The organism is Cutibacterium nasicola (assembly GCF_051303185.1).
In the GTDB taxonomy this organism is placed as follows: domain Bacteria; phylum Actinomycetota; class Actinomycetes; order Propionibacteriales; family Propionibacteriaceae; genus Cutibacterium.
Genome location: NZ_JBPPGE010000005.1, coordinates 1 through 115,343, shown reverse-complemented (window position 1 = coordinate 115,343; position 115,343 = coordinate 1). Strand labels below are relative to the sequence as shown.

Sequence of the window (115,343 nt, the reverse complement as noted above, 5' to 3'; positions counted from 1 at the left end):
GACGAGACCAACGAGCAGATAGCGGATCGCCAGCGGCCCGGTCGGTAGTCCAGCTTTCGTGATGCCCTGGGCGATGCCGAGCCAGATAAATAATTCGGCAGGGTTGATGTGTGGGAAGATCCCGTTGCTGGTGTGGCAGAACTGGGCCGCCGAAGCGAAGTAGCTCGGCTTGTAGCGCTCCGGGAGGAATCGGCCCAGGGAGTGCACCATTGGGTTGCACAGCATAAATGAGCCGATGAAGGGGAGCAGAAGATAACGGCTTACGGGATTGTTTCCGGCTTTCTGGGCGAGGTGGTTGATCCGGTCCTCACCGATGAGGCGGATGATCGAGTTCATGGCGATGAGAAGCATAAGCACCAGGGGTACGATGCTTCCCATCCAGCTCACGAATGTCTTCGCACCTTCTTGGAACAGGCCGACGAACCATTCGGCGGCCTCCACTAGGTAGTGCATGGTCAACTCCTTCGTGTGTGGTGGCGTTCGGGATGGCCCCGGCTGCGGAAGCACCGGGGGAGAATTGTGTTGGGCGGAGCCGATCAGTCGATGGCGGTGAGTCCAGGTCTGCGGGCGACGTGCCGGGTGACAGCTGCGGGTTGTTCACGGGTGTGTCCGACTTTCGCGTCGACTCGGTTGACGATTTTCATAAGCGGGGTCGGGGGCTCGACCGGGATCTCGCCGGCCCGGACTGTGAGGAAGTTGTCACGGGCGTTGGCGATGGCGTGCTGCGTTCCCCGATCAGTTCGTACAGTTGCAGGGTTGATCTCTTCGACAGGCAACCCGTCGAAGACTGGGAAGTCCCTGAACCGGGCCAGAACGGTGATGCCGTTCATACGGCGGCCTGCGACGACACGGTCTCTATCGTCGAGCAGGAACATGACGATGGCGCCCCGGCTCAGGGCGTTCTTTTGTTTGCCGATGGTGACTTTCCCGCGTCTGCGCAGCAGTGTGTAGGTCATGGAGAAATTCCTCATCTGACGCATGCCTAGGGTGACGTTGCACACATAGATGATCGCGACGGTGGCAAGAACGGGCCAGAACATCATCTCTCCTCGGAGTTAGACGGAATTGCAGGGGCGGGAGGCCATGAGCCAGAAGACGTCCTCATAGCTGGTGAGCAGGCTTAGCCGGTTAAGCAGGTCGGGCTCGTTGGTCAGGCGAACGATCTCGTCATAGACAGTGACGAGGATGGTGTCGTCGTAGTCGGTTTTGTCCGGAACACCCATTAGGAAGACGACGCGGGCGCCGGGCTGCTCTGGGCTGTGCGGAATGGTCGCCATCGCCAGCACGATGCGTTCGGCCCCTGGGATGGTGGCGTGCGGGAATCCGAAGCATGGTCGCGTCGTCTTCGCGGGCCCGTAGCGTGGCCAGGAAAGACTCGTTGACCAGGCCTTGGTCGACGAGGTGGGTTACGAGGGCCTCGGTCGCCGACCAGTAATCGGTTCCTGCTGGCATGTCCATGAACCGGTCGGGGGACAGCATCGACATGAGTAACGACGAGTTGGCACCAGCGAGTTGAAGATCGACGTGACCACGCAGGTTTAGCCGTGACATCCGGCTGATGAGTTCGGTGGGATCGAAGACCTGGCCGAGCTGAATGACCGGAACTTCACGGACGGCAAGGGCCGTGATGTCGACATCGGGGGTGGCGACGACGAGGTCCATTCTGGCCAGCGTCGACGAGTCGGCCTCGTCGCCGGTCAACATGAGGTATTTGGTGCCGTGGGGGAGCACCTTGTCGAGCTGGATTCGCATGAGGTGAGCCGAGACTCGCCCGGTTGCCGTGACGATCGCCAACCTGAGGTGGTGGCAGGCACGGTGAGAGTCGAGGAATACCTGGTGATAGCCGGCCAGTAGTCCGGTCTCGGAATCACTGATACGCATACCGGTGCGTTCCTCGATGACGTCGCGGCTAATCTCGGCCATCCGGTGGGCTACCGGGTACTGATAGCGAATGCTGTGCACAGAATCCTCGTCGATCGTGACGCGAAATCGCATCCGGTTGAGCATGAAAGTGAGGTGGTGAGCGAACTCGTCAGCAAGCTCGTCTGCGTCCAGATGGATCTGCATGACCTCGGCGATGCGTTCAAATATGGCGTCGACGAGGTCGGGAACCTCCTCGTCAGCGGGGAAGAGCTGACGACCTTGTGCACTGTCGGGGGTACGCATCCCGGCGACCGACATGGCGAGGAAGAGTTCCTCCTTGATTGAGAAGGTGGTCGAAACGAGACTTTCAGCTTCAGCGAGGAGTTCGGAAGCAATGCGGTGGGCGGGGGTGTTGCGAAGACGTTGGTACTCCTCGGGCATCTCGTCTAGTGGGTGGCCGGTGAGGGTTCGATCGAGTAGGACGGTGAGCCAGCGACGCACATAGTGACGTGATGGCCTGGACAGGTGAGCCTGCTCAGTAATCCGGGCAACGACGGCGACGATGTCGTCGTCGATAGGGTACTCGTCGACGAGTTCTTCGGGATAGAGGGTTAGTTCGGCCAGACGCAGATCGAGTTCCTTAGCGGCGAGCCTGAAACCCCAGTTCGAACGCCCCTCAATGCGTACTCCGAGGGGTTTGAGGGCTTCACGCAATCGGGCTGCATCAGCCAGGACGGTTGCTCGGGAGGTGCAGACGATGTCGGCCAGGTCGTCCGAGGTCACCGGGTGTTTGGCAGATAGCAGGACTCTGAACTCCTGTGCGCGGCGATGACGCGGGTCGTTGAGGGAGTCCGTGGCACGGACCAGATGACCACGAATTCGGCTGTATCCCTGTGGGTCGAGAATGTAGAGGCGGTAACAGCCGTTGGCGGGACGTACGGATGCTGCAGGGGCCAGCATACGGTTGAGCGTGGTGATGGCGTTGGTGATGGTGCGAGGGCTGACCTGTAGGCGCTCTGCCAGCGCTTCGGTGGAGGCTGCCAATGATGTTTCCAGTTGCCTGAGGATCCACATCTCTCGGTCCATGACGATCACCTCCTTGTGCTTGACCTCGTTGGTTGGCATGAAATTAACACCGCACCTGCGTCCCGGTCTTGCAACATTGTGTGTGTTTCTTTCCGACTCTTGGAAAGGCAGTGGCGCGATAGTCGCCCCGTGCGGTCGTGGCACACACGCAGCTGCATACTGCTGGAGGGGATAGCGCCCGAGTCGCCCCGTGCGGTCGTGGCACACACTCGCTGTTCGTCAGCTAGAGGATGATCTGCTGTTTGCTGTTCTGATGCCGGTTTTGATCCTCTCAGGACGACGATGCGGCATGTCCGTCGGCCTTGATCCCTCTGCGGTTGGCTGCTTGAGTCGACGCGCCATAGAAGGCGTGCGGTTTTCGATAGCTACCAGGCCCAGGGCTCTGCAGTACGATGCAGGACTCTGACTGGTCTTCTTGGGGATTCTGCACGGCAGCTGCGACATTCCAGTGAGCGCCGATTGGCGGTCCAACGTTACCGACTACTCCCACGCCACCGGCTGCTTGTGCGACGCAAGGTGCATTGATGCTATTACCGGAGCAGACCTTCCGGATTCGACCCCCGCCGTGCAGTTGGTGAACCGAATCGAAACACCTTCTTGACGTCAGTAAGAGATCCCCGCGTCGATCATCGCTCTGCACGGGGCGGGGCAACTTGCCCTCTGCTCCGTTGGGTTGACGACGGTGTCGATTATGAAGGGTAAGGCGGTCCTGACATGGTGTGTGAGTTTGAAGGCACGCTGTGAGGTCCTCTCCCCCCATGATGACTGTCCAACTGGCGGTGTCGGCATGATGCTGAACCCTCGAGGCACTTGACTGTCAGCTCGAAACACTGCCGAGGGGGCGCCGTGACTCTGAACTCTGGCGGCCTAGTGCATGTCGCAACGCGGCTGCCCCACGCGGTCAGAGAAGTTAATGCCCAGAAGAATGGCCTCGTACATAGTTATCGCGCACCTTTGCAGCAGGCCAGCTTGTTGGAGCCCTCCTGGGTCGGGATACTGGTTCCGATGAATACTCTCCAGTCTGGCGTCCTCGTCGTCGACAAGCCCGCCGGAGTGACCTCCCACCAGGTCGTCGGGCAGGTGCGTCGTCTCATGGGAACCCGCAAGGTCGGTCATGCTGGGACTCTCGACCCGATGGCCAGCGGGGTCCTCGTTGTCGGGGTGAATCGTGCAACTCGGCTGTTGGGCCACCTGTCCCTGCACGACAAGGACTACACCGCCACGATGAGGCTGGGGGAGAGCACTGTCACCGACGACGCCGAGGGAGACGTCACCGCGACCACCGACGCCTCGGTGATTGACGACGTGGCCATCCGTGCCGCAATGTCGCGTCAGACTGGGGACATCCAGCAGGTTCCCACTGCCGTCAGTGCGATCAAGATCGACGGCCAGCGTGCCTACGCCAAGGTACGAGCTGGCGAGGACGTCGTCTTGCAGCCCCGTGCCGTCACCGTTTCTCGATTTGAAGCGACTGGTATTCGACGGCAGGGTGACGTTGTTGACGTTGACGTCAAGGTGACGTGCTCCTCGGGAACCTATGTTCGGGCGCTGGCTCGCGACGTGGGTGCCGATCTTGGAGTCGGGGGACACCTCACGGCGCTGCGTCGCACCCGTGTCGGGCCTTTTGATCTGAGCACCGCATGTTCAGATGTTTTCGCGGCAGATGCCGTTCCCCCCGTCCCGATGACGATGGCTGAGGCTGCTCGGCTGAGTTTCCCCATCGTCCACCTCACGGCGGAACAAGAAGCCGCTATCCGGGTTGGAAGACCCCTACATTTCGTTGTGCCATCGGAAGTGACCGCAATGGTTTCCAGAAACGGTGAATTGTTGGCGCTGTATCGTCCCGATGACGACCATCCCGCTCAGAGTCGCGCAATATGCGTGCTGGTCTGATGGCCGGGAACGAACCACGTGAGGGAGAACGCCCCACAACGGCCCCAGACATGGCGCAACGTTGACGTGGCTGTTGGCGCGCTCATCAATGTTACCCGCGTATAAGTGTGTGCCCATGCCATAGTTGTATAAGTCTCACAACAATTCTACTTCTGTAATTAAAGATATTCGTGCTTGCGGGTGGCGATTTTGCATGATATCATAAAAAAGTTGTTTTGTGCTGATGTCGGCCCATCATTTCGGTGTCTGATATCGCCGTGGCGTGAGGCCGTGGTGTTTGTTGCGCCGCCTGAGTTATTTTCCAATCGTCAATACGAAAGGTAACGTACGACGTGGATTTGGTTCGAGCATCCCACCTGTACAAGGTTTTCGGTAAACACGAGCGACAAGTGATCGAAAGACTCAAGGCAGGTGAGTCTCGAGAAGATCTGGCATCTCTCGGCACTGCGGCTGTCATCGACGTGAACTTCAAGGTTGCCAAAGGTGAGACCTTCGTCGTCATGGGCCTGTCGGGGTCCGGAAAATCCACTCTCATCCGGATGATCAATGGGCTGTGGGCGCCCTCCGAGGGCACTGTTGAGGTCGCCGGCAAGGTCGTTTCCGACATGAACGACGCCCAATTGCGCGAGCTTCGTCGCGACCATGTGTCGATGGTCTTCCAGCACTTTGCCCTTCTTCCTCACTTGACTGTTCGCGAGAACGCGGCCTACGGGCTGAAGCTGCAGGGCAAGCTCAAGTCGAAGGACCGACTCGAGAAGGCCAATGAGTGGTTGCACACCGTGGGTCTCAAGGGATGGGGTGACAAGTACCCCCATCAGCTCTCGGGTGGTATGCAGCAGCGAGTCGGTCTGGCTCGCGCTCTGGCCGCGGAGACCGACATCCTTCTCATGGACGAGGCCTTCTCGGCCCTTGACCCGCTCATCCGTCGCGAGATGCAGGACCAGCTCCTCGAGCTGCAGAGCACTCTCAACAAGACGATCATCTTCATCACCCACGACCTCAACGAGGCCATGTACCTCGGCGATCACATCGCGGTCATGCGCAATGGTCGTGTCGCCCAGATCGGCACCTCTGACGAGATCCTCACCCAACCGGCCGACGACTACGTCGCTGACTTCGTCCAGGATGTCGACCGCAGCCGAGTGCTCACGGCATCGGCGGTCATGCGCCCGACAGAGGCCATCGTCTCCAAGTCGGCAGATCCTCGCCAGGTCCAGCGCATCATGGACCAACACGACTGGGCGGGCGTCTTCGTCGTTGACGAGCACCGCCGTCTGCTCGGCATGGTCGGTGACCAAGAGGTCATCGAGGCTGCTCGTCGTGGCGATCGCAGCATTGCTGGAGTCGTCGAGACCGGCGGCATCCTCACCGTTCGCACGGACACCCCATTGTCCGATCTTTTCGCCCCGTCCAAGGACGCACGAGTGCCCCTGGCCGTCGTCGACGAGGACTTCCACCTCATGGGAGTCATTTCCCGAGTCGCCCTGCTCGACTCCATGTCGCGTTCCCAGGACAAGGTGTCCGAGGGATCCGTGATGTCCCTGGAGGACACCGGGAAGCTACCCGTCATCAAGGGCGTCGGAGACCCCGTTGGTCTTCCACCAGCTGACCAGACGATGACCGCGACGGTTGCGTCCACTCCGACCATCGAGAAGGAGGCCTGATCGAGATGGGCTTCAATTTCGTCAACCCCCGTATTCCGTTGGGAAGCTGGATCGAGACCTTCTTCGACTGGTTCCAGCACGCCTTTGACTGGCTCATCACCTTCACCAACGTCGTCATCGGCGGTATGTACGACGGGCTCAACCTCGTCCTGTCCAAGCCGCTGTATCTGGTCATGCTGGTCGTCTTCGCCGCCATCGGCTGGGCCTGTGCGAACTGGAAGGTGGCAGTGTTCGCCCTCATTGGGTTCTACCTGGTCCGGGCGATGGATCAGTGGAACAACACCATGCAGACCCTGGCGCTGGTGGTTGTGGCCGTCATCCTGGCCCTCATCCTGGCGATCCCGTTGGGTATCTGGGCAGCCAAGTCGAAACGCTTCTCGGCCATCATCAAGCCGATTCTCGACTTCATGCAAACGATGCCCTCGCTGGCATACTTGGTTCCGGTCATCGTCCTCTTCGGAATCGGCCAAGTTCCCGGTGCCATCGCGACGATCATCTTCGCCCTGCCGCCTGGCGTGCGCTTCACCGAGTTGGGTATTCGCGGCGTCGACACCGAGACGGTGGAGGCCGGCGCAGCCTTCGGTGCTAGTCCGCGTCACATCCTGTGGCGTATCCAGATGCCGTTGGCCATGCCGACGGTGATGGCCGGCGTCAACCAGGTCATCATGCTGGCCCTGTCCATGGTCGTGCTGTCGGGCATGGTTGGTGCCGGTGGTCTTGGCGGTGACGTCGTCGCAGCCCTGTCCCAGGTCGACATCGGTCTGGGCATGGAGGCTGGACTGGCAGTGGTGATCGTGGCCGTCTACCTGGACCGCATCACCAATGGACTGGCCAATCGCACCTCGCTCGCCCGGGCACAGCGCGCCAACTGATCACAACAGGGCAGCTGAACCCAATAGGACGACTGAGTCCCATGCAGAACATGAACACGAGGTAACAATGAGGAGTACAAGTATGGTTCGACGCAAGTTCATCGCCGTGGCCTCCATCCTGACGATGGGTGCCCTGACCCTGTCTGGATGCGATGCCTCCAACAGCGGAAACGGAGAGTCCGGCAGCTCTGACACGGCCTCCGACAATGTCAACACGAAGTGGGCCGACTGCACCCCGGGCGACGGATCCAAGGACACGACGTCCATGAAGGCCGATGGCAAGAAGGACATCACGATTGGCGCCTTCAATGGCTGGGATGAGTCCTTCGCCACCGCCGGGATCATCAAGAACGTCCTGGAGAAGGACGGTTACAAGGTGACGATCAAGGGCTTTGACGCCGGTCCAGGCTATGCCGGACTTGTCGCCGGGGACATCGACCTCATCACCGACGGTTGGCTTCCCCTGACTCATGCCGACTACGTCAAGCGCTACGGAGACAAGATGGAGAACCTTGGCTGTTGGTACGACAACGCCAAACTCACCATCGCCGTCAACAAGGACTCCAAGGCGAAGACCATCGGCGATCTGAAGTCGATGGGTGATGAGTACGGCAATACCCTTTATGGCATCGAGGCAGGCGCCGGACTGACGAAGGCCACCAAGGATTCGGCCATCCCGAAGTACGGTTTGAAGAACATCAACTTCAAGATCTCGTCAACGCCGGCGATGTTGTCCCAATTGAAGAAGGCCACTGCCGCCAAACGTGACATCGCGGTGACGCTGTGGCGTCCGCACTGGGCCTACGGCGCGTTCCCGATCCGCGACCTCAAGGATCCCAAGAACGCCCTGGGCGACGCTGAGGTGATTTACAGCTTCGCTCGTCCGGGCTTCGAGAAGGACTTCCCGAAGGCCGCTCAGTTGATGCGCAACATGGCTTTCGACGACAAGACGCTTTCCGATCTTGAGGACACCATGTTCTCCGCGGACAAGTACGGTGGCAAGAACCAGGAGAAGGCCGTGGCGGAGTGGACCTCGCACAACGAGGCGTGGGTCGACAAGCTCAAGTCCGGTGAACTCACCGAGCGCTGAGTGGCTACGGACCGCATATGTAGGCGTCCCACCGCGTCATGACGCGGTGGGACGCCTACATATTCCACGAGGGCGACGCGCAGTGATGATTTTCGAATTCGGGTCATGGGCAGTTGGCGCCATAGACTGCCGAGCGTGTCTGTTCCCGAGCAATCGCCAACCGTCGTCATCGGAAACTTCGATGGTGTGCACCGTGGCCACCAGGCCCTTGTCCAACAGGCCAAGAGGCTTGACCCGGACGGTTGCGTTGTTGTCGTCACCTTCTGGCCCCATCCGCTGACTGTCCTCGCCCCTGATCAGGCTCCGGCCCTGCTGTGCCTGCTGGAGCGACGCATTGACTGGCTGAAGGAGGCCGGTGCCAGTGAGGTGCGCGTGGTCAATTTCACCCCGGAGATCGCGGATTGGTCCCCGGCGGCCTTTGTCGAGCGAATGATCAGCCCCCTGCAGCCCGAGCACGTCCTGGTGGGCCAGAACTTCCGCTTCGGACGTCACGCCGTGGGCACTCCGCAGACCCTGTCAGAGATTGGCCGGGGCCGCTTTGAGGTCCATGCCATGGATCTCGTCGCCATGTCCGGTGTCACGGTGTCGTCAACCCGGGTTCGCGAGGTGGTGGCAGCTGGCGATGTCGCGGAAGCCGCCGAGTTGCTCGGACGCCCCTTCGAGGTTGGTGGCGTCGTCGTCATGGGCGACCAGCGCGGACGCGAACTGGGATTCCCGACGGCGAACCTCGTCCTGCCGGCAGGGCGTGCCGTTCCTGCTGACGGGGTGTACGCCGGATGGTTGGAACCCAGTAGTGGTCCGGACGCTGGTCGCCGACTTCCCGCTGCGATCTCGGTGGGGACCAACCCGACCTTCGATGGTCTCGAGCGCCGAGTTGAGACCTACGTCATCGATCGCGATGATCTCGAGCTCTACGGGGTTGACGTCACGGTCACCTTTGCCGAGCGACTGCGTGGGCAGATCAAGTTCGACGGTGTCGAGCCGCTGATCTCGCAGATGACCGACGATGTCGACGCGGCTCGCAAGATCCTGGCCTGAGGCTGGCAATGACGTCCGGCAGTTCATGGGCCGGTGCGGGTGTGAACGTCGTGGGGCTACCCAGTGGGCCATGTTCTCCCTGACCACGTATCGAAAGGTCATTCAGTCGTGACCGGTCGTCCAGGCTTTGAATTCGCGCTCTGTGGGGACGAGATGATACTCTTTCCCAGTTGCCGTCAGATCGGCCGCGGCCTTGGAAGAGTCCCCTGCAATACGAGCGTCGGGGACGCCGCGCAACGGACAGGAAGGAACCCACCGAGATGGATGCTGCCGAGAAGAAGAAGATCATCGAAGAGTACGCAACCCACCCCGGAGACACCGGTTCCCCGGATGTCCAGGTCGCCATCCTCACCAAGCGCATCGCTGAGCTCACCGAGCACCTGAAGGTCCACAAGGGTGACCACCACTCCCGTCGTGGCCTGATGCTCATGGTTGGTCAGCGTCGTCGTCTTCTCAACTACATTGAGAAGAATGACATTGAGCACTACCGCGAGCTCATCGCTCGACTCGGTCTGCGTCGCTGAGCGTCACGGATCGACCGAATTGACGGGGTGTCCCTTCGGGGCGCCCCGTTTCGCATGTCCAGGAGCATCGTTGCCACTTCGTGGCACGACACCATGATTCGTGGGATGGGCCACAGATGCCGTAGACTCAAGATCACAATTAGATTCACTGTAACCGTCGACTGCCTCCCCATGACACATGGGTCCTCGGTAGTGGCCACCGGGGCACTGTCCCGGCGGCTTCGATCGAAGACCGGTGTGGTTGTACAAGAGGCGCCTTCTGGAGCGCCAGCGGGCGGCGGTCGGCCCTGCGAAAGGACATCCCTGTGGAGGGACCCGGACTCGAATTCACCGAGGCCATCATCGACAATGGAAAATTTGGCAAGCACGTCGTCCGCTTCGAGGCGGGACTGCTGGCCCAGCAGGCGGACGGATCCGCCGCCGTCTACCTCGATGGTGACACCATGCTGCTGTCGGCCACCACGGCTGCCAAGACTCCCCGCGATTCCATCGACTTCTTCCCGCTGACGGTTGACGTCGAGGAGCGCATGTACGCCGCCGGACGTATCCCCGGCTCCTTCTTCCGTCGTGAGGGACGCCCGTCCGAGGGTGCCATCCTCGCCTGCCGTCTCATCGACCGTCCGTTGCGCCCCTCCTTCGTCAAGGGTCTGCGCAACGAGGTCCAGGTCGTCGTGACCGTCATGGCCCTCAACCCGGCTGTTTACTACGACGTCGTCGCCATCAACGCCGCCTCGATGTCCACCCAGCTTGCTGGTCTGCCGTTCTCCGGTCCGATTGGCGGCGTCCGGATGGCACTCATTGACGACCAGTGGGTGTGCTTCCCATCCGTCGAGCAGCGCAAGGAGTCGACCTTCGACATGGTTGTCGCCGGTCGCGTCCTTGCCGACGGTGACGTCGCCATCATGATGGTCGAGGCCGAGTCCACCCCGGCCACCTGGGACTTCGTCCGTGGTGGACGCACAGCTCCGACCGAGGAGGTCGTCGCCACCGGTCTGGAAGCCGCCAAGCCCTTCATCAAGGTGCTGTGCGACGCACAGGTTGCCCTGGCCACCAAGCTGCCCAAGGAGACCTACGACTTCCCGGTCTTCAAGGACTACGAGGACGATGTCTACGCCGCCGTCGAGGAGAAGGCTGCCGACGAGCTCTCCCGCATTGAGCAGATCGCTGCCAAGCTGGAGCGTCAGGAGGCCGAGTCCGAGCTCAAGACCCGCATCAAGGCTGAGCTCGCCGAGGCCTTCCCGGAGCGCGAGGCCGAGATTTCCGGCGCCTTCAAGGCCGTCATGAAGAAGATCGTCCGCAAGCGTGTCCTTGACGAGGGTGTGCGTATCGACGGTCGTGGGCCCCGCGACATCCGCGCCCTGTCGGCTGAGGTCGGCGTCATCCCGCGCGTGCACGGTTCTGCCCTCTTCCAGCGCGGCGAGACCCAGATCCTGGGCGTGTCGACCCTCAACATGCTCGACATGGAGCAGAAACTCGACACCCTGTCCCCGGAGACCACCCGTCGGTACATGCACAACTACAACATGCCGCCGTACTCCACCGGTGAGACCGGCCGTGTTGGCTCCCCGAAGCGTCGCGAGATCGGCCACGGCAACCTTGCCGAGCGCGCCCTCATCCCGGTGCTGCCAACCCGTGAGGAGTTTCCCTACGCCATCCGCGAGGTGTCCGAGGCCGTCGGCTCGAACGGTTCCACCTCAATGGGTTCGGTCTGCGCCTCGACCCTCGCCCTGCTCAACGCTGGTGTGCCGTTGCGCGCCTCGGTCGCCGGCATTGCCATGGGCCTCATGAGCGAGACCGACGAGGAAGGCAAGACCAAGTACCTCGCCCTCACTGACATCCTCGGTGCCGAGGACGCCCTCGGCGACATGGACTTCAAGGTCGCCGGTACCAGCGAGTTCGTCACGGCCCTGCAGCTGGACACCAAGCTCGACGGCATCCCCGCGGACGTGCTGGCTGGTGCCCTCACACAGGCCAAGGAGGCTCGCACCGCCATCCTCGAGGTCATGAACGACGCCATCGACTCTCCTGACGAGATGGCTCCGACCGCGCCGCGCATCATCACCGTGCACATCCCGGTCGACAAGATCGGTGAGGTCATCGGTCCCAAGGGCAAGATGATCAACCAGATCCAGGATGACACCGGCGCCAACATCTCCATCGAGGATGACGGCACCATCTTCATCGGTGCCGACAACGGCGATTCTGCCGAGGCCGCCCGCACGATGATCAACGCCATCGCAAACCCGCAGATGCCGGAGGTCGGCGAGCGTTACCTGGGTACCGTCGTCAAGACGACGAGCTTCGGCGCCTTCGTCTCCCTGCTGCCTGGCAAGGATGGTCTGCTGCACATCTCCAAGATGCGTGACCTCAACGACGGCAAGCGCGTCGAGGCCGTTGAGGACGTGCTGTCGGTCGGTCAGAAGATCGAGGTTGAGATTGCCGAGGTCGACGACCGTGGCAAGCTCTCCCTGGTCTTGGCGTCCCATGAGGAGGACGACGACACCGAGGAGTGAGTCATCTCCTTGAATTGTTGATCCCGTGAAGGACTGACATTGACGGGCTGCCCCGGCACTTTCGCCAGGGCAGCCCGTTCTTCATGCGCGGATGACCAGTCCTCGGGAACGTCAGAACAGCTGGGTAGTCTGGACGCGGCGCCCGGACAGGCGCTGTCGTCAGGAAGGAAGGTCCAGATGATCAAGGTTGCCGTCTTCGGAGCCAAGGGACGTATGGGGGCTTCGGTGTGCCAGGCCCTCGAGGAGGCCGAGGACACCGAGCTCGTGGCCGCCATTGACAGTGGTGATGATCGTTCAGCCGCTGAGGGTGCCGACGTCATCGTCGATTTCACCACCCCCGACGCCGTGATGGAGAACCTCGCCTGGGCCATCGACCACGAGATCAACACCGTTGTCGGTACCACTGGTTTTGACGAGGACCGCTACCAGACGCTGCGCAACCAGCTCGCCGACCATCCCGACACCGGCTGCCTGGTCGCCCCGAATTTCTCCATCGGTGCCGTGCTCATGATGCACTTCGCCGAGCAGGCCGCGAAGTTCTACGAGTCGGTCGAGGTCATCGAGCTGCACCACCCCAACAAGGTTGACGCCCCCTCCGGCACCGCCCGCACCACCGCCGCCAAGATCGCCGCTGCTCGTCAGGAGGGCAGCATGGGGGATGTCCCGGACGCCACCCAGAGTCAGCTTGACGGGGCTCGCGGAGCCGTCGTTGACGGGGTCCACGTCCACGGCGTCCGTCTGCGTGGCCTCGTTGCCCATCAAGAGGTGCTCTTCGGAGCCGAGGGGGAGACCCTCACCATTCGGCATGACTCGATGGATCGGGTCTCCTTCATGTCGGGCGTTCTCACCGGCGTGCGCGGTGTCCTTGACCTTCCGGGACTGACCATCGGCATCGAAGGGCTGCTCGGACTTGAATGAGCGTCCTGACTTCTCGATGACGCCATCCGAGCCGACTCAGGTGCTGCCGCCAAGGCCTCAGATTGATCCCGGGGCGATGGTGACGGTCGAACGTGCTCGTCGCCCCCACCGCCTCATCACGTGGCTGATCGTTGTCGTCGTCATCGCGTTGGTCGCGGTCGCGGCAGTGATCACCGATCAGACCTTCCGGGCCAGGAGCGAGAAGGACGTTGCGGCCAACATTGCGAAGTCATTCGGGGCGGACGAGTCGAGCGTCGGTGTGACAATCCGCAATCGCCCCTTCCTCGGAGTCCTGCTGACTGACGAGCTCCAAGGGCTTGACGCGACCATACCGACGGCGACCGTCGCTCGGGACGAGACGACGGTGACCTTCCATGACGTGGACATCCACGCCAACGGGATCCGTCAGGCCCGTGAGGAATCCCGGACAGTCGCCGAGACAGCGTCGGCAACTGGCCGGGTCGACTGGTCTGAGCTTTCTCGGCTGGCAGGCGGCAAGATCACCTACAACAACGACACCGGGGACAACGGCACGGTGACCATCGTGCGCGACATGTCGGTTCTGGGAGCCCGAGTGGGCGTCAGCATCTCAGCCGTCCCTGGCGTCGAGGCCACCTCGCGGCGGGTGACGTTGACGAGTCCATCGGCGAGCTTGGATGGTATTGCGATTCCGGACATCCTGCTCAAGCCCATTCTGGAAGGCATCACTGAGCGATTCACCCTCCCCGATTTGGGCAATCTGCATTACGAATCCCTCGAGGCGACGCCGAAAGGATTGGAGTTTTCCCTTGTCGGGACAGAGGTGAAACTGTCCGACCTCACCGGCAAGTGATCCGCTGGGCGCGAATGATGAGGTGAGCCTAGGCGAAGAAGTCATATCCTGATCAGTGGTCGCTCGGCCGCTCATCCCATGTCGTCAGTTCCGTGGAGGTCCCTTTCATGAATGTTGCCGAACAGCTCGTCCAACAGCTCCTCGATGCGGGGGTGCGACGGATCTACGGTATCGTCGGTGACTCCCTGAACCCCGTCGTTGACGCAGTTCGCAAGACCGGCGGTTCTGTCAAGGGCGGTATCGACTGGGTCCACGTTCGTCACGAGGAGGCTGCGGCCTTCGCCGCTGCTGCCGAGGCAACCTTGACCGGCGAGCTGGCTGTCTGCGCAGGATCCTGCGGTCCGGGCAACCTGCACCTCATCAATGGTTTGTTCGACGCATACCGCTCCCAGGTCCCGGTTCTGGCCATCGCCTCACACATCCCCAGCGTCCAGATCGGCATGAGCTACTTCCAGGAGACCCATCCGGATCGCCTTTTCGTGGAGTGCTCCGATTACTGCGAGCTGGTCTCGACCCCTGAACAGGCTCCCCGCGTCTTCAACTCGGCCATTCGCCATGCGGTCGCGGGCAGCACCGTCTCAGTCGTGACCCTTCCGGGCGACATCACCGACAAGAAGGCTGCCGCTGCATCCCCGGTTTTCATCCCGAGCCGTCGTCCCTCCGTCGAGCCGAACCCGGAGGACGTCCGCCAGCTCGTCACGTTGCTCAATGACGTCAAGAAGGTCGCCATCTTCGCCGGCGCAGGCGTCGAGGGCGCCCATGACGAGGTGCTGGCCCTGGCTGACAAGCTCAAGGCCCCGATCGGTCACTCCCTGCGTGGCAAGGATTTCATCCAGTACGACAACCCCTTTGACGTCGGCATGACCGGCCTACTGGGTTACGGTGCCGCCGCCGAGGGCATGAACGACGCCGACGTGTTGATCCTGCTGGGAACCGACTTCCCCTACAACCAGTTCCTGCCGAACACCCTCACGGTTCAGGTCGAGAACCGTCCGGAGAAGTTGGGCCGTCGTACCGACGTGTCCTTCCCGATCCACGCCGACGTCAAGGCTTTGTGCAATGCCGTCACCCCGCTGATCAAGCGCCATGACGACAAGTTCCTCAAGGCCACCATCAAGCGTCACGCCAAGATCATGAAGGCCCCTGTCGGTTCGTACACCCGCAATGTCGAACGCATGAAGCCGATTCACCCCGAGTACGTCGCCCACGTCCTCAACGAGCTGGCCGATCGTGACGCCATCTTCACAGCCGACACCGGCATGTGCAATGTGTGGACTGCCCGCTACATCGATCCGCTGGGCACCCGTCGTCTCATCGGATCCTTCCTGCACGGGTCGATGGCCAACGCCTTGCCGCACGCCATCGGTGCGCAGGCCTCCCATCCGGGCCGTCAGGTCATCTCGGTCTCCGGCGACGGTGGTCTGTCGATGCTGCTCGGCGAGCTCGTGACGGCTCGCATGCTCAACCTGCCGGTCAAGGTCATCGTCTTCAACAACTCCACCCTTGGCATGGTCAAGCTGGAGATGCTCGTCAATGGCTTGCCCGACTTCGGCACCGACGTCCACGACGTGAACTATGCCGGGGTCGCCAAGGCGATCGGGTACCACGCTGAGCGTGTCGACGATCCGAAGGACGTGCGTCGTGCGCTCAAGAATGCCTTGGACTTCGATGGACCGGCCTTGGTCGAGGTGCTCACCGACCCCAACGCCCTGTCCCTGCCGCCGGAGATCAAGGGTGAGCAGATGATTGGGTTCGCCACCGCCATGAGCAAGATCGTGCTAAACCGTGGTGCCGGTGAGGCCGTCTCGATGGCCACCTCGAACATGCGTAACATCCCAAGATTCTGAGAGATCACGTTTTGGGGTCCGTCCGACGAGGACGGGCCCCACAGGCATTTTCGGACCAGGATCACGGGACCGAGGTTGGATGGCGTCAATGCAGGCAATGAACAGCGGTGGTGCTGCCGCATGAAGATCCTTCTTCCTCCAACCAGGAAATGGGACGACGGCCTCGACCCTTCGTTTTTCCCACGCATTGCGTGACCAGGGTCACGAGGTGCGTTTACTCAGCGTCGAGTCGACCCCGGTGCCCAGCACTCGCGGGATCCCCGTGGTCAGCGTGCCCGTCCTCTACCTGCCGCTCATCACCCACCTGGCTGACCTTCAGAACGTCGATCTCGCGCGCCCAGTCAGGGCCATTGTCTCCTCAGCGGTGGCCGAGGCTGACCTCGTGCATGTCGTCATGCCGTCGCTATTGGGGGCTTGTGCCAAACACGTGGCGCAGCATGCCGGTGTTCCCGTCACCGCGGGTTTCCACATCCAGCCTGAGAACATCACCTACAACGTGCACCTGGCCAACGCTCGACGCCTTGCCGACCGCATTTATCGCATGTTGTGGCTGGCGTTCTACCACGACGTGTCCCACATCCATGCTCCCAGTGAATTCATCGCCGATCAGCTGCGCAGTCACGGTTACGAACAGCACCTTCACGTCATTTCGAACGGGGTACCGCCAGAGTTTCGGCCCGGCCCGCCACGCGAGACGTGGATCCTGGGCGGCCCCGGTCCCGCCATCATCATGGCTGTCGGCAGACTCTCGCCCGAGAAGAGGATCGAGGTCCTCGTTGACGCCATTGCCCGGTCTCGACATCGCGATCGGATCCGTCTGGTGGTCGCCGGTCGAGGGCCGCAGCGAGAATGGTTGCAGAGGCGAGCCGAACGCACTGGGGTTGACGCCTGCTTCGTCAGCCACGACCGTCCGGAGGACCTCATCGCTGAACTGCGAGCCGCCGACCTCTATGTCCACCCCTCCGACGTCGAGATCGAGTCCTTGGCTGCCCTGGAGGCGTCCTCGGTCGGGTTGCCCTGCCTCATCGTCGACAGCCCGCTGTCGGCGACCAGCCAGTTCTGTCGTGTCCCCGAGCACGGACTGTGCCCGCCCCCGCGATCCGGAGAGGATGGCGGCTGACATCGACTGGTGGCTGGAGTGCCCGAGGGAACGTGAGGCTGCGGGCAAGGCCCAGGCGCGCTGTGGTCAGGAGTATGCCCTGGACAGGTCGGCTCGATTGCTGATCGAGATGTTTGACGCCGCCATTTCGGAGCCGACTGCATGACGAAGGTCCAACGCTTGGCCTATCTGACGATTGTCGGCCCAGCTGCTATGCTTCTCACCGGGGTGGCTTTTGCCTTTCGTCGACGAGGACACCACCATGTGGAGCCGGGGACGATCGTCGTCAGCAATCACGTCCACGATTTCGACTGCCTGGTCCTGGTGCGAGATCAGTCTGAGGTTCAACTCCCAACCTTCCAATTTCGGTATCCCGGTGGCCGGGCTCATCCTGCGAGCTTTCGGCACGATTCCGGTTGATTCTTCTGACGTACGCGGTTTCTTCTCGGCCAATGCGCAGGCAATGGCCGACGGTGACTGCGTCGTCATCTATCCAGAGGGAGACATCACCTGTTACGAGACCTCCGCAGGGACCTTCCGTCCAGGGGCCTTTGCCCTCGCGGTGCGCACCGGTGCCCCGGTGGTGCCAGTGGCACTGGTGCGGTCCGGGCGGAAGCTCGGAGTCAAGTGGCGGCGTCCGCAGCTGGAGGCCAAGGTGGGGCCGCCGATGTATGCCGATGAGACCCTGCCACGACGCCAGGCCAGGGAGGAGTTGCGCCAACGAGCTGAGAACTTCGTCTCCCAGGCCCTTGATGAAGCGGCCAGGACACATCGGGGCGAAGCTGTCGGAGTTTCCCGATAGGCTTCACGCCGTGGCTAATACTGGATTGACGACACCCCCGGACCTGCAACCGGACGTTCTGCGCATCATTCCCCTCGGCGGCCTGGGAGATGTCGGACGCAACATGTCGTGCTACGAAATCAATGGGGAGATCCTTCTCATTGACTGTGGGGTGCTCTTCCCGGAGGATGACCACCCCGGCGTCGACCTGCTGCTGCCAGGACTGGACTACCTCGACGATGAGAAGCTGGCCAAGGTGAAGGCGCTGGTGCTCACTCACGGCCACGAGGACCACATCGGGGCCGTGCCCTACTTGCTCAAACGTCGTCCCGACATCCCGATCTACGGGTCCAAGCTGACCTTGGCGCTGGTTGAGGCGAAACTGCGTGAGCATCGCATCAGGGGATACAAGCTCAATGTTGTTCACGAAGGCGACGTCGCCGAGGTCGGCGAACAGTTCGACCTAGAGTTCATTGCCGTCAACCACTCCATCCCTGACGCTCTGGCAGTGTGCGTCCGTACTGACGCCGGAACCCTCATCAATACCGGCGACTTCAAGATGGATCAGCTGCCGCTGGACGGCCGCATCACCGACCTGCGTACCTTCGCACGTCTTGGTGAAGAAGGTGTCGACCTGTTCATGGTCGATTCCACCAATGCCGAGGTGCCGGGCTTCGTGAAGTCCGAGACCGAGATCGAGCCGGCCATCGAGAGGGTTTTCGAGAAGGCGGACAAGAAGCTCATCGTCGCCTGCTTCGCCTCTCACGTGCATCGCGTCCAGCAGGTGCTCAACATGGCGGTCCGCCACAACCGCAAGGTCTGCTACGTCGGTCGATCCATGGTCCGAAACATGGCGGTGGCTCAGGAACTGGGTTACCTCCATGTGCCGGACAACACCGTCATCGAGCTGCGTGAGCTTGATCATTACCGTGACAACGAGGTGGTCATCGTCTCGACCGGGTCCCAGGGGGAGCCACTGTCAGCCCTGGCCCGAATCGCCAACCGTGAGCACCGCGACATCGAGGTGGGGGAGGGCGACACCGTCCTGCTGGCCTCCTCCCTCATCCCTGGCAACGAGAACGCCGTCTACCGTGTCATCAACGGTCTGACGAAGCTCGGTGCGGCCGTCGTCCACAAGGGCAATGCCTTGGTCCACGTCTCCGGCCACGCCGCGGCGGGCGAGCTGCTGTACGCCTACAACATCGTGCGTCCGCGCGCGGTCATGCCGATTCACGGTGAGGTGCGTCATCTGGTCGCCAACGCCGACCTGGCCAAGGCCACCGGAGTCGATGAGAAGAACGTCGTCCTCGTTGAAGACGGCGGGGTTATTGACCTCGTTGACGGGGTACCGCGTGTGGTGGGCAAGATCGACGCCTCCTACATCCTCGTCGATGGCTCTGGGGTGGGTGAACTCACCGAGGACACCCTCACCGACCGTCGGATCCTCGGGGAGGAGGGATTCTTGTCAGTCGTCACCGCGGTCGACACCCGCTCGGCCACTGTGGTGTCCCGTCCGGCGATTCAGGCTCGCGGCTTCGCTGAGGACGACTCAGTCTTCGCGGAAATCACCGACCAGATCGTCACCGAGCTTGAGAACGCCATGAAGGGTGGCATGGACGACACCCACCGGTTGCAGCAGGTGGTCCGTCGGACCATTGGCCGGTGGGTCGCACGGTCGTTGCGGCGTCGACCGATGATCGTGCCGGTTGTCGTCAAGATCTGAGGTCTTCGACGCTGGAGCCGACTGTACAAGGAGAATCGGGTGGCTACTCGAACTACTGTCCATCATGTTATTGAGCAGTTCCGGCAAGAGCCTTCGGCGGCGCGGCGGGGGGCGCGCTTTGAGGACCTCATGGTGTCTTACTTCCAGACGACGGACCCGACGCTGTCATCCGAATATGACGAGGTACGCACCTGGCCCCAATGGGTCCACAACGAGAACACCCACGACTCTGGTATCGACTTAGTGGCCCGTAATCGCTCCACTGGTGAGTGGACAGCGATCCAGTGCAAGTTCTATGACCCTGGCCACGCTTTACAGAAGCAAGACATTGACTCGTTCTTCACGGCGTCGGGTAAGGCATGGGACCACGTATGGTTCACTAACCGCATCATTATCTCAGCCACGGATCAGTGGTCGACACACGCAGAGAAAGCGCTCGAGGATCAGTCCATCCCCGTCCAGCGCATCGGCCTGACCGAGATCGCCGAGTCCCCCATCGACTGGATGCAGCAGTCCCGCGACAGCCTGAACTTCGAGCCACGACGAGCTGTGCGTTACGGGCTGCGTCCCCACCAGAAGGAGGCCCTCGCCAAGATCCACGAGGGATTCCAGACCCACGACCGAGGCAAGTGGATCAGCGCCTGCGGTACGGGCAAGACGTTCACCTCACTGAAGCTTGCAGAACAGATGTGCGCCGAGAATGGCGGTCGGCTCAAGGTACTCTTCCTGGCCCCCTCCATCGCCCTGGTTTCTCAGACCCTGCAGGAATGGATGGCCCAGTCCCAGACGACTATCCGGCCCATGGTGGTTTGCTCCGACACCCGGGCTTCCAGGAAGGCCGAGGACATCACCACCCACGACATCCCCATCCCCACCACGGACGCGGCCCGGCTTGCCGAACAGATGGCGGTCGGTGGCCGCCGGGGCAAGCAGATGATTGTGGTGTTCTCCACCTATCAGTCCATCGACGTCGTCGCCCAGGCCCAGCGCATCTCGGGTGAGCAGTTCGACCTCATCTTGTGTGACGAGGCCCATCGAACCACCGGTGCCTCCCTTGTCGGCGGCCAGGACGAGTCCGCTTTCGTCAAGGTGCACGACAACACCTATCTGCCAGCCGCCAAGCGGCTGTACATGACGGCGACTCCTCGCATCTATGGTCAGGAGGCAAAGAAGAAGGCCGAGGAAAACTCCGTCGTGCTGGCTTCGATGGATGACGAGTCCCTCTACGGCCCCGAATTCCACCGCTTGGGTTTCGGGGAGGCCGTAGAGCGTAATCTGCTTGCCGACTACAAGGTCATGATCCTGTGCGTAGAGAACGCGGCAATTGCCGACACCTTCCAGTCCCAGATTGCTGATGAGACCGGCGAGATCGGTTTGGACGATGCCGCCCGGATCATCGGTTGCTGGAACGGTCTAGCCAAGCGCACAACCGATATGGACTTCGGGCCCCACCCGGTGCCGATGCAGCGTGCAGTCGCATTTGCCCAAAGCATCAAGGCATCCAAGGCCTTCGCCGCCACGTTCCCGCAGGTCACGGAGGCCCTCTCGGCTGATGGCGGCCTCGACACCCCTGCACTGGAGGTGGCGTCGCACCACGTCGACGGCACGATGAACGCCCTCGATCGTGGTAACGAAATCGCCTGGCTCAAGGCACCCATCCCGGAAGGAGAGTGCCGCATCCTGTCCAACGCCCGCTGCCTGTCGGAGGGCGTCGGCGTGCCTGCCCTGGACGCCGTATTGTTCCTGGCACCGCGCAACAGCCTGGTAGACGTCGTGCAGTCGGTGGGCCGCGTCATGCGGAAGGCCCCCGGCAAAGACTACGGCTACGTCATCCTCCCAGTTGCGATCGATTCCAGCGAATCACCTGAGAAAGCCCTGAACAACAACAAACGATTCAAAGTGGTCTGGGACGTCCTCAATGCCCTACGCGCCCATGACGACCGGTTCAACGCGATGATCAACTCCATCGATCTGGACAAGGACACCAAGGGCAAAATCGGCATCAGTGTCTTCGGCGGCACCGCTCCCGACACCGGTCACGACACCAACGGCTCGCGGGCTGCCATCCAGCCGATGCTGTTCCAAAGCCAGATGCGTGACGCGATCCTCGCGCGGATCGTCAAGAAGGTCGGCGAGCGCGACTACTGGGATTCCTGGGCCGACGATGTCGTTCACATCCATTCCAACCAGGTCACCCGCATCACGAGTATCTTGGCGCAGGCCCGCGCCACCGATGGTCCGCTGGCTGGTGAGTTCGACACCTTTCTCTCCGGGTTGCAGGCCACAATTAACGACTCCATCACCGTCGACGGTGCGATTGACATGCTGTCCCAGCACCTCATCACCCAACCGGTGTTCGACGCGCTATTTCCCACCGGCAGCTTTGCGCACACCAACCCGGTATCGGTGAGTATGCAACGCATGATCACTGCCCTGGAGGGGCAGGGGCTGCAGGCCGAGACTGACGCGCTGGCCGGTTTCTACGCCTCGGTGCGTCGCTCCGCATCAACGGTCGAGAGTCCGGCGGGTCGGCAGACGGTTATCCACCGGCTCTACGAGGATTTCTTCAAGAAGTCCTTCCCCACTCAGGCCGCTAGCCTCGGAGTCGTCTACACCCCGGTCGAGGTGGTCGACTTCATTTTGCGTGCCGCCGATCAGATATGCCATGAGCAGTTCGGCTTCGGCCTTACTGACAAGGGGGTTCACGTCCTCGACCCATTCACCGGCGCTGGAACGTTCATCGTCCGGCTCTTGCAATCGGGGATTATCGATCCGGCGGATTTGGAGCGCAAATATGGCGTCGACGGACATGCGGGCGAGCTGTGGTGCAACGAGATCATGTTGCTTGCCTACTACATTGCCTGCGTCAACGTCGAGACCACTTACCAGTCCCTGCTGGCTGAACAGTAGGGTGTCGAGGCGGCGAAGGTTGCCTACCAGCCTTTTGGTGGTGCCACATTGACCGATACCTTCCAGATCAGTGAGGACGGGGACAAAGCCGACACCAGCCTCATCCCGGCCAACAATGCTCGGATCGAGACCCAGCTTGCCACCCCGATCAGGGTCATTGTCGGCAAACGTTGGTTGTCGCTATTGATACGAGATAACGGTGTGTGCGAGTACGCGTTAGCCGCTTAAAACCTGCTGGAAGGCAGGATCTAGGGAATCCGTGTGCTGCTCGCGAGCATTCTCGCGGTAGTAATGACAGGGGCGTTCGGGCGTCTTCCGCCTGAGCTACGGCACCATTTGTACCCACCAGGAGCACTGGAAGCCGTGGCGTCAAAATGTATCAGGGGGTGTTCGCCCTACTTCTTCCCGTGTCGTTTCTCCCGCAGGTAGTTCTTGTATTCCTCGCGTACTTGCTCGTATTCTTCATCGGTTTTGTTCTTCAGAAAGCTCAGCGCGGCTCCCGACCAAACGCAGGTTTGGTTGTGTTTGCCTCGCCAGACGTACGTGCCGTCCTCACGCAGCTGGTACTTCCAGGCCATGCAGGTCAGGTCATGGCTAGTTAGCTTCCTTCCGACCTTCCTAGAACGGTTCACTCGGTCGATCAGTTCTGTTGCTGAGTACGGGTGCGTTTCATTGGGGTCGGTTTTCCGCTGTACAACTGTGGCAGTGGCGTCGGAGTTGATAGCGACTTGGAAGTCAGCGCGACTGATTTTCTTGCCTGACTGCATGTTGTATTCCTGCACCACTGCGATGCGACCCATATCAGCTCCAAGGTCTTCCGCCTCGGCGATGATCCGGCGTAGGTCGCCGATGAACTCCTCTACGACTTGTGTAGATCCGCCATCTCCGTCCACCCGCAGTGATCTGACCATTTCGCTGGGCGTGGTGGCAGCTAGCGGTAGCAATGTCCACGTGATGTCGTCCGCTAGGTCCTTGCCAAAGACCGTAAGCACGAAGTCCCGGTAATTGATGATGCTCTGCTGCAGGAACATGTAGAGGATCGTGCCCAGGTCCTCGGAGACGTATAGGTGAATGGTCTTATTTCGGTAATCGGTAAGAACGTGCAGGTTGGCGCGTACGCCGTCCCCGTCCACGGTGTCTGGCCACAAATGGAATGCTTCCATGTCGGCTAGGCAGCGCTCGAGAGAGAAGGATCTGTAGTCCTCTCCGCGCTTCTTCTTGTAGAAGATATTCTTCCGGGATTTTCGCAATGCCGCCTTTAGAATGAGTTCCCACGCATTGACGACCAAGACGGTGACAACCTGCTCCCGGTACGTTGTCTGCGGCTTGTTGTAGACCTCGATCGCGGCGAGCATCGCGGCGCGTGAATTGTCGCAGAGCTTCTTGTGTGACACGTACGGTCTAGCCATCAGTCGCACCTTTCTCAACGACACACATCGTCAGATCACCTCCCAGGTGATGGTGAACAGTTCGCGACGGTTCTCGCTGGCATTAAGGGCATCGCGGGCGCTGTCGAGGTACTCCTCGGACTCGTCGCGCAGCCGGTTGCGTTCGGTGCGGTATTCATCCTCGGCGTCGTCGATCTTGCGTCGCCACTGGCGGGCTTCTTGCTTGAGCTTGAGCTCTTCGGTGGCGCTGGTCGCCTTGCGGGCGGCCTTTTTCGCAGTGGTCTCTTTGGCTTGGTATTCGCGGATCTTCGCGTCAAACTTCGCTTTGTGGTCCAGACGGGCTGCCTCGATGAGTTCTTCCTGCTGGAGGAAAAACCCAGCGTTGCGACCCTCCACGTCTTGCCCAAGCTCAGCGCGTTGAGCGTCGAGGGCGTCCTCGAACCCGGCGTCGTCAACCGCACCTGCGGTGATGTTGGTGCAGGCGAGGTCGAGGAGGTCGCGGACCTGTTCATGGTCCATCGGGGTGCCATCGTCAATGAACCCGGCGCTCAGCAGGTAGGACTCGCGCAGTTGTTGCTTGCCTGCCTTCATGGTGAAGGTAGCTTCCTCGATCCGCAACCGCCCGGACTTCTTCTTGAGCCGCTTCGCGACCGTCGTGGCGCGTTCGGAGCCTTTGACCTGAAACGTGAGGTGGGCCGGTGGAGTGTCGTGGTTTTTCGCATGCTCGATCACCCACGCACATAGCTCACTGGCATACCGGTATTGGTGTGCGCCTTTGCGCGGCTCGGACTTGAAGTAGTACTCGCCGGTCGGGATGCCCTCTTCTGGGGCGTCCTTGAGGGTGAATTGGGTGCCGGTCTCGTTAAAGGTGGCGATGTTGCCCAGCTCGTGGCGCGTGACTTCGATGAGGAGGCGCTCGAAGGCGTTGAGGACGACGCCGGTTTGGGCGTCGTAGGACTTGAGCTTGTCACGCACCTTCGGGTCGAGGTTGTCGAACACCTTGGCGCGGGTCTTCTTCATCTCCCGATTGATCTGCTTCGCATACTTCGCTTCGAGCGCAGTAAAAGCGGCATCGATCTCGGCAGAGGTCTTGCAGTTGTCAAGGATGTGGGCGATGTTCTTCTCGAAATCCAGGCCGTCTTCGATCTGGCCGAGAACCTCGTCGGAGGCGCCGAACACGGAGGTAAACAACTCGAACTTCTCCGTGAGTAGCTCCAAGATGCGCTCTTCGGCGAGGTTGCCCTTGTTGGAGAAGTTGACGACCACGACGTTGTGTTTCTGCCCGAAGCGGTGCACGCGGCCAATGCGCTGCTTGATGCGTTGCGGGTTCCACGGCAGGTCATAGTTGACCAGCATCGAGCAGAACTGCAGGTTGATACCTTCGGCGGCAGCCTCGGTCGCGATCATGAGCCGACCGCGTTCACGGAACTCATCCACGAGGGCTTTACGCCGGTCCGCAGCAGGAATACCTGTGACAAGATCACCGCCCTCGTTCTCCTCGAGCCACCGCTTGTAAATCGAGTTGGCTTCCGGGCTGGTATTGGTGCCGTTGAACAAGACGAGGCCTTCGCCCCATCCGGCCTCGGTGAGGGATCGGGCGAGGTAGTCCTGGGTGACGGTGGAGTCGGTGAAAATGATCGCTTTCTCCGGCGCACCAATCTCGCGCAGCTTCGCAAAGCCCTGTTCGAGCGCATCAACCAGCTTCACAGCCTTCTGGTTGACAGTAATGGAACGGGCAAGCGCCGCGAACTCGCGCAGCTCTTCGACTTCGCTGAGCATCGCCTGGCGCTGCTCCGGGTCAATAACCTCAGAGGTGACCGGGGTGTTTTCTGCTTCTTCCCGCAGCTCGCTGGTGACATCTGGGTCACCGACGAAACCACCGGCGTCGTTGCGTCGGCGTCCGGCGCGGACTTCCGCTTCGAGGCGGTCTGCGGTGCGCTCCAGAGTGGAGGCGACGGCGTAGGAGGAGGAGCCGAGGCGTTTGCGCATGATCAGCGCGGACAGGTGGCGTTGGGATTTCGCGAACGCCCACAGAAACGGCCGCTGCAGGTACTCGTTGATCTTGTCGTACAGCTCGATCTCGGCATCGCTCGGGGTAAACGCGACGGTCAGCGGCATGCGCTCGGTGAAGCGAATGTACTTATCCGCATCCTTGCGAAGCGTCCGTTTCGCCACCATCGCGACCCGCTGGGCGAGGTCGTCGTTACCGACCCCGTCAGGGTTGTCCAGGTAGCGTTCCTTGAATGCCTCGAGAGAATGGAAGTAGTCCGGCGCGAACACCGAGACCAGCCCGTAGAGTTCCTCGAGCCGGTTCTGCAGCGGCGTCGCGGTGAGCATGACGGTGTTCGAGGCGGCGCGGCAGATGCGGGCGACGTTTGCAGCGATCTTGGCTTGCCCGGTCCAGTGGGAGCGCAGGCGGTGGGCTTCATCGCAGACCACGAGATCCCAGGTACGGATCATCTTCGTAGTCTGCGAGTTCGCGAACTCATACGAGCAGATCAGGATCTGATCCTTCGCGCCAGGACCGGTCAACTCGTCGATGTTGGTGCGGTCGAGCAGGCTTGCAGGGAGGGCGAATTTTTCGTCGAGTTCCTGCTTCCACTGCTGGCGCAGCGACGATGGCGCGATGATGAGGATGCGCCGGTTGCGCTGTGCCCAGTATTGGGAGATGACGATTCCGGCCTTGATCGTTTTACCAAGCCCGACCTCGTCGGCAAGGATCACCCCGTCCAAGAACGGGGTTTGGAGGGCGAACAGGGCGGCGTCGACCTGGTGGGGCTTGGGCTCCACCTGCGCATCGAACAGCAGCCCAGCGAGCTTGCCGACATGGTCGGAGGCATAGGAGCGGTCGAGCTCGTGGGCGTAGAGCTTGGCCTGATAGTCACTCACATACTGCACGCTAGGTCGCTCCCCTTAGATTTCCCACCGTTCAGGGGCCGACACCGCATAATCCACGCCGATCGCGGCGAAGTGCTTCATCGCGGCCTTGATCTTCGCGTTCTCGTTCGGGCGGCGCTTCGCCGGGTCCTGGCTCGACTTCGTTTCCCTCACCAGGTACAGGTGCTCGGTGCCGTCCTCAACCTTGATGATCGCCCAGTCCGGGTTGTAATCACCCACCGGTGTAGGCACTCGGAACTTGTCGGGCAGTTTCATGAACAACTTGATGTCCTCACGCCCATCCAGGTATTGGGCGAACTGTCGCTCCACTGCCGAGTCGAGCACGAGGTAGTCGAAGTCCGTCTTCTCTTTGTTCGTGACCTTGTACAGCTGGTCGATGAAACGATCCTTCTCCTCCAGCCCATCGGCCTGGAGTTCGCGCAGCTCGTAGATGGAGCCGCCGATCGGCTCATACTGGATCCCATCGATGAGGGTGTGGGCGAGCTCGGTCTCGATGCGCTCGGTGACCATCTTGATGAAAGCATTCGGGTTCGTGAGGAAATCTCCGATACGGCCGGAGCCGATCAGGATCTCGATGATCGTCTTCCTGGTCAGTGAGGTCGCCTCCTGCAGCTGGCTGATGATGTCCGGCAGTGGGTAGGAGCCCGTGAGCACGGTGGACCGGGAGCCCAGTTCCGTGCCCTTCGGGCCGCCACGCGTGATCTCAAGCCCCGTGCGGGTGACCTGGATACGGATCGGATCGATCTGCGGCGCCTGCTGAATACTCGCCACACTTCGGCTGATGAGGTCCGCTCGGTTGAGGGCGACCCGGTAGGTGGTGCGCGCGGTGATTGCTTCCCAGAACTCTTCGAACTCGGGGGTGGCGTAGACCTGCTTGTTGAGGGTGCGGGGCTGGCGCTTGCGCTTCTGCTTGATAATCGTTTCGATCTTGCAGCCATCGACGATCCGGATGACGTCTTCCTCGTAAACCGCGAACTCTTCAGGAAGGTTTACGGTGAAGCCCAGCTGGTCTGGCACCCACGTGCCCATCACCTCACCTGCGGCGTTGATGTAACCCTGGCTGTGGAGCGACTCCCAGATCTCGCCAGAGCGCTTCGTCCCCAACCGCATCTCCTTACCAGTGACCTCATCAACAACAGGCAACGCAGCGAACTCGGTCCGACGCACGTATCCGATCGCCACACCAGCCTGCTTGTACTCATCTTGCAGCGCGGACGCGAATGCCTTGTAGGACTCGTTCGCCACGACAGTGAGTTGTGCGGTGCCCGCATCCTTGATCCGCTCACCATCCTGGTTCACGGGCAGGCGCAGGCCGCGTCCGATAGTCTGGCGGCGCTCGGTCTCGGTCGACATGTCGCGCAGCGTGCAGATCTGGAACACGTTCGGGTTATCCCACCCCTTACGTAAAGCGGAGTGGGAGAAGATGAACCGTACCGGCTCATCCATACTGAGCAAGCGAGACTTGTCCTTCATGATCAGCTCGTAAGCGTCATCATCGGCCTTCGTCTTACCTGTCGTGTCCTTGAACGTGAGCTGGGCGTTCTTACCCTTCCCGGCCTTCATCTGCGCGAAGTACCCCGAGCGCACCTCCACCGGATCCTCGGGCAGGAACGCGTGCGAGGCCGGGTTCTTCGCTCGCTCCTCGACATAGATCGCGTCGAAGGCCTCGGCGAACGGGCCGCGTGCATCGAGGTTGTTGATGCCCTCTCCGAGGTAGGAGGCGACCTTGTCGATGAAGAATAGCGACAGCACTTTGATACCGTGCTCGTGAACCTGGGTCTCCTTGCGGATGTGCTCACGGATGGTTTCGCGGATCATCTCCCGGAACACAGCGTCCTGGTTATCGCCAATCGCCTCACCCACCCGCAGATATCCGTGGTTGGTGAGCTCGATTTGCTCGGGTTGGATGCTGATCTCGTTGATCCGCCAATTCCCCTCATACGCCGGATTACCACCAGAAAGTCGCTCCAGATCGGCACCCTGGGTGGCGGAGACCTTCCGTTTGGCATACGAGCCATCTTTCTTACGGCAGATCAACTCCAGGCTTGCTTTGAACGACGGGTCGCGCTTGACCTCCAGCAACTTCACATACGGCTTCGCCGCGCTGCCCATCTCCAGGGCGTCGGAGACGACGATCTTCTTCACCAACTCCAGCCGGTGCGCATCCAGCGGATCGAGCCGGTACACCACGTTGCGAGTGGTCCGGTGGGTTGCCGAGTAGCGCAGTGTGCACAGCGGGTTTAGGTCGGCGACGGCGGACTGGGAGAGCTGGGACTCCATGTTTTGCGGCTCGTCCATGATGACGATCGGACGTGTCGCCTGCAAGAAGTCCAGAGGCCGCAGTCCTGAGAGCTTGTCGCGCATCTGGTGGATGATGCGGGTGTTTTTGTCGCCTTTGATCGAGTCGATCGTCATCACCAGGAACTGCAGCGACGTGGCCGTGGCAAAATCCCGTACGTCCTCAGCTCGGTCACCGGAGTAAACGCTGTAATCCATGTTGATTTGCGGGTACAAGTGGCGGAAGTGCTCGCGCATCAACTCGATGCTCGTCTTCACGCCCTCACGGATCGCGACCGACGGCACCAAAATGATGTACTTGTGGAACTTGTACTTCGACGCCAACTCGAACGCGGTACGCAGGTACACGTAGGTCTTGCCGGTGCCGGTTTCCATCTCGATGTCGAACTGCGAACCATCAACCAGGCCCTTGTTGATCTCCAGGCCGTTGCGGTCCTGCACCCGGCGCAGATTCTCCACGATCGTGTCCTCGTCTAGGACGAGGTTGTTGCCATATGCGCCGATCTCTTCGAAGATGTCGAAAGCTTCCTGGTTGCCAAAGTCCGGCAGGTCCAGGGACTGCTGGGGCGGAAGATGTTGCAAGCTCGTCAAGAGCTGGTCGGCATCGGCAGGCTGCCCATCGAACAGATCCGTGACAGCCTCGATGGCGCTGGTCTGGTAGGGCTGCCGGGGATCAAACTGAAAACGCATCACTCAGTCCTCGCCTTACGCCGTCCACAGATCAACATTGCGGGTGCGGCACTCCTGCACCAGATTCGTCTTCAGCTCATCATTGCCCTGGAACGCATCCTCGAGGGTCACGAGCCGCTCGGGCTCTTTCGCGACCAGTGCACGTAGCTGATCCAGAGTCGGCTGCGTGTGCTCATCGAGATAGGCCATCACGAGGCCATCGGCGACACTGAACACAGTGAGACCCTCAACGTCCACAGTTTCGATCTTCTCTGTCAGCGAGAATCCCAGCTTCAACAACACCTCAGTCAGCAGCGCCTCGGGGCGGGCATGATCAGCAGCCGAATCAGCAAGATCTGCGAACAAACCAACCAGGTCATCTTCGGAGAGACCTGAGTCTGCCTTCCACTTCGTGAAATTCGTGTCCACGAGCTTGTAGGCACGGAAACCAATATCCAGCGTGTCTGTGCGGCCGTCAAGCTTTGAACCTTCTTCCTCAAGGATCTTCTTGCCCGCTAGACGGATACGCTCACGAGAAATCCGAGAAATTGTTTCGTATCCTGCTCTGTGAGCGTCGGATTGTGCGTCAGTTAGTTCTGGGAGCTGAACTAAAATACAAGAGCGGTGGTCACCTGTTTCGGCATTTGACGCAAACACGGCGTGCGCTGTGGTCGCGGATCCAGCAAAAAAGTCCAAAACTGTGTCGCCAGACTTCACCCCGGACGCTTCAAGGAGAACCTGGATCAGTTTTACAGGCTTAGGGTGATCAAAGTAAGTCTTAGGTATGCCGACACTTTCTAGATCATTTGCGCCGGTTGTTGTTGTTAGGCCAGTAATTGTGTCCTTCAGGATCGTCTGATCGATGGAGCGCACTTTGGTGTAGACACGCCACTTGCCATCACCAGCCTCGCGAAAGTAGAGCTCACTACCTTCCTCAGCAATCTTTTCGCGACTCCAGCGAAAAGCATGGTAGTTATGAGTTCCGTTATTGTTCTTCTTTGGTGGTATTTTCACGAATCCCGGGTATAGGTGAACCTCGCTTCTGTCTGCAGTTCTCACTTCTCCGCTGTTGGGGTCGTAGTAGATGTCAAATACTAGATTGGGGCGAGTCTCTTCATTGAATTTTGAATTTGAATTGTAAAGCTCGTTCTTGACAATAAAGGGGCCGAGCTCGTCGGAATTGAGCTCATAGTCGAATCCTTTGTATGTTTCCGGCATCAATGGCTTTACTAAGTTAATTCGCACATCAAACTCGGGGGCAAATCGTCGATCTCTCGCATAGCAGAGTATGTACTCTTTCGTGATTGCGGCACCATTGGCTGAAATCTGTCGACCCTTAGGGTTGCTTACCCAAGCAAACGTATTCACATAGTTGCTTTCGCCAAATACTTGATCGCAAAGTGTCCTTAGCGCGGTTTGCTCATTATCGTCAATGCTGATGAAGATCACGCCGTCATTCTTCAAGAGATTTCGCGCAAGTTTGAGGCGTGGGTACATCATGTTTAGCCAGTTGGAGTGGAAGCGTCCGGCGGATTCGGAGTTGGTGGAGAGCTTGCCGCTTTCGTCGATTTGGCCGGTGAGTTCGAGGTAGTTGCCGATGGAGTCGGCGTAGTCGTCGGCGTAGACGAAGTCGTTGCCGGTGTTGTACGGCGGGTCGATGTAGATCATCTTGATCTGCCCGTAGTAGTGCTTTTGGAGGATCTTGAGCACTTCGAGGTTGTCACCCTCGATGAAGGCGTTCTGGGTGGTGTCCCAGTTGACTGAGTTCTCCTTGTCTGGCATCAAGGTTGCGGTGGTGGGCGTTTGGGCGGCGCGAATTGCATCGCGCTTGCCCGGCTATGTCAGACCGAATCGCTCCCGACCTTCCTCGACATCTATGTCGAGAATCGTCTTGAGAGTGTCGAGATTAATCTTTCCATCGGCTACAACCTCAGGAAAGAGTTCAGCGAGCTGGGATGCGGCTTCCGTGGTGAAGTCAGGGGTAGTACTTGAGACTTCGTTAAGTTCTTCGGTCATTGCTTGCTCCATGGGTTCGTGAAAGTCGGGGTGCCTGCGGCGGTACTGCCGCTGAATGCTGTCTGATTGGTCGGCTCCGGTGCCGGGCTGCGTGGGCGCATTCCCATTGCCCGTTTCTCCAGGTAGAGACCGGCGGATGTCAGTCCTCTACTCATCGCGCTCGCCTTTCTCGTCGTGGCTGGCTGGGGCGATCGAGGCGATTTGTTCGAGGTTGCAGTTCAGTTCGGTACAGATCCTGGCAAGAACCTCTGTAGTGACATTGCCGTCTTTGCCCATCTTGGCGATGGTGGCTGCGGACAGGCCGGTGGCGAGTCGGAGGTCTTCTTTGGTCATGTCGCGGTCGATGAGGAGTTTCCACAGTGGTTTGAAGGTGATCTTCATTGCTCCAGGTATCCTTCGCTGGCCTGCGGGCTGTCAGAGTCGGTTTCGGTGTTCCAGGTGAAGCCGTAGAGGGCCGCGGCGCCTTCGCCGAGATGGATGACTTGGGCTGGGGCGACGCGTTCTTCGGCCTTGGTGCCGTAAGCCTTGGTGGCGTCGAAGGAGAAGAACACTTGCTTCGGCTCGCCCGCTCTGCTGGTGAGGTTTGCGGTGTTGGTGTAGACGGCAAGGAGTTCCGCGACGGGAGCGAATGCAATCAGTTTGATGATGGCTGAGTCGTGGATGAGGAACGGCAACGGTGTGGAGCGCAAGACGGCGATGTCGAGAGCAACGAGGTGATTGAATTTCGCACCGGAGCCGGTGTCGCCGTTGTGGTCGAAGGTGTAGGAGACGCCTTTGGTGACGGCTTTGAAGGTGAAGATCGGGGCCGTCCGTGGTTCGCTTGGATACAAGGCGTCCATCACGTCTCGCATCTCGGCGTTGATCTGCGTGGTGAGTTCACCGAGCGTAGCGGGGATGCTTTCCTCGATCTCCTTCTTGAGGGCTTTGCGTTCTTCTTTGAGCTTCTGGTTGTGGTCGAAGGTGCGGATCTGCTCGTCAAGCTGGGTGATCTTCGTGTGCAGTTCGAGGGAGCGTTGGTAGGTTTCATCATCGAGTTGCACGGATTCGCCGAGCGAGACGATCCTTGCTTGCTGTGCCCGGATTTCCCGCTTCAGGGCCTCGACCTGCGTGGTGTAGAGGCGGCGTTGTTCGGTGAGCTGTTCTTCGAGAATGCCGGTGAGAGCATGGTGGTAGTACTCGACGGTTTCCAGGTGCTCGCGGTTTGCATGGGGGAAGTAGGTGTAGAACTCTTCGAGATCATCGGTGGTGATGCGAGTGCGACCAGCGAGGGTGGCTTCCACGATCGCCAGCTTCCCTGTCAGCTGGTCGAGTTGCTCAGTCAAGGGCCGCAGCTGGGCGCGGAGGAGCTGTTGTTCTTGGCGGGCCTTGCGGTCGGCATCGAACAGGTCAAGATCGGCCTGTCGATGGACACGCGTTGCCTCAGCCTTCGCTTCAGCGAGCTCACGCTCTGCCTGGTCGCGGTCGGTCTTTTTGGTGAGTTTGATGTAGTTGGAGTACTGGCCCTTCGCCATCGCATCGAGCGCATCGACCTCGCGGCGCACTCTTGCGTATCGGTCCTGGATTTCCTCTATTTCCGCATACGCACCAAACAACCGTAGTAGCGCTGCCGCGCCGCTGGTGTCGCTCTCTCGTGGGGCTGCGGCGAGGGGCTTGTCGAGCATCGCAATCCCGGATTCATCGACGCGGGAGAATCGGCCCACCAGGTCGCGCCACGTGGTGCCCGCCTCGTCGAGTCCGTAGGAGGTGAGCAGGAAACCCATGTACTTATCGATCGACATCTCGTCGCCGGGGATAGTCCAGCCGGGGTCTTGGTAGGTGGCGACGAATCCGGGACGTGAGGTGTCGCGGGAGAAGTGGTGGTTAGTGCCGTGGATGCGCAGCGTGAAATAGATGATGTGGTGTCGTACCGCCGTGGCCATCGTGACCGCATCCGAGCTCAAGAAATCGCGGCCACCGTAGACGAAGTCGATGATTTGCAGAACGGTGGACTTGCCGATCGAGTTTTGCGCCCCGTCTGCGCCTTCGATGATGTTCAGCCCGGCATGGAACTCAATCACCGGCCGTTTCTCACCGTGGTGTTTGAAGGCTGGGGACCAGAGTCTAGTGAGCACGAGCGATCACCCCTTGGTCGGTATCGAGGCTGAGGGTGCCGAGCGTGAGCAGCAGTGTGAGGGCGTCGATCATGTCCTCGGTCGCCATCTGCCCCTCGAGGCGGTCGTGAAGTTCGGCGACGCTCATGGGCGCAGTATCGAGGCTGCGCATGATGGTGACGAAATCGGCGAGGACGGTTTCGTTGAAGCGGTAGAGCTTGTTCGGGAGTCGGATCATGCGCTCACCGTCACTTGCCTTGGTGTGAACAGGTCGCAGATCTGGATCATGAACGCCACGACAACCCCGCACGCGTACCGGTCAACCTCGGTGTGCTCGTGGATCCATGCGGTTAGGCGCTGCCAGATGTCGTACTGGCTCATGCCGCTGTCGTCCAAGACGTCCCACGCCGATTGAATCTGACGGCGCATCTTCGAAAACTTGAAGTCCCCTTGAGCTTCGAGGGCCTTGGCGGTGTTGCGGACGACTGGCTCGTAAGTGGCCATCGCATCGAAACACAGGCGTAGCAGTGCCATGTCGTCGATCTTCTGTTGCAACGTCATCACGCTGTAATCCGTGTCGCGGACCGCCTCTTCGAAAGGCAATTGGTTGATGACAGCGAGCAACTGGCTGATCTTGCGGTCCAGCCCGAGCGGAGCAAGACCCTCGTCGACGCTTTCTGCTGCGGTGAGTGCTCGGTTGTGGGCGCGTAGCTCGGCAATCTCGGCGTCAGTGTGGGCGAGGTTGAAACGTTCCGCACACGGCTTGCACATGACAGCGAAGTGATCCGCGCTAAAAGGCTCGGTGGCGTCGTCGAGAAAGACGATGTCGTAGGAGACCTGTGAGGAATCGTGAGACCGGGTCCGAAGCGGCGTGCCGCAAGTGGCGCAGCCACGTGAGCGCGTCAGAAGTAAGTCACGGTTCTTGGTGAGCGCAGCGTGGATTTTACCCCGCTTGAGCACCGTGGCGGTCTTGTCGGAGAGCCCGGCTTTGTCGTGGAGGGTGCCGACGAGCAGCTTTGCGACGTCGTAGGCGAAGTGTTTCAAATCTACGTGTTCGTCGTGGGCGGCGATGTTCTGGGCGATGAGTTCCTGGGTAGCCAGATCCAACTCGTAAAGGCGCTCGATGAAGGCGTTGATGTCGAGGCGAGCGCAGATCGCATTGGCAAGCTTTTTGGAGAATGCCGAATCGCGGGATGTCATCGACTCGAGAACCGAATCTGACGGCAGTGTCGATGGGTCTCGGTGGGTGTCCCATTCGTCTTCGGTGACGGTGGTGAACATCGAGATCAGTTCACGCATATACGGGGCACGCGAAAGCCCTCCGGGCACAGCAGGCTCGAGGCATTTAGCCAGTTCAAAGAACTTCATCGCCCTCCTTGCCAAAAAGCCTCACGGTTCCTCACAGATTCGCCTCACGCTTTCTCACGGCCTGGTAGACCCCGATTTCTAGGGTTTTAACCAGATACCACGGCCAGCCGCGGTCACCGCGAACGTGAAGACGTTCTTCACATCGTACCGTGAGCCGCCGACAAATTGCGGCTCAACACGAGCGTGCAAGCCGTGCGACTGGCCAGGTGTCTTGATCGGGAAGCGTACGGCCTGGTCGTCAACCGAAAACAAGTTCATACGGAGACTCGCTAAGCGCTTGGCGGATACCTGCGACCACCCCCTGGCAACCGGGGTTGGTCGCGGGGTCCGCCTTTCTGCGCTTAGCCACTCGTCTTCGAACTTGACGCGCACACGCGGGTCTCCCTTCACGGAAGGGATTCCCCCTCAATGGCTACCGAGCCGAAAACTATCAAGATCCAGCTCAGGTTCGAGCGAACAGAAGGAGTTAGTGAACGCTATCCCACTAGCAGCGCGACGTATTTCATTACTGCTGACAAGGCCGAGATCATGGTGGAGCGTGATCTCGAACTGCGCCGCCAGGAAGCGGCAGATCCAGGACAGGTAGAGCGTCGCAGCATTCATGAGATCTGTGACGAGCTGAGTAAGCACGACTACAACAACGCCAAGCAGCACCTTCGTAACACCACCTATCGGTCCGTATCTGCAAGGGACGACGATGATGAGCTGTCCGTCGTTGACGTTGCCGTGTCTCATGAGGGCGAGGACCCTGCGGATTCCTGGGCGACTGCAGAGATGGTGCGTGAGGCCTTGGCGAGCCTCGACCCGAAGGATCGCCTGGTGGTGTTTGGCATTCATATGCACGGCTATACCCAATCCCAGATCGCTCGCGTATTGGGCATATCTCAACCAGCGGTGGCGAAGAGGCTGAAGAAGACCGAAGCACGCCTGCGCGAGCTTCTGTCCTAGATCGGTTATAAATCCGCACTGCCCGAAGCCCTTCCTATGCAAGGCCACCCCAGCCAGTTCCGGTTCCGGGTCTTGCATAGGAAGGGAGGTCCGCTGATGCGGCACCAATTGAATCTCGACCTGGCGACCCGTGAAAAGGTCGTGGGTCTGCGCCGGGTCCCCCTGCGTGAACGACTTGCCCGACTCATTCTCGGTGAGGCTAAGGATTTCACTGTGGTCGTCCCCGGCGACAGCGTCGGCCAGGTCACCATCACTCAGCACGGTGATGACGGCGACCTCATTGCGCTGGCTCGCGCCGTTGGTGTTACCCGGAGCGGTGGTGATGCCGCGTGAACGTCACCGAAGCGAACCGCTACATCCCGGCGCTGAACCGGATCGCACAGGTGCTGGCCAAGCTGCCGGACCTGAAGGCCTGGGCTGCCGACGTGGAAGCGCACGCGCTGTCGCTGGCGGTGAACCAGGGCAAGACCTGGCCCGGGTTCAAGCTCGTCGAAGGCCGCTCGATCCGCAAATACGCCGACGAGTCCGCTGTCGCCCAGGCGGCCGAGGCAGCCGGTGTCGGTGTGTGGGATCGCAAGCTCAAGACCATCACCGCGCTGGAGAAGCAGCTGGGCAAGAAGCGCTTCACCACTCTTCTCGGGGACCTCGTGGTTAAACCCGCCGGGAAGCCCACGCTCGTGCCCGAATCCGACAAGAGGCCCGCACTGGAGATCCAGTCAGCGGCCAACGAATTCACTGCCATCAAGTAACGAACAAGAAAGAAGGTAAGACAAGATGTCTGCAACGAATCCGACCCGTGTGGTCACCGGCGAAGTCCGCCTGTCCTACGCCAACATCTTCGAGGCGAAGTCCATCCAGGGCGGTAAGCCCAAGTACTCCGTGTCCCTGATCATCCCGAAGTCTGACACCGAGACCCTGGCCAAGATCGAACGCGCCATCGACGCGGCGATCGATGCCGGGGCGGCGAAGTTCGGTGGCAAGCGACCGAACAAGGCCGCCTTGAAGCTCCCGCTGCGCGACGGTGACATCGAGCGCGACGACGAGGCCTATGCGAACGCGATGTTCGTCAACGCCAACTCGACCACCCCGCCGCAGGTCGTGGGTACTGACCTGCAGCCCATCCTGGACGCCAGCGAAGTCTACTCGGGCTGCTACGCACGGGTGAGCATCAGCTTTTACGCGTTCAACACGAACGGCAACCGGGGTATCGCCTGCGGGCTGGGCAACATCCAGAAGCTGCGTGATGGCGAACCGCTTGGCGGCAACCGCATCAGCGCCGAGGCCGACTTCGGAGGCTTCGCAGCAGCCTCGGACGACTTCCTCAGCTAGAAGAGCGGAGAAGCATCATGAACGAGTGTTATTCAGCGGCGCTGTCCGCAAACACCACCACAGTCGTGGCACTGCTCGTTGGCGCTGTCCTCGGTCTCATTGTCATCAAGGTCACCTCTGCGATTGCCGAACGGCGGGCGATCCGCCAGGATCGCAAACGCATCGACAAGCTCATGACTGACACCGAGGCCGAGCTCAAGAAGTACCGCGCTGACCACGACCGCTAACTCCTCACCCGTGCTGGGAGGAACCACGCCCACTTCTCTGGGGTGTGGTCTCCTCCCAGCACTCATTGTTTTCTAGGAGCTGTTGCGCATGCGTGAACTCTTCATTGACATCGAGACCTTCTCGCCGGTGAACCTGGCGAAATCCGGTGTGTACCCCTATGCCGAGCACGACGACTTCGATCTCCTCTTGTTCGGCTACTCGATCGACGGCGGCCCGGTCGAGGTCGTCGATCTCGCCAACGGACAGCAACTCCCCGATAAGGTGCTGGCCGCACTGGTCGACCCGCGCGTAGTGAAGTGGGCGTTCAACGCCGCGTTCGAGCGCATCTGCCTCTCAAGCTGGCTCCTCCGACACCATCCAGAGCTCATGGCGGGGCGCAGGTTTCTGGACCCTGCGCAGTGGCGCTGCACCATGGTCTGGTCCGCCTACCTGGGCCTGCCGATGAGCCTGGAGCAGGTCGCGACCGTCCTTGACTTGCCGGTACGAAAAGACAGTGCGGGCAAGAAACTGATCACCCGTTTTTGCACCCCGGCCAAACCGAGCGTGTTCAACCAGGGCGGGATGCGTAACCCGCCTGCATCCGACCCGGACGGGTGGGAGCAGTTCATCTCCTACAACCGGCGCGACGTCGAGGTGGAGCTTGCGATCTATGACCGGCTGGCCGACTTCCCGCTCCCAGCGTCTGAGTGGGACACCTACGCCTTGGACCAGCGCGTCAACGACACCGGCATCCGGCTCGACCGGGTGCTCGTGGACAACGCGGTCCAGTGCGACCGGCAGCACCGCGCCACCACGCTGGCCCGGGCTCAAGAGGTCACCGGGCTGGAGAATCCGAACTCGCCAATCCAGCTGAAAGAGTGGCTCGCCGCTCATGGTGCGCCCTTGCAGTCATTGACGAAAGACGAAGTCGCTGCCGCGCTCGACAGCGCCACTGGTGAGGTGCGTGAAGTCCTCCAGCTGCGCGGTGAGCTCGCGAAGTCGTCGGTGAAGAAGTACGAGGCGATGCAACACGTCGCAGGTCGTGACGGGCGCGGACGCGGGTTCCTCCAGTTCTACGGGGCTGGACGAACCGGGCGTTTCGCTGGCCGCCTCGTCCAAGTCCAGAACCTGCCCCGCAACTACCTACCAGACCTCAGTGAGGCCAGAAGCCTCGTGCGGACCGGAGACTTTGATGCGGTCGAGCTGCTCTACGACTCCGTGCCCGACACCCTCAGCCAGCTGATCCGCACTGCGTTTATTCCCGCCGACGGGCACCGGTTCGTGGTGGCCGACTTCTCCGCAATTGAGGCGCGGGTCATCGCCTGGCTTGCAGGCGAGACCACCACGCTGCAGGCCTTCCGAGACGGGAAGGATTTGTACTGCGAGACCGCAAGCCGCATGTTCGGAGTCCCCGTCGACAAGCACGGAGCCAACGCCGAGCTGCGCCAGAAAGGCAAGATCGCCGTGCTCGCCTGCGGCTATCAAGGCGGCGTCGGAGCCCTGAAAGCCATGGGGGCGCTGCGGATGGGGCTGGCTGAATCCGAGCTCCAGCCGCTGGTCGATGCGTGGCGGGCAGCCAACCCCAGCGTGGTGCAGCTGTGGGCCGACATCAACGCCGCCGCCATCGAGGCCATCTTTACCCGCCAGCCGACCAGCGTTGGGGCACTGACCTTCACCGTGGAATCCGGGATCATGTTCATCCGCCTGCCCTCCGGACGCCGCCTGGCTTACGTGAAACCCAAGCTGGGTGAGAACAGGTTCGGTGGCACTGCCATCACCCACGAGGGCATCACGACGGGTCGCAAGTGGGGCCAGCTGGAAACCTACGGTGGGAAACTCACCGAGAACATCGTCCAAGCCGTCGCCCGAGACTTGCTCACGTTCGGCATGCACCAGGTCGATCGCGCTGGGCATCGGATCGTCATGCACGTTCATGACGAGATCGTCGTGGAGACCGCAACGGCCACCGTGGACGAGATCTGCGAGCTGATGGCTGCCGTGCCTGACTGGGCAGCAGGGTTGCCGCTAGCGGCAGACGGGTACGCGTGCGATTTCTATCAAAAGGACTGAGCCAGATACTTGAGCACCAGCTCGTAGAGCTCCTGGGCCTGTGGGCGCGGGTCACAGCGCAGCTGGTAGCTCCACTCGAACACCATCTCCTCGTCCATCAATCCCAGCACCTGCATCACGGTCGCTTTGTCCATGGCGGCGAGTCTGCCCGGCGGGTAGGTGGGTTGTCGGCTGGGTAAACCCGGTGCGACTTTTCGAGGGTCGGTTATCAAATGGGTCTCCTCGAAGCCCTCCTACTAGGAAGCCATACCTCTCTGCGTATTCATCGACGGCTTCCTAGAAAGGAGCCAGACATGGCTACGAGAGATCTTCAGGTATTCACCAATGATGCCTTTGGAACGATCCGAACTGTCGAGCATGAGGACAAGGTGTATTTCTGCGGCCGTGATGTGGTCACGGCGCTTGGATACACCAATACCAGCAAGGCGATTCAGGATCATTGCCGTGGGGTTCCGTTTCGTTACCCCATCGTCGATGCGCTCGGGCGCGCTCAAGAAGCCCGGTTCATCACCGAAGGTGACCTGTACCGGCTCATCTTCTCCTCGAAGCTCCCCGCAGCCCAGGACTTCGAAGCCTGGGTTGTCGATGAGGTCCTGCCGACGATCCGCCGCCACGGCGTCTACGCCCTCGACGAGCTCTTGGACAACGACGAGTTCCTCGAGCGTGCCATCATCCAGCTTCGCTCCGAGCGGGCCAAGCGACTGGCAGCCGAGCAGGCCCTGCTCGAGGCCGCCCCGAAGGTCTCCTACTACGACCTTGTGCTCCAGTCGGACTCGCTGCTGACCATCACGGAGATCGCCAAGGACTACGGGCTGTCGGCGAAGAAGCTGAACTTGCTGCTGCACGACGCCGGGGTGCAGTTCAGGCAGTCCGGCCGCTGGTTCCTCTACGCCCGGTTCGCCGAGCAGGGCTACACGCAGTCCAAGACCCACGAGTACGACGAGGGCAAGACCCGCACGCACATGTACTGGACCCAGAAGGGTCGCTTGTTCGTCTACGACCTTTTGAAGAACCAGTTCGGCCTGCTGCCGGTCATCGAGCAGAACGACGGCGTGGCATGACGACGACTGCTGTCAACATCGACCTGGGCTTCTCGCCCCACAACACGGAGGGCTACCCAGACCCCACCGCGTTCACAGCGCTGAAGAATCTCCAGCGCGCCGAGTACGGCTACCGGCCCCTGGTCTACATCTGCTCCCCGTACTCCGGAGAGATCGAGAACAACGTCGAGCTGGCTCGCGCGTTGTGTGCTCACGCGGTGTCCCGGCACAAGATCCCGCTCGCACCGCACCTGTTGTTTCCGCAGTTCATGGACGACACCGACGCGAGCGACCGTGAGCTGGCGATGTTCTTCAACCGAATTCTTTTGAGCAAGTGCGAGGCGATCTGGGTCTACACGGCCCGCGTCTCGGCAGGGATGCGCGCCGAGATCGAATGGGCCCACCACCTCGAGCTGCCGATCACCTATCTCGACGCTGACTTTCAGGAGGTCACCCTATGAAGGCGATGACGATGTTCACCGCGCAGGTGGCGGGCCAGCAAAGCAACGCCCACTACCCACACCTGCACACCGTGACCACTGCAGCCGACCTCGAAGCAGTCGCCAGGCTGGATCATGTGGTTGCCGAATACGTAGGTGGCAGGCGCTCGGCTGGCAGTTTCGTGACCTCGAACTGCCTGGTCATGGACGTCGACAACTCCCATACCGACGAGCCCGCTGAATGGATCACGCCGGAGTCCCTAGCTGAGCGAGTGGCGGGTGCGGCGTTGATGACCGCCACCTCCCGCAACCACCAGAGAGCGAAAGGTGCCCAGTCGGCACGACCCCGCTTCCACGTCTACTTCCCGATAAACCCCGTGGCTGATGCTGAGGCCTATGCGGGGCTGAAAAAGCAGCTTGCTGCCAGGTTTGAGTTTTTCGACCCGAACGCGATCGACGCAGGCCGCTTCATCTACGGCCACAATGCTCCGAGTATCACCGTGGTCGAGGGTGAACACACCATCGACGCCTGGCTTGCCGACGCGGCCGATGAGGACGTGTTCGCCCAGTGGGATGACGCCACCCAGTCCATCGAAGAAGGCTCCCGGAATGCGACCTTGTCGAGGTTTGCTGGCAGGCTGCTGATTCGCCTCGGCACGACCGATGAGGCACGCGACTTGTTCGACCGCAAGGCCGCCCGCTGCAACCCGCCACTGCCCGAGGCGGAGGTGGAGCCGATCTGGCGGTCGGCCACCCGGTTCGCCAAGACGGTCGAGAACCAGCCCGGGTATGTGCCACCAGAGGATTTCGAGGCGAGCCTGGATTCGGTACGCCCCGCCGATTACAGCGACGTCGGCCAAGCCCACGCCCTGTCCAAGGCGTACCCGGACTCGCTGCGTTACTCGGAGGCCACCGACTGGCTCGTCTATTACGACGGTGTCTGGTACGAATCCGCTCCCGCTGCCCAAGCTGTTGCCCAGGAGCTTACCGAGCGCCAACTGGCCGAGGCTCACGAGCTGCTCGAAGACGCCAAGGGCCAGCTCGCCGCCACGGGAGCTGCCATGTTGTTGGCGTCGATGTCGAAGGCGAAAGCCCAGGCCATGTTCAACGCTGCCCAACAGGAGGCCTTCGCCGCCTTTGAGGACGCCAAAACCTATGCGGCCTACGCGCTCAAACGCCGAGAATCACGCGGGATCACCAACTGCCTGAAAGAAGCCCGACCCATGCTGCTGACCACCCCTGAGCAGCTCGATGCCGACCCGTATCTGCTCAACACCCCATCAGGCACTTACGATCTGCGCCACGGAGCCGCATCGCGCCGCGACCATGACCCGGCAGATCTGGTGACCAAGCAGACCACCCTCGACCCGGGCACCGACGGAGCGCACCTGTGGCAAGAAGCCCTCGAGGTGTTCTTCCAAGGCGATGCCGAGCTCATCGCCTACGTGCAACGCATCGTCGGCCTAGCTGCGATCGGGCAAGTGTTCGTCGAAGCCCTCGTCATCGCCTACGGCGACGGACGTAACGGCAAATCCACCTTCTGGAACACCATCGCCAGAGTACTCGGAACCTACGCGGGCAACATGAGCGCTGATGTGCTGACGATCGGTGGGATGCGCAACGTCAAACCCGAACTCGCTGAAGCCAAAGGCAAACGCCTCATCATTTCCGCCGAGTCGGAGGAGGGCGTGCGCATGTCAACCTCCGTGGTCAAACAGCTGGCGTCAACTGACCAGATTTATGCGGAGAAGAAATACAAGGCACCCTTCGCCTTCACCCCCTCCCACACGTTGATTCTCTACACGAACCACCTGCCACGTGTAGGGGCGATGGACGCGGGGATTTGGCGGCGGCTGATCGTCATCCCCTTCGAAGCCAAAATCGAAGGAACTAGCGACATCAAAAACTATGCCGACCACCTCTACCGGCATGCTGGCGGAGCAATCCTCGCGTGGATCATGGACGGAGCCCGGCTCATCCACGCCGAAAACTACCACTTGACCCCTCCGGCACGGGTGGTGGCGGCATCGGCAGCGTACCGCGAGGAGAACAACTGGTTCGCCCAGTTCCTCGACGCCCACTGCGACATCGACGAGGGCCTGTCGGAGCGGGCGGGTGAGTTGTATCAGGCGTATCGGGCGTGGGCGATGTCCACATCCGGGTGGGCTCGCCCCATGGTCGACTTCAACGCCACCGTCGAACGCCACGGCTTCATCCGCAAAAAGTCCATGCACGGCATGTACGTCCATGGACTGGCGTTGAAAAGCGAATTCGACAACTGACGAATGGCTCTTATGACGACCTATGACGACCCATATGTAAGTTTCCTATAGGCAAGAAAAATAAGGCCTATAGAAAAGTCCATATCGCATCGTCATAGGTCGTCATGGAGCCTCCCAGAGAGGACCACCCATGAACGAACACCACATCGAACAAGCCCTGAAACACAGCGTTGAGGCGGCTGGCGGAATCTGCTGGAAACTCGTCAGCCCCGGCACCAACGGTGTCCCAGACCGCATCTGCATCATGCGCGGACGCATCGTCTTCGTCGAACTCAAAGCACCCGGACGCCAACCCCGCCCCATCCAACACCGCCGCATGAAGCAACTGACTGATCACGGCATGAGCGTGCTCGTCATCGATTCGACCGACGGCATTCGGGAGGTGCTCGATGCTCTATCAGCCGCATAACTACCAAGCCCAGGCCACCGCCTTCATCGAGACCCACCCGCAAGCCGCCGTGTTCCTCGGCCTCGGTATGGGCAAGACCGTCATCACCCTGACCGCAGTCTGGAACCTCCTGCTGGACTCGTTCTTGATTCGCCGGGTGTTGATCATCGCCCCACTACGCGTCGCCCGAGACACCTGGCCCACGGAGGCCCAGAAGCGGGATCACCTCGCAGGGCTGACGATCGCTATCGCAGTCGGCACCAAGACCGACCGGCTGGACGCGCTCGCCAGGAACGCGATGGTGACGGTCATCAACCGGGAGAACGTGCCTTGGCTGGTCAAACAGCTCGGGTCAACGTGGCCGTTCGACATGGTCGTCATCGACGAGCTGAGCTCCTTCAAGAACCATCGGGCACAGCGCTTCAAAGCCTTCACCACCGTCCGCCCACGGATCGCGCGGATCGTGGGCCTGACCGGCACGCCCGCGAGCAACGGTTTGATGGATTTGTGGGCCGAGTTCCGGCTCCTCGACGAAGGCCAGCGCCTCGGCAGGTTCATCTCCCACTACCGCAACCGCTGGTTTATTCCGGATAAGCGCAACGGCATGCAGATCTTCACCTACAAACCCAGGGTGGGTGCCGAGGACGAGATTTATGCCGCGATCGGCGACATTACGTTGTCAATGCGCACCACCGACCACCTGACCTTGCCTGAACTCACCGTCACCACCACAGCCGTCACGCTGTATGACAGGGAACGCGAAGCGTATGAGCGGTTGCGGGACGAGATGGTGCTCGACCTCGACGGGCAGATCGTCGACGCAGCGAACGCCGCCGCGCTCTCCGGCAAGCTCTTGCAGCTCGCTTCGGGGGCGATCTACGACGAGAACGGCAACGTGATCGAGGTGCACGACCGCAAGCTCGACGCGCTCGAAGACCTCGTGGAGGCGGCCAACGGCCAGCCCCTGCTCGTGGCCTACTGGTTCAAACATGACCTGCAGCGGATCACCGAACGGTTCCCGCAGGCCCGCGAGCTGAAAACCAGCGCCGACATCAAGGCATGGAACGGCCGGGAGATTCCGCTGGCGCTGATCCACCCGGCCTCAGCCGGACACGGGCTCAACCTCCAGCAAGGCGGCAACCTCCTGGTTTGGTTCTCTCTGACCTGGTCCTTGGAGCTCTACCAGCAAACCAACGCGAGGCTCTACCGGCAGGGCCAGGACCAGCCGGTGACGATCACCCACCTGGCCACCACCGGCACTCTCGATGAAGCCGTCCTCAAAGCACTCGATTCCAAGAACACGACGCAGGCCGCGCTGATTGAAGCGGTCAAAACCCAACTAACAACCACGAAGGAGAACTCATGATGCATGTGATGACGAAATACCTCGATACCCGCAAAGCAGCAATCTGCGCGCTAGAAGACTATCCATTAATGGAGCAAGCAGCCGCCCAGGACACTAGCGCTGAGGCCGACCAGCTGAGGGCTGACCTCGCCAGCCCCGCGAGCGCGAGGATCACGGGTGTTCCGCACGCGAAAGATCCTCATGCAGGTGAACACCGCATCGCAGCCACCCTCGACAAAATCAACCTGCTCGCTGCCCGCAAAAAGGAAGCACGCGAGTACCTGGACTGGTTCCTACCCGCCTGGGCGATACTCAGTGAGGACGACAGGTTCGTGCTAGAGAACTTCTTCTTGGGTGAAGGCAGTCAAGACGAGCGAGTGGCAATGATCGGCGACCACTTCTATATTCAGCGCGACAGCGTCTACCGGCGAAAGAACCGGGCCCTGGATCGCCTCGCCACCGCGTTGTATGGTAGGCGTTACGTAAGGAAATATGTTGCAAAAAGATCCCTCCGCAACCAAGTTTCCCGTAAAGTTAGGATTATCTAAGGAGGAAGTTTTTGGGCTTGAAGGTTTTCAATCGTCACATTAATTCACAGGAAGGAAGATCCATGATTTCTGGATTAAGTGCTTTGAAAAAGGGCGCAGTCGTCGTATTTTCTGTAAGCGCTTTAGTGCTAGGCGGCGGTGTTGCTAACGCGAGTCCTCCCGATGAGGGAACACGTGATGATCAAGTAGTTTCTGCTGCTGCAACGACTTCTTTTGATGATCAATATGTTCCAAGGAATAGGTCGTCTGAGGCAAGCGAGGCCGATCCGCGTGTTATAGACTATTGGACTCAGGACAGAATTGATAATGCCATCCCGGCAGACGCTTTCGCTAGTAGTAACAACTACGCAACAAGGGAAGCACTCCCTCCAACCGATGCAGTCTCGCCGCAACGAGTGCTAAGCGATCCCGTTTCTGGGCGTGTCGGAAAAATTCAGGAACGCAGCACTCGTTCAGTAACTAATTTTTCTGAAGTTAACGGTAAGGTTCTCTTCACTAATGCGAAAGATGGGCAGGATTACATGTGTTCTGGGTCTGCTTTAAACAGTCCTTCGAAGCGCTTGGTTATCACTGCTGGGCACTGCGTGCATGGTGGTGGCAAGAACGGGACATGGCATAAGAACTGGGTGTTTATTCCGGATTATCACTATGACCATCGGCCTTATGGGACGTTCCAAGCGAAAACTCTCACCACTTTTCAAGGATGGATAGATAACGGCGAGGGCAGACGGGGCTTCGAAAGAGACGTAGCATTTGTTACCACCTACATGAATGCCTCAGGGCAGAAGGTCGTAGATGCTGTCGGTGGATACGGTTTAAGGACCGGGGGATCGCGGAATTTTGATGTCACCGTATTTGGATATCCTGGAAACCTTGATGAGGGCGAGAGAATGTGGGCTTGCTGGGGAAGAACTACAACGCACAGGTGGTGGACGAGCAGCTTCCCTAAGATTACGGGATGCGATTTTGGAGGCGGATCTTCCGGAGGCCCTTGGATAGATGACTACAACAATTCCACAGGCTTGGGGCACGTTCGCTCAGTTACATCGTTCGGGCCAGAAGATAACTCCTATAATGGTGGCCCGTATTTTGATGATGCGGTAATGAATCTATATAACTCCACCCGGAACGATTAATACCCACCGAGATGAAAAAAGGAAGACGACTCATAGTATTTCTGGGAGCCTTTGCTATGCTGTGCGGGTGTTCGAGCAGCGACGCTAATCTGCATTCGGAAAAGATAATAAACTGGACAAAGCATGAAGTTACAGATTCACATGAGCTGACTTTCACTGCTAACACGGGTGACCCCAAGTGTTTCAAACTACGCATTGTTACCAAGGAAGCTAATGGGCGCATTGAGGTTGCAATTGTCGAGGGAGTGCTACCGGATGCGCCAAAGCACTGCACGGCTGTAGGTAGGATCGAAAAACTTACTGTTACAACTGAAGCTCCAGCACAAAACTTAGACGTCCACGCTTTGCCTGCAAGAGAAGTTGAGCTAAACCCCTAACTACTCGAGTGCGGGACATTCCTGCACGGATACTCGCTAGCTGCACCCATGCGTTAGCGAGTATCCGAACCCTGCTATGGATTTAGTGGTGTGGGCCTGAAATACTGTAAGTGGTTGAAAATATAGAAAAGCGAAACCCTCCGGGACGACAGCACGCCAGCTGACCGGAGGGTTTCGCTTTACCCAGGCAGAAAGGGTGGTGGGTGCGATGCCGAAGAAACCAGCCCGCCCCTGCTCGGCTCCCGGTTGTCCAGAGCTAACCCACGACCGCTTCTGCTCCAAGCACGCGAAGACTGAGGTCAAGCGCTACCGCAAGTACCAACGCGACCCGAAGATCAACCGACGCTACGGCTCGCGCTGGCGCAAGATCCGCGCCGCCTACATCGCCGCCCACCCATTGTGCGAAGACTGCCTAGCAGCTGGCCGCATCACCCCAGTCCAAGAGGTCCACCACGTCCTGCCCTTGGAACATGGCGGCAGCCACGACTTTGCTAACCTGCGGTCGCTTTGTAAGCCCTGCCACTCGCGCCAGAGCGCGTTGGACGGTGACCGGTGGAGGCAAGCACCCCAGGTCTACACCTACTGATTTTTCTTGGAATCGCGGCCTGTGCGCCTCAAATACCGCCGACCTCAAAGTTGTCGCCCTGCTTCTTGTTCGACGTTTACGGCGCAACGTGGCGCGTCTGGTTTGGGGTTGGGGCCATCGGATCTCTACGACCTGTCTGGAGGTCAGCGGGCGGGGCCAACCGTGCGCAAAACCGCCGAATCAAACGGGGTATTGACCCCTCGCGCCCTCCACATCAGGGCACGACACCCTCGGAAGGAGGCGAGACCATGGCCAAAGATGGCACCAATCGTGGTGGACGCAGGGTACGAGCGGGCACTAAGCCTGATGCTTTGAACGACAAGCTCGCTGCAGGTCGTCCCGCCACCCGGCTCACCACACCGACCGAACTCGATGTGTTCGATCTGGACGGCACCGACATCGGCGATGGTGCGCTGCTCGCAGGCGAGCCGATGCCAGAACCCGGCGCATACCTCTCGGCTGAGCAGCGCGACGGCCAACCGCTCGGTGCAGACCTGGTGTACCGGGAGACGTGGAACTGGCTGGATGAACGCGGCTGCACCGAGTTCGTCTCCAAACGCTTGATTGAGCAGTACGCGCAGGCGTTCGCCCGCTACATCCAGTGTGAGCAGGCGATCAGCAAGTTCGGACTGCTCGGCAAACACCCCACCACGGGAGCTGCGATCGCCAGCCCGTTTGTGGCGATGAGCCAGAGCTTCGGTAAGCAGGCCAACGTGTACTGGTACGAGATTTTCGACATCGTGCGTGCCACCTGCACCACCGACTACTCCGGCACCACGCCAGGCGATGAGGTCATGGAGCAGCTGCTCAAAGCCTCCTCCTAAGGCCTCTCATCCCGCTCGTTTCGTTTCCTGCCTGCCCGGCACCCGGGCGGGCTTTCTTGTTGTTGTTCGCTTTTGTGAAAGGAGCCCTCGCGTGTCTGTAGTGCGAAGTGCTGAATCTGTGTGTATCGGCCACCCCGACAAGCTGTGCGATCTGATCGCAGACCACATCCTTGATGACATCCTCACTCTCGACCCGGCGGCACGCGTGGCCGTTGAGGTCATGGCCACGGGCAGGCGCATCATCGTCACCGGCGAGATCACCACCACCATCCGTCCGCAGCTGCGCTCGTGCGCCCGGGAGGCGCTGCGCCGGGCGGGGTACAACCCGGACAGGTTCCTCATCTACGTGTGGGTGCGCCGCCAATCCGCCGACATCGGCGCAGGCGTCACCACCTCCATCGAGGCCCGCGCGGGCGATGAGTCGGCGTATGCGAGCCTCGGGGCGGGCGATCAGGGCACCGTCTACGGGTACGCCACGAACGAGACCAGTCAGCGCCTGCCGCTGCCGCTCGTGCTCGCCCACGAGATCTGCCGCCGCCTCGATGCCGTCCGCACCGACGGCACGATCCGTGGGATCGGCCCCGACGGCAAATCCCAGGTCAGTGTTGTCTACGACGAGCTGGGCACCCCGGTCGGCATCGACACCGTGATCGTCTCCATCCAACACGATGCGGACAAAGACCCCGCCGTGCTTGAACGGGAGGTGCGCACGCTGATCGTTGCTCCCGCTATCGAGGCGCATCTGCCCGGTGCCACGCCCGAGCGCGTGTTGGTCAATCCGTCGGGGCGGTTTGTCACCGGTGGGTCTACCGCTGACACCGGGCTGACCGGGCGCAAGCTCATGGTTGACACCTACGGTGGGCTCGGCCCGCACGGCGGTGGCGCGTTCTCGGGTAAGGACCCTTCCAAGGTCGACCGGGCGGGAGCGTGCATGGCTCGCCTGATCGCGAAAACCGTGGTGGACGCGCGCCTGGCCGAAGAATGTCACGTCGCTATCTCCTATGTGATTGGTAAGGCCGACCCGGTCGCCTTCCACATCGACACCTTCGGCACCGGTCAGTACCCGGACTGGCTGCTCACCGACGCCGCCCAGGCGATCTTCCCGCTGCGCCCGGCCGCGATCATCGAACGGCTCGGCCTGCGAGCTCCCATCTACGCGAAGCTTGCCACCTATGGGCACATGGGACATGGCCTGAGCGACTGGGAATGGACCCTGCCTTATACCGACGCACTTCGAGAAGAGGTGAACCGCCGTGCTCATCAAGCAGCTACCCATCGCTGAGCTCAAGCCCGCCGACTACAACCCGCGTAAAGACCTGAAGCCCGGGGATGCGGACTACGAGAAACTCAAGCGCTCTTTGATCGAGTTCGGTTACGTCGAGCCGGTGATCTACAACCACACCACCGGCCACGTCGTCGGCGGCCTCCAGCGCCTGAAAGTACTGGCCGACCTCGGCCACACCGATGTGGACTGCGTGGTCGTTGAACTCGATGAGACCCGCGAGAAGGCGCTGAACGTCGCATTGAACAAGATCAGCGGCGACTGGGACGAGAACAAGCTGGCCCTGCTCATCGCCGACCTGGACGCGGCTGACTTTGATGCCGAGCTCACCGGCTTCGACGATGACGAAATCGCCCAGATGATTGGCTCTCTCGACGATGACGAGGTCACCGATGACAGCTTCGATCTCACGAGAGCACTCGAGGCTGCCTCGTTCGTCAGGCGCGGGGACATCTGGACTGTCGGCAGGCACCGCCTGGTCTGCGGAGATGCCACCAACCCCGGTGATGTCGGAGTGCTCATGGATGGCAAGAGCGCGAACCTGGTGCTCACCGACCCGCCCTACAACGTGGCCTTCGAGTCCGCCGACGGGCTCTCAATGGGGTTTTAGAGGCTTACCATCCAGGTGGGCTCCGCAGAGAGGCCATCTATCGTCCATTCACCAAAGAGGCGCTTTACTTCGACCCGGTCTTCAACTCAGTTCCCGGTCAAAATGACACATACTTTCCCACCCCTCACCACACCAATATCGGCTACTACGTCGTCGGCATGGGATCTGCCGTACCGTTTTCGCTGGTTGCCTTGAACGATCTGCCCAATCTGCACGTGACGGGCGCAGGTAGTGGTGGTCAGTTCTTCCCCCGCTGGACTTATGAAGAAGCCACCGACGACACGCTCCTGGGCACTAGTGGCGACGTAGACGAGTGGGGTTACCGTCGCGTCGACAACATCACCGATGCGATCCTGACCCACTACCAGCAGGCTTTCGGGTCGCAGGTCACCAAGGACGACATCTTCTTCTACGTCTACGCGGTGCTGCACTCTGAGCAATATCGCACCCGCTACGCCGCAGACCTCAAGCGGATGCTTCCGCGCATTCCCCTGGCCGCATCAACCGCGGACTTCGAGGCGTTTGCCGAGGCCGGTCGGCGTCTGTGCGATCTGCACGTCGGCTATGAGAACGTCGAGCCCTATCCATTGCACGAACCGACCCACCCGCTCGACGTCGACGAGTGGGACCTGTACCGCGTCACCAAGATGCGGTGGAAGGACAAGACCACCAAACGCGACCTTGTCTACAACTCGTACCTCACCTTGTCTGACATTCCCGAGCAAGCGCACGAGTACATGCTCGGGTCGCGCTCCGGCCTGGAATGGCTCATCGACCGATACCGGGTGAAACCCGACAAGGCCTCGGGCATTGTCAACGATCCCAGCGACTGGGCGCGCGAGCATGACGACCCTCGCTACATCGTCGACTTGGTGAAGCGGGTGACCCGGGTGTCGGTTGAAACCGTCAATATCGTGAGGTCACTTCCTGAGTTGCCGATCTGACTATGTGTCTGCAAGGCGACCAATCGACTGCTCATTGTTGGCACATCGTTGTGGGACCGCGCCGAGGTGGTGAGGCGTCGATTTGGGTTCAGAGCAGGTAACCGTATAGTCTTGTCCAGTTCCCGAAGGAACCCCCGAACCCAACGATTGCGTCGGGTGCGTCATGCGCCCGGCCCTGAACAGGAGATCTCCCAGTGGCTGCTGTGTGTGACATCTGCGCCAAGCGCCCCGGTTTCGGACACAACGTCCCCTGGTCGAAGAAGAAGACCAATCGCCGGTGGAGCCCGAACATCCAGCGCGTCCGTGTCGTCGAGAACGGCACGCACAAGCGCATGAACGTGTGCACGTCGTGCCTCAAGGCTGGCCGAGTCAGCCGCTGAGCACTGCGTTCGACGTTAGAACCCGCCGTAAGGCGGGTTCTTTGTCGTTGTGGGTGTCATTGCCTATCGGTACGGTGACACTGTGAATGCAGTGACCAGGTGGCACACCCGCAGCCAGCAGGAGCTTCATCGCCCTTTGGCGGAGGCGGTGGGAGCCAAGACGGCAAAAGCATTCGCTGCGATGCACGTCGAGACGGTGGGCGAGGCCCTCGGTCACCTTCCGCGTCGCTACCTCACCGGTACCGAAACCACGGATTTGTCCCACCTCGTCGTTGACACCGAAGTCGCCTTGGTGGCCGACGTCGTCGGCGTCGAGGTCCACACCAACAAGACTGTGACAGGTCGAGAGAGGCGACCGCGTCAACGTCTGGAAGTCATGCTGTTCGACGGCAACGCACGTCTGCCCGTCACCTTCTTCGGCAAACCCCACATCGTGTCCTATTGGCAGCGCATTTTTTCTGCCCACACTCACGGCATCTTCGTCGGCAAGGTGGGGGAATTCCGGGGCAACCCGCAGCTCGTCCACCCCGACTTCGTCATGATCGACCGCAACGGCAAGGTCGTGGCAGGCCGTGAGGAGGGCAAGGTGATGGCTGCCCAGGTGCAACGCCACGGCTTGCTTGGCCTCTACCCGCAGACCTCGAAGTTGCGCACCTGGGAGATCGCCTCGGTGGAGTCGATGCTGCTCGAGTCCACCCCCGAACTTGAGGACACCCTGCCCGAATGGCTGCGTCAGGAGGCTGATCTGCCGAGCCTGTGGCAGGCCTACCACGCTATTCACCACCCGCATTCGGTGGAGGAAGCCAATCGCGGTGCCGAACGACTGGTGTGGGAGGAGGCCATCGCCACCCAGGTGACGATGGCGGTGCGTCGACGTGATGCCGAGGGTCATGATGCGCCGGTGTGTCGACGTCATGACGACGGCCTGCTGGCAGCCTTTGAGTCGAGACTCCCGTTCACCCCGACGGCAGGCCAGGACGAGATCAGCCAGGCCATCGACGCTGACCTGTCTTCCGATCACCCCATGCACCGACTGCTGCAGGGTGAGGTGGGTTCCGGTAAGACCTTCGTGGCCTTGAGAGCGATGCTCCAAGTCGTTGACGCTGGGTACCAAGCCGTCCTGCTGGCACCCACCGAGGTTCTCGCCCAGCAACATTACGCCACGATCACCGGGATGATGGACGAGTTGGCCGCGGGCGGTGGCCTCGACGCTCCAGAGAACTCCACCGGAGTTGCCCTGCTCACGGGTTCGATGAGGACGGCTGGAACTCGAACCGCCTTGGCCGACATCGCCTCGGGAGCGGCCGGAATTGTCATCGGAACCCATGCCCTGTTGTCGGGCAAGGTCATCTACAACAACATCGGTCTGGTCGTCGTTGACGAGCAGCACCGCTTCGGCGTCGAGCAGCGCAGTGTCTTGACGACTGGTGATGGTGCTCGACCTCACGAGCTCGTTCTCACTGCAACGCCGATTCCTCGCACGGTTGCCATGACGGTCTTCGGTGATCTCGAGGTGTCGACCTTGCGAGAACTGCCGTCAGGACGTGCCGACATCCAAACCACTGTGGTTGATCTGCCAGCCCACCGCTCGTGGCTCACCCGCGCCTGGGAGCGCATCCGAGAGGAGTGCGAGGCCGGGCATCAGGTCTTCGTGGTGTGTCCTCGTATCAGCAGCGATGACACTGACGACGTCGAGGGTGGTCGCCCGCCGACGGCTGCGGTCGAGGAGATCGCTCCTCAGCTGGCCTCCGGTCCGCTCGCAGGACTGCGCATCGACGCCCTCCATTCTCGGCTGGACGCCGATGAGAAGAAGGCCGTCATGGATCGCTTCGCTGACGGCGAGTCCCAGGTCCTCATCTCCACCACGGTCATCGAGGTCGGCGTCGACGTCCCCAACGCCACCATGATGGTCATCATGGATGCCGATCACTTCGGCGTCTCCCAGTTGCACCAGTTGCGCGGACGTATCGGGCGAGGAAAGCTGCCTGGCCTGTGTCTACTGGTCACGACGGCACCCCCCGGATCGGCGGCCCGTGAGCGGCTTGCTGCGGTGGCATCGTCCCGTGACGGCTTCGAACTGGCCGAACTGGACCTGGCCCAGCGTCACGAAGGCAACGTGCTCGGATCCTCCCAGTCGGGGTATTCCTCGCCACTGCGGTTGTTGCGGGTGCTCGACCACGCCGAGATCGTCACTGCGTCCAAGGACCTCGCCGAACGGTGGGTGCGAGAGGAGCCCGAGGATCCCCGGCTGCTCGACGTTGTCACCGCGACGGAGATGCTGGCTGAGGGCGATCTCATGGAACAGGGATGAGCTGACCAGGCGTGACGAAGGTCCGGAACGTTGACGACGATCCGGACCTTCATGAGTGGTCTGTCAGTTGTCCTTGGGCTCCGGACCGAAGGCGAAGGTACGGCCGGTGATCTGATCGGCCTGGACACGCACGTAATTGCGCTTCACGGTCGGCACCCACGGCAGCAGGGGCATCTTGTCGCACAGCGCGAGCTCGGCCTCGTCGGTGATGACCTCGGCGCTGCCGCGCACGACGACCGACCAGCCGGTCTCCTCGGTCCAACCGTCGGCCTCGAAGGCCACACGGTTGTTGGTGACGATGTCCTCAAGCTTGCTTCCAGCGGCGGTGCGGAAGACGATGCTCTGCCCGTCGACGACATAGTTGACGGGGAAGACCTCGGGCTGGTCATTGACGCTGGTGGCCAGGCGGCCGACCTCAGCCGTGTCAAGGTAGCCCCAGCAGCTGTCCTCCGGGACCTCGGTGATCGGGTTCTCCTCATTGATCATGGGGCCATTCTTCCTGAACACGGCCCACTTCGGGAACCGACCGGCACAAAGTTGCCGATGGTGGTGAGGATGGCTCGCCACATGACCATGTCGAGGGGTTTAGGAGTGGATGCAATGGGTACGGCGACGATGCGGGCGTGATCGGGCGAAACCGCTAGCCTGGAGGGGTGAGCAGGATTATCTCGGGTCGTGCTGGCGGACAGCGTCTGACCACTCCGTCAGGGCGGCTCACACGTCCTACGACCGATCGGGTGCGCGAGGCTGTCTTCTCTGCGTTGGCAGCCTGGAATGGAACGTCTGATGAGGCTCCCGAGGACCAGCTGGCCGGGCAAGCTTTCTGCGACCTGTTCGCTGGGTCCGGAGCAGTTGCCCTCGAGGCTGCCAGTCGCGGTGCATCGACGGTCGTTGCCGTCGACCGGGACCGCTCAGCGTGTCATGTCATGAAGGAGAACGCCCGGACCACGCGCTTGCGGATTCAGGTGGTCGCCCAGACGGTACCGACATTTCTCTCCGACAACCGGCAGACCTTTGACGTCGTCTGGTTCGACCCGCCCTACGACTTGGCCGACGACGTCATGGATGGCCTCATCGACGCCACCATTCAGAACGCCCTGGCCCATGACGGACTGATCGTGGTGGAGAGGTCGCGCCGCAGCCGACCGCCTCACGTCCCGGAAGGGTTTGAGTCGTGGAACTCTCGTTACGGTGAAACCGTCGTCTACTATGCCCAGCGCAACCACGAGCCCATGGAGCAGCAGTGAAAGCAGTTTTTTCAGGATCCTTTGACCCCATCACCCTCGGCCACGTCGACATCGTGACGCGAGCCGCCGAGCTTGTTGACGAGGTCGTCGTCGGGGTGGCGGTCAACTCGGCCAAGAATGGCATTTTCTCCATGGAGGAGCGGGTGGCCTTCGTCAGGGATGCCGTCGCTGACATCCCGGGTGTCGAGGTCGCCCTCGTCGACGGGTTGCTCGTCGACTTCTGCACCGAGCAAGGGGCTGACGCGATCATTCGTGGCCTGCGCTTTGGTGGGGATTTTGACTACGAGCTCCAGATGGCCCACCTCAACAAGGCCATGAGCGGGATCGAGACAATCCTGCTGCCGGCAGGGCGAGAATTCGGCACGATCAGCTCCTCCATGATCCGCTCGGCGGCATGCAATGGGGGCAATGTCTCAGAGTTCGTGCCAGCTATCGTCGATGCCGCGCTGCGAGAGAGGTTCCCGCGCTCCTGACGACCGGGGATCCTTGGGCCATGGTCCAGGCCTCCGAGTGTCGAGCATGAGGTCGCAGTCACACAGGTCAGCGGGCTAGAGCACCGGCGAGGGCCTCTCGGCCTGTGAGCCCATGGGTGGGATGAAAGACGAGCCTGGGTGCTCGTCCGGTCTGTATGGCTTCATCAACCCATCGGGCGAAGAGATCGCCCATGGGGAAAGACACCGACCGTCCCGCCCCGGTGGCCCAGTCCGCGCTGAATTCCAGCGGCTCATCGGCCTGTTCCTGGGGCTGAGCGTTATGCAAATCGGGCAGCACGTCCGACATGGCCAGGGCTTCCGGCTTTGGCTTGCCGTCGTTGGTGAACAGGCCGAGCGAATACTCCAGCTTCGGGAAATCCAACAGCTGGTCTGACACGTCGTGGGAGCACCACCATGTCACCGCCTCCAGACTCGGGGTGGTGGCCACCGAGGCCAGGGACGACGTGACGAAGTCCGCTGCCCGGTCGTCGGGAACATGGCTGCGAGGCGCACCAATTTCCTGCAGCCAGAGTGGACGGTGGGGATCGGGACTCCAGGCCCGGGCCAGTTCGAGCAGATAGCGCGGGAACCATGTGAGGGCGGGATGTCCCTCCCCGAAGTGCGGTCCGACCTGCGCGAACACCCAGGAATGGATGGTCGTCGATGAGCCCAGGGTGACGGCGTGACGCGGGGTGAAGGGATGATCGTCAACGAACCAGAGGTCGTCGTCGAACCCGAACCAGAACCGTCCGTCCGGCCACTGGTCCCGCATGGTCCCGAGCATCGTCTCCAACCACGTCTGGGCCTCATCGACGGTGCACCCGCTGCGCGTCGGATGATGGTGCCCCGGGGCCAGAGCAGCGTACTGCGGGAACTCGTTGCCCACCGTCATACCGGTGACGTTCGGCTCTTCCCGCAGGCGTGTTGCCAGTTGGCTGATGAGTTCGGTCTGGCCAGCCTTGACGAGCGGATCGGTGAAGAGATTTGACTCGTGCCATGTGACCACCCAGGAGGGCAGGAAGTCATAACTCGACAGATGGCCGTTGAGGGCGTCGACGGTGACCTCAAGGTCGAATTCGCCAGCTGCGCGCACGACGGAGATGACGTCATCGAGGGCGCGGGGACGCACCAGACCGCGATTGGGCTGCAACAACGGCCACAGTGGGAAGATCCGTACGTGATCGAGGCCCAGTCGTGCAATTGCTTCGAAATCGCGTCGTGCCGCATCGATATCGAGGTCAAGCCAGCTGTGGAACCATCCCTGTGACGGTGTGTGATTGACGCCAATCCTCATCGGTTGCGTCCCAACCTCAAGGTCGCAACCTGGAAGGGGCGCATGGACAGACCGATAGTGTCGTCAGCAAGGCCAGCGGTGATGACTGACGGATCGACCTGGGCGTGCGGGTTGCCCTCAAGGGGGTCCTCGAGCAGGTCGGACTCGACGGCGGACGTGGCATCAAAGCCCACCGTCATCGTGGTGTGAACATGACGCCCGTAGGGCTCGTATAGCCGGACGATGACATCACCAGAGCCATCCTCAGCCAATTTGACGGCCTCAACCGCAATGCCTTCGACGCTGACCAGTGGATCGACCGGCGATCCCTGACGACGACGCACGCACAGGTTGGCGGCATACCCGTCACGCACGGCATCGGTGAGATCGGCTCCGACGTGCAGAGTGTGGAAGAAGTCATGCTCTCCCTCGTCGGCGCGCGGGTCGGGGTAGCGGGCTCCCTTGAGAAGGGAGGCGCGGGCCATCGACCACGTGCCACCGTTGTCCTTGGGATGGCGGGACACATTCCATCCATAGGTACCGGAGTTGGCGATGGCGACGCCGAAACCGGGCTCGGAGATGTACACCCAGCGATGGGCATGAACCTCGAAGCGGAAGGCATCCCACGAGGTGTTGGTGTGGGTGGGACGGGAGATGTGACCCATCTCGATCTCATAGTCGGCATGATCGGTGTGGACGTCCACCGGCCAGGACAGTTTGAGCAGACTGTCTCGTTCGTGCCAGTCGACATGGGTGCGCACCTTGACGCGCGGATCTCCCGGATTCACGGTCAGCGACTGGGTGGCCCGGGAATCCCCGAACGTCCTTGTGACGCTGATGGTCACCGAATCACCGTTGCGGGACATGGTGGCCCTGCCATCATCCAGGTCGGTGACGTTGTTGGCGTAGAAGGGATCGATGTCCCACGCGTCCCACATGTTCGGGAAGTCAGGGTGAATCTGAAGAAGATTGCCACGCTGATCAGCCGGAATGGCATCGCGACCGGAAGCAGGGTCGACGAGGTGGGTGATGAGGCCATGCTCGTCAACGGTAAGACGCAGCAGGCCATTGTCGACGATGAATCCGTCAGCCGCATCCTCAGCCTGAACCCCGTGGGCAATTGCCGGAGCAACTCCGGCCCCCATGGCCACGGTGGAAGCCCACGGACGAGTCATCGGAGAAGAATCGAAGACGACCTGCTCGTCACCCTCTCCGGCTAGCAGCTCCTGGGCATGGTGAATGAGCTCGGTGAGTTCGTCAGAGATGCGCCGGTGATCGGCGACGACCTCGCGATACACCCACGCGATCGCCGATCCAGGCAGGATGTCGTGGAACTGGTAGAGACAGATGGTCCGCCAGATCTCGGCCAACCGCTCACCGGGGTAGTCCATCAGGCCGCGTACCGCTGCGGTGGCGCACCACAGCTCGGCGTCGCGCAGCAGGTGCTCATTGCGACGGTTGCCCTTCTTGACCTCGTACTGGCTGGTGAATGTGCCGCGGTGCAGCTCGAGATAGAGCTCCCCAACCCAGGCGCCCGGATCCTCGTGCTCGGCCTCGGCGCGGCTGAAGAACGTGGCCGGAGGCTCGATGGCCAGCTTGGGGGATCCGTCAAGATCGGTGACACGACGGGCCTGGGCGAGCATCTCGCGAGTGGGACCACCGCCGCCATCTCCATAGCCGAAAGGCACCAAGGAGGAATTGGCGCGGCCCTTGTCCTGGAAGTTGGACCGGGCGTGCTCGAGGTCCCGAGCCGAGAGATCGGAACCGTAGGTGTCGGCCGGCGGGAAATGCGTGAAGATCCGGGTGCCATCGATCCCCTCCCACCAGAAGGAGTGGTGGGGGAACTTGTCGACCTGGTTCCACGAGATCTTCTGGGTCAGGAACCACTGAGCACCGGCTAACTTGGCCAGCTGCGGCAGGGCTCCCGAGTAACCGAAGGAGTCAGGCAGCCACACCTCGGGGCAGTGATGGCCGAACCTCTCCATGAAGTAGCGCTGCCCGTAGAGCAACTGACGGCACATCGCCTCGCCACCAGGCAGGTTGGCGTCAGACTCCACCCACATGCCTCCGACCGGGATGATCCGTCCGTCGGCGACTGCCTTCTGCAACTTGGCGAAAAGGTCAGGATGGTCCACCTCCAGCCATGCCGAGTGCTGAGCAGCCGGAAAGGCGAACAGATGCGTGGGGTCGTTCTCGATGAGATTGAGCTGGTTGGAGATAGTTCGGGCAACCTTGCGCCGGGTCTCCCGCAGCGGCCACAGCCAGGCAGAGTCAATGTGAGCGTGGCCGATGGCCGTCATCGTCTGGGCAGAGTCATGAGCCGGACGAGCGAGAACGGGGGCCAACTGGGTGCGAGCCGCTGACGCCGTGGAAATGACGTCAAAAAGATCGATTCTGTCCATGGAACGATCCAGAGCGCGACGGATCTCCCACCGGCGTTCCGAATCCTCCGGCAGCTGGGCAGCCACACCGGACAGGGTCACGATGTCAGCGATGAGTTCGCGGATCTCGTCGTGGACGACGACCAGATCAGCTCGCTTGAGGGTGTAGTAGGCGTCAGTCGAGGCAGTGAGCTTGTCGCCGTCGTCGGTCGGCTGGAAGGGGGGCTGGGCCAACAGGATCGGGTTGGATGCAGCCTCGACGTAGATGTCGATGTGACCATCTGCGTCGGTCTCGACGGGAATCCACGTGTTGCGTGGATTGAGGGCCTTGACGACCGACCCGTCCGGACGCACCACAAGACCCTCGGACTGGAAGCCGGGGGAGTCCCATACACCGCCGAGGTCGACGATCATCTCGAGATGGTCGTCGCGATGCTCCGGTGGAACGGTGGTCGTGAGATGGAGCCAGGTCGTTCCCCATGGCGGGCCCCACTTGTCTCCCACCCGGAATGGCTCGTAGCTCATTGACAGCCCCTCGCTGATTGAGATGGGCTCTCCCTGTCCGCGGACTCCGGGGCGACTGTTCGGTCCCTCGATGGCGTCAGTGACGGGAGCCCACTCGACGTCGAGTTGGCATACCGTGGTGGTTTCGGCGGGGCGAATCTTCTCAGCGAGATGACGGTGCACCCGACCGTCAAGAATGGGCGCGTGATCATGCATGGGATTCCCTGGCGGTTGCGACATTGACAACGGATAGTTTCCACATTGAAGTGTAGTGACTAATACGGTTTAGGCAACTCGTTCGGAAGGAATTGCCCAGACGATCTCCAACAAGGCGTTGCGAAGAGGTTCGGGCGCTTCCTGGTCCAGCAGCATCGCGATGAGGTCGAGGGCAGGACGGCCACTTCGCAACAGGCGTGCCAGGCGAGTTTTCGTGGTGAATTCGATCTGAGCATCGTCGATGAGCGTGATGGCTCTCGCCATGAGGTCATCGACGCAGTCAGACGAGGCCGGAATGGTCGTTTCGACGACCTCGTCCAGACGATGCCGTCCCAGGTCAATCGTGATGGGACGTCCTCCTGAATGGACGCTCACGCGCCATCGTCGCGTCACATCCGTGCGTGGACCTCCGCATGGTCCGATTTGCAGGAGTCCGTCGGCATCGAGGCTGAGAGGAATTGTCCTCAGACCGTCGTCGTCCTCGAGCAAGTCAAAGTGACCGGCAGCACCTGGGACGACGACCAGGGTGAGATCGGTTGTCACGTCCCCCTTGGCCAAGGGGTCAGTTGCGGTCGGAATGATGGTTCCAGACTTGGCGAGGACGGGAACCTCGTCAATGGTGCGAGACATGGTGACGAAACGCTGTGGCGAATAGGTGAGCCCGGTGAGGAGGTCGACCCACCTAAGACCATCCTCAAGAGGAGGTAACCATGTTCGGGTGGTTGCGAGCCCCGTCGCAGGGTCGCGTTTGCTGGTGACCGGTCGCACCAGGAGTTGGCTGCCGAACCAGTACTCGTTGCGATCGACATAGGATTCCTCCCACTCCGGATGTGTCCAGTAAAGCGGTCGGACGAGTGGGCACAGGTCGCGATGACCCGAGAGGTTCTCGCTGTGCAGATATGGGATGAGGCGATGACGCATCCGTAGGCATCGGGTCATCACCATCTCGGTTTCGGCGCGGTAATGCCACGGCTCCTTGGACCCGAACTCGTCCTTGGTCGAGTGCAGCCGATTGATGGGGGAGAGCACCCCGAACTGGGCCCAGCGAGCCATGAGCTCGTCATCACGGGATCCGAAGAGGTGCCCGCCGATGTCATGGCTCCACCAGCCGTAACCGATGTTGGAGGCGGTGGCCGTGAACTCGGGCTGGAAGTTCAGAGTCTCCCAGGAGATCACGGAATCGCCCGAGAACCCGATGGGGTAGCGGTGAGAGCCCGGACCGGCGTATCTGGAGAAGGTCAGCGGGCTACGGCGTCCCTCGGGACGTGGGCGCCCGGAATCAATGTGGTGAACGTGGTTGAGCATCCACAGCGGGTCCAATCCGGGTACTGAGCACGTCTGCCCCTGCTGCCAGTCCACCCACCACAGGTCGACCCCTTCCTCCTCCATGGGGTGAAGGACGTCCTCGACGTAGACCTTGGCGAACCGGGGATCAGCAATGTCAAAGGGGATGGGATCACCCGAGTCCGGATCGACCCCCATGTCAGTGGCGACCTGCCGGTAACACTCTTCATGACGGCGGATGCCGTCAGCGGGGTGCAGATTGAGGCTAGTGCGCAGACCACGACGATGAAGGTCATCGAGAAAGGCGCGAGGATCGGGGAAGAGTTCTCGATCCCATGTATAACCAGTCCAGCCGTGTCCCAAAGCAGGGTCGATGTCGGTGAGGTGCCAGTCCATGTCAATGACGGCGACCGACAGCGGGATTCGGGCCGCCTCGAAGCGATCCATGAGCGCCTCGTACTCATCGGCGCCGTAGTCGTGGTACCGGGACCACCAGTTGCCGAGGGCCCATCGCGGAACAACCGGTTGCGGTCCGGTGATGCGGTAGAAATCCGCGACCGCGGCCGCGAAGTCGTGGCCGTGGAGGAAGAGGTAGACATCCTTGCCGCCGGAGTCAGCTGGGTTGTGCCGACGTACCGGTTGGGGCCATGGGGTGGATCCATCATCGTCCAGTGCGAGTGAATGAGAATCATCGAGGACGGCCCATCCCTGCGCACTCGCCACACCTGCGCCCATGTCACAACGGCCGTCGACGCAGTCGAGAGTGCGAGCGGTCCCGCCCAAATTGGTGGGGATTCCGAATGGGGTTTGCGAGAGTGGGTCATCGCCCCAGTGCCACACGGCGTGGTAATTGCCGACGCTCGTTATCGATGCGTGCAGCCCTTCCGGGGAAAACTCCATGCCGTTGTAGCGAAGCTCGTAATACCGGTTTCGAATGACGATATGGCCATTCTCCTCATCAATGGTGTTGGTGACCTCGTGGGGCGTGCGGTCCGCGACCACCTGTGTCGGTCGGTCCTCGAAGGGCTCCGTAGGGTCGTCGCGCCACTCACAGCGAATGAGTCGATCGGTGATGAGGGTTATGCGGTAGTGATCTGTGGCAAGACAGGTTGTCTGAGGCATGGCGTCTCCCAGCGTTGGGGACTCCCACCCTAATAGCCAATGAACCGCTCTGGAGGTCATCGTGAAGGCATCGCTGAAACGTTTTACCTATTCTCCGGTTTGGCCCTAGGATGATGCTGCGCGGGTGAAGGCCATGTGCTCCAGGGCGAGGATGCCGTGTGGCCTGCGCCCATCAGGGCATGCATGCTTCCGGAAGGGACCGTGGCTTCATGGGCAGGACGACGATCAAGGACATCGCCAGAGTCGCCGGTGTGTCGCCGGGCGCGGTGTCCTTTGCCCTCAATGACAAGCCTGGAGTTTCTGAGGCTACCCGAGCTCGTATCAAGGCTGTGGCCAAGGACATGGGATGGCGTCCGAACGTCGCCGCAAAGGCGTTGTCGGTCAACCGAGCCGGTGCCGTCGGTCTCGTCATTGCCCGTGACGATCGTAGTTTTGCCGGGGAAGGGTTCTTTCTCCACCTCATCGCGGGGATGGAGGAGGTTCTCACCCCTGCTCGCACGGCCTTGGTGCTGCAGCTGGTCAGGTCTGCTGAGGAGGAGTGCCAGATCCATCGGCAGTGGTGGGCCCAGCACCGTGTCGACGGCGTCGTCCTGGTCGATCCGGCCCGCAACGACCCACGGTGGTCCCTCATGTCGCAGATCAACATGCCGTGCACCGTCGTCGGAGCCACGAAGGACACCCCATTGCCGGGCGTCCATATTGATGATGCCGCTGCCGCGCGGAGCATCGTCAACCACTTGGCTGACCGAGGTCATCGTCGCATTGCCCATATCGGCGGTGACCCGACCCTCGAGCACAGCATGGTCCGGCGCCAAGTCTTCGCCCAGGAAGCAAGGAGCCACGGAGTCGTCGTCCTCGAGGCCGCGGCCAGCGACTACTCCGAGCAGTCCGGACTGCAGGAGACCAGTGCTCTTCTCTCCAGGCCCGACCGTCCCACCGCCATCGTCTATGACAATGAAGTATTGACTCTGGGGGGCATCACGTCCCTGGCACAACACCGATTGCGGATTCCTGCTGACGTCTCCGTCGTGTCCTTCGAGGATTCTCCGACGTGTCGAGTGATACCGCCTGGGATCACCGCTTTGCGTCGTGATCCGTCACTTCTGGGTAGGGACGCCGTAGCCATGCTGATGAGCATCATTGCGGGCCAGGACGTGGAGGACATCACCGAGCAGCCACCTGAACTCGTCGTCCGGGGTTCCACGGCCCAGCTCTGAACGTCCATCCACCTCTGGACGAGGCAGGACAAAACGGTCGAAACCCTGCGAGTTCCGACCGTCTCCTCACTCGTGTGTAGGACGCTCAGCCCTTCACACCGCCGCTCTCCACACCACGGAAGAAGACCTTCTGCATTGAGGCGAAGACGGCGATGATCGGAATGAGGGCGATGACCGTTCCGGCTGCCACCTCGCGTGGGTCGGTCGACATGGTTGAGCTGAGGTACTGCATGCCAACGGTCAGGGTGTACTTGTCAGGATCATTGAGGACGACCAATGGCCACAGGAAGTCATCCCAGGCACCGATGAAGGAGAACACCGCGACAACCGAGGCCATTCCCTTGATGTTGGGCCACACCACGTGCCGGATCTTGGCCCAGGTGTTGGCCCCGTCAACGGTTGCTGCGTCGAGGACTGACGGCGGGACCGCCCGACAGGCGGTGGCCATGAGGAGCACGTTGATGGCACCGACGACACCTGGGATCGCGACGCCGGCCAGGGTGTTGGCCAGGCCCATGCCCTTGATGACGAGGTACTGGCTGGTCAGTGTGACCTCACCGGGAAGCAGGAGCACTGACAGCAGGATGCCCATGACGACCCTCTTGCCGCGGAACTTCATGCAGGTCAGCGCGTAACCGGCCAGGGAGGCCAGCACGACGTTTCCGATGACGCACACTGTGGCGACGAGGACTGAGTGCCAGGCATAGCTGAAGATCGGGACGACATGGGCCACCCGACGGTAGGCGTCAACGCTGAAGTCCTGCGGGATGAGGTGAGGTGGGAAGGAATAGATGTCCTCGCTGACGCCCTTGAGCGAGGTGGACAGCTGCCACAGGAAGGGGCCGATCGAGATGATGGCGACGAAGACCAGCAGGATGTAACGCCCGATGAGTCCCGCAAGGGTGGGACGGGTCGGGTCGAACACCCGTCGGCTACGCCACGGCTTCGGCTTGGCCGGACGGGTTGCGCTCGAGGTGCTCATGCCATCGTCTCCTTCATGGTGGCCTGGACGGCTGCAGTCCGGCAGGCACGATGCCCAGCGCGCTTGGGCTTGCGGTCAGACCGTAGGTCCTTGTTGTTGGCCCAACCTATGGCTGCCAACGGAATGAGGGTGAGGAAGAACAGTACGACTGACAGGGCCGACGCGTAGCCGAGCTGTCCGGACAAGCCGGTACCGACCTGCTTGATGATCATGACCAGGCTGGAGTCCTCACCACCTGGGCCACCGGTTCCATTCGTGAGGACGTAGAGCTCGGAGAATATTCGCATTCCGGACACCGCGATGAGAGCGATGATGAGAACCATGGCCGGCCTGATCCCGGGGACGGTGACATTGCGGAAACGCTGGAAGCTGCCTGCCCCATCGAGGGCGGCGGCTTCATGGAGATCATGGTCGACGTTTCCGAGGGCTGCGAGGTAGACGATCATGTAATACCCGAGGCCTTTCCACACCGTCAGCAGGATCGCGCAACCCAACAGTTTCCACCGATCGACGAGGAAGGGGATGGGGCTGCTCGTGGCACCCATCCACTGCAGGGACTGGTTGATGAGACCACGGGAGTCGAACATCCAGCTCCAGATGAGGGCCACGACGACGACCGAGGCGATCACCGGGAAGTACGCGACGGTGCGGAAGAACGAGATCCCAGGGATCTTCTTCTCCACGAGCAGGGCCAACAGCAACGGCAAGATCGTCAAGAGCGGGATGCACACGATGACATAGATGAAGGTTGTCGCCATGGCATTCCAGAACATGGTGTCGTGCCACAACTCGACGTAGTTGTCGAAACCGATGAACTCCCCGCCGACGAGGGGTCGGGTGTTCGTGAAGGACAGGATGATCGTGTTGATGAAGGGGTAGAGGGCGAACACGACGGTCCACACGACTGCCGGAGCCACCAACAACCACGGGGTGTACCAGCGGTGGGAGTTCATGGGCGCAGATCCTTGGCGGGGTAGGGGCGTTGTCAGGCGGGAGGTGAGCCGGCCCCGCGTGGGAACGGGGTCGGCAGGGAGATCACTTTGCGATGTGGTCGTTGCAGTACGTGACGGCCTTGTCAAGAGCGTCCTTGGCCTTGATGTCACCACGCATGGCCGAGGAAACCTGCTGGCCGACGTAAGCCTTCATGGCGTCGGTGTATGCCATCGGCTCACCGATCTGCGCATCCTCCATCTCCTCCGCGAGAGCCTCGGCAGCCTTCTTCATCTGCGGATCATCGATGACCGAGGTGAAGGACCCCGGGTTCTCGTTCGCTTTCCTGGTGCCGGGCAGGAAGCCCTGGGCCAGCTTGACGAATTCGACCTGGTTCGCGTTGCTGGTGACGTACTGGGCGAAGGCCACCGCCAAGTTCGGGTTCCTGGAGTCGTTTGAAACACAAATACCCTGGACGAACAACGGGGGAACACCGATGCGCTTGGTCATCGCGACGTACGGAGCGAGCCTCGGAGCGTCCTTCTTGAGGTCGACCGGGAAGGAGGCTGAGCCGGTGGTCCATGCGACCTTACCCTGGATGAAGAGCTTGGAGTTGCCCAGGTAGTTGTTCTGTAGCACCTCCGGCGGCATGGCCTTCTTGGCGTAGAGCTCGACGTACTTCTCGATGATCGTGACGGCTTCGTCGGTGTTGAAGGTGAACTTGCCGTTCTTGAAGACCTCGACACCTTGGGCCGCGAGATCGCCGAGGGTCGGAGCGGTGGAGATGAGGGGCATCGTGCCGCCGGACTTCTCGGCCATGGTGATGGCCTGCTCGTGGAGCTCGTCAAGGGTGGTCGGCAGCTTCGTGGGATCGAGGCCGTACTTCTCAAAGGCCTGGGTGTTCCACCAGTTGAGGTCGGTGCCGAGGTACCACGGGTAGCCGTAGACACCCTCATGGCCATCGAAGGTGTAGGCGTCGATGCCGCCCTTGGTGTATGTGTCAATAGTCTTGGCATCGGCCTTCTTGAGGTCCATGACCTTGTTGGCCTTGAGGAGCTGCCACGCGAAGTTAGGGGGCATGTTGACGACGTCGGGCAGCTGGCCGGCGGTGGCCTGCTGCTGGACCTTCTCCTCGTAGCCCTCACCCGGCTGGTCGACCCACTTGATGGTCGTGCCAGGATGCTTCGTCTCGAAGGACTTGACGAGTTTTTCGAAGTAAGGAGTGAATTTCTCGTTCTTGAGCGACCACGTCTGGAACTGGATGCTGCCCTCGAGCTTGGCGGAGGTGTCGACGGATGCCTGGCTCGACGGCTTGTCTCCCGATCCGCTCATGCCGCAGGCGCTGGCAGCCAGGACAGTTGCCAGCGTGGCCGTACCACCGAGAAGTTGACGTCGACCGATGGTGAGATTTGCCATGTTCTCTTCTTCTTCCTTGAAGGGGTCCTCAGAGGGATCCGACTCCAGCGTCGGTGTCGGGCCTCAGAGAACTAATACGCTTTAGTTCAGAGTGCCTGAAACAGCGCTCCCAGTCAAGCCGGCGCACAGTTTTGGCCGGGTGTCGACTCCCGATGTAGAGTGGACGGTCGGTCATGACCTCGTCGTGTTCCACCGGTCGAAGGGATCTTTGCGATGAATACCACCCATCGCCACCCCGACGCACACTCGGATCTCGTCATCGAGACCCATTCCTTGCGTCGGCAAGTGGGTCAGATGATCCGGGTTCAACGGACGGTGCCCGCTCCGGCGGATCTCGGCGTCGACATGATCGGCGTTCCCGAGGACTTCCCTCTCGATCTCGACCTTCGGTTGGAATCGGTGGGTGAAGGAGTTCTCGTTACCGGGACCGTCGAAGCCACCCTGAAGGGGGAGTGTGCTCGTTGTCTGGATCCCATCGTGGAGGATCTCGTCCGCGACATCCAGGAGCTGTACTTCTACCCGGACAAGGAGGCTGAGGAGGATGCCAGCCGGGTCAGCGCCGAGGAAACGATCGACCTTGACCCCGTCGTCCGTGCCACGGTGGTGCTGAACCTGCCTTTCAGTCCGCTGTGTCGCGACGACTGTGAGGGACTTTGTCCAGACTGCGGCGCCAACCTCAACGACGACCCGGACCATGACCACCCGGATCGGATCGATCCACGCTGGGCAGCTCTGCGAGGGCTCGTCAGTGAGGATGATTCGGACAAGTCCTGAACGTCCCGAACGGCATCCGTCCACGACGGATGTCACACCTGAAGCACACCAAGGAGAAGATCGTGGCCGTCCCGAAGCGGAAGATGTCCCGCAGCAACACCCGGCACCGTCGTTCGCAGTGGAAGACGGTTGCCACCAATCTCGTCACCTGCGCCAACCCGGCGTGTGGTGAGAAGCACTTGCCTCACACCGCGTGCCCCTCCTGCGGTGAGTACGGCCCACGTGGCGATCGCCGTCAGGTTGCCGAGGTCTGAGATCGGCACCGTGAGCGCACGAAACGGCCAGAACGTCAGTTCACCCGAGTACGGCGAATGGCCCTTTCTGGGTCTTCTTGAGGAGTTGGGGATCAGATGTGACCCCCAACTCCTCGATCTCGCGCTCACACATCGCTCCTATGCCTTTGAGAACGGTGGGATTCCCACCAACGAGAGGTTGGAGTTCCTCGGTGACGCCGTCCTTGAGGTCGGCGTGACGGACTACCTGTATCGCGCCTTCCCGGACAAGCCGGAAGGTCAACTCGCCACGTTGAGGTCAGCGGTTGTGAGCACGGTGTCCTTGGGGCGGTTGGCCCGTCGTCTTGACATCGGGCCGCGCGTCAAGCTGGGCAAGGGCGAGGAACGGACCGGCGGCCATGACAAGACGTCGATCCTGGCCGACACCACCGAGGCCTTGCTGGGCGCCGTTGAATTGTCCTCGGGATTGCCGGACGCCCTGCGTCTCATCCACCATCTCTTCGATCCCCTCGTTGACGAGGCGGATCGATCCGGAGCTGGCACCGACTGGAAGACAGTTCTCCAGGAGTACTGCGCTGAGCAGGGGTTTGACGCTCCGCGATACGACATCGTGGGGTCAGGCCCGGACCACAATCGCCGTTACTGTGCCAGGGCAAGAGTGGATGGCAAGCTGCACGCTGCCTACACCGGACACAACAAGAAGGAGGCCGAGCAGGGGGCGGCCCAGCTCGCGGTCGCCGCACTGAACCCTCCTCGCACCGGTGCCTGAGCTTCCTGAGGTCGAAACGGTACGAGCAGGACTCGAGAACCTCATCATTCCCTCCATCGTCGAGCGTGTGAACGTCGTTGATGCCCGCGGTCTACGCCCCACCGGTGGCTCGGAGGAGGCCAGAGTCTTCGAGGCGACGATGACCGGTCGCCAGTTCACCGCCGTCAATCGGCGGGGCAAGTACCTGTGGTTCGTCCTCGACGACGGCACGGCGATGTTGGCCCATCTGGGGATGAGTGGACAGTTCCGTGTCGTCGACAGGGGAACCCCACGACATCGCCATACCCGTGTTGTCATCGGCCTTGACGACCGCCGCGACCTACGTTTTCTGGACCAGCGCACTTTTGGCGGACTCACTGTCGCCCCGCTGATCAACGGCGTGCCCGGGCCGGTCGCCCATATCGCTGCTGATCCCTTCGAGGATTCTTGTGACATTGATGAGGTCGCGCGACGACTGCGCGCACGCATGTCGACTGTCAAGCGCAGTCTGCTCGACCAGACACTGATGTCCGGAGTCGGCAACATTTATGCCGACGAGACACTGTGGCGAGCTCGGTGTCACCCGGAGACGCCGTGCTCGCGCCTGCGCCAACGCAAGGCCGTGGAGTTGTTGGAGACCGCGCGCCAGGTGATGGCCGAGGCGATTGCCCAGGGAGGGACGTCCTTTGATGCCCTGTACGTCAATGTCAATGGGGAGTCGGGGTACTTCGACCGAACCCTTGACGTGTACGGACGCCAGGGCAAGGAGTGTCGACGATGTGGTACCCCCATCGTCCGGGAGTCCTTCGCGAACAGGTCGTCACACCGTTGCCCGAAGTGTCAGCGGTTGCGCCGGTGACCTGGTCACATCCGTTCCCACGGCTCGACAGGTCCTGGTATGACGACGAAAAGCGGGTGAGGGCGCGGCTCGTCGAGACGGGGAAGCCACTCCGGTGCTCTGGCGGCGACCTTGGTGCGAAGGTGTTCCATCTCTTAATCGAGCTGCTCAGATGTCACGGTGAGCGACCCCCATGGCGCCGGATCGCAGGTGATCTTCGTTTGGTTGAAGCGGTAGCCACGCTCAGCGGCTTCGTGGGCCAGAGCTGTCAAGAAGGCGGCTGTCAGAGAACCGGAACTTGCGCTTCTGAACCTCTCCAGTTGGGGGTGGTGACGATAACCACGAGTGTGGCCTGCGAGCACCTTCTGGGCCAGCAGGCCTTCCCTCCAGCCGGCGACAAGTGCAGCCCGGTCCAGCAGGGCGGGGTCGAGGCTCCACAACCGCATGACCTGCCTCCTTCTCGGGGTGGCCAGTGTTCACAAGCTCATTTTCCTGTCCTTGTTCAACAGGGCATATCATGCTGCGGGTGAGCACTGAGCCATCCGCACCTGTGAGACGACGTATCAAGAGGCGTCACGTCATCGAGTTCTTGAAATTCGGAATCGTGGGTGGTTCGGGATTCGTGGTCAACATTGTCGTTGCCATCATCATGAACAAGCTGAATGGTGGTACTGAGCATGCCCAGGACATCCTGTTCAGCCTGGCGGGAACACGATGGAACTTCCGGTTCACCAGCCTTGTCTGGCTGGTGGGCTTCGTGGTGGCCAACGTCACCAACTTCCAACTCAACCGCTCCTGGACCTTCAAGAGGGAGCATCGCCGTGGCTGGTGGCATGAGTTCTGGCCTTTCTTCGCTGTGGGGTCCGTGGCAGCGATCATTGGCATGTTCATCAAGGTTTTGTTCACCAACCCGACCTCCCCGATCTACCTTCCCGAGCCGTGGTTCCACGAGAGCAAGGGGTTTCACTCGCGTGAGTATTGGTCGCAGATCTTCGCCGTCATCGTGACCATGCCCATCAACTTCGTCGTCAACAAGTTGTGGACATTCAGAGCGGTCACCCACTCAGGTGAGGTTCCCATGGTGGCTCCCGTTGTTTCTCCGGAAAGTTTCGACGCGGATGACTCGTCCCAGGTTCGTCAGCACGTCTGAGAGACACCTCGCATCAGGTAGCCTGCACTCGATACCCGGTTGACGGAAAGGTCGTGCTCGGATGGTCGTTTTCATCATCGCGATGATTCTTATCCTGGCGGTCGCGCTGAGCGTCTGTGCTGTGGTGATGTTTGGTTTGCGCCATCCTGGTGACGATCCCGATGCGAGTTTCTGGCGCCATACCGCCACTCGCGTTGGGGAGGATCTCAGCGGTATCCGACGCCGTTGAGACGTTGCGAATCCCTGGTGGCGTGATACGAGCGACTAATATCGGCGGACGTGGACCTGACTTACCTGATTTGGATCATTGCTGGCATCCTCGTCCTCGTGACGGTGGTTGCCGCCATCACGGCTGGCCTCTCACGACGTAAGGCTCTTCGCGAGGGTTCCAAGCCTGCGGAGGTTGAGCAGACCCCGACCAAGGGCCCCGAGGCCACTGGTGAGGAGAAGCCGGAGACTGGCGAGGCCACTGCCCCCGCTCCTGCGCCCGAGGTTGAGACCCCGGAGGCCGCGGGCTCCCGGATGGCCCGACTTCGCCGACGTCTGGCCAACAGCAACAACGCCTTGGCTCGTGGCTTGGCAGAGCTCCTGAGCGCTGACAAGCTCGACGACGACACATGGGATGACTTCGAAACCACTCTCATCACCTCTGATCTTGGTGTTGGCCCGACTACCGAACTGGTCGAGAAACTGCGCTCCGAACTGGCGATTGACGGTGTCCGCGACCCGGATCACGCTCGCGAGGTGCTGCATCGCGAGCTCGTTGACCTTGTCGGTCCGAACATGGATCGCACCATCAACCTCGACCATCCCGAGGACAAGCCAGCCGTCATCGTCATGGTTGGCGTCAATGGCACTGGCAAGACGACGACCTGCGGCAAGCTGGCCCGCGTCCTGGTTGCCGAGGGCAAGACGGTTCTCCTCGGCGCCGCGGACACCTTCCGAGCTGCCGCTGGGGAGCAGCTGGAAACCTGGGGCGAGCGCGTCGACGTGCGTACCGTCCGTAAGGACGAAGGGGCTGATCCCGCTTCGGTCGCCTACGAGGCTGTTCAGGCCGGTATCGACGAGGGCGTTGACGTCGTGCTCGTCGATACCGCTGGTCGTCTTCACACCAAGGTTGGCCTCATGGACGAGTTGGGCAAGGTCAAGCGCGTCATCGAGAAGCTCGCTCCCGTCAGCGAGGTCCTGCTCGTTCTCGACGCCACCACCGGCCAGAACGGCCTGACCCAGGCTCGTATCTTCTCCGAGGTCGTTGACGTCTCCGGCATCGTGCTGTCCAAGCTCGACGGCTCCGCCAAGGGTGGCATCGTCGTGCAGGTGCAGCGTGAGCTGGGTGTTCCGGTCAAGCTCATCGGTCTTGGTGAGGGGCCTGACGACCTGGCTCCCTTTGATGCCGAGGGCTTCGTCACCGGTCTCATGGGTTATGACCCTGATGGTCACTGACGAGGAATCGTCTGGTGACCGATGCGATGTTGCTGCCTGCTGCCGCGATGATGGTCAGCATTCTCAGCCCTGAGCTGTGCACTGCTGCCCTCATCGTGGCCTTTGCGCTACCGCTGGCCTTCGTCATATGGCGTGCCGTGCGCGGCACGGACGGATGGTGGCGCAAGGCCTTGCGTGGACTGGGCCATTTCGTGGTGATCCTGTTGGCCCAGGCGCTGTTGATCGTGGGGGCTTTCCTCTACATCAACCGTGAATACGGGTTCTTCACCAGCTGGTCAGACCTGCTCGGCGAGGTCGAGCCGGCAGGTCCGGTCCACGATCTTGTCCCGATTCGTCGTACCAAGGTCAAGGACATCCCTGTCAGCAAGGACAATCCGCATCCCAACGGGCAGCTGGCGAGGTCGGCGATGCCTGGCGCGGATCCTCGGTACGCCCACGTTCCGGTGTGGTTGCCGCCGCAGTACTTCGAGAAGTCCGAGCAGGGCACCCGTTTCCCGGTGCTGTACTACATCGGGGGAGTCAACGACACCGGCGATCACGACAACGTCTCCATGGACCTCATTGCACCAGCCCGGGAACTGGTCAAGGGTCGAAAGATCAATCCATTCGTCATTGTCTTCCTGCCCGGTCGTATCCGCAATGGCGTTGACAGCGAATGCCTCGACGTCGGTTCGGTCCACCACGAATCGTGGATCATGAAGACCATCATCCCCCACATCGAGTCGCAGTACCGTGTGGGGCATGAGCGGGGATCCCGCTTCCTCAGTGGGTGGAGCTCTGGCGGATACTGTTCGGCCAACCTCACCACGAAGTATCCGAAGACCTTTAACGCTGGATTCGGGATCGGCGGGTACTACCACCCCACGTTCGACGGGGCGGTTCTCAGCAGCGTCACTCAGCCGCTCATCGACGACAACTCAGTGGTGCTCAGGGTGAAGGAGAAGAAGGTCGACCGCAGCGTGCGATTCCTGTCCGTCCTCAATCGCAGTGACGTGCAGAGTTGGGGCCCGGGGCGAGACCCCGCGATCATTGACGGCCAGGTTGGACCCGACGGTGGGCGGTTTCATCGACTCGCCAAGGGCCACAAGCAGTTCACCTTCATCGTGTTGAATGGAGGTGGGCACCGCAACACCGTGTACATGCCCTACGTCCAGCAGTGCTTGGAATGGCTGGGCCAGTTTGGTTTGTGACCTCGCACTGAACCATCATGGCTGTCCGGGACGGTAGGCTGTCCGGGTAAGGAACCAGCGCGCTGAAGGACAACCGTGTTCGACACTCTCCAAGACCGCCTCGCATCCACCTTCAAGGGACTGCGCGGCAAGGGGCGTCTCACCGATGCCGACATCGACGCCACGACTCGTCAGATCCGCATCGCCCTTCTCGAGGCCGACGTCAACCTGACGGTCGTCAAGGAATTCGTCGCGGCGGTCAAGGAACGCTGCCACGGCGAGGAATTGTCGAAGGCGCTCAACCCCACTCAGCAGATCGTCAAGATCGTCAACGAGGAACTCGTCGAGATCCTTGGTGGCCAGACCCGTACGGTCCGGTTCGCGAAGACCCCCCCGACCGTCGTCATGCTCGCTGGTCTTCAGGGCGCCGGTAAGACCACCCTGGCGGGCAAGCTCGCTCGGTGGTTCAAGGAGGAGGGGCACTCGCCGCTGCTGGTCGCCTGCGACCTGCAACGTCCCAATGCGGTCACCCAGTTGCAGGTTGTCGGTGAGCGGGCCGGTGTGCACGTCTTCGCCCCGGAGCCGGGCAATGGTGTCGGCGATCCCATCCAGGTGGCTCGTGACGCCGTCGCCGAGGCCCAACGCAAGCTCTATGACGTCGTCATCATCGACACCGCCGGGCGTCTGGGTGTCGATGCCGAGATGATGGCCCAGGCTGCCGACATCAAGGCCGCCACCAATCCTGACGAGACGCTGTTCGTCGTCGACGCCATGATCGGTCAGGATGCGGTCAACACCGCAGTGGCCTTCCAAGAGGGAGTCGGCTTCGACGGAGTCGTCCTCACCAAGCTCGACGGCGACGCCCGTGGTGGTGCCGCCCTGTCCATAGCCCGCGTGGTCGGCAAGCCGATCATGTTCGCCTCCTCCGGCGAGGGACTCAAGGACTTCGACGTCTTTCATCCGGACCGGATGGCCTCGCGCATCCTCGACATGGGCGACATGCTCACCCTCATCGAGCAGGCCGAGAAAGCCTTCGACCAGGAGCAGTCCCAGGCTGCCGCCCAGAAGATCATGGCTGGTAAGGGGGAGTTCGGACTCGATGACTTCCTGGGCCTGATGCGCCAGATGCGCCGCATGGGTCCGATGTCCAAGATCATGGGGATGCTGCCCGGTGTGGGCCAGATGAAGGACCAGATCGACAACATTGACGAACGTGAGATCGACCGTATCGAGGCCATCATCTGCGCCATGACCCCGGCAGAACGTGCCGATGTCTCGATCCTCAACGGTTCGCGTCGCGCCCGCATCGCGAAGGGTTCCGGCGTCGAGGTTCGCGACGTCAACAACCTCGTCAACCGCTTCGTCGACGCTCGTAAGATGATGAGCCAGGTGGGCCAGATGATGGGTCCGGGTGCTGGCCGCATGATGGGGTCGATGGCCAAGCGCGGCTCCAAACAGTCCAAGAAGAAGCAGAAGAACCGCAAGGGTTCTGGTAACCCGGCAAAGCGTGCGGCCCAGGCCCGCAAGGCTGTCGAGAAGCCGCAGCAGAACAGCGGCGAGGCTTTCGGCCTGCAGGGACAGCCACAGCCGAGCCAGGAAGACCTGCAGAAGGCGATGAGCGAATTCAAGATGCCGTCGGCGATGCAGCAGATGTTCAACCAGACCAACAAGGGTCCGCGCTGATCTGGCGTGCCGTCTCCCGCGGCTTCGTGTCACGATGGGGACATGACCGACGACACCCAGCCGCTGTTCCACACCCACACCCATGGCGGGGTGACGCACACTCACGTTGCTCCCGCGGCTCACACTGCTCCTGCCGAGGATCTGCGGATCCGGGGAGCTGTCCTGCCCGACGGACAGGAGCGTGAGCTGTGGGTTCACGACGGCGTTCTGGTCGAGGGACCGCTGCCGGGCGCTCGCACCCTCGCCGACGGTTGCTGGATCATCCCTGGTCTGGTTGACGCCCACAATCACATCGGGCTGGATGGTCATGGTGGCGTCGACAAGGAGACGGCTGAGGACCAGGCGCGTACCGAGGCGAGGACCGGCACCCTCCTCATCCGCGACGCGGGGTCGCCGAGCGACACCCATTGGATTGACGATCGCGACGACCTGCCTCGAGTCATCCGTGCCGGACGTCACATCGCTCGTCCCAAGCGCTACATCCGCAACTACGCGGCCGAGGTCGATCCGGAAGACCTCGTCGCCGAGGTGGATCGCCAGGCTCGAGCGGGTGACGGCTGGGTCAAGCTCGTCGGAGACTGGATCGACCGTGCCGAGGGGGACCTGGCACCGCTGTGGCCAACTGACATCGCGAAGCAGGCGATTGATCGTGCTCATGAGCTCGGCGCCCGTGTCACGGCCCACTGCTTCTCCGAGGAAGCTCCCGCCCAGCTCGTCGATGCCGGCATCGACTGCATCGAGCACGGAACCGGCCTGACCGATGAGACCATCGCCACCATGGCCGAGCGCGGGGTCGGACTCGTCCCAACCCTGGTCAACATTGAGACCTTCCCGTCCATCGCAGCTCAGGCTGACGCCAAGTTCCCCACCTATGCAGACCACATGCGCCATCTGCATGCCCACCGGATGGAGACCATCGGCAAGGCCTTCGATGCCGGCGTTGCGATGTACGCCGGTACTGATGCCGGTGGCACCATCGAACATGGTCTGATCGCCTCGGAGGTAAGGCTGTTGGCGACAGTCGGGGGAGCAGAGATGGCAGTGGGGGCAGCATCCTGGCGAGCCCGTGCCTGGTTGGGTGGCGAACAACTGGGAACTGGGGATTCCGCCGACCTTCTCGTCCTCGATCGCGACCCGAGGGTGGATGTCGGAGTCTTGGAGTCTCCCACCCACATCCTGCTGAGAGGCCGAGTCGTCATTCGGTAACGGTCGTCATTCGGTAACGGGTGGCCGGACAAGCCCCCGGACTCGCGTGGGCGCCCTGGATGTGGCACAATACTCAGAGTTCATGTCTGTTCGGTGCCCTCTCAAACCGGCGGACGGTTCCATCCGAGTTCGGTTGCGGTGTCCCCACATCGCGATCCGCACTCACCCGTAACTTCCCGGGTCTCGTCCCGGGCGTCTCACTACAGGAGATACCACACACGTGGCTACCAAGATTCGTCTGAAGCGTCTCGGCAAGATTCGTACCCCGCACTACCGTGTCGTCGTCATGGACTCGCGCACCAAGCGCGACGGTCGTGCCATTGAGGAGATTGGCCAGTACCACCCGAAGAACGACCCCTCGGTGATCGAGATCGACTCCGAGCGTGTCCAGTACTGGCTCGGCGTCGGCGCCCAGCCGACTGAGGCCGTCGTTGCCCTGCTCAAGCGCACCGGTGACTGGCAGAAGTTCACCGGCGACACCTCGGCCTCCGGTGTGACTCCGCAGGCTGAGCGTCCCAACAAGGACGATCTGTTCAACGCCGCTCTGGCCGAGGCTGACGAGGCCCCGCGCGAGGCCATTACCAAGAAGGCTGAGGAGTCCGCTGCCGGGGAGGCTGCTGAGCCAGCCACCGAGGAGAAGTCCGACGAGAAGGCTGAGGCCTGATCGTGCTCGCCGACGCCCTGGAACACCTCGTCTCCGGCATCGTCGCCAATCCTGACGACGTCCGGGTTTGGGAGAAGGACCTGCGACGCGGCCAGATGCTCGAGGTGCGTGTCAACCCCTCCGACATCGGCAAGGTTATCGGTCGTCAGGGCCGTACGGCCTCCTCGCTGCGCACGGTCATTGATGCCCTGGCCGGGGATGAGCAGATCAGGATCGACTTCGTCGACGTCGACCGCCGTGGTTCGGGACGCCGTTCCGATCACCGTGGCCGTCGTCACTGAGTCGCCAGTTCTCTGACGCACCAATCAATTGGCAATATGGGCCGTGGTCCCGCTCAGGCGGGGCTGCGGCCCATTGTCGTGTTTGACGCTTTTGTTCAGCCGCAGGCGCGGCAATACCCACGAGGTTCAGGAGTCACAGTGGAACAGCAGGCAACGATGGAGGTTGTCGTCGGTCGGGTGGGACGTGCCCATGGCCTGCGCGGAGACGTTGTCGTCGAAGTTCGGACAGATGAGCCCGACGAGAGGTTCGATGTCGGTGCGATGGTTCGCATCGAAGGGACTCGGCGAGAGCTGACAGTTGTCAGATCTCGATGGGCCAAGGACAGTCTCATCGTGGCCTTCAAGGAGGTCGCTGATCGAAATGGTGCCGAGGAGCTGCGAGGATCGGTATTGGTGGTTGACGTCGGGGCCGACGAGGAGCCAGCCGATCCTGAAGAGTTCTGGGATCGTCAGTTGCGAGGCCTGGCAGTCGTCGACGAGACCGGTCGGGTGCGGGGGACCGTCAAGGACGTTCTCCACATGCCCGCCCAGGACGTACTCGCCATTGATGTCAACGGCGAGGAGCATCTGGTGCCGTTGGTCCGGCAGCTCGTCCCCACCGTCGACGTTGCCGCCGGCAAGATCGTCGTCACCAGCATCCCTGGACTTCTCGACGACGACGCCGAGGAGGCGAGGTGACGATGAGGCTGGACTACCTGTCGATCTTCCCCGGGTACTTCAACGTTCTCGACATCTCCCTGGTGGGAAAGGCTGCCGACAACGGTCTGGTCGATGTCCGCGCCCATGACCTGCGCGACTGGACCCATGACCGCCACCGCACTGTCGACGACACCCCGTGTGGCGGCGGCGCCGGCATGGTGATGAAGCCTGATCCCTGGGGCGAGGCCTTCGACGGGATCATTGGTATTGAACCCGATCCGTCGGTCCACGTGATCTTCCCGACTCCCTCCGGAATTCCGTTCACACAGTCCGCTGCCCAGGAGCTGTCGACGGTTGAGCGGGTCGTCTTCTGTTGCGGACGCTACGAGGGCATCGATCACCGGGTTATCGACTACGCGCGAACCATGTGGACCGTCCATGAACTGAGTCTGGGCGACTACGTCCTCAACGGGGGAGAGGTCGCTGCCCTGGCGATCACCGAAGCCATCGTCCGTCTGATCCCCGGATTCATGGGTAACCCGGAGTCCCTCGCGGAGGAGTCGTTCTCGCCGGGCCAGGAACGACTGTTGGAGTACCCGCTGTTCACTCGACCAGTGTCATGGCGAGGGATGGATGTCCCTGAGGTCCTCATGAGTGGGCACCACGGCCGTATCGCCGAATGGAGACGAGAGGAGTCGTTGTTGCTCACTCGTGATCGTCGTCCGGACTTGACTGATTAGGACCCACGGAGACTACCTATTAGGAGTCGCCAACACCATAAATTCGAACCAAAACGGTTGCGTTATTCTGGGGTGAAATACCTAGTCAGACGGTAGTTATAGGGAGTGTTTGAAAACGCTGGGGGTCGTGAGGCAAAAGGACTGTGAATTGGATAGTCTTTCCCCCGTGGCGACTACAACACTTACTACTCATCAGAGAGCAGTGCGATCAACTGTCGCGGCGAAGGCCCTCATGGCCGTCACCGGCATCATCTTGGTCCTCTTCCTGCTCATGCACATGTTCGGCAACTTGAAGTTGCTCGGTAGCAACGAGGAGTTCAACGACTACGCCAGCTACCTCCGTACGATTCTCAACCCGATCCTTCCGGGTGAGTCGTTCCTGTGGATCTTCCGAATCTTCATGTTGCTGGCGATTGTGCTGCACATTTGGTCGGCGATCCGCGTCACGAAGCAGCGTCGCATCGGTACTGGTGGCGCTGGTCGTTACTCCGTGAAGAAGAACCTCTCCCCGGAGAACACCTACGCGGCCCGCACGATGTACTGGGGCGGTTGGATCATATTCGCGTTCCTCATCCTTCACCTGCTGCAGTTCACCATCAGCCCTGATCTGTTCAACAACCCGCCGACCGACGCGGCTGGGCGTGCAGGCATGGTGCTCACAGCCTTCAGTCACTGGTGGTTCGTGCTCATCTACCTCATCGCCATCATCGCGGTGTGCATGCACGTTTCCCATGGTTTCTGGAGCGCCTTCGCGACCCTCGGTGTCAACGTCTCTGGTACCGCTCGCGCTGTGCTGCGCGTGTGCTCCTGGATCGTCGCCATCGTGATCCTCGTGGGCTTCATGGTTCCTCCCTTCCTGATCCTGTTCGGGGTGATCTCCTGATGACTGCAACTGCTGCATCCAATATCAACGCGGCTCTCGCCGACCAGTACTGGACGACCGGCGACGAGATTCATGACACGAAGGCCAACCACGACCTTCCGATCGAGAAGATCTGGACTGATCGTCAGTTCACCTCTCGTCTGGTCAACCCGGCCAACCGCCGCAAGATGACCGTCATCATCGTCGGCACCGGCCTGGCCGGTGGCTCCGCTGCTGCCACCCTTGGTGAGGCTGGTTACCGCGTCGAGAACTTCTGTTACCAGGACTCTCCGCGTCGTGCCCATTCCATCGCCGCCCAGGGTGGCATCAACGCTGCGAAGAACTACAAGAACGACGGTGACTCCATCTACCGCCTGTTCTATGACACCGTGAAGGGCGGCGACTACCGCTCCCGCGAGACGAACGTCTACCGTCTGGCCGCGGTCAGCGCGAACATCATCGACCAGTGCGTCGCCCAGGGTGTTCCGTTCGCCCGTGAGTACGGTGGCCTGCTCGACAACCGTTCCTTCGGTGGCGTCCAGGTGCAGCGCACCTTCTACGCTCGTGGACAGACGGGTCAGCAGCTGCTGATCGGCGCCTACCAGGCCCTCGAGCGTCAGGTCCATGCCGGAACCGTCCGCATGCACACCCGCCACGAGATGGTCGAGCTCATCGTTGCCGATGGTCGTGCTCGCGGCATCGTGACCCGTGACATGGTCACCGGCAAGATCGAGGAGTGGTTCGGCGACGCGGTCGTCCTGGCCACCGGTGGTTACGGCAACGTCTTCTTCCTGTCGACGAACGCCATGGGCTGCAACGCCACTGCTTCGTGGCGCGCCCATCGCAAGGGTGCCTACTTCGGTAACCCGTGCTACACGCAGATCCACCCGACCTGCATCCCGGTGCACGGCGAGAACCAGTCGAAGCTGACCCTGATGTCGGAGTCGCTGCGTAACGATGGTCGTATCTGGGTGCCGAAGCGCGCCGAGGACTGCGAGAAGGATCCGCGCGACATCCCCGAGGAGGACCGCGACTACTACTTGGAGCGCATCTACCCGTCCTTCGGCAACTTGGTTCCTCGCGACATCGCCTCCCGTCAGGCCAAGTACCGTTGTGACGAGGGCCGCGGGGTTGGCCCGAAGGTTCGTGAGGTCGATGCTGACGGAACCGAGCACATGCGCGCCCGCGGTGTCTACCTTGACTTCTCCGAGGCCATCGAGCGCATGGGCAAGGATGCCGTCGAGAAGAAGTACGGCAACCTTTTCGACATGTACCAGCGGATCACTGACGAGAACCCGTACGAGGTTCCGATGCGTATCTACCCCGCTGTGCACTACACCATGGGTGGCCTGTGGGTCGATTACGACCTGCAGTCGACCATCCCGGGTCTGTTCGTCTGTGGCGAGGCCAACTTCTCCGATCACGGTGCCAACCGACTCGGTGCCTCGGCCCTGATGCAGGGTCTGGCTGATGGTTACTGGGTGCTTCCCAATACCATCACCGACTACCTGGCTGACGCCCCGAGGTTCGGCAAGGTGGACGAGAAGACCCCGGCCGCAGTGGAGGCCCGCCAGGCCGTCGAGAGCCGCATCAACAAGCTCTTGACGATCAACGGAACCCGCACCGTCGACTCGATCCACAAGGAACTCGGCCACATCATGTGGGAGTACTGCGGTATGGAGCGCAACGAGGCCGGCCTCGTCAAGGCCATCGGTCTCATTCGCAACTTGCGCAACGAGTTCTGGACCAATGTCAAGGTCACCGGTGTCAACGAGGAGCTCAACCAGACTCTCGAGCGTGCCGGACGTCTCGTTGACTTCTTGGAGCTCGGTGAGCTGATGTGCATCGATGCTCTGCATCGTCGCGAGTCCTGTGGCGGTCACTTCCGCGCTGAATCTCAGACTGAGGAGGGCGAGGCCCTGCGTCACGACGATCAGTACCAGTACGTCGCTGCCTGGGAGTGGACTGGTGAGGGCCACAAGCCGACCCTGCACAAGGAGCCGTTGGTCTACAAGTCCATCCAGGTCAAGCAGAGGAGCTACAAGTGAAGATCAACCTGCGAATCTGGCGCCAGCGCAACACCCAGGATCAGGGCCGTCTCGTCGAGTACACCCTGGATGGTGTCTCCGGCGACATGTCCTTCCTCGAGATGCTGGACATGCTCAACGAGAACCTCACCGCTCAGGGTGAGGAGCCCGTGGCCTTCGACTCGGACTGCCGCGAGGGCATCTGTGGTCAGTGTGGCGTCGTCATCAACGGCGTGCCGCACGGTGGCATGGGTGTCGCCCAGCCGGTGCGTACCACCACCTGTCAGTTACACATGCGCTCCTTCGCTGATGGCTCGACCATCACGATTGAGCCTTGGAAGTCGGGTGCCTTCCCGATCCTGCGTGACCTCATCGTGGACCGCTCGGCCCTCGACCGCGTCATCCAGGCCGGTGGCTATGTCTCGGTGAACACTGGTGCTGCCCCGGACGCCCATGCCGTCCCGGTCAACAAGAAGCGTTCTGACCGCTCTTTCGACGCCGCCACCTGCGTCGGTTGTGGTGCTTGTGTGGCTGCTTGCCCGAATGGCTCCTCGATGCTGTTCACCTCGGCTAAGATCACCCACCTGGCCATGCTTCCGCAGGGCCAGCCGGAACGGATGCGTCGTGTCAAGGCCATGGCTGCCCAGAACGACGCCGAGGGATTCGGTGGCTGCACCAATATTGGTGAGTGCGCCTCGGTGTGTCCGAAGGGCATCCCGCTTGAGTCCATCAGCCAGCTCAACCGCGACCTCATCGCCGCTCTGTTCAAGCATGACGGCAAGGACGACTGAGTTCTGACTCACGTGGTCGACCACACGGGGCTCCGGCACCATCTGATGCCGGAGCCCTGTCGGTTGTATGGGGCAAGGACGTCTCCGGTCCTGTGGTGTGTGATTTGGTGTCTGACCTTGGAATGTGGGAGAATTCGTTGCTGTTGTCCGTGTCCGGCTCCTGCCATGGGGGGATCGTCCGGGGCACGGGGGACTGTATCCTTTGAACACGAGCACCAGGTGACCTGTGGCACCGGCGAGGAAACACCATGAGCAACATCATCGACGAGATCGACAAGGCCTCGATGCGCGAAGACATTCCTGAGTTCCGTCCTGGCGACTCGGTGAAGGTCCACGTCAAGGTCGTCGAAGGCAACCGCACTCGTGTGCAGGTCTTCGCCGGAACGGTCATCTCGCGTACCGGTGGTGGCGTCCAGGAGTCCTTCACCGTCCGCAAGCTGAGCTTCGGAACTGGTGTCGAGCGTACCTTCCCGCTGCACTCCCCGATCATCGAGAAGATCGAGGTTGATCGCCACGGTGCCGTCCGTCGCGCCAAGCTGTACTACTTGCGCGGCTTGCGTGGCAAGGCTGCCAAGATCAAGGAGAAGGGCGCAGCTCGCTGACGTCGTCGTACTCACAGCAACGGGGTTTCGCTTCTGCGAGGCCCCGTTTCTGCGTGTGTGATGACGCCTGGGTTGACCGGCACACGACCGAGCGACCCGAGTGTGTTCCCGACGTTGGTTACACTGCAGGGTGGCACCCGACGGGAGATTCCCAGGGGAAGAGGGGGAGGTATCGCCGTGGCCGATGACTACCAGGCGCGAAGGACCGTCGACGGTGACACCGCTGGCGCCACGGCTGCATCGCAACGGCCGAGCGGATGGCAGCGGTTCCGATCCGGGATGATTGAAATCGTCCTCATCATCGTCGGAGCTCTCGTCATCTCGGCACTCCTACGGGCCTTCGTGGGACAGATGTTCGTCATTCCCTCCAAGTCCATGCAGAACACCCTTCAGGTCGGTGATCGCGTGGTGGCAGTCAAGGCCGCAGATGTCCATCGTGGTGACGTTGTCGTGTTCAAGGACACCGAGCACTGGCTTCCCGCCGCTCAAGATCGTCGCTCTGCCCCGGGCAAGGTGCTGGAGTTCGTGGGTCTGTTGCCCAACACGAGCTCCAACTACCTCATCAAACGCGTCATCGGAATGCCCGGCGACACCGTTGCCTGCTGCAACATCAGGGGCCAGGTGACCGTCAACGGGAAAGCCCTCGACGAGCGTTCCTACCTGTACTCGCAGAACGGTCGGATGGTCGAGCCGTCGACGATGACGTTCCGGGTCACCGTTCCCAGAGACCGCATGTTCGTGATGGGGGATCACCGCAATGCGTCGGGAGACTCCCGTTACCACATCCAGGATCTTGATCCTGACGGGTACACGGGTGCCCCCGGGTTCATTCCCCTCGACAATGTCGTTGGGCCGACAAAGGCCATTCTCATGCCTCTCAACCGCATTGGCGGGCTGGGAGCCCCCGACACCTTCAGCGGCATTCCCGACCGGTCTGGTTCAGCCCCTGACAAGGCGCGCATCTGCGTTGGTGACGAGTGCGCACCCCGATGACGACGTCATGGCCGTGACGGTACGCGTCAGACCCGGCCCCATGGGTCATGAACGGGCCCTGACGAGAGCAGGTCTGGGTCCGGTTGCCGGGTGCGACGAGGCCGGCAGGGGCGCCTGCGCCGGCCCCTTGGTGGCCGCAGCCGTCATCCTTGATGATCGCAAGTCAGCACGGATCGAGGGGATCGCCGATTCCAAGGCCTTGTCGGCCACCAGACGAGAGCGACTGTTCGACATCATCATGGACAAGGCGCTGGCCGTGTCATGGGTTCGTGTGGAGGCCGACGAGTGCGACCGGCTGGGTATGCAACAAGCCGACATCAGCGGGCTGAGGCGCGCCGTCGCACGGCTGCATGTCGAGCCTGGGTACGTGCTCTCGGACGGGTTCTCCGTGGACGGACTGACCGTTCCGGACCTGGGAATGTGGAAGGGGGATGCAGTGTGCGCCTGTGTGGCGGCAGCGTCGATCGTGGCGAAAGTGGCCAGGGACCGCATCATGATTGCCATGGACGAGGAGATTCCTGGTTATGACTTCGCGGTGCACAAGGGGTACTCGACGGCCTTGCACCAACGACGGCTGGAGGAGCTGGGGCCGTCACCTCAGCATCGGATGAGCTACGGCAATGTGCAACGAGCGGCTAGGCTTCATTCATCATGAGTGCCGAGGATCTGGAACAGTACGAGAACCGCATGGAGCTTGAGCTCTACCGCGAGTACAAGGACGTCGTCGGCATCTTCAAATATGCCGTGGAGACCGAGAGACGGTTCTACTTGTGCAACGTTGTTGATCTCAAGGTACGTACCGAGGGCGGTGACGTCTACTACGAGGTGTCCATGGCGGACGCCTGGGTGTGGGACATGTACCGGCCCTCCAGGTTCGTCAAGAGCGCCAAGATCCTCACCTTCCGTGACGTGTCGATCGAGGAGATCGTCCATTCCGACTTTGACGAGGTTCCGGCCACGTAAGCGACGTCTCTGCTTGTGGACAACTCGTGGTGTTCATGGCCGCCCTCATTCTTCTGTGGATAACTGAATAATCGGCGTCCCCACGACGACAACTGTTGTCGGAGGTGGTGCATGATGACACCCAAGCCGTTGTCGGCAGAATTGACGACCCCTCGCGGAGCAGCCTTGCGAGGGCGTCGTGGAGGCAAACCCGCGTTCGGTGCGTGGGGTGAGGACATTGCCGCTGAGTACCTGGAATCCCTCGGGTGGACGACTGTCGCCCGAAACTGGGCGTGCAGTGTCGGGGAGATTGACCTCATCGCGGACGATGATGGGACCATCGTCTTCGTCGAGGTCAAGACGCGGTCCGGGACTGGATTCGGACATCCCCTGGAATCCATCACGGCGACGAAGGTTCGCAAGCTTCACGAGCTCGCACTGGCCTGGCTGGTCGACCATGACGAGGGAGTCCACTCGGTCCGGATTGATGCCATCGGGGTCATGATGCGCCCGGGTGAACGGCCGACCATCACGCATGTGCGGGGCATCCGGTGACCGGGGCAAGCGCATGGTCGGTTGCGCTGGTGGGGATGGAAGGCTCCTTGGTTGAGGTGGAGGCGGCACTGTCCTCCGGCCTTCCGCGCACTGTTCTCGTCGGTCTTCCGGATGCTGCTCTTCACGAGGCGCGAGACCGATGCCGAGTCGCCGTTGGCGCCACCGGCATGTCGTGGCCGAGCAATGTCCTGACGATCAACCTGACCCCAGCCGGTCTGCCAAAGGCCGGAACTCACTTCGATCTCGCCATCGCTGCTGCGACCCTGGCCGCGGACGGAAAGATCCCGCAAACCCTGCTTGAGTCAACGGTCCTGCTCGGAGAGCTGGGGCTTGACGGACGAGTACGACCAGTGCGTGGGGTACTCCCGGCATTGCTGGCAGCCCGCGAGGCAGGGTTCGAGCGAGCCGTGGTGCCGTGCGGTCAGTATGCCGAGGCAACATTGGTGGAAGGGGTGACGATCTGGCCGGTCGGTCATCTGCGTGACGTTGTCGACGTTCTGCACGGCCGTCCGGTACTGACGACTGAGGAACCCGTGACGGACGCCACGGATACCGATTCGGGGCTGGGAGATCTGGCTGAGGTCATCGGGCAGCAGGAAGCGCGTCGCGCCCTCGAAGTGGCGGCAGCCGGACGTCATCACCTCTTGTTGCGGGGAGCCCCGGGGTGTGGAAAGTCGATGCTGGCTCGACGGCTGCCGGGGGTCCTTCCACGATTGGAGCACCATGATGCCCTTGAAGTGACCGCTCTGCACTCATTGGCAGGCCGAGGGAGCGGGTGTCTCATGACTAGGCCACCGTTGGCCGAGCCGCACCATTCGGTGTCGATGGCTGCCATGGTCGGTGGAGGGGCGCGGATCGCCCAACCAGGTGCCATCTCGCTGGCGCACCGGGGCGTCCTCTTCCTCGACGAGGCTGCAGAATTCGCTCCCAAAGTTCTCGATTCACTGCGAGGACCCTTGGAGACCGGGGAGATCGTCATCGGCCGATCTCAGGCCCATACGACGTTCCCAGCGCGCTTTCAGCTCGTCATGGCCCTCAACCCGTGCCCGTGTGGAATGGCTGACGATTTATCCGGTCGGTGCACCTGCACCCCTCAACAGGTCCGTCGGTACTCAAGTCGGCTGTCCGGGCCGATCCTCGACCGAGTCGATGTGACGGTACGCATGCGCCCGCTGACCTCAGCTCACCTGCTTGACGCCTCAACGTTGCCCGCAGGGGAGTCCAGCGCCGTCGTCCACGACCGGGTGGCAGAAGCCCGGCTGAGGGCTGCGCATCGCTGGGAGGGAATGCCGTGGAGCTGCAATGCCGAGGTGCCTGGGAAGGCGCTGCATCAGATGCTGCCAGCCAATGACGCCACCCGCATCATCGAGGATGCCTTGACGACTGGGCGGCTGACAGCGCGCGGGGTGGACAAGGTGTTGCGGATCGCATGGACCGTGGCCGATCTGGAGGGCAAGGACGAGGTGGACAAGGCATGTGTTGCCGAGGCCATGGGAATGAGACGAGGACGACTGCGGTGACGACGATTCCGATGACCTGGGACGACGAGAGAATGGCACGTGCCGCCCTGACAGCTGTTGTTGAGCCGGGGGACACCATCACGGCGCGGCGACTGGTGGACATGACGGCGGAAGAAGTGTGGCGCCAGCTGCTGACCGATGTCGACGAGAGATGGCACGAGCGAGCCCGAGGGACGGATGTCGATGAGGTGTTAGCTCGGGCGGAAAAAGCCATGATGAGGTTCCTCGTGCCGGGAGATGAGGAGTGGCCCGCTGGGCTCGATGACCTCTCGCGGGTCGAAAAGGCGGGAATGGGTGGAGTTCCCCTTGGCATATGGGTTCTTGGCCCGGCACATCTTGATGAGGCGTCTGAGCGGTCGGTTGCGATCGTCGGCTGCCGAGCTGCGACGGGCTATGGCCAGGATATTGCCATGGAGATGGCGCACCATCTTTCTCAGGGACACAGTGACGGGAGCGGACGTCAGGTCATCGTCTCCGGTGGCGCGTTTGGTATCGACGTCGCTGCGCATCGAGGCGCCTTGTCCGTCCATGAAACGACGATCGGAGTCCTGGCGTGTGGGCTTGACGTCTTGTACCCGAGGGGCAATGCCGCGGTGCTGGAACGCATTGCCGAAACGGGCGCCTTGGTCTCGGAAATGCCACCAGGTCGACATCCCACGCGTCCGGGGTTCCTTGCCCGAAACCGTCTCATTGCTGCGCTGACGGCAGGGACCGTCATTGTTGAGGCGGCGTGGCGATCAGGGGCTGTCAACACCGTCTCATGGGCGAATGCGCTGGGCCGGGCAGTCATGGCTGTTCCTGGTCCTGTGACCTCGAGTAGGTCGACCGGTACGAACAAGCTCATCCGTGACGGTGAGGCGATTTTGGTGCGCGATGCCGACGATGTTCGCGGGATCGTCGGAGAACTTGTCCCTGAACCCGGACGACCGAAAGGTCGCAGCCTTCCGACGGATGCCCTGGATGCCACGGAACTGGCCGTGCACGAAGCGCTCCCAGCCCATGGGTCTTGTGGGCTGGACGAGTTGTCCGCGTCGGCAGGAGTGTCAGTGGCTCGGTGCTCTGCGGCCTTGACCGTTCTTGAACAACTGGGGATGGCAGCCTGCTGTCTGGATGGCACGTGGTCCGTCACGCTGGGGGCGGACAGGAGGTGATGTGGTGGGCTTCCATGTCCAGCAAGAACCGTTTGATGACCGGTCCGCCGAGGTAGCCGCCGAGTTCGCCATCACTACGCAGGACTCGGTGGCACGGGATGACGACCGGCAATGGGTTCTTGGCGCAGGCACTGCCGACGGCACGCGATGCCTGTGGATGCCCGATGAGGGTGGCCAAGTCGCGATAACTGACGGTCTGGCCGTAGGGGATGGTCTGCAGTTCGTTGAGAACGGTGCGGTGGAAGGCGGTCGTGGTGGAAAGGTCGAGAGGGAGGTTGAAACCAGTACGGGAGCCGGAGAGGTACTCGCTGATCTGGTGAGCTGCGTCGTCGAGGATCTTCTCGCAAACCTGGTGGTCTTCTGTTGTCCCTTGAATGGAGGAGAGTGCAGGTGACGTCGTGAACGTGACCTGCGCCAGTCCCAGTGGGCTTGCGGTCAACGCCAACGTCCCGATATGCGTGTCGAGGTGGCGCCATGACGTGTTCGACATGAGGGCATGACAAAGGCCGGGCACCATGGCCCGGCCTCGTGTCGTCAGTCCTTCAGCTTGTCAGTAGCAGCTTGGACGTTGTGTTTGAGGTCAGTTGCGTTGTCCTTGACGTCCTCGACCTTCTGGTCCACCTTGCCACTGGCCTTCTGATCGGCGCCCTCGGTGTGGAGGTTGTCGTTGTCGGTCACCTCTCCGATCTTCTCCTTGGCAGCACCGACGAGCTCGTCGCTCTTGCTCTTGATCTTGTCGCTGAGGCCCACGAGTGGCTCCTTTCGTCAATCCCAGGACCGCTAATCAGTCCGGGGCATGTATTCATGGTACCGAGCCACCCAAGTCTGACCAGCAGTGTGAGTTGCGAGGGTGTTCTCGGGTCACGAACACGGATTGTTCATGAGCCCTGAACGAGGCTGTGGGAAAAGCTGAGAACTGGGTTACGTGAGCGAGTGTGGCTCCTCGTCGCGTGCGCGCGTTCCCCACACGTGTGGGGAACGCAGCCTTTGTCAGGGAGCAGGTCAGATCACGCTCACTTGTTGTGGGCGTCAATCCAGTCGACAGCGGTCTTGATGACCTGGTCCTTGGTGGGCTCGTTGAAGAGCTCGTGCATGAGGCCATGCCACTGGATGATCTTCTTGTCCTTCGAATTGATGGCGTTGTACCAGTTCACGTCGAAGTAGCTGGGGACGAGGCCGTCGTTCTCGCCGTGCATGATGAGGGTCGGGGCGTCGAACTCATGGGCATTCATGATGTTGTACATCTGGCCGACACCGAGCTGCTCGACCAGACCCAGACGCATGTAGTGGTTGTACAGCGGGTCACGCTGCCAGTGGTCGATGCGGACCTGGGGATCGGAACACAGACCATAGGCCGGGTAACCAGGGAGGATGACGTTGGCAGACACCGGACCAGATGGCATCCGAATGCTCTTGGGATCCTTGACGGCAGCCCTGGCAAGACGACCGTTGAATGCTGTCAGACGAGACATCGGGAGAACTTGGCTGATCTGCGGGAGAGCATGACGGGCGAAGAAGTTGAGGTTGTCAGGGGTCACGGTGGTGACGCCCTCGGTGTTCGGTCCGTCAACGCTGGCGAACGTACCGCCACCGGAGGAGACGATGCCGTCGACAGTGCCCGGGTACATGATTCCGTAGGACTGAACGGCGATACCGCCCATCGAGTGGCCGAGGAGGAAGACCTTCTTGTCGGCGTTCTCCTTGTGTGCGGTCTGGACGACCTGGTGGATGTCGGACTCGATGTTCCACCAGTCGTCGAATTGGCCGCGCGGGATCGCGTTGTTGACGTACGGGGCGGCGCTACGACCGTGACCACGGTTGTCGAAACGGTAGACGCTGTAGCCGGCGTTGGTGAGACTCTTGGTCAGGTACTCGTAGTTGGAGGAATTCTCCATGAGACCGTGGACCAGGACGACGGCACCCTTGGCGTTCGGGACGATGTCCTTGCGGTGGAAGAGCTTGGTCCCAAGCTTGTCAGTGGTCTTGAAGTAGCCGGTCTCCTTCTTCACCTGGTCGGTTGCCGGAGCAGCGGCGGCAGGCTGGGAGCCTCCTTCAGGTACAGCCATGGCCGGGGTCGCCATGGTCGCGCCGGTCACCGCCATGGTGCCGGCGATCGCCAGTGCGCTGAGTTTGCGTGGGAATGACATCAAGATGCTCCTTTGCGTCGTGTGTGCCCGTCTCATCCCTGAGTGACGGCCACCTCGGATGTCCAGGACGATATGAGTCGAAGAGTCGATGAGTGGGCTGAACGACAGAATTGGTCGTTCGTGCACAGGCGACAATTCAGCTGAAGAAATTTGTCCACTTCCATGCCAGGATGGCTGAAATGAACCCGTCATGTGTGTCCGCGGCGAGAAATGTCACAGAGCACGTCAGAATTGGCCTCATGGCACCAGCGCCGGAACTGGCTACGAAGAAACCCCGCCTGACACGCTCAATCAGACGGGGTTTGTTGTGTCCGAGAGAGGACTTGAACCTCCACAGCCTTAATCGGCCACTAGCACCTCAAGCTAGCGCGTCTACCAATTCCGCCACCCGGACTCGGGTTTCTGGCTCGTCGCTTCTACTCCGAGCCGGACAGTCACGAGATTCTAGTCGAAGCTTGCACCGCAATGCAAATCGGCGTCCATCGAGTGTCCCGAGTGACGCTGCAGACCCCTGGCGGTGGCACAATCGCGACATGTCAGATCTCTTCAGCATGCCTCTCGAAGGCCTTGTCGACGGGCCGAACAGTCCGCAAGCCGAGGTGGTCGACATCTGCTCGCGCATGATTCAGATCGACTCGCAGAACTTTGGTCCACAAGACGCTCGTGGCGAGGTCGACATGTGTCGCTACGTCTCCGGGCTCCTGGAAGAGATCGGGGTAGACGTCTCGATCTACGAATCCGAGCCCAGCCGAGCCACCCTGGTTGCTGAGTGGGCACCCGAAGGCACCGACATGAGTCGTCCCGCCTTGTTGCTTCACGGCCACAGCGACACCGTGCCCTTCGAAGCCGAGGACTGGGCCCATCACCCGTTGTCCGGCGAGGTTCACGACAACTGCATGTGGGGCAGGGGAGCCATCGACATGAAAGGTTTCCTCGCGATGGTGCTCTCAGCCATCCGAGCCCGTCATCGTCGCGGTGAGGTGCCGTCGCGTCCGATTCGCATCATCATGTTCGCTGACGAGGAGGCATCCGGCACTCTCGGATCCACCTGGCTGGGTGCCAACCATCCGGAGATCTTCGACGGCGTCACCGAGGCCATCAGCGAGGTGGGTGGGTTCTCCCTGACGACCCCTGGGGGCACGCGGGTCTACGTCGTCCAGTCAGCCGAGAAGGGCCTGTGGTGGTTCCGAATGAGTGCCACCGGCAGCGCCGGCCACGGCTCCATGCGCAACCCGGACAACGCGGTCAGCCACTTGTTGGAAGCTCTGTCGCGCATTGATTCCCATCAGTGGCCCGACCTGGGCCACCCCGTGCAGGAGGAGTTCCTGGCCAAGGTTTCCCAGATGTGGGGTCTGACGATCGACCGGGACGACCTTGAGTCGTGCCTCGCACCGATTGGGCCGCTGTCCCGCATGGTTGCCGCGTGCTGCTCCCACAACGTCACTGCGACGGTGCTGTCGGCCGGGTACAAGGTCAACGTCGTGCCGACTCGGGCCAGCGCCGAGATTGACGCCCGCTTCATTCCCGGGTCTGAGGAGGAGATGATCTCGACGATCAAGTCCTTGGCTGGTCCCGGGATCGATATCGAGACGATTTCCCTCAAACCAGCAGCGGAAGCGCCCTTTGAGGGGGCAGCCGTCAATGCCATCCGTCATGCCATTGACGCTGAGGATTCGGGAGCGATCGTGCTGCCGTATCTCAATTCAGCAGGCACCGACGCGAAGGGGTTTGCCGTTCTCCCGAACGGCCGTCGCATCAACTGCTACGGCTGCACCCCGCTGCGACTTCCCGCTGATTTTGACTTCATCAGTCTGTTCCACGGCGTCGACGAGAGAGTCCCAGTGGCCTCCCTCGTATTCGGTGCCAAAGTCGTCGATCACATTTTGCAGGAGGCCTGACGATGAGCCACGAAACGCACGACATTGCAACCCTGATCCTCGACGGTCAGGAGTACTCCCTTCCTGTCATCACCGGCACCACCGGCGACCGGGTCATCGACATCTCTGATCTTCGCCGGATGACCGGCGGCGTGACAACCTTCGACCCTGCCTTCGCCAATACCGCATCCTGCCGGTCTGCCATCTCCTGGATTGACGGCGAGGATGGTGTGCTCACCTATCGAGGACTCCCCATCGAGACCTTTGCCGAGCAGAAGGTCTCCTTCGTGGAGACGGCTTGGCTGCTCATTTTCGGCGAGTTGCCGACCGAGGCGCAGCGTGACGACTTTCGGAATCGGCTGACCGAGTATTCCGCGCTGCACCGGTCGATGGATCTTCACTTCAATGCCTTCCCTCCCAACGGCCACCCCATGGCGATCATGTCGTCAATGATCAATGCGATGAGCACCCATGACCGCCCGCGCATCACGGACGAGAACTCCTTCACCGACGCCGCTGCCAAACTGATGTCCAAGGTGAGGACGATCGCGGCGGCCTCGTACAAGGCGTCGATCGGGGAACCGGCGATCTACCCGCGCTACGACCTCAAGTACGTCGAAAACTTCATGCACATGATGTTCTCCCTGCCGTACCGCGACTACGAGCCTGACCCGATTGCCGCCAGGGCCCTCAACCTCTTCCTCGTCCTCCATGCCGATCACGGCCAGAACTGTTCGACTTCGACGGTCCGGATGGTGGGGTCATCCGGTGCCAACCTCTTCACGTCGTGCTCGGCTGGTGTCTGTGCCCTCTGGGGAGACCGCCATGGGGGTGCCAACGTCAACGCGGTGCGGGCTCTGCAGCGCATCCATGACTCCGGCCTTTCCCCGCGTCAGTATCTGGCCAAGGCCAAGGACTCGGGGGAGAGGATTTCCGGCTTCGGGCACCGCGTCTACCGCAACTGGGATCCCAGGGCAAGGATCTTCCGCGGTGCTGTCGGTCCGTTGCTCGAGACGATGCACAAGCCCGACCCACTGCTCGACGTCGCCATGGAGCTCGAGGACGCCGTGCTGGCCGACGACTACTTCGTCGAGCGCAGGCTCTACCCGAACGTGGACTTCTACTCCGGAATTGTGCTGAGGGCTCTTGGCATCCCGCTCAACATGTTCACCGTCATGTTCGCCATTGGCCGGATGGCCGGCTGGATTGCGCACTGGAAGGAGGTCGCCGAGGATCCGACGACGAGAATTTCCAGGCCGCGTGAACTCTACGACGGTCCGGTTTCGACGCCGTGGATGCCTCGCGCCGAACGTTGAGACCGGGACGGCCCTCAGGACTCCTCGCGGGCCAAGTTCGGCCCGCCCGTGATGTCGTCGAGGGCCGCGCTGATCTCCGGGGGCAGCACGATGTCATCGGCACCCAGTAGTTCCTCGAGCTGCGCCGTCGTTCGCGGTCCGACGAGGGCCGACGAAACGACGGGGGCGTCGCGCACCCAGGTCAGAGCAATCTGCGCGGCCGTCGCTCCTAGCCCGTCGGCCGCCTTCGAGATGGCGTTGACGACAGCTCGGGATTTGGGCGTCAGATAGGGCTGCACGAACCACGAGAGACGGTCGGAACCGCCACGAGAATCCTTGGGAGTGCCGTTGCGGTAACGACCAGCCAGCACGCCACGACCCAAGGACGACCACGCCAGCAGGCCCATGCCGTGATGCTGGGCGGAGGGGACGACCTCGATCTCGGCGCGACGAGCCAGCAGGGAGTACTCGACCTGGTTGCTCACCAGCGGAGTGCGAGCTCCTGTCGCTCGCTGCCAGGTGGCCGCCGTTGCCGACTGCCAGCCGACGAAATTGGAGACGCCGACGTAGCGGGCCATGCCTGAACGCACAGCGTGGTCGAGGGCAGCGCAGGTCTCCTCGATGGGGGCATCTCCCCAGGCATGCACCTGCCACAGGTCGACGTGGTCGGTGTGGAGGCGACGTAGGGATCCCTCCAGATCGCGCAACAGAGCGGTTCGGGAGGTGTCGACGACCCGTTTCTTCCCCTCGGCGACGAATCCAGCCTTCGTGGCGATGACGAGGTCGTCTCGGCTGATGTCGGTGTGAATGAGCTTGCCAATGAGCTGTTCGGCGAAGCCACCACCATATGCAGGGGCGGTGTCGACGAGGTTGCCACCGGCGTCGACGAAACGGCGCACCATGGAGCGAGCCTCACGAGTGTCGGTGTGACCTCCCCAGGTCAGGGAGCCCAGACCAATGGCAGACACCTTGAGGCCGCTGGCCCCGACGGTTTTCATGCGCATGTGCGTCCTCCTCGCTCAGATCACCCTAACGGAGCACCCTCAAGCCGGCCTTGAGGCAAGACGCCAGGACCAGGCGCAATACAGCGACGCCGTGGCACGACTTCTGCTCATTCGACACGGGCGTACTGAGGCCAATGCGAAGGGAGTCCTCGCTGGCCGTTCGAGCCATCCCCTCGACGAGGTCGGTACTCGCGACGCGGGGGCGCTGGCTTCCCAACTGACGGACGTGACACCTGGCCTCGTCGTGACCTCCCCCGTTGATCCTGAGCAGCGAGTCGGATTGGTGCATGGTGGTCGACAATCCACCCGAGGCCACCATCTCGGCGATGATGCCCAGCGAGACAGGTTCCGTCCTGTGCTCCTGCCAAGGGTTGGGTGGCTAGGGTGGAGGCATGACTCGTCGCACCTTCCGATTCGAACGGCCCGATCGGGTCGTGGTCGGCACCGTCGGTCGCCCAGGAGCACGGGTCTTTCACCTTCAGGTTCGGGAAGGCTCCCGCCTGGTGACGGTGCGGTGCGAGAAGGCTCAGATCAGCCAGCTTGCGCTTCAGATGGACAGGATTCTGGACGGCTTGGCTGCCCATGCCGCCGACGTCCTCGTCCCGCCGACGATCCACACCCCTGACGATCTCGCCCCGCTGGACTCACCTCTTGACGAGGAATTCACAGTAGGTGCCATGGCGATGGCCTTCGATGACCCGAGCAAGCGCGTCGAAATCGAGATGTATGCCGCCAGCGATGACGAGTTGATGATCAACGACCCAGCAATGCTGTTGACCACACTTCCTGAGTCGGCACTGGACTCCCTTGAAATCTTCATGACGACCTCCCAGGCTCGCCAATTCGTCGCTCGATGCAATGTCGTCGTGGCGTCGGGACGCCAATACTGCCCGTATTGTTCCCAGCAGATCCTTTCTGGTGGGGGCCATCTGTGCCCTCGGTCAAATGGCTATCGCACATCGTTGGTGTGGTGAGCTCGACGAATCCCTGGGACCTGCCACAAGCACCTCGGCCTCGCGCACCGTGGCGAATCGACGCTGCCCTGCCCGATTCCAGTGATGGTGCGCTTCGAGTGCGCGATGCGGACGACAGGCTGTGGGTGTACAAACCGGTTTCCCATGAGCGTCGTTTTCATGGCTTTCCTGCCGGGACCCTTGCTGGACGTGAGGTTTCGTCCTACCGGCTGTCCCAGCTCATGGGTGTTGGGCTGGTGCCGTTGACCGTCTTCATCGAGGACGGCCCACGAGGGGCTGGTTCGATACAGCGATGGATTGACGACGACCGGGAGAATCCGTTGGTGGTTGCCGACGTCACCGAACGTCTCCCGGGACACTGGCACGGATTGTCGCTGGGGATTGACGAGGACGGTCGCGAGATCGGGCTCGCTCATTCCCCGCATCCGGCTCTGCGTGCCCTGGCCCTCTTTGACGCAGTCGCCAACAACACCGACCGCAAGGGCGGTCACGTCCTGCTCGGGCCCGACCCCGATCTGAGTGGAATGCCTCACGTCTGGGCAGTGGACAACGCCCTGACCTTTGACACCGATCTCAGGTTGCGCACGGTGCTGTGGGCCTGGGTAAGCCGATGTTGTGGCGCGAGGTCATCGGGAATCTGTTCGGACTGGCATCGGCCCTCGGCGGCGCCCGTCGTCGAGTCTGGGCCTGGCCGGTTGGCATTGTCGGGAACGTCACCCTGTTCACGGTCTTCCTGGGTGGGGTGTTCCACACTCCTCAGGACCTCAACTTGTGGGGCCAAGCTGGTCGGCAGATCTTCTTCCTCGCGACCAGCGCCTATGGCTGGGTCGTGTGGGCTGCCACCCGACGCAACAATGGAGCCTCCCAGGTGGCCGTTCATCCCCGGTGGGCCACTCGTCGGGAACGCATCCTCAGCCCGGCGTCCGCTCTCGTCGGGCTCATCATCTTCTACGTCGTCCTTGAGGCCCTCGGCTCATGGGGTCCATTGTCGGATTCCTGGATCCTCACTGGATCGATCCTTGCCACGTGGGGCATGGCGCGTGGATGGAACGAGTTCTGGTTCGTGTGGATCGCCGTGGATGTTGTCGGCGTCCCGTTGCTTGCGACCGCGCAGTACTACCCGAGTGCGCTGATGTACGTGTTTTACGGAGCGTTCTGCTTCTACGGCTTCCTGACGTGGTGGCGAGCTCAACACGCAGGAGGGGCTGCGAACTGATCGGACGCTCGGCCCGGTGGCGTGCAAGGTCCGTCACGTGGTCCCAGGCATGGTCATGGCACCGCAGTCGGTAGCCTGACCACTGTGAGCAAGACATTCGAGGAACTCTTCGCCGAGCTGTCCACCAAGGCACAGACCCGCCCCGCGGGATCGGGAACCGTTGAGGAGCTCGACCGCGGAGTGCATGCCATCGGCAAGAAGATTGTGGAGGAAGCCTCTGAGGTCTGGATGGCCGCTGAGTACGAGGGCAACGCAAGGCTGGCCGTGGAGATCAGTCAGGAGATTTATCACCTGCAGGTCATGATGATCAAGCAGGGGTTGACCCTTGATGACGTCTACAAGCATCTGTGAATTTCCCCAGGTCGGGTTGTGCCTGGCCAGTCATCGTCATGTCCCCCGCTTTCTCAATCTCCTGAGGAGAATTCATGTCAGACCTGCTGCGCATTGCAGTGCCGAACAAGGGTGCCCTGTCGGACGCGGCGTCCTCCCTGCTGACTGAGTCCGGTTACCGTCAGCGTTCTGATCGCAAGGACCTCACCCTGATCGACGAAGCCAACGGGGTGGAGTTCTTTTACCTGCGGCCGCGTGACATTGCGGTGTACGTCGGTGAGGGCACTCTCGACATCGGTATCACCGGTCGCGACCTGCTACTGGATTCCGGAGCCGACGCCGCTGAGATCAAGGGTCTCGGATTTGGTCACTCCCGGTTCCGTTTCGCGGCACCCAAGGGTTCCGGCAACACCGTGGAGGGTCTGGCCGGTAAGCGCATCGCGACGTCGTATCCGGGCCTGCTCGGATCATTCCTGACGAAGCGAGGTATCGACGCTCACCTGATCCACTTGGATGGTGCCGTCGAGTCCTCGATCCGACTCGGGGTGGCTGACGCCATCGCCGACGTCGTCGAGACGGGAACCACCCTGCGCAAAGCTGGCCTCGAGCTCTTCGGAGACGTCATCCTGGAGTCCGAAGCCGTCCTCATCCAGCGGCGCGATTTCACCGGTGGCACGACCTTTGACCATTTCATGCGACGCATTGACGGTGTCCAGGTGGCCCGTAGCTACGTCATGGTCGAGTACGACGTGCCAGCCGAAGCCCTCGGCGCCGTCACCGAGCTGACTCCGGGCCTGGAGGCCCCGACGGTCTCGCCGCTGTCGAAGAACGGCTGGTATGCCGTGCGCGCCATGGTCCCTCGCGAGGCCGTGCAGGGGCTCATGGACGAGCTGTGGGACGCCGGTGCCCGCGCCATCCTGTCGACGGAGCTGTCTGCCTGTCGACTGTGATCGCCACGGTGCCCCCACCGTCACTGAAGAATGCCGTGGACCCCGGTTCGGAGCCCACGGCATTGCTGTGTGTTTTTTTGGGGGGAAGGATCATTCGATCCCGCGCTTGCGCAGAATGTCCTCGAGCTCGGCGTCCTCGTCCTTCTCCGTGGCCGAGATCTTGGAGGACCTGGCCGTCGGCTCGGAAGAGCTTGAGCTCGGCGTCCTAACCGGAGCGGTGGCAGGTGTCTTCGGGGCATCAACGGGTAGCGAGCTCGTTTCGGATGCCGGTCGCGACCCCTGAGGGGCACTTTGCGGGGAAGCAGAACCTTGGGACTTCGGCGAGACCGACGTGGCGCGGGCCTGCTTGCGTGCGGCGTGATCCTGACGACGCTGACGTCCGGTCTCGCGGTCAACCGGGGGCATGAAACCGGCGATGAACCAGGTCACCAGGCCAATGGCGATGGCGATGACGCCGATCCAGATGGCCGGTGTCATGGCAGCACCGGCGAACCAGTCCACGACGAGGCGGATCGCTCGGACCAACAAACGCATCAGTCCTGTCAGGACCAGACCGATCGGAATGAGGGCCAGACCCAGTCCGCGCAGCAGAGCTCGGGAGGAGCGGCGAGAAAACCACCCTGACAGGGCTCGCAACAGTGGAAGGACGACCAGGACAATAGTGACGACGGCAACGACGGTCGTTTCGCTCATCCCTCAACTGTGTCACACGGCGGCGACATAGAGGACGAGGCCGGTGAGACCGGTGCGATCACACTCACCAATGAGCAGGGGAAGTACCGTCCTGGTCGCCTTCACCGGAACCGACTCCTTGACGCCATGAGACCGCCGGACCGGTTCCTGGCCAGCTCCCGGATCTGGCCGCCACCGTCACCGAGGTCCCGGCTGACGCCCTCCTCATTGACGTCGCGGGTCCGGTTCCACTCGTCTCGGGGCCAGACATCCTCGACTCGATCGAGCATGGCGGAAACTCATGACGTTCGAGGACGGCTGGGGTCGGTGTGCAGCGAGGACCTTTCCGGACGGGGAGGTCGGGTTTTGTGGAGTTGACTCGGAGGATGGCTCTCGATTTGGGGTGATGACTCCTGATGCCGTACCATCTTCAGAGCGATCAGTACAGAACTGGTCACGTGGAAGAGGGGGCCTGACCTCCCACCTGGGCGGATTTCGTCCGCCGGGTTCTCAACAACGATCCTCAGGGTCTCTTCCCCCCGAGGGTTGGGTAGGGTGCTCATGCACCCGCATGAGTCAGGCTTTCGCATTTCCGCGAGAGCCTTTTCCTGTACCCGGATCGCGGAGACGTGGACACGTCTCCATGCTGAACAGACATCCGGGAGGAACCCATCAGTACTGAACCCCGCATCAACGAGCGGATCCGCGTTCCCGAGGTGCGCCTGGTTGGCCCCAATGGCGAACAGGTCGGCATCGTCAGGGTCGAGCAGGCCCTGCAGCTCGCCCGCGAGCAAGACCTCGACCTCGTCGAGGTGGCTCCCCAGGCCCGTCCCCCTGTCGTCAAGCTCATGGACTACGGCAAGTTCAAGTACGAGGCGGCCCAGAAGGCCCGGGAGTCGCGACGCAACCAGGCGAACTCCATCATCAAGGAGATGAAGCTTCGGCCCAAGATTGACGACCACGACTACGAGACCAAGAAGGGCCATGTCCTGCGGTTCCTCAAGGCCGGTGACAAGGTCAAGATCACGATCATGTTCCGTGGCCGTGAGCAGTCTCGTCCGGAGCTTGGCGTCAACCTGTTGCGTCGCCTTGCTGACGATCTGACTGAGTACGCGACCGTCGAGTCCCCTCCCAAGCAGGAAGGGCGCAACATGCTCATGATCCTCGCCCCGACTCGTAAGAAGAACGAGGCCAAGGCGAATCAGAAGGCTGAGCGTGACCGCCGAGCCGCTGAGCGCGCCGAGGCTGCTGAGGCTGACAAGGCCTACGAGGCTGCCCAACGCGCTGCTGCCGGCACCGCCAAGAAGAAAAAGAAAAAGGGCCCCGCCGACAACATGGACCCTGACATCGACCTCTGAGCACTGCTCAGAACCAGGCGATCCGGTCTTCGCCGGTGAGCCAGCCCGGGACCTTTCCTCCGGTTCGCGGGACGACACACATGAACGAATGGAGCTATCCATGCCCAAGATGAAGAGCCACTCAGGAACGAAGAAGCGTTTCAAGGTGACCGGCTCGGGCAAGGTCACCGCTCGTAAGGCCGGCAAGCGTCACCTCAACGAGCACAAGTCCTCGCGCGTCACCCGCCGTCTGACCGGCGAGACCGTGCTGCCCAAGGGACAGGCCGCCAAGGTCAAGAAGCTGCTCGCGGGCCACCCCGGCCGCTGACGACAGCCGGCGTCGCCACTGACGACGTCTTCAAGTCCGCTGGGCGTCAGACGCCCCGAACCGATCCGGGACTGACCCGGGAAAACCAAGGAGAATCACCATGGCACGCGTGAAGCGTTCTGTGAATGCCAAGAAGAAGCGTCGCGAGGTCCTCGACCGGGCCTCCGGTTACCGCGGACAGCGTTCCCGTCTGTACCGCAAGGCCAAGGAGCAGACCCTCCATTCAGCCACGTACTCGTTTCGTGATCGTCGCGCCAAGAAGGGCGACTTTCGCTCGCTGTGGATCCAGCGCATCAATGCTGCTTCCCGCGCCCAGGGGATGACCTACAACCGTTTCATCAATGGTCTGAAGAACGCCGGCATTGAGGTCGACCGCAAGATGCTCGCTGAGCTGGCCGTCTCCGACATTGACGCCTTCAACAGCCTCGTCGAGATCGCCAAGGCCAACCAGCCGCAGAACGCTGCCGCCTGACGTGAGCATGACCGGTGGGCCGAACGCAGCGACCCATTCGAGATGCGATCCCATCTCGAATGGGTCGCTGCGTTCGGCCCGTCGGCTGTCCTCGCGGCGCGGACGTGAGGAATCCGGACTCTTCCTCGTCGAAGGCGCTCAGGCGGTACGTGAGGCACTGGCGTGGCCTGGCAAGGTGAATCTGCTGGCCACTTCGGATCCGGTGCGTGATGCCGAGCACGTCGACGCCGCGGAACGTCGTGGAATCAGGGTGGCGCTACTGACTGACGAGGACGTCAGTGCCTTGTCCGACACCGTCACCAGTCAGGGAGTCTTCGCCGTGTGCCGACAGGTCACCCGCCACGAGCTGCCCGACAGGCAGGTGCGTCTGGCCGTCATCTGCGCGCAGGTTCGAGACCCGGGTAACGCCGGAACGGTCATCCGCTGCGCCGATGCCTTCGGTGCCGAGTGCGTGATCCTGACCCGCGGATCGGTGGACCCGCACAATCCCAAGACGGTCCGTTCCTCGGTGGGATCGATCTTCCACCTGCCCGTCATCGTCGGCGTTGACCTTGCCGACGCCGTGGAGTGGGCTCGCAGCCACCAGATGGCAGTGCTCGCCGCCGACGGGGGAGGCCACAGTCTCGACGTCGTCGCCAGATCCGGACGCCTCAAGACGCCCATCGCCTGGCTGATGGGCAACGAGGCGTGGGGACTGCCAGAGGCAGACCGAGCCCTGGCTGACGAGGTCGTCGGGGTTCCGATGTGGGGATCCGCTGAGTCTCTCAATCTCTCCACCGCAGCTGCCGTCGTGCTGTACGCGACAGCGAGTGAACAGCGCGCCTGATTACCGAGAAGCGGCCATCAACCACTGACGGCGTCGGTCACCACTAGACTCGGGGTGATCGACGCCAGTCGCACACTTGCGCCCCGGAGAGGGGCGCTTTTCCAACGTCAACCCATCAGGGGGAAGGCCCATGAGTGGCCCCAACACGAATTATGACCCGGTCCAGGTGAGCACCTTGGACGCTGACCAGGTCGAGGCCCGGGTGGCCGAGGCACTGGAGGCGATCGCCGGGGTGTCCACCACTGCTGAGCTCAAGCAGGTGCGCATCGCCCACACCGGTGACAAGTCCCCGCTGGCCTTGGCCAACCGCGAGATCGGAGCTCTGCCTCCGGCCGCCCGCAAGGACGCCGGAAAGCGGATCGGTCAGGCCCGTGGCCGTGTCAACCAGGCTCTCAAGGCTCGCCAGGAGGAGCTCGCGGAGGCCGAGCTGGAAGCTCGTCTCGAGGACGAGACCACTGACGTCACCTTGCCGGTCGTCACCTCGCCGCAGGGGGCCCCGCACCCGATCACAGCTCTCATCGACGACGTCTGCGACGTCTTCACCGCCATGGGTTGGCAGATCGCTGAAGGTCCGGAGGCCGAGTCCGAGTGGTTCAATTTCGATGCCTTGAACCTTGGTAGCGACCATCCCGCTCGCGCCCTGCAGGACACCCTGTGGCTTGACCCGGTCAGTGATGGCAAGTGCATGCGTACCGCCACCAGCCCGGTGCAGATTCACACCCTGCTTACACAGCAGCCGCCGGTGCGCATCATCAGCCCTGGCAAGGTCTTCCGTGCCGACGAGTACGACGCCACTCACCTGCCGGTCTTCCATCAGGTCGAGGGCCTGTGTGTTGACAAGGGCATCACGATGGGTCATCTCAAGGGCACCGTCGACGCCTTCGCCCGCGCGATGTTCGGCGACGTGCGCACCCGGTTCCGTCCGCACTATTTCCCGTTCACCGAGCCCAGTGCCGAGGTCGACCTGGAGTGCTTCGTGTGTCACGGTGCGTCGGTCGGCAATCCCGACCGCCCGTGTCGTACCTGCCGCTCCGAGGGCTGGATCGAGTGGGGTGGCTGCGGCATCGTCAACCCGCGTGTGCTCATCGCCTGCGGAATTGACACCGACGTCTACTCCGGGTTCGCCTTCGGAATGGGCATTGATCGCACGGTGATGTTCCGCAACAACGCCCCTGACCTGCGCGACTTCGTCGAGGGTGACGTTCGATTCAGCCGCTCACTCAGGGGAGGAGCACGATGAAGGTTCCCATGTCATGGCTGCAGGCCATGGTCAACCTGCCTGACGGCACCACCACCGAGCAGGTGGCTCAGGCTCTCACCGACCACACTGCCACCGTCGAGAAGGTCGAGGTGGTCGGCGGCGAGCTGACCGGCCCGATCGTCATCGGTCGCATCCTGTCGTCGATTCCCGAGCCGCAGAAGAACGGCAAGACCATCAACTGGTGCCGAGTTGACGTCGGTCCCCGATACAACGCCGAAGGGCACCCCAACAATGTGCAGGAGGGTGTCGAGGGACGCGGCATCATCTGCGGTGCTCCCAACGCAGTTGAAGGCGCCTGGGTGGTCGTCTCCCTGCCCGGGGCCGTGCTCCCCGGTGGATTCGCGATCAGCGCCCGTAAGACCTACGGCCACATGTCCGACGGCATGCTCTGCGCTGCTGACGAGCTGGGCATTGGTGTCGATCACTCTGGGATCATTACCCTGCCGCCCTCCGTCGAGGGACACCAGCTGGTTCCCGGCGAGGATGCCCTGCCAATTCTCGGGGTTCCCGAGGAGGTCCTTGACGTCGACGTGACCCCCGACATCGGTTACTGCATGTCGGTTCGTGGTATCGCCCGTGAGGTGGCCCACGCCATGTCCGTGCACTTCCCGGATCGCTACGACGAGGAGCCGATCGGTCCGGTTGACGGTCCGGTTGGAGTGGACATTCAGTCGGATGCCTGCAGCCAGTTCGTCGCCCTGCCGGTGACCGGTCTGGATCCGCACGCTCAGACCCCACGATTCATCGCTGATCGCATCACCCGGGCGGGAATGCGTCCCATCAGCCTGACTGTTGACGTCACCAATTACGTCATGTTGGAGTCTGGTCAGCCGCTGCACGCCTACGATGCCGACAAGGTGAGCGGGACGATTGTCGTCCGCAAGGCTCACGAGGGTGAGCACCTGGTCACCCTCGACGACACCGAGCGCATCCTTGGTACCGACGACTTGGTGATCGCCGATGACTCGGGTGCCATCGGCCTGGCCGGTGTCATGGGTGGGGCCGCCACCGAGATGACCGCCGAGTCGACCTCGATCATTCTTGAGGGTGCCCACTTCGATCCCATGACGGTGGCTCGGGCGTACCGACGCCACAAGCTGGGGTCCGAGGCCTCGCGTCGCTTCGAGCGCGGCGTCGATCCAGTGTGCGCCCACACCGCTGCGGTTCGTGCCGCCGAGCTGCTGGCCCATTACGCAGGTGCGACCATCGGCGAGCCGACTGTCGTCGGTGCGGTCCCAGACATGCCTCACCAGACCATCAGCGCTGAGTTGCCGAGCCGCATCCTCGGCACGAAGGTGTCCACCGAGGAGGTCATCGAGATCCTCACCCGTTCGGGTGTCAAGGTGACCGCCCTGGGTAATTCCCTCAGCCTCGTCCCGCCGACGTGGCGTCCGGACCTGGTTGATGCATACGACTACGTCGAGGAGATCGGTCGCAAGATCGGTTTCGACCGCATCGAGCCGATCCTTCCTCCCGGCCTGGGCACCGCTGGCCTGACGAAGGCTCAGCAAGGTCGTCGTCGCGTGGTGCGTTCGGTCGTCGAGGCCGGATTCGTCGAGCTCATCACCTTGCCCTTCATCGGTGACAAGGACCTCAAAACCCTCGGGATCAGCGATGATGATCCGCGGCATGCGACGGTCAGGCTCGCCAACCCTCTCGACGACACCCACCCGTATCTGCGGACCAGCCTGCTGCCGGGGCTTTTCCACGCCGTGACGACGAACATGGCGCGGTCCCAGGAGGACCTCGCGGTCTTCGAGAGCGGTGTGGTTTTCCGCGCTGTGACCCCGGCCAAGGCTCCCCGTCCAGGTGTCGACGAGCGTCCCTGCGACGAGGTCCTCGCCGAGATCGACGCAGCCCTGCCCGCTCAGCTGCGCATGCTGGCTGCGGTGATCTGTGGCAACTGGTTGCCGGATCGGTGGGACGGCGAGCCCGTCAAGACTGATTGGCGTCATGCGGTTCTGGTCGCTCAGAAGGCCGCTGACGCCCTCGGCGTCACCCTGGAGCGCAAGGCCGACCGTCAGGCCCCTTGGCATCCGGGCCGGTGTGCCGTCCTCATCGTGGACGGCAAGGTGATCGGCCATGCAGGTGAGCTTCACCCGACCGTGGTGTCGGATGCCGGTCTGCCGCAGCGTTCCTGCGCTGTTGAGCTCAACCTTGACGCCCTCGTTGCTGCGGCTCCCCATGGTGGCCAGGTCAAGCCCATCTCGAGTTTTCCGGTGGCCAAGGAGGACGTCGCCCTCGTCGTTGACGAGTCCGTCGCCAGCGAGGATGTCCGTCGGGCTGTCGCTGAGGGGGCTGGATCCTTGTTGGAGTCCGTCGAGCTGTTCGACGTCTACCAAGGTGAGCAGGTCGGCGAGGGACACAAGTCGCTCGCCTTCAACCTTCGTCTGCGTGCTGCCGATCGGACTCTCACTGATGCCGAGGCGGCCGAGGCTCGCGACGCTGCGGTGGCTCGCGCCGAGGACGCCTGCGGGGCTGAGCTGAGGTCCTGACACCTACCGATACATGCCACGAGGGGTCGACATGATGTCGACCCCTCGTGCAATGTGTTCAGGCTTGCGCTGACGGCATCAGGCGTTTGCCGGAACCGCACTGCCGATACCACGGTGACGGATCGGAACCGCGTTGATGGGCAGGTCGGCTGACTGGGACGAATCGACGGTGGTGTGGACCACGGGCTGCCCGTCGGCTCCCTCAGGGACGAAGCCGCCGTCCTGAATCATCTGCAGGTCGGCAGCGCCGGCAGCGCCCTCACTGGTGAGGTAGTCGCCCAGAAAGATGGAGTTGACGACCTCGAGCGCCAGCGGCTGCATGGTACGGATGTGCTGCTCACGTCCGGCAGCAGCCCGCACCTCGGCGTCCGGATGGACGAAGCGGACCATGGCGAGACGCTTGAGGCACCACTGCGGGGTGATGTGCTGAGCGCCACCTGCCAGAGGCGTTCCCTCGAAGGGGAGCAGGAAGTTCACGGGCACCGAGTCGACCCCACGCTCACGCAGGTCGAAGATGACGTCGACGAATTCCTCGTCGGTCTCGCCCATACCAGCGATGACGCCCGAGCAGGGGGAGAGACCATTGCGCTTGAGGACCTCGACGGTGTCCATGCGGTCCTCGTAGGAATGGGTGGTGCAGATCTCTCCATAATGGGAGCGAGCGGTGTTGGCGTTGTGGTTGTAGGCGTCGGCACCGGCGTCCTTGATGGAGGCTGCCTTCTCATCGTCCACGAAGCCCAGACAGACGCAGACCTCGACGTCGGGGTGGTCTGCCTTGAGGGAGCGCACCATGCTGTTGACGTGCTCGACGTCACGGTTGGAGGGACCATGGCCGGAGGCCACCATGCAGACGCGACGAGCGCCGCCGGCGATACCGGCTTCGACTGCCTCGTGCACCTTCTCGGGGTCGGCCCAGGAGTACTTCATGATCTCGGCACGGGAGCCTAGGCGCTGCGAGCAGTACGAGCAGTCTTCGGGGCACAGGCCCGACTTGAGGTTGACCAGGTAGTTGAGGCGCACTCGGTTGTCGAAGAAATGGCGACGAACCTTTCCGGCAGCGGCGATGAGTGACATGAGCTCGTCATTATTGCTGCGAAGGATCTCGAGGGCCTCCTCCCGGGTGATCGACTCCCCCCTCAGGCCGCGTTCGGTCATGTCGGCTAGATTCAACAATGCTCTGGTCCTTCCGAGACTGGAGACGTCCTGAACACCGTTCAGGATTGAACGGGGTTCAATGTAGTCCATGAGGTTCGGCCGAAGTGGGCCACCCCCGGAAACATGTCATCGAAAAAGTGTCATCGAGTTCAGGGAGTCACCGTGAGCCTGACCAAGGCGGACGTCGTTCGGGCAGGGGTTGAGATCCTCGACACCTATGGCCTTGGCGACCTGTCCATGCGTCGCCTCGCACAACGTCTCGGCGTGAAGGCTGGTGCGCTGTACTGGCACGTTGCCAACAAGCAAAGCCTTCTGGCGGCGGTGAGCGATGAGATTTTGTCCGTGGATGCGGGGCCGACGTCCATTCCGGTTGCAGAGGCTGGCCTCGCTGAGGGGGTTGACGAATGGGCGAGGTGCTTCCGGAGGACGCTGCTTGCTCACTGTGACGGAGCAGAATTGGTCGCCTCGACCATTTCAGTGGGGCTGGGGGCCGTCGATCCCACTGTGACATTGCGAGAATTCCTGGCGGCTCATGGCTTCGATGATGATCGCGCTGGGGGAATCTGTCGTGCCATCGTCCATCTCGTCCTTGGCCACACCATGGAGGAGCAGACGCGCACCCAGTTGCACGACCTGGGCGTCATGGCAGAGGTCGATCTCGCCCGGCAAGAGGCGGATTTCGACCTCGCGCTGCGGATCTTCATTGCAGGCATGGAGAGCGTTCTGTGAATCGTAGGTGGACGCTGGCCGCTGAATTAGTGCATACTTATGTGAGTTACTGAATGTTCTATAGCCACTCCGATGGGGTGCGATCAAGGGGGGTCCATGAGCGAGGGGCACTCGGCGCCGACCTCGCGGGCAGCGCGGCACGCCCGCATCCGCGCCCTGATTCAGGGGGGAGGGATTTCCTCCCAAGCTGAGTTGGGCGAGATCCTGGCTTCCGAAGGCTTCGTTGCCTCTCAAGGCACCCTCTCCCGCGACCTCGTCGAGATCGGAGCCGTCCGGGGGCGTGATCACGCTGGAAACCCGTGCTATTCGATTCCCGAGGGAGAGCACCCCTCGGATGTGACGACGGGCTCGCCGGCGTGGGTCAAGTTGGCACGAATGACCAAGGAGTTGTGCACCGGAGTACGAAACAATGAGTACCTCGTGGTGCTCAAGACCCCACCGGGTGCTGCTCAGTACTACGGATCTGCCATCGACAAGGCGGGCCTGGACATCATCCTGGGGACGATCGCGGGGGATGACACCATCGCCTTGATGTGTGCCACAGGTGTTGATGCCGGAGAGTTGGCGGACGCCTTCTCCCAGATGGCCGTCACGGGTGTGCCTGCTGAGATCCTCTCACGTCCGGTGTGTGACTGTGAGTGAACCGCGGAGGACGGTTCGGTCGGTATACTGACGCCGAGTTGACCCCCACATGGGGTCTTGGTGAAAGGAAGATGACGTGTCGGATCTGTTGGACGACCTGGAGTGGAGAGGGCTTGTTGCCGATTCCACCGATCGTGAGGCATTGGAGGCCCACCTCGCCCAAGGACCCGTCACCTTCTATGTTGGCTTCGATCCGACCGCCAAGAGCCTTCACATTGGTCACCTCGTCCAGTTGATGCTGGTGCGAGCCCTGCAGGAACGCGGACACAAGCCGTTGCTCCTCGTCGGTGGGGCAACGGGTCTCATTGGTGATCCAAAGATGACTGGCGAGCGTCAGATGAATGACCGCGCGCTGGTCGCCGAGTGGGTTGAGTCCATCAAGGAACAGGTGAGCAAGTACGTCGACACCGAGGGGCCGAACGCCGCTCGGATCGTCAACAACTACGACTGGACGGTCGAGTACACCGCTCTGGACTTCCTGCGTGACGTTGGCAAGCACTTCTCGGTCAACCGGATGCTGGCCCGGGACGTCGTTGCCCGACGTCTGGAGAGCGGTATTTCGTACACCGAGTTCAGCTACGTCCTGTTGCAGTCACTGGACTTCTACGAGTTGCACAAGCGTTACGGCTGCAGTCTCCAGACCGGTGCCCAGGACCAATGGGGAAACATTGCTGCGGGTGCGGAGTTCGTTCGCAAGACGACCGGTGACACTGTGCACGGCCTGGTGACCCCGCTGTTGACCAAGGCCGATGGCACCAAGTACGGCAAGACCGAGTCCGGGACGGTTTGGGTCGATCCGGAATTGACGAGCGCCTACGCCTTCCACCAGTTCTTCCTCAATGCGGAGGACGCGAAGGTCATCGAGTACCTCAAGATCTTCAGTTCGCGTTCTCGTGAGGAGATCGAGGACTTGGCTCGTAAGACCAAGGAGGAGCCGTGGCGTCGTGCTGCTCAGCACTGCTTGGCCGACGACCTCACTGATCTTGTCCATGGAGTGGAGCAGCGTAAGGCTGCCGAGGCTGCTGCTCAGGCCATCTTCGGACGGGGTGAGTTGCGTGACCTCGACGAGACGACGGTGATGTCCTTGGCTGACGAGCTTGGCGCTGCTCATCATGAGGGTGGGGAGTACCCGACGATCATTGACGCCATGGTTGCGGCAGGGGTCGTCGATACGAAGTCTGCTGGTAAACGAGCCGTCATCGAGGGCGGCGCTTACCTCAACAACGTCAAGGTGTCTGACCCTGATCAGCGTCTGAGTGACGATGACTTCCTATGTGGTCGAGTGGCGTTGGTGCGCCGTGGTAAGAAGACGGTGGGTGCGTTGACCCGCTGAGCACCTCCATGTCGGATCCGTCCGGGGATCACCGTGTCTGCGGTGGTCCCCCGGACGGTTGTATTTACCCACCAAACGCAACCGTGACGCGGCCGGACGGTGGGGCGGTTCGAGTCCTGAATCAGCCCGATTTGCGTTGAGGGTGTGGTTGTGGCAGTGTTGTTTCTCGGCCCGGCGCCCGGTGGGTGTGGGCTGGTGGGAGTGCTGGTGATTCTGTTGTGGGATTGCTGGGGCATGAGTTGACGGTTGTTTGATGAGTGTTTAAGCTTCTGCGGGTTCCCTTGTTGGAGGGGGCTGGGAATGACTGGATGGTTTTCTTGATGGTGATTTCCCTGGTGAATTCCTGGATTTGACATTCAGGGTTGATCTGGTAAGGTTGATTGGGTTGCTGCCTTTAGGGGTGGTGAGCTGATTGTGGCTGGTTCTGCTGGTTGGTCTCGGTTTTGTGTGTCGGGGCTTGGTGTGGTAGGGTTGGTCGGGTCGCCTTGGGGTGGTCCTGCTTGTTGGTGGGGTTGTTCTGTGGGTGTGATGTTTGAGAACTCAACAGTGTGTCTTTGATAGTCAATGATTTTTTGATGCATCTTTTTGGTGTGTCGGATTTGTTTATGGATTCCTTTGTGATTCTGGACATGGACTGGATTTTTTGGTCAGTGTTTGGGGTTAGTGTTTTGGATTCTTCATGTTGACACCGTTGCCCTGTGCCTGTGTGGTGTGGGGTGGGTGATATTTTTTCATTGGAGAGTTTGATCCTGGCTCAGGACGAACGCTGGCGGCGTGCTTAACACATGCAAGTCGTACGGAAAGGCCTCTTTTTGGGGTACTCGAGTGGCGAACGGGTGAGTAACACGTGAGTAACCTGCCCACAACTTTGGGATAACGCTGGGAAACTGGTGCTAATACTGGATATGTGCTCCTGCTGCATGGTGGGGGTTGGAAAGCTTCGGTGGTTGTGGATGGGCTCGCGGCCTATCAGTTTGTTGGTGGGGTAGTGGCCTACCAAGGCGGTGACGGGTAGCCGGCCTGAGAGGGTGACCGGCCACATTGGGACTGAGATACGGCCCAGACTCCTACGGGAGGCAGCAGTGGGGAATATTGCACAATGGGCGCAAGCCTGATGCAGCAACGCCGCGTGCGGGATGACGGCCTTCGGGTTGTAAACCGCTTTCAGCAGGGACGAAGCTTGTGTGACGGTACCTGTAGAAGAAGCACCGGCTAACTACGTGCCAGCAGCCGCGGTGATACGTAGGGTGCGAGCGTTGTCCGGATTTATTGGGCGTAAAGGGCTCGTAGGTGGTTGATCGCGTCGGAAGTGGAAACTTGGGGCTTAACCCTGAGCGTGCTTTCGATACGGGTTGACTTGAGGAAGGTAGGGGAGAATGGAATTCCTGGTGGAGCGGTGGAATGCGCAGATATCAGGAGGAACACCAGTGGCGAAGGCGGTTCTCTGGACCTTTCCTGACGCTGAGGAGCGAAAGCGTGGGGAGCGAACAGGCTTAGATACCCTGGTAGTCCACGCTGTAAACGGTGGGTACTAGGTGTGGGGTCCATTCCACGGATTCCGTGCCGTAGCTAACGCATTAAGTACCCCGCCTGGGGAGTACGGCCGCAAGGCTAAAACTCAAAGGAATTGACGGGGCCCCGCACAAGCGGCGGAGCATGCGGATTAATTCGATGCAACGCGAAGAACCTTACCTGGGTTTGACATGGACTGGGAGTGCTCAGAGATGGGTGCGCCTCCTTGTGGGGCTGGTTCACAGGTGGTGCATGGCTGTCGTCAGCTCGTGTCGTGAGATGTTGGGTTAAGTCCCGCAACGAGCGCAACCCTCGTTCACTGTTGCCAGCACGTTATGGTGGGGACTCAGTGGAGACCGCCGGGGTCAACTCGGAGGAAGGTGGGGATGACGTCAAGTCATCATGCCCCTTATGTCCAGGGCTTCACGCATGCTACAATGGCCGGTACAAAGAGTTGCGAGCCTGTGAGGGTGAGCGGATCTCGGAAAGCCGGTCTCAGTTCGGATTGGGGTCTGCAACTCGACCTCATGAAGTCGGAGTCGCTAGTAATCGCAGATCAGCAACGCTGCGGTGAATACGTTCCCGGGGCTTGTACACACCGCCCGTCAAGTCATGAAAGTCGGTAACACCCGAAGCCGGTGGCCTAACACGTTGTGTGGGGGAGTCGTCGAAGGTGGGACTGGTGATTAGGACTAAGTCGTAACAAGGTAGCCGTACCGGAAGGTGCGGCTGGATCACCTCCTTTCTAAGGAGCGTTTTGTAAGGGCTCATTCAGTGCGTCTCGTGTGGGGCGTTGGTGGATGGGTTGGCTTCTTGTGGAGTATTGGCGTCCTGTGTGTTGTGGCAGGGTCTTAGGCATGCTGTTGGGGTTCTGGGGTATCACACTGTGTGTGGTGGCCTGGTGCGGTGATGCTGCGTCTGCTGTGTGGTGGGTGTGGTGTTGATTCGTGTGGTGGTTGAGAACTGTATAGTGGATGCGAGCATCTTATTATTTTTGTGTTTTGTGTTGTGTAAGTTGTGTAGTGCGATCGGTGGATGCCTTGGCACCAAGAGCCGATGAAGGACGTTGTAACCTGCGATAAGCCCTGGGGAGTTGGTAAACGAGCTGTGATCCGGGGGTGTCCGAATGGGGAAACCTGGAATGTCCGGAGTAGTGTCCGGTGGCCCTGCCCTGAATGTATAGGGGTGTGGGAGGTAACGCGGGGAAGTGAAACATCTTAGTACCCGTAGGAAGAGAAAACAATTGTGATTCCGTGAGTAGTGGCGAGCGAAAGCGGAGGAGGCCAAACCGTGTGTGTGTTCAAGCCGGCAGGTGTTGCATGTGCGGGGTTGTGGGGGCCTTTGGGTTCTGCTGCCGCAGGATCGGCCAGTGATAAATGTTGCGTGAAGGTGAAGCGTCTGGGAAGGCGTACCGGAGTGGGTGAGAGTCCCGTAACTGTAAGCGTGGCACTGGTGAGGGTTGCCCCAAGTAGCGTGGAACTCGTGGAATTTTGCGTGAATCTGGCGGGACCACTCGTCAAGCCTAAATACTCCTTGGTGACCGATAGTGGATGAGTACCGTGAGGGAATGGTGAAAAGTACCCCGGGAGGGGAGTGAAATAGTACCTGAAACCGGTCGCATACAAGCCGTCAGAGCCTTGTGGGGTGATGGCGTGCCTTTTGAAGAATGAGCCTGCGAGTTAGTGATGCGTGGCGAGGTTAACCTGTGTGGGGGAGTCGTAGCGAAAGCGAGTCCGATAAGGGCGCTAGTCGCGTGTTCTAGACCCGAAGCGGTGTGATCTATCCATGGCCAGGATGAAGCGTCGGTAAGACGTCGTGGAGGTCCGAACCCACTTCAGTTGAAAATGGAGGGGATGAGTTGTGGATAGGGGTGAAAGGCCAATCAAACACCGTGATAGCTGGTTCTCCCCGAAATGCATTTAGGTGCAGCGTTGCGTGGTTCTTGTCGGAGGTAGAGCACTGGATGGTCTAGGGGGCCTATCAGCTTACCGAAATCAGCCAAACTCCGAATGCCGGCAAGTGTGAGCGTGGCAGTGAGACGGCGGGGGATAAGCTTCGTCGTCGAGAGGGAAACAGCCCAGATCATCAGCTAAGGCCCCTAAGTGGTGACTCAGTGGAAAAGGATGTGGAGTTGCGTAGACAGCCAGGAGGTTGGCTTGGAAGCAGCCATCCTTGAAAGAGTGCGTAATAGCTCACTGGTCAAGTGATTCCGCGCCGACAATGTAGCGGGGCTTAAGTTATCCGCCGAAGCTGTGGCAGACCCTGTGTGGGTTTGGGTAGGGGAGCGTCCTGTGTGAGGTGAAGCTGCCGGGTGACCGTGTGGTGGATTGTGCGGGAGTGAGAATGCAGGCATGAGTAGCGAATGACGGGTGGGAAACCCGTCCGCCGATTATCCAAGGGTTCCAGGGTCAAGTTAATCTGCCCTGGGTGAGTCGGGACCTAAGGCGAGGCCGACAGGCGTAGTCGATGGATAACCAGTTGATATTCTGGTACCGGCTTGTCACCGTTCGTGTCGAGGTGTGTGATGCTAAGCGTGCGAGCCTGCCATTGTGGCATCGTTGATGTTGTGGTGGTGTGGTGAGTGTGTGAACCGATCATGTAGTAGGCAAGCTGCGGAGGGACGCAGGGAGGTAGCTCATCCCCGGCGATGGTTGTCCGGGGCTAAATGTGTGGACCGTCTGGTAGGTAAATCCGCCGGGTGTGTGGTTGAGGCATGATGGCGAGCCCATGTGTGTGGGTGAGTGAGTGATCCTGTACTGTCGAGAAAAGCTTCGTGAGCGAGGTGGCTGGTCCGCCCGTACCCTAAACCGACACTGGTGGATAGGTAGAGTATACCGAGGCGATCGAGATCATCATGGTGAAGGAACTCGGCAAAATGCCCTCGTAACTTCGGGATAAGGGGGACCTGAGCTGTTGCTGCCACGTGCTGGTGGTTGCGGTGAGGGGCGCAGAGACCAGGGGGAAACGACTGTTTACCAAAAACACAGGTCCGTGCGAAGTCGTAAGACGATGTATACGGACTGACTCCTGCCCGGTGCTGGAAGGTTAAGGGGAACTGTTAGCGTGTGCGAAGCGGTGAACTTAAGCCCCAGTAAACGGCGGTGGTAACTATAACCATCCTAAGGTAGCGAAATTCCTTGTCGGGTAAGTTCCGACCTGCACGAATGGAGTAACGATTTCCCTACTGTCTCCACCATGAACTCGGTGAAATTGCATTACGAGTAAAGATGCTCGTTACGCGCAGCAGGACGGAAAGACCCCGGGACCTTTACTATAGTTTGGTATTGGTGATTGGGACGACTTGTGTAGGATAGGTGGGAGACTGTGAAGTGGCCACGCCAGTGGTTGTGGAGTCATTGTTGAAATACCACTCTGGTCGTTCTGGTTATCTCACTTTGGGCCGTGATCCGGTTCAGGGACAGTGCCTGATGGGTAGTTTGACTGGGGCGGTCGCCTCCTAAAAGGTAACGGAGGCGCCCAAAGGTTCCCTCATCCTGGTTGGTAATCAGGTGGTGAGTGTAAGTGCACAAGGGGGCTTGACTGTGAGACTGACAGGTCGAGCAGGGACGAAAGTCGGGACTAGTGATCTGACGGTGGCTTGTGGACGCGCCGTCACTCAACGGATAAAAGGTACCCCGGGGATAACAGGCTGATCTTGCCCGAGCGCTCATAGCGACGGCATGGTTTGGCACCTCGATGTCGGCTCGTCGCATCCTGGGGCTGGAGTCGGTCCCAAGGGTTGGGCTGTTCGCCCATTAAAGCGGCACGCGAGCTGGGTTCAGAACGTCGTGAGACAGTTCGGTCCCTATCCGCTGCGCGCGGAGGAATCTTGAGAAGGGCTGTCCTTAGTACGAGAGGACCGGGACGGACTGACCTCTGGTGTGCCAGTTGTTCTGCCAAGAGCATGGCTGGTTGGCTACGTCGGGTCGTGATAACCGCTGAAAGCATCTAAGCGGGAAGCATGCTTCAAGATGAGGGTTCCTACAGGTTTCTGGTAAGGTCTCCGGTAGACGACCGGGTTGATAGGCCAGGCGTGGACGCATCGTAAGGTGTGGAGCTGACTGGTACTAATAGACCGAGGACTTACACATTCTGTTTTGAGACGTCAAGAATGGTGTTGTGTCGCATCCACTGTACGGCTCCCAGCCCCCACGCGGGGTTGCGCCAAGCCTGACTGGCCCCATAGTTTTCCGGTGGTCATGGCGGAAGGGAAACACCCGGTCCCATACCGAACCCGGTAGTTAAGCCTTCCAGCGCTGATGGTACTGCATGAGGGATCATGTGGGAGAGTAAGACACTGCCGGA

General features: G+C 61.3%; 104 protein-coding genes, 1 tRNA gene, 3 rRNA genes and 3 pseudogenes (1 of these 111 running past the window's edge). 83 read left to right on the top strand and 28 right to left on the bottom strand.

The features are described from left to right. The 3 genes and pseudogenes from srlA to ACSJJT_RS09490 form a co-directional block, all read right to left on the bottom strand. Window positions 1–453, bottom strand: partial view of a PTS glucitol/sorbitol transporter subunit IIC gene (gene srlA / locus ACSJJT_RS09500; RefSeq protein WP_069102735.1) — the 5' portion only. It extends 126 nt beyond the left edge of the window; 453 of the gene's 579 nt are visible here — the first part of the coding sequence; it begins with the start codon at window positions 451–453; the stop codon falls past the left edge of the window. Window positions 454–536: 83 nt separating this feature from the next. Next, window positions 537–1,043 carry a transcriptional regulator GutM gene (locus ACSJJT_RS09495; RefSeq protein WP_202725535.1) on the bottom strand — a complete coding sequence of 169 codons (507 nt, stop codon included), beginning with the start codon at window positions 1,041–1,043 and terminating at the stop codon, window positions 537–539. A 12-nt stretch (window positions 1,044–1,055) separates the two neighbouring features. Then, a pseudogene (locus ACSJJT_RS09490) lies at window positions 1,056–2,949 on the bottom strand (BglG family transcription antiterminator). 1,005 nt (window positions 2,950–3,954) lie between these two features. Here ACSJJT_RS09490 and truB point away from each other — a divergent pair. The 16 genes from truB (at window position 3,955) to ACSJJT_RS09410 (ending at window position 22,881) form a co-directional block, all read left to right on the top strand. Next, window positions 3,955–4,842, top strand: coding sequence for a tRNA pseudouridine(55) synthase TruB (gene truB, locus ACSJJT_RS09485; protein WP_435918064.1), 888 nt, complete (start codon window positions 3,955–3,957; stop codon window positions 4,840–4,842). Window positions 4,843–5,174: 332 nt separating this feature from the next. After that, window positions 5,175–6,506, top strand: coding sequence for a quaternary amine ABC transporter ATP-binding protein (locus tag ACSJJT_RS09480; RefSeq protein WP_435918063.1), 1,332 nt, complete (start codon window positions 5,175–5,177; stop codon window positions 6,504–6,506). 5 nt (window positions 6,507–6,511) lie between these two features. Next, entirely contained in the window at window positions 6,512–7,378 is an 867-nt protein-coding gene (locus tag ACSJJT_RS09475; RefSeq protein ID WP_069102739.1) for an ABC transporter permease, read from the top strand. An 82-nt stretch (window positions 7,379–7,460) separates the two neighbouring features. Beyond that, complete coding sequence (locus ACSJJT_RS09470; RefSeq protein ID WP_435918062.1) at window positions 7,461–8,468, top strand: glycine betaine ABC transporter substrate-binding protein; 1,008 nt, start codon at window positions 7,461–7,463, stop codon at window positions 8,466–8,468. A gap of 105 nt (window positions 8,469–8,573) precedes the next feature. Further along, window positions 8,574–9,506, top strand: coding sequence for a bifunctional riboflavin kinase/FAD synthetase (locus ACSJJT_RS09465; RefSeq protein ID WP_435918061.1), 933 nt, complete (start codon window positions 8,574–8,576; stop codon window positions 9,504–9,506). A gap of 260 nt (window positions 9,507–9,766) precedes the next feature. Beyond that, complete coding sequence (gene rpsO / locus ACSJJT_RS09460) at window positions 9,767–10,030, top strand: 30S ribosomal protein S15 (protein ID WP_435918060.1); 264 nt, start codon at window positions 9,767–9,769, stop codon at window positions 10,028–10,030. Between the two features lie 305 nt (window positions 10,031–10,335). Then, window positions 10,336–12,543 (top strand): polyribonucleotide nucleotidyltransferase, encoded by a 2,208-nt coding sequence (locus tag ACSJJT_RS09455; RefSeq protein ID WP_435918059.1) that lies wholly within the window; start codon window positions 10,336–10,338, stop codon window positions 12,541–12,543. Window positions 12,544–12,720: 177 nt separating this feature from the next. Further along, window positions 12,721–13,461, top strand: a complete 741-nt coding sequence (gene dapB, locus ACSJJT_RS09450; protein ID WP_435918058.1) for a 4-hydroxy-tetrahydrodipicolinate reductase — start codon at window positions 12,721–12,723, stop codon at window positions 13,459–13,461. 16 nt (window positions 13,462–13,477) lie between these two features. After that, on the top strand, window positions 13,478–14,293 hold the full coding sequence (locus ACSJJT_RS09445) for a DUF2993 domain-containing protein (RefSeq protein WP_435918057.1): 816 nt from the start codon (window positions 13,478–13,480) through the stop codon (window positions 14,291–14,293). Between the two features lie 107 nt (window positions 14,294–14,400). Continuing rightward, a complete protein-coding gene (locus ACSJJT_RS09440; protein ID WP_435918056.1) occupies window positions 14,401–16,140 on the top strand; it encodes a pyruvate dehydrogenase in 1,740 nt (579 codons plus the stop codon). A gap of 208 nt (window positions 16,141–16,348) precedes the next feature. Next, entirely contained in the window at window positions 16,349–17,260 is a 912-nt protein-coding gene (locus ACSJJT_RS09435; RefSeq protein WP_435918055.1) for a glycosyltransferase, read from the top strand. Further along, window positions 17,250–17,405 (top strand): hypothetical protein, encoded by a 156-nt coding sequence (locus ACSJJT_RS09430; RefSeq protein WP_435918054.1) that lies wholly within the window; start codon window positions 17,250–17,252, stop codon window positions 17,403–17,405. Before ACSJJT_RS09435 ends, ACSJJT_RS09430 begins: the two co-directional genes overlap by 11 nt. Window positions 17,406–17,501: 96 nt before the next feature. Next, the gene (locus ACSJJT_RS09425) at window positions 17,502–18,041 is read left to right on the top strand and encodes a lysophospholipid acyltransferase family protein (protein WP_435918053.1); all 540 of its coding nucleotides are present in this window, start codon (window positions 17,502–17,504) and stop codon (window positions 18,039–18,041) included. Window positions 18,042–18,051: 10 nt separating this feature from the next. After that, window positions 18,052–19,743, top strand: coding sequence for a ribonuclease J (locus tag ACSJJT_RS09420; RefSeq protein WP_435918052.1), 1,692 nt, complete (start codon window positions 18,052–18,054; stop codon window positions 19,741–19,743). A gap of 39 nt (window positions 19,744–19,782) precedes the next feature. Then, complete coding sequence (locus ACSJJT_RS09415) at window positions 19,783–22,653, top strand: restriction endonuclease (RefSeq protein ID WP_435918051.1); 2,871 nt, start codon at window positions 19,783–19,785, stop codon at window positions 22,651–22,653. A gap of 48 nt (window positions 22,654–22,701) precedes the next feature. After that, window positions 22,702–22,881, top strand: a complete 180-nt coding sequence (locus ACSJJT_RS09410) for a hypothetical protein (protein WP_435918050.1) — start codon at window positions 22,702–22,704, stop codon at window positions 22,879–22,881. A gap of 167 nt (window positions 22,882–23,048) precedes the next feature. On the opposite strand, the gene ACSJJT_RS09405 is transcribed toward ACSJJT_RS09410, so the two are convergent. The 9 genes from ACSJJT_RS09405 to ACSJJT_RS09365 form a co-directional block, all read right to left on the bottom strand. Further along, a complete protein-coding gene (locus ACSJJT_RS09405; protein WP_435918049.1) occupies window positions 23,049–24,047 on the bottom strand; it encodes a DUF3644 domain-containing protein in 999 nt (332 codons plus the stop codon). Window positions 24,048–24,092: 45 nt separating this feature from the next. Further along, window positions 24,093–26,831, bottom strand: a complete 2,739-nt coding sequence (locus ACSJJT_RS09400) for an SNF2-related protein (protein ID WP_435918048.1) — start codon at window positions 26,829–26,831, stop codon at window positions 24,093–24,095. A gap of 123 nt (window positions 26,832–26,954) precedes the next feature. After that, on the bottom strand, window positions 26,955–29,927 hold the full coding sequence (locus ACSJJT_RS09395) for a restriction endonuclease (RefSeq protein ID WP_435918047.1): 2,973 nt from the start codon (window positions 29,925–29,927) through the stop codon (window positions 26,955–26,957). A gap of 15 nt (window positions 29,928–29,942) precedes the next feature. Continuing rightward, a complete protein-coding gene (locus ACSJJT_RS09390) occupies window positions 29,943–31,688 on the bottom strand; it encodes a site-specific DNA-methyltransferase (protein ID WP_435918046.1) in 1,746 nt (581 codons plus the stop codon). Between the two features lie 54 nt (window positions 31,689–31,742). Beyond that, window positions 31,743–31,922, bottom strand: coding sequence for a hypothetical protein (locus tag ACSJJT_RS09385; RefSeq protein WP_435918045.1), 180 nt, complete (start codon window positions 31,920–31,922; stop codon window positions 31,743–31,745). A 147-nt stretch (window positions 31,923–32,069) separates the two neighbouring features. Then, the gene (locus ACSJJT_RS09380; RefSeq protein WP_435918044.1) at window positions 32,070–32,303 is read right to left on the bottom strand and encodes a helix-turn-helix domain-containing protein; all 234 of its coding nucleotides are present in this window, start codon (window positions 32,301–32,303) and stop codon (window positions 32,070–32,072) included. Next, a complete protein-coding gene (locus tag ACSJJT_RS09375) occupies window positions 32,300–33,979 on the bottom strand; it encodes a DUF2326 domain-containing protein (protein WP_435918043.1) in 1,680 nt (559 codons plus the stop codon). Before ACSJJT_RS09375 ends, ACSJJT_RS09380 begins: the two co-directional genes overlap by 4 nt. Window positions 33,980–34,022: 43 nt before the next feature. Continuing rightward, a complete protein-coding gene (locus ACSJJT_RS09370) occupies window positions 34,023–34,250 on the bottom strand; it encodes an ABC-three component system middle component 7 (protein ID WP_003853191.1) in 228 nt (75 codons plus the stop codon). After that, on the bottom strand, window positions 34,247–35,380 hold the full coding sequence (locus ACSJJT_RS09365) for an ABC-three component system protein (protein ID WP_435918042.1): 1,134 nt from the start codon (window positions 35,378–35,380) through the stop codon (window positions 34,247–34,249). The genes ACSJJT_RS09370 and ACSJJT_RS09365 overlap by 4 nt, the downstream gene beginning before the upstream one ends. A 408-nt stretch (window positions 35,381–35,788) precedes the next feature. Between ACSJJT_RS09365 and ACSJJT_RS09360 the strand changes: the two genes are divergently transcribed. The 6 genes from ACSJJT_RS09360 to ACSJJT_RS09335 all read left to right on the top strand — a co-directional run bounded on the left by ACSJJT_RS09360 (window position 35,789) and on the right by ACSJJT_RS09335 (window position 39,934). Next, window positions 35,789–36,328, top strand: a complete 540-nt coding sequence (locus ACSJJT_RS09360; protein ID WP_435918041.1) for a sigma-70 family RNA polymerase sigma factor — start codon at window positions 35,789–35,791, stop codon at window positions 36,326–36,328. Between the two features lie 96 nt (window positions 36,329–36,424). Continuing rightward, window positions 36,425–36,661, top strand: a complete 237-nt coding sequence (locus ACSJJT_RS09355; RefSeq protein WP_435918040.1) for a hypothetical protein — start codon at window positions 36,425–36,427, stop codon at window positions 36,659–36,661. Beyond that, a complete protein-coding gene (locus tag ACSJJT_RS09350; protein WP_435918039.1) occupies window positions 36,658–37,077 on the top strand; it encodes a DUF2800 domain-containing protein in 420 nt (139 codons plus the stop codon). Before ACSJJT_RS09355 ends, ACSJJT_RS09350 begins: the two co-directional genes overlap by 4 nt. 25 nt (window positions 37,078–37,102) lie before the next feature. Then, window positions 37,103–37,657 (top strand): DUF2815 family protein, encoded by a 555-nt coding sequence (locus ACSJJT_RS09345; RefSeq protein ID WP_435918038.1) that lies wholly within the window; start codon window positions 37,103–37,105, stop codon window positions 37,655–37,657. Between the two features lie 17 nt (window positions 37,658–37,674). Next, window positions 37,675–37,884, top strand: coding sequence for a hypothetical protein (locus ACSJJT_RS09340; protein ID WP_435918037.1), 210 nt, complete (start codon window positions 37,675–37,677; stop codon window positions 37,882–37,884). Window positions 37,885–37,972: 88 nt separating this feature from the next. After that, window positions 37,973–39,934, top strand: coding sequence for a DNA polymerase (locus ACSJJT_RS09335; RefSeq protein ID WP_435918036.1), 1,962 nt, complete (start codon window positions 37,973–37,975; stop codon window positions 39,932–39,934). On the opposite strand, the gene ACSJJT_RS09330 is transcribed toward ACSJJT_RS09335, so the two are convergent. Then, the gene (locus ACSJJT_RS09330; RefSeq protein ID WP_435918035.1) at window positions 39,922–40,068 is read right to left on the bottom strand and encodes a hypothetical protein; all 147 of its coding nucleotides are present in this window, start codon (window positions 40,066–40,068) and stop codon (window positions 39,922–39,924) included. The genes ACSJJT_RS09335 and ACSJJT_RS09330 overlap by 13 nt on opposite strands. 159 nt (window positions 40,069–40,227) lie before the next feature. Between ACSJJT_RS09330 and ACSJJT_RS09325 the strand changes: the two genes are divergently transcribed. The 14 genes from ACSJJT_RS09325 (at window position 40,228) to ACSJJT_RS09260 (ending at window position 54,427) form a co-directional block, all read left to right on the top strand. Then, entirely contained in the window at window positions 40,228–40,995 is a 768-nt protein-coding gene (locus ACSJJT_RS09325; RefSeq protein ID WP_435918034.1) for a phage antirepressor, read from the top strand. Beyond that, window positions 40,992–41,435, top strand: a complete 444-nt coding sequence (locus tag ACSJJT_RS09320) for a DUF7768 domain-containing protein (protein WP_435918033.1) — start codon at window positions 40,992–40,994, stop codon at window positions 41,433–41,435. Before ACSJJT_RS09325 ends, ACSJJT_RS09320 begins: the two co-directional genes overlap by 4 nt. Further along, window positions 41,432–43,696 (top strand): phage/plasmid primase, P4 family, encoded by a 2,265-nt coding sequence (locus ACSJJT_RS09315; protein WP_435918032.1) that lies wholly within the window; start codon window positions 41,432–41,434, stop codon window positions 43,694–43,696. Before ACSJJT_RS09320 ends, ACSJJT_RS09315 begins: the two co-directional genes overlap by 4 nt. Before the next feature lie 130 nt (window positions 43,697–43,826). Further along, a complete protein-coding gene (locus ACSJJT_RS09310) occupies window positions 43,827–44,105 on the top strand; it encodes a VRR-NUC domain-containing protein (protein WP_435918031.1) in 279 nt (92 codons plus the stop codon). Then, entirely contained in the window at window positions 44,086–45,450 is a 1,365-nt protein-coding gene (locus ACSJJT_RS09305) for an SNF2-related protein (RefSeq protein ID WP_435918030.1), read from the top strand. The genes ACSJJT_RS09310 and ACSJJT_RS09305 overlap by 20 nt, the downstream gene beginning before the upstream one ends. Beyond that, complete coding sequence (locus ACSJJT_RS09300) at window positions 45,447–45,977, top strand: hypothetical protein (protein WP_435918029.1); 531 nt, start codon at window positions 45,447–45,449, stop codon at window positions 45,975–45,977. Before ACSJJT_RS09305 ends, ACSJJT_RS09300 begins: the two co-directional genes overlap by 4 nt. A 17-nt stretch (window positions 45,978–45,994) precedes the next feature. Beyond that, window positions 45,995–47,113 (top strand): trypsin-like serine peptidase, encoded by a 1,119-nt coding sequence (locus ACSJJT_RS09295; RefSeq protein ID WP_435918028.1) that lies wholly within the window; start codon window positions 45,995–45,997, stop codon window positions 47,111–47,113. Window positions 47,114–47,698: 585 nt separating this feature from the next. After that, window positions 47,699–48,076 carry an HNH endonuclease gene (locus tag ACSJJT_RS09290; protein WP_435918027.1) on the top strand — a complete coding sequence of 126 codons (378 nt, stop codon included), beginning with the start codon at window positions 47,699–47,701 and terminating at the stop codon, window positions 48,074–48,076. 248 nt (window positions 48,077–48,324) lie between these two features. Beyond that, window positions 48,325–48,900, top strand: a complete 576-nt coding sequence (locus ACSJJT_RS09285; RefSeq protein ID WP_435918026.1) for a P27 family phage terminase small subunit — start codon at window positions 48,325–48,327, stop codon at window positions 48,898–48,900. A 91-nt stretch (window positions 48,901–48,991) separates the two neighbouring features. Beyond that, window positions 48,992–50,182, top strand: a complete 1,191-nt coding sequence (metK, locus tag ACSJJT_RS09280; protein WP_435918025.1) for a methionine adenosyltransferase — start codon at window positions 48,992–48,994, stop codon at window positions 50,180–50,182. Beyond that, window positions 50,154–50,792, top strand: a complete 639-nt coding sequence (locus tag ACSJJT_RS09275) for a ParB N-terminal domain-containing protein (RefSeq protein ID WP_435918024.1) — start codon at window positions 50,154–50,156, stop codon at window positions 50,790–50,792. The genes metK and ACSJJT_RS09275 overlap by 29 nt, the downstream gene beginning before the upstream one ends. Window positions 50,793–50,827: 35 nt before the next feature. After that, complete coding sequence (locus tag ACSJJT_RS09270; RefSeq protein WP_435918161.1) at window positions 50,828–51,736, top strand: type ISP restriction/modification enzyme; 909 nt, start codon at window positions 50,828–50,830, stop codon at window positions 51,734–51,736. Between the two features lie 194 nt (window positions 51,737–51,930). Then, window positions 51,931–52,116: a 50S ribosomal protein L28 gene (rpmB, locus tag ACSJJT_RS09265; protein WP_002514277.1), complete on the top strand. Its 186-nt coding sequence runs from the start codon at window positions 51,931–51,933 to the stop codon at window positions 52,114–52,116. Between the two features lie 91 nt (window positions 52,117–52,207). Continuing rightward, on the top strand, window positions 52,208–54,427 hold the full coding sequence (locus tag ACSJJT_RS09260; protein WP_435918023.1) for an ATP-dependent DNA helicase RecG: 2,220 nt from the start codon (window positions 52,208–52,210) through the stop codon (window positions 54,425–54,427). A gap of 63 nt (window positions 54,428–54,490) precedes the next feature. On the opposite strand, the gene ACSJJT_RS09255 is transcribed toward ACSJJT_RS09260, so the two are convergent. Further along, window positions 54,491–54,913 (bottom strand): pyridoxamine 5'-phosphate oxidase family protein, encoded by a 423-nt coding sequence (locus ACSJJT_RS09255; protein ID WP_004808626.1) that lies wholly within the window; start codon window positions 54,911–54,913, stop codon window positions 54,491–54,493. Between the two features lie 167 nt (window positions 54,914–55,080). Here ACSJJT_RS09255 and rsmD point away from each other — a divergent pair, with 167 nt between their 5' ends. Together rsmD and coaD are read left to right on the top strand one after the other, a co-directional pair. Beyond that, complete coding sequence (gene rsmD / locus ACSJJT_RS09250; RefSeq protein WP_334353342.1) at window positions 55,081–55,674, top strand: 16S rRNA (guanine(966)-N(2))-methyltransferase RsmD; 594 nt, start codon at window positions 55,081–55,083, stop codon at window positions 55,672–55,674. Next, window positions 55,671–56,147, top strand: a complete 477-nt coding sequence (gene coaD, locus ACSJJT_RS09245) for a pantetheine-phosphate adenylyltransferase (RefSeq protein WP_065674206.1) — start codon at window positions 55,671–55,673, stop codon at window positions 56,145–56,147. The genes rsmD and coaD overlap by 4 nt, the downstream gene beginning before the upstream one ends. Before the next feature lie 67 nt (window positions 56,148–56,214). On the opposite strand, the gene ACSJJT_RS09240 is transcribed toward coaD, so the two are convergent. The 3 genes from ACSJJT_RS09240 to ACSJJT_RS09230 form a co-directional block, all read right to left on the bottom strand. After that, the gene (locus ACSJJT_RS09240; protein ID WP_435918022.1) at window positions 56,215–57,441 is read right to left on the bottom strand and encodes a glycoside hydrolase 5 family protein; all 1,227 of its coding nucleotides are present in this window, start codon (window positions 57,439–57,441) and stop codon (window positions 56,215–56,217) included. Continuing rightward, window positions 57,438–60,521, bottom strand: coding sequence for an alpha-mannosidase (locus ACSJJT_RS09235; RefSeq protein ID WP_435918021.1), 3,084 nt, complete (start codon window positions 60,519–60,521; stop codon window positions 57,438–57,440). Before ACSJJT_RS09235 ends, ACSJJT_RS09240 begins: the two co-directional genes overlap by 4 nt. 69 nt (window positions 60,522–60,590) lie before the next feature. Then, a complete protein-coding gene (locus tag ACSJJT_RS09230; RefSeq protein ID WP_435918020.1) occupies window positions 60,591–62,927 on the bottom strand; it encodes a TIM-barrel domain-containing protein in 2,337 nt (778 codons plus the stop codon). A gap of 209 nt (window positions 62,928–63,136) precedes the next feature. On the opposite strand from ACSJJT_RS09230, the gene ACSJJT_RS09225 reads away from it, so the two are divergent. After that, window positions 63,137–64,144 carry a LacI family DNA-binding transcriptional regulator gene (locus ACSJJT_RS09225; RefSeq protein ID WP_435918160.1) on the top strand — a complete coding sequence of 336 codons (1,008 nt, stop codon included), beginning with the start codon at window positions 63,137–63,139 and terminating at the stop codon, window positions 64,142–64,144. An 85-nt stretch (window positions 64,145–64,229) separates the two neighbouring features. Here the strand turns inward: ACSJJT_RS09225 and ACSJJT_RS09220 are convergent, their stop codons facing one another. From ACSJJT_RS09220 to ACSJJT_RS09210, 3 genes are all read right to left on the bottom strand, one after another. Further along, window positions 64,230–65,126 carry a carbohydrate ABC transporter permease gene (locus ACSJJT_RS09220; protein WP_435918019.1) on the bottom strand — a complete coding sequence of 299 codons (897 nt, stop codon included), beginning with the start codon at window positions 65,124–65,126 and terminating at the stop codon, window positions 64,230–64,232. After that, window positions 65,123–66,079 (bottom strand): carbohydrate ABC transporter permease, encoded by a 957-nt coding sequence (locus ACSJJT_RS09215; protein ID WP_435918018.1) that lies wholly within the window; start codon window positions 66,077–66,079, stop codon window positions 65,123–65,125. The genes ACSJJT_RS09220 and ACSJJT_RS09215 overlap by 4 nt, the downstream gene beginning before the upstream one ends. Window positions 66,080–66,161: 82 nt before the next feature. Then, window positions 66,162–67,472 carry an ABC transporter substrate-binding protein gene (locus ACSJJT_RS09210; protein WP_435918017.1) on the bottom strand — a complete coding sequence of 437 codons (1,311 nt, stop codon included), beginning with the start codon at window positions 67,470–67,472 and terminating at the stop codon, window positions 66,162–66,164. 213 nt (window positions 67,473–67,685) lie between these two features. On the opposite strand from ACSJJT_RS09210, the gene ACSJJT_RS09205 reads away from it, so the two are divergent. From ACSJJT_RS09205 to mutM, 4 genes are all read left to right on the top strand, one after another. After that, window positions 67,686–68,246: a YceD family protein gene (locus tag ACSJJT_RS09205; protein WP_435918016.1), complete on the top strand. Its 561-nt coding sequence runs from the start codon at window positions 67,686–67,688 to the stop codon at window positions 68,244–68,246. 62 nt (window positions 68,247–68,308) lie between these two features. Continuing rightward, window positions 68,309–68,500, top strand: a complete 192-nt coding sequence (rpmF, locus tag ACSJJT_RS09200) for a 50S ribosomal protein L32 (RefSeq protein WP_435918159.1) — start codon at window positions 68,309–68,311, stop codon at window positions 68,498–68,500. Between the two features lie 10 nt (window positions 68,501–68,510). After that, window positions 68,511–69,248 carry a ribonuclease III gene (rnc, locus tag ACSJJT_RS09195; protein ID WP_435918015.1) on the top strand — a complete coding sequence of 246 codons (738 nt, stop codon included), beginning with the start codon at window positions 68,511–68,513 and terminating at the stop codon, window positions 69,246–69,248. Next, the gene (mutM, locus tag ACSJJT_RS09190) at window positions 69,241–70,086 is read left to right on the top strand and encodes a bifunctional DNA-formamidopyrimidine glycosylase/DNA-(apurinic or apyrimidinic site) lyase (RefSeq protein ID WP_435918014.1); all 846 of its coding nucleotides are present in this window, start codon (window positions 69,241–69,243) and stop codon (window positions 70,084–70,086) included. The genes rnc and mutM overlap by 8 nt, the downstream gene beginning before the upstream one ends. A 134-nt stretch (window positions 70,087–70,220) precedes the next feature. Here the strand turns inward: mutM and ACSJJT_RS09185 are convergent, their stop codons facing one another. Then, window positions 70,221–70,511: a pyrimidine dimer DNA glycosylase/endonuclease V gene (locus ACSJJT_RS09185; RefSeq protein ID WP_435918013.1), complete on the bottom strand. Its 291-nt coding sequence runs from the start codon at window positions 70,509–70,511 to the stop codon at window positions 70,221–70,223. Between the two features lie 71 nt (window positions 70,512–70,582). Here ACSJJT_RS09185 and ACSJJT_RS09180 point away from each other — a divergent pair, with 71 nt between their 5' ends. The 20 genes from ACSJJT_RS09180 (at window position 70,583) to dprA (ending at window position 88,483) form a co-directional block, all read left to right on the top strand. Continuing rightward, on the top strand, window positions 70,583–71,215 hold the full coding sequence (locus ACSJJT_RS09180; protein WP_435918012.1) for a GtrA family protein: 633 nt from the start codon (window positions 70,583–70,585) through the stop codon (window positions 71,213–71,215). 61 nt (window positions 71,216–71,276) lie between these two features. Then, on the top strand, window positions 71,277–71,444 hold the full coding sequence (locus ACSJJT_RS09175; RefSeq protein ID WP_435918011.1) for a hypothetical protein: 168 nt from the start codon (window positions 71,277–71,279) through the stop codon (window positions 71,442–71,444). A 50-nt stretch (window positions 71,445–71,494) separates the two neighbouring features. After that, entirely contained in the window at window positions 71,495–72,658 is a 1,164-nt protein-coding gene (gene ftsY / locus ACSJJT_RS09170; RefSeq protein ID WP_435918010.1) for a signal recognition particle-docking protein FtsY, read from the top strand. A gap of 47 nt (window positions 72,659–72,705) precedes the next feature. Further along, window positions 72,706–73,848: an alpha/beta hydrolase gene (locus tag ACSJJT_RS09165; protein ID WP_435918158.1), complete on the top strand. Its 1,143-nt coding sequence runs from the start codon at window positions 72,706–72,708 to the stop codon at window positions 73,846–73,848. A gap of 75 nt (window positions 73,849–73,923) precedes the next feature. Next, entirely contained in the window at window positions 73,924–75,510 is a 1,587-nt protein-coding gene (gene ffh, locus ACSJJT_RS09160; protein ID WP_435918009.1) for a signal recognition particle protein, read from the top strand. Between the two features lie 42 nt (window positions 75,511–75,552). Next, entirely contained in the window at window positions 75,553–76,716 is a 1,164-nt protein-coding gene (locus ACSJJT_RS09155; RefSeq protein WP_435918008.1) for an amidohydrolase family protein, read from the top strand. Window positions 76,717–76,936: 220 nt separating this feature from the next. Beyond that, window positions 76,937–77,380 carry a 30S ribosomal protein S16 gene (gene rpsP, locus ACSJJT_RS09150; protein ID WP_435918007.1) on the top strand — a complete coding sequence of 148 codons (444 nt, stop codon included), beginning with the start codon at window positions 76,937–76,939 and terminating at the stop codon, window positions 77,378–77,380. A 2-nt stretch (window positions 77,381–77,382) separates the two neighbouring features. Continuing rightward, entirely contained in the window at window positions 77,383–77,661 is a 279-nt protein-coding gene (locus ACSJJT_RS09145; RefSeq protein WP_435918006.1) for an RNA-binding protein, read from the top strand. A gap of 138 nt (window positions 77,662–77,799) precedes the next feature. Further along, window positions 77,800–78,339, top strand: a complete 540-nt coding sequence (gene rimM / locus ACSJJT_RS09140) for a ribosome maturation factor RimM (protein WP_435918005.1) — start codon at window positions 77,800–77,802, stop codon at window positions 78,337–78,339. A 2-nt stretch (window positions 78,340–78,341) separates the two neighbouring features. Further along, window positions 78,342–79,040: a tRNA (guanosine(37)-N1)-methyltransferase TrmD gene (gene trmD / locus ACSJJT_RS09135; RefSeq protein WP_435918157.1), complete on the top strand. Its 699-nt coding sequence runs from the start codon at window positions 78,342–78,344 to the stop codon at window positions 79,038–79,040. A gap of 202 nt (window positions 79,041–79,242) precedes the next feature. Further along, the gene (locus ACSJJT_RS09130) at window positions 79,243–79,923 is read left to right on the top strand and encodes a succinate dehydrogenase cytochrome b subunit (RefSeq protein WP_081302734.1); all 681 of its coding nucleotides are present in this window, start codon (window positions 79,243–79,245) and stop codon (window positions 79,921–79,923) included. Further along, window positions 79,923–81,950 carry a fumarate reductase/succinate dehydrogenase flavoprotein subunit gene (locus ACSJJT_RS09125; protein ID WP_435918004.1) on the top strand — a complete coding sequence of 676 codons (2,028 nt, stop codon included), beginning with the start codon at window positions 79,923–79,925 and terminating at the stop codon, window positions 81,948–81,950. The genes ACSJJT_RS09130 and ACSJJT_RS09125 overlap by 1 nt, the downstream gene beginning before the upstream one ends. Next, the gene (locus tag ACSJJT_RS09120) at window positions 81,947–82,720 is read left to right on the top strand and encodes a succinate dehydrogenase/fumarate reductase iron-sulfur subunit (protein WP_435918003.1); all 774 of its coding nucleotides are present in this window, start codon (window positions 81,947–81,949) and stop codon (window positions 82,718–82,720) included. The genes ACSJJT_RS09125 and ACSJJT_RS09120 overlap by 4 nt, the downstream gene beginning before the upstream one ends. A gap of 248 nt (window positions 82,721–82,968) precedes the next feature. After that, on the top strand, window positions 82,969–83,322 hold the full coding sequence (gene rplS / locus ACSJJT_RS09115; protein ID WP_435918002.1) for a 50S ribosomal protein L19: 354 nt from the start codon (window positions 82,969–82,971) through the stop codon (window positions 83,320–83,322). 177 nt (window positions 83,323–83,499) lie between these two features. After that, window positions 83,500–84,315 (top strand): signal peptidase I, encoded by an 816-nt coding sequence (gene lepB, locus ACSJJT_RS09110; protein ID WP_435918001.1) that lies wholly within the window; start codon window positions 83,500–83,502, stop codon window positions 84,313–84,315. A gap of 7 nt (window positions 84,316–84,322) precedes the next feature. After that, window positions 84,323–84,970: a ribonuclease HII gene (locus ACSJJT_RS09105; RefSeq protein WP_435918156.1), complete on the top strand. Its 648-nt coding sequence runs from the start codon at window positions 84,323–84,325 to the stop codon at window positions 84,968–84,970. Beyond that, entirely contained in the window at window positions 84,967–85,278 is a 312-nt protein-coding gene (locus ACSJJT_RS09100) for a DUF2469 domain-containing protein (protein WP_435918000.1), read from the top strand. The genes ACSJJT_RS09105 and ACSJJT_RS09100 overlap by 4 nt, the downstream gene beginning before the upstream one ends. A 111-nt stretch (window positions 85,279–85,389) precedes the next feature. Beyond that, window positions 85,390–85,812: a YraN family protein gene (locus ACSJJT_RS09095; protein WP_435917999.1), complete on the top strand. Its 423-nt coding sequence runs from the start codon at window positions 85,390–85,392 to the stop codon at window positions 85,810–85,812. Continuing rightward, a complete protein-coding gene (locus ACSJJT_RS09090) occupies window positions 85,809–87,332 on the top strand; it encodes a YifB family Mg chelatase-like AAA ATPase (RefSeq protein ID WP_445439667.1) in 1,524 nt (507 codons plus the stop codon). The genes ACSJJT_RS09095 and ACSJJT_RS09090 overlap by 4 nt, the downstream gene beginning before the upstream one ends. A gap of 11 nt (window positions 87,333–87,343) precedes the next feature. Beyond that, window positions 87,344–88,483, top strand: coding sequence for a DNA-processing protein DprA (gene dprA / locus ACSJJT_RS09085; RefSeq protein WP_435918154.1), 1,140 nt, complete (start codon window positions 87,344–87,346; stop codon window positions 88,481–88,483). On the opposite strand, the gene ACSJJT_RS09080 is transcribed toward dprA, so the two are convergent. The 4 genes from ACSJJT_RS09080 to ACSJJT_RS09065 all read right to left on the bottom strand — a co-directional run bounded on the left by ACSJJT_RS09080 (window position 88,458) and on the right by ACSJJT_RS09065 (window position 91,024). Next, complete coding sequence (locus tag ACSJJT_RS09080) at window positions 88,458–88,997, bottom strand: methylated-DNA--[protein]-cysteine S-methyltransferase (RefSeq protein WP_435918153.1); 540 nt, start codon at window positions 88,995–88,997, stop codon at window positions 88,458–88,460. The two genes, dprA and ACSJJT_RS09080, sit on opposite strands and share 26 nt — an antisense overlap. A gap of 20 nt (window positions 88,998–89,017) precedes the next feature. Beyond that, a complete protein-coding gene (locus tag ACSJJT_RS09075) occupies window positions 89,018–89,233 on the bottom strand; it encodes a CsbD family protein (RefSeq protein ID WP_435917998.1) in 216 nt (71 codons plus the stop codon). Between the two features lie 263 nt (window positions 89,234–89,496). Beyond that, window positions 89,497–90,630: an alpha/beta fold hydrolase gene (locus ACSJJT_RS09070; protein ID WP_435917997.1), complete on the bottom strand. Its 1,134-nt coding sequence runs from the start codon at window positions 90,628–90,630 to the stop codon at window positions 89,497–89,499. A gap of 308 nt (window positions 90,631–90,938) precedes the next feature. Further along, window positions 90,939–91,024: transfer RNA gene (locus ACSJJT_RS09065), tRNA-Leu, on the bottom strand. Between the two features lie 139 nt (window positions 91,025–91,163). On the opposite strand from ACSJJT_RS09065, the gene ACSJJT_RS09060 reads away from it, so the two are divergent. Next, on the top strand, window positions 91,164–92,528 hold the full coding sequence (locus ACSJJT_RS09060; RefSeq protein ID WP_435917996.1) for a M20/M25/M40 family metallo-hydrolase: 1,365 nt from the start codon (window positions 91,164–91,166) through the stop codon (window positions 92,526–92,528). Between the two features lie 2 nt (window positions 92,529–92,530). Further along, a complete protein-coding gene (locus ACSJJT_RS09055) occupies window positions 92,531–93,823 on the top strand; it encodes a citrate synthase (RefSeq protein WP_435917995.1) in 1,293 nt (430 codons plus the stop codon). Window positions 93,824–93,837: 14 nt separating this feature from the next. Here the strand turns inward: ACSJJT_RS09055 and ACSJJT_RS09050 are convergent, their stop codons facing one another. Beyond that, entirely contained in the window at window positions 93,838–94,806 is a 969-nt protein-coding gene (locus ACSJJT_RS09050) for an aldo/keto reductase (protein ID WP_435917994.1), read from the bottom strand. On the opposite strand from ACSJJT_RS09050, the pseudogene ACSJJT_RS09045 reads away from it, so the two are divergent. The 5 genes and pseudogenes from ACSJJT_RS09045 to hisG form a co-directional block, all read left to right on the top strand. Continuing rightward, a pseudogene (locus ACSJJT_RS09045) lies at window positions 94,760–95,053 on the top strand (histidine phosphatase family protein); the annotation flags it as partial. The gene ACSJJT_RS09050 and the pseudogene ACSJJT_RS09045 sit on opposite strands and share 47 nt — an antisense overlap. 145 nt (window positions 95,054–95,198) lie before the next feature. After that, the gene (locus tag ACSJJT_RS09040; protein ID WP_435917993.1) at window positions 95,199–95,780 is read left to right on the top strand and encodes a DUF3090 domain-containing protein; all 582 of its coding nucleotides are present in this window, start codon (window positions 95,199–95,201) and stop codon (window positions 95,778–95,780) included. 610 nt (window positions 95,781–96,390) lie between these two features. Then, window positions 96,391–96,996, top strand: a complete 606-nt coding sequence (gene pnuC, locus ACSJJT_RS09035) for a nicotinamide riboside transporter PnuC (RefSeq protein ID WP_435917992.1) — start codon at window positions 96,391–96,393, stop codon at window positions 96,994–96,996. Between the two features lie 84 nt (window positions 96,997–97,080). Beyond that, window positions 97,081–97,347: a phosphoribosyl-ATP diphosphatase gene (locus ACSJJT_RS09030; RefSeq protein ID WP_435917991.1), complete on the top strand. Its 267-nt coding sequence runs from the start codon at window positions 97,081–97,083 to the stop codon at window positions 97,345–97,347. A gap of 74 nt (window positions 97,348–97,421) precedes the next feature. Continuing rightward, window positions 97,422–98,276: an ATP phosphoribosyltransferase gene (gene hisG / locus ACSJJT_RS09025; protein WP_435917990.1), complete on the top strand. Its 855-nt coding sequence runs from the start codon at window positions 97,422–97,424 to the stop codon at window positions 98,274–98,276. Window positions 98,277–98,366: 90 nt separating this feature from the next. On the opposite strand, the gene ACSJJT_RS09020 is transcribed toward hisG, so the two are convergent. Continuing rightward, window positions 98,367–98,969, bottom strand: coding sequence for a hypothetical protein (locus tag ACSJJT_RS09020; RefSeq protein WP_435917989.1), 603 nt, complete (start codon window positions 98,967–98,969; stop codon window positions 98,367–98,369). A 33-nt stretch (window positions 98,970–99,002) separates the two neighbouring features. Between ACSJJT_RS09020 and ACSJJT_RS09015 the strand changes: the two are divergent. The 7 genes and pseudogenes from ACSJJT_RS09015 to pheT all read left to right on the top strand — a co-directional run. After that, window positions 99,003–99,273 (top strand): annotated as a pseudogene (locus tag ACSJJT_RS09015) (SseB family protein); the annotation flags it as partial. A 391-nt stretch (window positions 99,274–99,664) separates the two neighbouring features. After that, entirely contained in the window at window positions 99,665–100,306 is a 642-nt protein-coding gene (gene infC, locus ACSJJT_RS09010; protein ID WP_435917988.1) for a translation initiation factor IF-3, read from the top strand. Window positions 100,307–100,406: 100 nt separating this feature from the next. Beyond that, complete coding sequence (gene rpmI / locus ACSJJT_RS09005) at window positions 100,407–100,613, top strand: 50S ribosomal protein L35 (RefSeq protein ID WP_435917987.1); 207 nt, start codon at window positions 100,407–100,409, stop codon at window positions 100,611–100,613. Window positions 100,614–100,713: 100 nt separating this feature from the next. After that, window positions 100,714–101,085 carry a 50S ribosomal protein L20 gene (rplT, locus tag ACSJJT_RS09000; RefSeq protein ID WP_435917986.1) on the top strand — a complete coding sequence of 124 codons (372 nt, stop codon included), beginning with the start codon at window positions 100,714–100,716 and terminating at the stop codon, window positions 101,083–101,085. Between the two features lies 1 nt (window position 101,086). After that, entirely contained in the window at window positions 101,087–101,911 is an 825-nt protein-coding gene (locus tag ACSJJT_RS08995; protein WP_435917985.1) for a TrmH family RNA methyltransferase, read from the top strand. 130 nt (window positions 101,912–102,041) lie between these two features. Further along, complete coding sequence (gene pheS, locus ACSJJT_RS08990) at window positions 102,042–103,151, top strand: phenylalanine--tRNA ligase subunit alpha (RefSeq protein ID WP_435917984.1); 1,110 nt, start codon at window positions 102,042–102,044, stop codon at window positions 103,149–103,151. Further along, window positions 103,148–105,667 (top strand): phenylalanine--tRNA ligase subunit beta, encoded by a 2,520-nt coding sequence (gene pheT / locus ACSJJT_RS08985; RefSeq protein WP_435917983.1) that lies wholly within the window; start codon window positions 103,148–103,150, stop codon window positions 105,665–105,667. Before pheS ends, pheT begins: the two co-directional genes overlap by 4 nt. Window positions 105,668–105,745: 78 nt before the next feature. On the opposite strand, the gene bioB is transcribed toward pheT, so the two are convergent. Beyond that, window positions 105,746–106,912 carry a biotin synthase BioB gene (gene bioB / locus ACSJJT_RS08980; RefSeq protein ID WP_435917982.1) on the bottom strand — a complete coding sequence of 389 codons (1,167 nt, stop codon included), beginning with the start codon at window positions 106,910–106,912 and terminating at the stop codon, window positions 105,746–105,748. Between the two features lie 72 nt (window positions 106,913–106,984). Here bioB and ACSJJT_RS08975 point away from each other — a divergent pair, with 72 nt between their 5' ends. The 6 genes from ACSJJT_RS08975 to rrf all read left to right on the top strand — a co-directional run. After that, the gene (locus ACSJJT_RS08975) at window positions 106,985–107,551 is read left to right on the top strand and encodes a TetR/AcrR family transcriptional regulator C-terminal domain-containing protein (protein ID WP_435917981.1); all 567 of its coding nucleotides are present in this window, start codon (window positions 106,985–106,987) and stop codon (window positions 107,549–107,551) included. Between the two features lie 96 nt (window positions 107,552–107,647). Further along, window positions 107,648–108,193, top strand: coding sequence for an arginine repressor (locus tag ACSJJT_RS08970; protein WP_435917980.1), 546 nt, complete (start codon window positions 107,648–107,650; stop codon window positions 108,191–108,193). 76 nt (window positions 108,194–108,269) lie between these two features. Then, window positions 108,270–109,526: a tyrosine--tRNA ligase gene (tyrS, locus tag ACSJJT_RS08965; RefSeq protein ID WP_435917979.1), complete on the top strand. Its 1,257-nt coding sequence runs from the start codon at window positions 108,270–108,272 to the stop codon at window positions 109,524–109,526. 731 nt (window positions 109,527–110,257) lie between these two features. Continuing rightward, a 16S ribosomal RNA gene (locus tag ACSJJT_RS08960) occupies window positions 110,258–111,783 on the top strand. 263 nt (window positions 111,784–112,046) lie between these two features. Beyond that, window positions 112,047–115,129, top strand: a 23S ribosomal RNA gene (locus tag ACSJJT_RS08955). A 98-nt stretch (window positions 115,130–115,227) separates the two neighbouring features. Further along, window positions 115,228–115,343, top strand: a 5S ribosomal RNA gene (gene rrf, locus ACSJJT_RS08950); the annotation flags it as partial.

Excerpts from the sequence above, each read along its gene's own strand:
- ACSJJT_RS09335 (WP_435918036.1), top strand. The coding sequence starts at position 37,973 with ATGCGTGAACTCTTCATTGACATCGAGACCTTCTCGCCGGTGAACCTG.
- ACSJJT_RS09330 (WP_435918035.1), bottom strand. The coding sequence starts at position 40,068 with ATGGACAAAGCGACCGTGATGCAGGTGCTGGGATTGATGGACGAGGAG.
- ACSJJT_RS09060 (WP_435917996.1), top strand. The coding sequence starts at position 91,164 with ATGTCAGATCTCTTCAGCATGCCTCTCGAAGGCCTTGTCGACGGGCCG.
- ACSJJT_RS09180 (WP_435918012.1), top strand. The coding sequence starts at position 70,583 with ATGCTGCGGGTGAGCACTGAGCCATCCGCACCTGTGAGACGACGTATC.
- ACSJJT_RS09300 (WP_435918029.1), top strand. The coding sequence starts at position 45,447 with ATGATGCATGTGATGACGAAATACCTCGATACCCGCAAAGCAGCAATC.
- ACSJJT_RS09310 (WP_435918031.1), top strand. The coding sequence starts at position 43,827 with ATGAACGAACACCACATCGAACAAGCCCTGAAACACAGCGTTGAGGCG.
- ACSJJT_RS09325 (WP_435918034.1), top strand. The coding sequence starts at position 40,228 with ATGGCTACGAGAGATCTTCAGGTATTCACCAATGATGCCTTTGGAACG.
- ACSJJT_RS09205 (WP_435918016.1), top strand. The coding sequence starts at position 67,686 with ATGAATACCACCCATCGCCACCCCGACGCACACTCGGATCTCGTCATC.
- truB (WP_435918064.1), top strand. The coding sequence starts at position 3,955 with ATGAATACTCTCCAGTCTGGCGTCCTCGTCGTCGACAAGCCCGCCGGA.
- ACSJJT_RS09320 (WP_435918033.1), top strand. The coding sequence starts at position 40,992 with ATGACGACGACTGCTGTCAACATCGACCTGGGCTTCTCGCCCCACAAC.
- ACSJJT_RS09475 (WP_069102739.1), top strand. The coding sequence starts at position 6,512 with ATGGGCTTCAATTTCGTCAACCCCCGTATTCCGTTGGGAAGCTGGATC.
- trmD (WP_435918157.1), top strand. The coding sequence starts at position 78,342 with ATGAGGCTGGACTACCTGTCGATCTTCCCCGGGTACTTCAACGTTCTC.
- ACSJJT_RS09255 (WP_004808626.1), bottom strand. The coding sequence starts at position 54,913 with ATGATCAATGAGGAGAACCCGATCACCGAGGTCCCGGAGGACAGCTGC.
- ACSJJT_RS09055 (WP_435917995.1), top strand. The coding sequence starts at position 92,531 with ATGAGCCACGAAACGCACGACATTGCAACCCTGATCCTCGACGGTCAG.
- ACSJJT_RS09155 (WP_435918008.1), top strand. The coding sequence starts at position 75,553 with ATGACCGACGACACCCAGCCGCTGTTCCACACCCACACCCATGGCGGG.
- ACSJJT_RS09385 (WP_435918045.1), bottom strand. The coding sequence starts at position 31,922 with ATGACCGAAGAACTTAACGAAGTCTCAAGTACTACCCCTGACTTCACC.
- ACSJJT_RS09220 (WP_435918019.1), bottom strand. The coding sequence starts at position 65,126 with ATGAGCACCTCGAGCGCAACCCGTCCGGCCAAGCCGAAGCCGTGGCGT.
- ACSJJT_RS09355 (WP_435918040.1), top strand. The coding sequence starts at position 36,425 with ATGCGGCACCAATTGAATCTCGACCTGGCGACCCGTGAAAAGGTCGTG.
- ACSJJT_RS09345 (WP_435918038.1), top strand. The coding sequence starts at position 37,103 with ATGTCTGCAACGAATCCGACCCGTGTGGTCACCGGCGAAGTCCGCCTG.
- ACSJJT_RS09125 (WP_435918004.1), top strand. The coding sequence starts at position 79,923 with ATGACTGCAACTGCTGCATCCAATATCAACGCGGCTCTCGCCGACCAG.
- ACSJJT_RS09020 (WP_435917989.1), bottom strand. The coding sequence starts at position 98,969 with ATGAGCGAAACGACCGTCGTTGCCGTCGTCACTATTGTCCTGGTCGTC.
- ACSJJT_RS09215 (WP_435918018.1), bottom strand. The coding sequence starts at position 66,079 with ATGAACTCCCACCGCTGGTACACCCCGTGGTTGTTGGTGGCTCCGGCA.
- dprA (WP_435918154.1), top strand. The coding sequence starts at position 87,344 with ATGACCTGGGACGACGAGAGAATGGCACGTGCCGCCCTGACAGCTGTT.
- rplT (WP_435917986.1), top strand. The coding sequence starts at position 100,714 with ATGGCACGCGTGAAGCGTTCTGTGAATGCCAAGAAGAAGCGTCGCGAG.
- bioB (WP_435917982.1), bottom strand. The coding sequence starts at position 106,912 with ATGGACTACATTGAACCCCGTTCAATCCTGAACGGTGTTCAGGACGTC.
- ACSJJT_RS08970 (WP_435917980.1), top strand. The coding sequence starts at position 107,648 with ATGAGCGAGGGGCACTCGGCGCCGACCTCGCGGGCAGCGCGGCACGCC.
- pheS (WP_435917984.1), top strand. The coding sequence starts at position 102,042 with ATGAGTGGCCCCAACACGAATTATGACCCGGTCCAGGTGAGCACCTTG.
- ACSJJT_RS09470 (WP_435918062.1), top strand. The coding sequence starts at position 7,461 with ATGGTTCGACGCAAGTTCATCGCCGTGGCCTCCATCCTGACGATGGGT.
- ACSJJT_RS09240 (WP_435918022.1), bottom strand. The coding sequence starts at position 57,441 with ATGAGGATTGGCGTCAATCACACACCGTCACAGGGATGGTTCCACAGC.
- dapB (WP_435918058.1), top strand. The coding sequence starts at position 12,721 with ATGATCAAGGTTGCCGTCTTCGGAGCCAAGGGACGTATGGGGGCTTCG.
- ACSJJT_RS09370 (WP_003853191.1), bottom strand. The coding sequence starts at position 34,250 with ATGATCCGACTCCCGAACAAGCTCTACCGCTTCAACGAAACCGTCCTC.
- ACSJJT_RS09495 (WP_202725535.1), bottom strand. The coding sequence starts at position 1,043 with ATGATGTTCTGGCCCGTTCTTGCCACCGTCGCGATCATCTATGTGTGC.
- ACSJJT_RS09105 (WP_435918156.1), top strand. The coding sequence starts at position 84,323 with ATGGCCGTGACGGTACGCGTCAGACCCGGCCCCATGGGTCATGAACGG.
- ACSJJT_RS09175 (WP_435918011.1), top strand. The coding sequence starts at position 71,277 with ATGGTCGTTTTCATCATCGCGATGATTCTTATCCTGGCGGTCGCGCTG.
- ACSJJT_RS09365 (WP_435918042.1), bottom strand. The coding sequence starts at position 35,380 with ATGAAGTTCTTTGAACTGGCTAAATGCCTCGAGCCTGCTGTGCCCGGA.
- ACSJJT_RS09235 (WP_435918021.1), bottom strand. The coding sequence starts at position 60,521 with ATGCATGATCACGCGCCCATTCTTGACGGTCGGGTGCACCGTCATCTC.
- ACSJJT_RS09225 (WP_435918160.1), top strand. The coding sequence starts at position 63,137 with ATGGGCAGGACGACGATCAAGGACATCGCCAGAGTCGCCGGTGTGTCG.
- pnuC (WP_435917992.1), top strand. The coding sequence starts at position 96,391 with ATGTTGTGGCGCGAGGTCATCGGGAATCTGTTCGGACTGGCATCGGCC.
- ACSJJT_RS09445 (WP_435918057.1), top strand. The coding sequence starts at position 13,478 with ATGACGCCATCCGAGCCGACTCAGGTGCTGCCGCCAAGGCCTCAGATT.
- ACSJJT_RS09425 (WP_435918053.1), top strand. The coding sequence starts at position 17,502 with ATGTGGAGCCGGGGACGATCGTCGTCAGCAATCACGTCCACGATTTCG.
- ACSJJT_RS09290 (WP_435918027.1), top strand. The coding sequence starts at position 47,699 with ATGCCGAAGAAACCAGCCCGCCCCTGCTCGGCTCCCGGTTGTCCAGAG.
- ACSJJT_RS09185 (WP_435918013.1), bottom strand. The coding sequence starts at position 70,511 with ATGCGGTTGTGGAGCCTCGACCCCGCCCTGCTGGACCGGGCTGCACTT.
- ACSJJT_RS09165 (WP_435918158.1), top strand. The coding sequence starts at position 72,706 with ATGATGGTCAGCATTCTCAGCCCTGAGCTGTGCACTGCTGCCCTCATC.
- ACSJJT_RS09465 (WP_435918061.1), top strand. The coding sequence starts at position 8,574 with ATGGGCAGTTGGCGCCATAGACTGCCGAGCGTGTCTGTTCCCGAGCAA.
- ACSJJT_RS09100 (WP_435918000.1), top strand. The coding sequence starts at position 84,967 with ATGAGTGCCGAGGATCTGGAACAGTACGAGAACCGCATGGAGCTTGAG.
- ACSJJT_RS09210 (WP_435918017.1), bottom strand. The coding sequence starts at position 67,472 with ATGGCAAATCTCACCATCGGTCGACGTCAACTTCTCGGTGGTACGGCC.
- ACSJJT_RS09440 (WP_435918056.1), top strand. The coding sequence starts at position 14,401 with ATGAATGTTGCCGAACAGCTCGTCCAACAGCTCCTCGATGCGGGGGTG.
- ACSJJT_RS09305 (WP_435918030.1), top strand. The coding sequence starts at position 44,086 with ATGCTCTATCAGCCGCATAACTACCAAGCCCAGGCCACCGCCTTCATC.
- ACSJJT_RS09430 (WP_435918054.1), top strand. The coding sequence starts at position 17,250 with ATGGCGGCTGACATCGACTGGTGGCTGGAGTGCCCGAGGGAACGTGAG.
- ACSJJT_RS09315 (WP_435918032.1), top strand. The coding sequence starts at position 41,432 with ATGAAGGCGATGACGATGTTCACCGCGCAGGTGGCGGGCCAGCAAAGC.
- rpsO (WP_435918060.1), top strand. The coding sequence starts at position 9,767 with ATGGATGCTGCCGAGAAGAAGAAGATCATCGAAGAGTACGCAACCCAC.
- ACSJJT_RS09390 (WP_435918046.1), bottom strand. The coding sequence starts at position 31,688 with ATGCCAGACAAGGAGAACTCAGTCAACTGGGACACCACCCAGAACGCC.
- ACSJJT_RS09050 (WP_435917994.1), bottom strand. The coding sequence starts at position 94,806 with ATGCGCATGAAAACCGTCGGGGCCAGCGGCCTCAAGGTGTCTGCCATT.
- ACSJJT_RS09230 (WP_435918020.1), bottom strand. The coding sequence starts at position 62,927 with ATGCCTCAGACAACCTGTCTTGCCACAGATCACTACCGCATAACCCTC.
- ACSJJT_RS09040 (WP_435917993.1), top strand. The coding sequence starts at position 95,199 with ATGACTCGTCGCACCTTCCGATTCGAACGGCCCGATCGGGTCGTGGTC.
- ACSJJT_RS09395 (WP_435918047.1), bottom strand. The coding sequence starts at position 29,927 with ATGCGTTTTCAGTTTGATCCCCGGCAGCCCTACCAGACCAGCGCCATC.
- hisG (WP_435917990.1), top strand. The coding sequence starts at position 97,422 with ATGTCAGACCTGCTGCGCATTGCAGTGCCGAACAAGGGTGCCCTGTCG.
- rplS (WP_435918002.1), top strand. The coding sequence starts at position 82,969 with ATGAGCAACATCATCGACGAGATCGACAAGGCCTCGATGCGCGAAGAC.
- ACSJJT_RS09380 (WP_435918044.1), bottom strand. The coding sequence starts at position 32,303 with ATGAAGATCACCTTCAAACCACTGTGGAAACTCCTCATCGACCGCGAC.
- ACSJJT_RS09360 (WP_435918041.1), top strand. The coding sequence starts at position 35,789 with ATGGCTACCGAGCCGAAAACTATCAAGATCCAGCTCAGGTTCGAGCGA.
- rpmI (WP_435917987.1), top strand. The coding sequence starts at position 100,407 with ATGCCCAAGATGAAGAGCCACTCAGGAACGAAGAAGCGTTTCAAGGTG.
- ACSJJT_RS09095 (WP_435917999.1), top strand. The coding sequence starts at position 85,390 with ATGATGACACCCAAGCCGTTGTCGGCAGAATTGACGACCCCTCGCGGA.
- ACSJJT_RS09285 (WP_435918026.1), top strand. The coding sequence starts at position 48,325 with ATGGCCAAAGATGGCACCAATCGTGGTGGACGCAGGGTACGAGCGGGC.
- ACSJJT_RS09070 (WP_435917997.1), bottom strand. The coding sequence starts at position 90,630 with ATGTCATTCCCACGCAAACTCAGCGCACTGGCGATCGCCGGCACCATG.
- ACSJJT_RS09340 (WP_435918037.1), top strand. The coding sequence starts at position 37,675 with ATGAACGAGTGTTATTCAGCGGCGCTGTCCGCAAACACCACCACAGTC.
- pheT (WP_435917983.1), top strand. The coding sequence starts at position 103,148 with ATGAAGGTTCCCATGTCATGGCTGCAGGCCATGGTCAACCTGCCTGAC.